The following is a 115343-nucleotide window of genomic DNA, read 5'->3' on the forward strand; positions in this document are numbered from 1 at the left end:
TCATCACGCACATCGATAGGCTTAACAGCCCCAGTATACATCGCTGCAACAAACGCTTCATCGTCCGTTCCCTTTCTTGCGGGGCTCCTGGGTCTCGAGATAGACGGGTCTACGTTTACCCAGCCCTTTTGGCAGTTTGAATAATGAAGCTATCGCTTGTTTGAAATGAAGCGGTGTTAACGGAGTGAGATACGGAATGCCAAATGATTTGAGATCGGTCAGGTAGATGAGGAACAGAATCAACGACAGGATGAACCCATAGATGCCGAGGGAAGCTCCCAGGACAAAACAAAGGAACCGCAGGATCAGCACAGAACTGGTCATGACCTGATTCACAATGGTTGCTCCAGCTACGACGGTAACTGCGATGATGACAATCATAAGGGGAGAGACCATGCCGGCTCGGATGGCGGAATCTCCAATAATGAGACCTCCGACGACAGTCAATGTCTGGCCGATGGCACTAGGCAAACGTACCCCCGCCTCTCGGAACAACTCCATCAGTAGCATAATGAGAAACATCTCCATTCCCGATTCCATCGGCAACCCCATTCGTCCAACGGATATCGTTGCAACCAGTGGGAAGGGGATCTGATCCATATGAAAGGATGTCAGCGCAATATAAAAGCCAGGCAGGAACACGGTGATCATCAGACCGAGAAAGCGGAGCATCCGTCCTACGTTCACAGGTAAGAAAGGAAAACTGGCATCCTCCGGTGATTTGAGCAAAAGAAACAGATTGACTGGCCCAATAATGGCGCTGGGATTGCCGTCGACAATGAGGATAAAACGTCCGTTAAGGAGACATTCCGCAGCAAAGTCAGGCCTACCCGTATAATGGGTAACGGGAAACAAAGTAATCTTCGAAGGAGACAGCAATTCTTCCAGTTCATTGGCGGTCAAAATGCGTTCGGTCTCAATCTTGCGCAATCGATCCTGCACGTCTTCGATCAGCTCCGGATTGGCGATATTCTTGATATACATCAGTGCCACCTTGGTTGCAGAACGTGTACCGATCAGTTCGATATTGCAAGCCAGTTGGTTCGTACGCAAACGTGTGCGTATCAAGGCAATATTGACGGCAAGGGGTTCAATAAACCCGTCTCTTGCCCCACGAATCGAAACTTCGGTGGTCGACTCCTCCGGTGTCCGTGTCGGGATATTGGAAATATCAATACTCCACATGGCTTGAAGAGAAGGGATACAGATCAACATATGACCTTCAAAAACACGGAGAGACATCAGCTCGGTTCCAAATGCCGGATCTTGCAGATCCATCCGGGTCCATTGCAGGCTGATGCATTTCTCAATGTCGGACGTACGGAAAAAGTGTGTTTGCTCATACGTTCGTTTGAGTTCCGGGAGAATAATATCATAGATCGCTTCACTGTCCACCATACCGCTGCAATATACCATAAGGATCTGCATCGGAGATTCACCGATCATGTGACTATTAATGATGACGTCGTCAGATCCGGCAAAAAAGGTGTTCAGGTTATGCTCGTTCATTCGGAACGGTTCAACGTCACGATTATTCTTGGGCTGGGTTGAGATCGGCATGTTCGGGAGCCTCCTTGTCCTTTTTGTGGATTAATGCAGCAATCGTTAATATCACGGTAACGACGGATACATAGGCGAGCATGACCGGGAACTGAATATGGTCCACATAATAATCCACATAATCAATGCGCCACCACTGCATCGCCATGAAGCTCATGATGACGGTAATGGTGAGAATAGCAATATATCGTTTCTTCGGTCTACGGAAATTCAGCAAATCCACGATGAGATACATGGATATAGCCACCCTTGCGAAGGAACCACTAAGCCACTGATAGATGGACAAAAAATCAACGTGTTGCAGCAACTTACCGATATTCACCAGTTTCCATTGCTCATAGGGACTGTTTCGTTGTTTTGCTGCTTCTTCGGGGCCGAATTCCACAATGGCTCCGATGGTTGGTCCGATCGCCATACTGAGCATAAACACGCCGAGGATCAGGACGTACCACCACCGAATTTTGCCTTTGACTTCATGTTGGAACAACATGAGAATCCAGATTTCCATAAGCCCGGCAAGGGAATAAATCATGCCCCGCCACACGGGACCCATACCGTTCTCCATGATCGGGAACAATAGACTGTAGTCTTTATATTTCATATTGGCGGACATTACAAAATAACCAAGCAAAATGACAAAGGGGAGCAGCAGACTGGAAGTCATCGCAATGGATCGTATGCCCTTGGACGCCGCCCAGGCAGCAACCAGCGCTCCGCCACCGGCCAGAACATAGGGCGGTGTAAATTGAAGATAAGTGGATACGGTCCAGTTGGTTGTCTCATATAGCGTATGCGTGCCAAGCGTGAACAGCAGAATGGAAGCGGAGATGCGGAAGATCCAGGAAGGAATGGCTCCGAATTCTCGGGTGATCCAATCTGTTAATCGCTGTCCACGTACTCGCCGAATGATGATGTACATCATACATAGAAACAACATGAACAAGGGAGCCGCTGCTACAACAGACAACCATCCGTCTCGACCTGCTGCTTCCAGAATTGCTGGAATGGACAAGACATGGCAGACCAGTCCGGCACTTAATAAAATGATGGAAAAGGACAACCAGATGGTAATTTGACCTTTTTCACGACTCATGGGAATCCTCCTTTCCAATGAAGGAAGTTTACGTTAGGTTGTACAGCATATGGGAAGTTGATTCCTTTTTCAGATTTTTTCACAGAAAGCGGCAAACGAGATGGACGAGCCAGGCAGAAAGCTTTAACATACAGATATAGCAATGTCGAAGACAACTACTGAGCGAAGTATAGAGAAATAGGGAGGAAACCTGTGATGACAAATACGACGAAGGCACCTGGAGAGACGAAAGTTGGCTTTATTGGTACAGGCGTGATGGGTAAAAGCATGGCTGGGCACATCCAGCAGGCTGGATATCCGCTGCATGTGTACACGCGAACTGCTGCCAAAGCGGAAGCGTTGGTGAAAGAAGGTGCCGTATGGCATGATACACCAGGCAAACTGGCTGCCGCGTGTGATGTCATCATCACAATGGTGGGGTATCCGAAAGATGTAGAGGAGATTTATCTCGGTGAGGATGGTCTCGTGGCCAATGCCAAACCGGGTTCATATCTGATTGATATGACGACATCCAGTCCGTTACTGGCTGCACGAATCTTTGAAGCTGCGGAAGCCAAAGGACTGCATGCACTGGACGCGCCTGTGTCGGGCGGCGATATCGGAGCGCAGAACGCCAAGCTGTCCATTATGGTTGGTGGTAGTTCGGAGGCCTTTGAAGCCGTGCGTCCGGTGTTTGAGCAGATGGGCAGCAACATTGTGCTGCAAGGCAAGGCGGGAGCCGGGCAGCATACCAAAATGTGCAACCAGATTGCCATTGCCTCTGGCATGATGGGCGTATGCGAAGCACTCGCCTATGCCAAGACATCTGGTCTGGACGCGGAGACTGTGCTGAAGAGCATTGCTACCGGTGCAGCCGGAAGCTGGTCGCTCAGCAATCTCGGTCCGCGCATGATCGCAGGCGACTATGAGCCTGGATTCTATGTGAAACATTTTATCAAAGACATGGGAATTGCACTGGAGTCTGCAAAAGCGATGGGCATGAAAACGCCTGGACTGGCTCTGGCCGAATCCCTGTATCAAGAAATAGCGAATAATGGTCTGGAAGAGAAGGGTACACAGGTGCTCTACACCTATTATCTTCAGGCTTAACAACCAAGAGAACAGCAGCGTATTCTTTTTCTATCCAGGAAAGGTTGCGCTGTTTTTTTCAATTTTATGGCCTTTTTATGCGTCTAAAGTCACAGGATTGGTTAAATGTTCATATGTACTTTGCGTATTGGAGAGATTTTGATCGTTTTCACTTTATTTTTACCCCGCTTTATCCGACATAAGTAATAGTAGTTTACATAATGAATGTGTCAAAGGATGTTATTCCTCCTGTAATGGTCACCCGTAACCCACACTATAATAGAACGGAGCTTGCCCATGTTCAAGAAAATCCTGTCTCTGTTCAAGACACAGCCAGAGCTTGCGAACCAGATTACAGCCTCCGCTTCAGCCTTACCATCGACGACAACCATTCCCCCGCGTATGGTCCGCAGTAAGCGCAAGAAAAAAGCGGAAGGGGATTGGACACGTCAGCCGGAGGAGCCCAGTACAGCAGATCAGCTGATAGGTCTTCCAAGTCAATATAAAGTGCTGAACGACTTACTCGTTACCAATCCGAAGTCGCGCTCCGGTTATTCACAGGTTGATCATGTCGTGATCGGTCCGCGGGCAATTTTCGTGATCGAAACGCGGAATCTGACGACAGGTGAGATCCGCGGTGGCCGAAGAGAAGCCAATTGGTCGGTCAGCAGCAGCCGGGTCAAAATGTACAATCCTCTCATGCAGCATCGTGCACATGTGGAAGCCATCCATGCGCACCTCGGAGATTACAAAAGAGTACGCCTTGTCTCCATGGTGACCTTCACGAACCGTTGCCGGATCAGTGTTGATCCTGCTGTGAGATATGTGAATTCGGATGAACTGATCATCTACGATCATGAATTGGTAGAGACCATTCAGCGCAAGACAGAGCGACTTGAGACTGAAGTTCCCGAGACTGTATTTCAAGAGAAGGATATTCAGGCGATCTACGCTCTGCTCTCATCGGTCAATTCTACGGATCCTCAGATTCGGTCAGAACACATGGAGAAAGCTAAAGGTATTAAATAATTCCGCTTCACGAACACTGTTGTCCCTACGGATGGCAGTGTTTTTGTGTTGCGTTGGTAGTTAATACAGGGATAGTAAAAGGCTTTAGACACAGGTATATCGTCGTATACAACCGATTTTTGACTTATGATAGAATGTAGACCATGTCCAATTGTGAATCAAGCATGTTATCTGAAAGGATATTTTTGGTAGTAAGTGTTCAAGGTTTGAAACAGAGGTTAATGGTTCTCAGGAATATACATACGATAGGGGAAGATTATACGATGAAATGGAATTACACGATAAAGACGTTCACGGTCATATTCGGTTTGGCAGCGATTTTGACAGCTTGTGGTGGTGGAGCTAAAGAGACATCATCATCGCCGGAGTCTGCTTCTGGTGCAGAAGTCGCTTCGTCAGAGACAAGTAGCTCGAATGCTACCGTAACAGAAACAGCAGCATCCGGTTCGAATGGGAGTGAACAGACAGGTTCAGCTACAGAAGAAACTTCTTCCACTGACGACGGCAAGATTGGAAAGGACTCCACATTGGAAGAGTTGAAGCAGCAGTATGCAGATCAGCTTGGTTATATCCGTATCCCTCTGAATGATCATCCGGTGCGTCGGGTTAGTGAGGAAGGTTCAAAAAATATTAATGTTGCCAACTATAGTGATGCTGTTGTGGACATGAATGCAGGGGTGCCGATTCATTCCGATTCGCAGCGGTTGATTGATGATGCCTTTCCTTTTTTCACAACCGTACAAGCACCTGACGAATCTTATATAACTTGGGAAGAAGCAACCAATCTGGAGCGTGCCATGGTGAAAACACTGTTTATCGCCCGTGAAGGCCTCTTGATTACAGAAGATGCGATGAAAAATAAGGATTATAGCAGTACATCGTTCCAGGATTCCAAGGATTTCTTCAGCGTCACAGCGAAATTTGAATCTATGGCACCCGTAGCTCAACATCCGCGTGACATCACGTTGAGTACGTTATACGACAAAGCCCGCACGTCGTGGGGCAAGCTTGCTGAGATGGATCCGGAGCAGGATGAAGCGGCGTTTGCAGAGATGTATAAGACGACGAGAACCGATGCCAACAATGCGATGGGATTGCTTAATGTTCTGTTGTCTACGAATGAGGAAGAGCGGATTGAAGAGATCTACGGTAAGTGAACAGAGGTATTGAATAGAATATGAATGAGCTAAACCCTGACTGCCTGTGATAATCGGCTGTCAGGGTTTTATGTGTTATATCCGAATAGATTTCGAAAAAACGAAGTGTAGAGAAGATTTTTGAAATCCGCTTGAAACTATATTCAGAACGACGCGTATCATAAGGTATTAATTGTTTTTTAATGTAGAATATTGCCGTATTTCAGAGTATAGTTAAGGAATAATTTAACTTATATTCAATCATGATGTAGGGATGAAAATTACTGAAAATCATGAAAAAAAGTAAAGAACACCATGTTTGAAACTATTGGAGGTTGAGTATGAGTTCATTTAAAAGCTGGTTAAATTCAACAAAACAAGGACTTGAAGAGCAAGTCAAAAAGTTTAAAAATAAAGATTTTATGGACGCCGTAGTTGCAGGTTGTGCACTGGTTGCTTTCGCGGATGGTTCCATTGACGAAGCCGAGAAGAACAAGATGGCCGGTTATATTAAACTGAGTCAGGAATTGAAAGTATTCGACATGGGCGAAGTGATTACACGCTTCAATCATTACGTGGCGAACTTTGAGTTCTCTCCGGAGATCGGGAAGCAGGAAGCACTGAAAGCCATTGGGAAGTTCAAATCCAAGCCGGATGTGGGCCGCGTTATTGTGGGCGTATGTAGCGCGATTGGTTCAGCTGACGGCAACTTTGATGATCAGGAGAAAAGAGTGGTTACCGAGATATGCATTGTACTTGGACTGAATCCGGGTGAATTCAATCTCTAAGTAGCTATTTTACATATGAAGGGAGGTGAAAATCAGTGGCAAGCATTAATTTGGTCAAAGGACAGAAGATTGATTTAACCAAAGGCAATGCAGGACTTACTGAGGTGATTGCTGGTCTCGGTTGGGACCCGGTAACTGCCAAAGGGTTCTTCGGAAGAAAGAAACAAGCGGATATCGATTGTGATGCATCGGCAATCATGTTAAATGAGGAAGGCAAGTTGGTGAAGGACTCCAACCTGGTTTGCTTCCACAACAAGCAAAGTGCATGTCGTTCGGTTATCCATTCAGGTGACAATTTAACAGGTCAGGGAGACGGTGACGACGAACAGATCAAAATGGATCTGTCCCGTATTCCTGCTGATGTTCATAAAGTATTAATCGTTGTTAATATCTACGATTGTGTCAATCGCAAGCAAGATTTTGGCATGATTGAGAAGGCTTATATTCGTATTCTGGATGGTAAAAATTCCAGTGAGCTCGTGAAGTTCAATCTATCCGAAAACTACACAGGTTCAACAGCGTTGATCTGTGGTGAATTGTATCGTCATGGAGGCGAATGGAAATTCTCGGCAATTGGAGAGGGTTCCCATGCGGTACATATCAACGAACTCGCTCGCAGGTACTCCTAAGTACAAGATTTAACCTAAATCGACAATAATCCTGATATTCATATGTCACGATAACTACAATACATTTAAATAAGCGAGGATGATCATACGATGGCAATTAATCTCTCTAAAGGTCAAAAAATCGATCTGACTAAAACGAACCCAGGTTTGACAAAAATCACAGTAGGCTTGGGCTGGGATACCAATAAGTATGATGGCGGAAAAGACTTTGACCTGGATGTATCGGTATTCTGTGCCAATGCAAACGGTAAAGTAGAAGGCGAGAAAAACTTCATCTTCTTCAACAATCCACAAAATGAAAATGGTTCTGTTGTTCACACCGGTGACAACCGTACAGGAGATGGCGATGGTGATGATGAGCAAATCAATATCGACCTGCCTAACGTACCCGCAAATGTAGAGAAGATTGCATTCTCCATTACGATCTACGAAGCTACAGAACGTAGCCAGAACTTCGGACAAGTCTCCCGTGCTTATGTGCGAATCGTCAACGAAGCAAACAACGAAGAACTGATTCGTTTTGACCTGGGAGAAGACTTCTCCATTGAAACGGGTGTAGTTGTTGGTGAATTGTATCGTCATAATGGCGAGTGGAAGTTCAGTGCCATCGGTAGTGGTTACCAGGATGGATTGGTTGGATTGACACGCGATTACGGTTTGCAATAGGACGTACAGAACGACTTACAGGATGGGAAGAACCGTCTCCTGGACGGTTCTCCTTTTCATTTAATCACATATTTTGGAAAGGTGGAAAAACAAATGACGATCAGTCTTGCCAAAGGACAACGTATTGACCTGACTAAGACGAATCCGGGCCTTACCCGTGTGGTGGTTGGTTTGGGTTGGGATACAAACAAATATAGTGGTGGAGTCGACTTTGACCTGGACGCTTCGGCTTTTTTGTTGTACGAAGATGGAAAAGCCAAAGGTACGGATGACTTTGTTTTTTACAACAATCCAAGCGGCGGTGCGGGTTCAGTAACACATACTGGTGATAACCGTACAGGTGAAGGTGACGGCGATGATGAGCAAGTTGTTGTTGACTTCAGCAAAATCCCTGCGCACATTCACCGGATCGGTATTACGGTAACCATCTATGATGGAGATGGACGAGGGCAGAATTTTGGACAAGTCTCCAACGCTTTCGTTCGTGTTGTAGATGCTGCAAGTGATCGGGAAGTACTTCGGTTCGACCTCGGAGAAGACTACTCTACCGAAACAGCTGTGGTGTTCTGTGAGTTCTACCGTGCAGGTGCGGACTGGAAATTCCAGGCCGTAGGCAGCGGCTTCACAGGTGGACTATCTGCTTTATGCAAAAATTATGGACTGGATGCACAATAACTTGGCATAGAAAGGTGAGTCTGCTATGGCGATTTCTGTCGTGAAAGGCCAGAAGAGTGATCTGACCAAAACCAATCCGGGCTTGTCCCGTCTAACGGTAGGCATTGGTTGGGAGGCAGCCTCGGGTGTGGAGCTGGACACATCAGCATTCCTTCTGGGTTCAGACAATAAAGTGGCTGGAGATGAGGATTTTATCTTTTATAACCAGCCCTCTACCTCGTTCATCACGTATAAGGATGGCGGGCAGGTTGGTGGCGAGAAGAAACAGTTCGCCATTGATCTTGACAAAATTCCTGCTCGAATTGAGAAAATCGCCTTCAGCCTGACGATTCATGACGGTGAAGCACGAAGCCATCATTTTGGACAGGTTCAGCATGGTTTTCTACGGTTTGCCAATGCAGCTACAGGTCAGGAAGTGATGAGATACGATCTGGGGAGCGGTTTTACAGTGGAGACCGCGATTGTCATCGGTGAATTGTATCGCCATAACGGAGAATGGAAGTTCAATGCAATAGGATCGGGTTTTGCAGGTGGTTTGAATGCACTCTGCGCTAACTTTGGTGTGGATGTGGATGGTGGATCAGAACCTGCACCAACGACTTCAACCGTTCCTCCGACAGCTGTACCTACTCCACCACCCCCGGTGCCCGCACCAGAACCGACGCCTTCCCCTGTGAATTCGATCAATTTCAGCAAAATCGAATTGAAGAAGAAGGGCGACACCATTAACCTCAAGAAAAATGCGGGGGGACTTGGTGAAATCCTGATTAACCTGAACTGGAATCAACAGGGTAGCAAAGGGTTATTTGGTCGTAGCAAGAGTGTGGATCTGGACTTGGGTTGCCTGTTCGAGATGAAGGATGGTACACGGGACGTGATTCAGGCTTTGGGACAAACGTTTGGCTCACTGAACCGTTTCCCTTACATTGCTCTGGATGGGGATGACCGGACGGGATCGGTTAAGACGGGAGAGAATCTACGGATTAATGGTGCCCGCATCTCGGAAATTGAGCGTATCCTGGTATTTACCTATATTTATGGTGGTGTGGCCAACTGGTCTCAAGTAGACGGTGTGGTAACCATTCAGCAGAAGGACGGTCCCGATATCATTGTTCGAATGAACGAATACGGGAGTCCGCTCGGCATGTGTGGCATTGCCATGTTACGCAATGTGAACAATGAGACATTCAGCATTGAACGAATCGTGCAGTTCTATAATGGGCATCAGGCGTTGGACGAAGCTCATGACTGGGGAATGCAGTGGGTTGCAGGAAGAAAATAATCATTCGTAATTATTCAATATAAATGCTGTATCGGTCAGCACCATTGCAAGGATACTGTTGACCAACGTTATCCTCGATAATAGACCATCAATCCCTCCAGATTAAGGAGGGATTGGTTTTTATGCCCCGACAGCTGGAATCAATTCATGCAGATTGGCTATTGCCAAAGGTGCGAGGAGGAGACAATCCTGAAATATTTCAATTTTTTGAGTCTGGAAGAAGAAGATACTTTATTTTTCTCTTCACCCGTCTCGTTCAATCACCGGACTTCCAAAGATTTACTGGCATATGCTGTTGGGGCTGCTTTATATATGCCCGCGACGCGCACACATATCGCGGACGACATTATGAATGGTAAGCATGAAGGTCTAACGACTATTATTATTGATCTGGAAGACGCTGTGGGTGACGACCAAGTGGAGTTTGCCGAACAGTGTCTGGTACAGCATCTAACTCAACTGATGACTTATATGGAGACAGGCATGCTTAGTCAGGATCGAATGCCTCTTCTGTTTGCTCGTGTACGTTCACCACAACAGTTGGAACGTATGATTGATACGTTGGGAGAACTGGTATCCATGCTGACAGGCTTGGCTTTGCCCAAGTTTTGTGTGGATAATGGCAGAGCCTATTTCGATCAAATCCGCAAATACAATCAACTGAAACCGGAGCATTATCCTGTTCTCTATGGCATGCCCATATTGGAGACTGCTTCGATAATCTATCGGGAGACACGTTGGGAGACTTTGCTGGACCTTCGAAACATCCTCGATGAGAATGATGAATATGTGCTTAATGTACGCATTGGTGCAACCGATTTCTCTAGCTTGTTTGGATTACGTCGAAGCCCGGAATTGACTATATACGATATCGCCACGATCCGTGACTGCATCTCGGATATTATCAATCTGTTCGGACGGATGGACAAGCCGTATGTGATCTCAGGTCCTGTCTGGGAATATTTCAGTCAGCGGGAGCGCGTGTTCAAACCTCAATTACGACAGACCCCATTCGAAGAAACCCTGGGCAAATCAGGGCTGCATCTGAGAATGAAATATATTACGAACACAATGGATGGATTGATGCGTGAAGTCATGATGGACAAGGAAAATGGAATTGTAGGCAAAACGATCATTCATCCTTCTCATATTAAGCCCGTACAAGCGATGTACGTTGTTACACATGAAGAATATTCCGATGCACAAGACATCATCGCCCGTAATGACGGTAGCCTGGGTGTGTTCAAAAGTAATTACTATAACAAAATGAATGAGATTAAACCACACTTGAGCTGGGCAAATCGAATTCTAATCCGATCACAAATATATGGGGTGTTACATGAACAGCAGCATTTTGTCGGGCTCTTGCCCAAGCACGAACAACAACATAACTACGTTCCCAATTCTTGATCAATTCAGTCTGCACGTTCAGGTTACACATAACCCGCTGGAACTTCCACTAGAATCTCTATTTTCCATGGCTGCACGAATCAATAAGAAACGTTCATTTCTGTTTGTAAGCAAACTGCTGGGCAAGCACATCCCGGTTAACCCGTATACCTCGCTTCTGAGTGGCGCGGCATTGGCTGTTCTGCTGTACGAGCACCTGACTGATAAGACGGAAGAGACGAAAGATCAGATAGTCAAGTGGAAACGGGAAATGGTCGAGGGGTTAATTGATCCCAAGCAAGCCCGGCAAGTGTACAACATGCTGTTGCAAGAAAGCTTGAGTTTGCCGGAAACGATTCGTTTTGTTGGTTTTGCCGAGACCGCTACAGCGTTGGGTCACAGCATGTACGAGATGTTTGCTGATCAAGCTTCTTATATTCACACCACTCGCGAGTATGTTCCAGCGATGCATCCAGATATTCAATTTGAAGAAGAACATTCCCATGCGATGGCTCATCGTTGTTATGCGTTGGATCATGAAGCTTTTGCAGGAGAGGGCCCGATTGTTCTGGTGGACGACGAGATTACGACGGGCAAAACGACGTTGAATATCATTCGGGATATTCAGGCTAGATATCCCCGCAAGCAATATGTGATTGCTTCATTGCTGGACTGGCGTACGGAAGCGGACGAGAATCGATTTGCCGAACTGGAAGTTGAGCTTGGGATTACGATTACACCATTAAGCCTGCTGAAGGGCCGCATTGATGTGGTGGGTACTCCACAGTTGGAAGCAACACCCCAAGATGAGCAGCTGTCTCATCCTGCCGTGACCATTCAGACATCTACCGTTGCCGATGCCTTCGAACAGCTGCATGCCACTTCGGAGGATGGTGAAGGTAAACGTAGTACAGCGAGCTACGTCCAGCATACGGGCAGGTTTGGTATGCAATCCCGGCATAATGGCGTATTACGTCAGGAGATTAGCCAGATTGCAGAACGACTTCGGTCGCAGCGTACGGGAGAACGGACGTTGGTGATGGGAACAGGGGAGTTCATGTACATTCCGATGCGTATTGCTGCCGAGATGGGAGAAGGCGTGTTGTATCAATCCACTACTCGCAGTCCAATCCATACACAACCAGCTCCAGGATATGCTGTTGTTAGTGGGGCTGGATATGCTTCACCGGAAGACGCATCTGTTCGTAACTTTATCTACAACGTCGCCCCGGGACAATATGATGAGATTTTTGTTCTGTTGGAGAGACAGATGTCTAGAGAGCGAATGGAACCGATGGTGAAGGTACTGGAGCAGTTAGGATGCGGACACATTCATATTGTATATTGCGGCTTGCCAGAGAAGACAGGGGACAACGAGCAATGAACTTAACTACACTGGAGCTAATCAGACAACGTGAGATTCCATCTCCCGAACCGATGGGCAGCTATGCTGCATCGGACGTTGTTTTCCTACTGAAGGATATCAGCCATGTTGATCTGGAAAAGGGAACGGGTGAACGGGAGCAAGCGATCCAATCCGGGGTTCATTATTCGGAGATGCTGCCCGTGGAATATCAGCCTACAGCAGAATACATCGAACTGTTTCACCAGACGCTGGAACAATCCGCCGCAAGAATTGCACTTCATACCGCCATTGTGGCTGAGAAGATTGTAGAGCGCAGGGGACTGAATCTTGTGCTGGTATCTCTGGCTCGAGCCGGAACCCCTGTGGGCATCCTGATCAAGCGTTATATTGAATTGAAATACAAGGTGACGATTCCGCATTATAGCATTTCAATTATTCGTGGCAAGGGTATGGACGAGAATGCAATTTTATATATTTTACAGCAACATGGGCTGGAAACAGCCATTCAGTTTGTAGACGGCTGGACAGGCAAAGGGGCTATTCGCAAAGTGCTGAAAGAGTCCTGTGACCAAATGGAACAGACTTATGGCGTAAGTCTCGATGACGATTTAGCTGTGTTGGCCGATCCGGGGCAATGTTCAGGAACTTTTGGGACAAGGGAAGATTATCTTATTCCTAGTGCTTGTCTGAATTCCACCGTCTCGGGACTCGTGAGCCGTACAGTACTTCGGGATGATCTGATTGGGCCGGCAGATTTTCACGGAGCCAAATGGTATCGTGAGTGGTCCTCTGACGATGTGTCGAACCAATACGTAGATACGATCGCTCAGCATTTTCCACAGGTGATGAACCAAGCGGAGATTCGCTCGGAGGACAATGCTACTGGTACTTCGGAAATCACCTGGAAAGGCTGGCAGGATATCGAGTCCATCCAGCAATCCTTTGGCATTGCGAACATCAATCTGATTAAACCCGGAATCGGAGAAACAACCCGGGTGTTATTGCGCCGGGTCCCCTGGAAAATTCTCGTGGATCGACTCGATAATCCGGATTTGCAACATATCATGATGCTCGCCAGAGACAGAAATGTGCCGGTTGAGGTATATCCGGGATTAACCTATTCCTGTTGCGGCATTATTCAATCCCTGGGAGGTGGCGGAGAATGATGATCTACGCAAGTGATCTGGACCAGACGCTGGTGTACTCCCGTCGTGCGCTCCGTATTCCCGAAGATACACCGGGACTTGTTCCCGCAGAGTGGATTAACGGCAAGTTGTCCGCTTTTATGTCAGCATATGCACTGGAGCGCTTGCAGTCTTTGCCACAAGACATTGTATTTATGCCTGTGACTACACGTACAGTGGAGCAGTATCGGCGCATTCATATTTTTCAGAGCGAATGTATTCCGAAATATGCGGTGACGAGCAATGGTGGCAACATTATTGTTGACGGTCAGGTAGACGATGAATGGAATCTGCATATTCGTTCTTTGCTTCGTCAGGAGGCAGCTACTCCTGAAGAGATCCTGGATTTGTTTGATGACGTACTGAGCCCGGAATGGGTGATTAATCAGCGATTGTGTGATGAGCTGTTCTTTGCATTGTTGATCGAACGTGACAAGCTTCCAATGGAGCATATTGCGGAAAAGATTCGGGTGTTAGAGACACTGGGATGGGAGAGTTCAATCCAGGGTCGGAAGCTCTATCTGGTGCCTTCGGCCGTAAACAAACGAGCTGCAGTGGAGCATATTAGGCAACGCATTGGCGATGTGCCTGTGATTGCTTCGGGTGATTCCTTGCTAGATCGTTGTTTGCTGGACTTTGCGCAGCATGCCATTGCTCCATCTCACGGAGAGTTGCATGTGGAGAGACAGCGTGTACCTGAGCAAGTACCGTATCAATTTACGGAACAATTCGGTGCATTTGCAGCAGATGAGATTCTCGATTACGTTCACCGTATTCATAACGATCAACAGACCCAGATAGACCATGCCGAGATAAGGGAGACCGTATAAATGAAAAAAATGAAGATTTACTTCAACCGTTGGTTCTCTGTAACGTACCATTATATGAATGCGATTCGGGACAATGAGGACGGCATGGAATTTGAGATCTACGGTACTCACCCTGATCCGGGACACATGGCATTACAGGGCTGTGATGTTGCAGAAGTTGAACCGCGTGTAACGGGCCGGGAATATGTAGATTTTTGCCTCGACTTTTGCCGTCGTCATCAGATTGATGTGTTTATTCCACGCTGGAACATGCTGGACATCAGCAGACATATCTCCCTGTTCGAAGAGATCGGTACACGGGTTATCGTATGCTCGGATACGGAATTGCTGGAACAATTGATGGAGAAAGACCGCTTCTATGAATCGGTGCGTGAGAAGGGCATTATGGAGATTCCGGATTATTTCACGGTTAATAATGCTGCACAATTCCAGCAAGCCTATGAGGCGCTGCGTGCACGTGGACACGATGTATGCTTCAAACCATGTAATGGTGAGGGCGGCATGGGATTCCGGGTGATCAACAATGAGCGTGATCCGTTGCAGGAGTTGTTCGGGTATGCGCTGAACTCGATTTCATATGAAGATGCCCTGCGTGCGTTCTCTTCTGCTCCGTCCTTTCAAAATGTCATGGTGATGGAGGTACTGGAAGGATATGAATACAGCATTGATTGTCTTTCGGATCGCAATGGGAAACTATTAACGGCTATTCCGCGTAGAAAAGAAAGAGGACGTTTGCGCTTGCTCGAAGAAAACGAGGAATTGCTCGCGATTGCCCGTAATGTGGCAGAGGTATATCGAATTCCTTATAATTTTAATATTCAGATGAAATATCGCAAGGATACACCGAAGCTGCTGGAGATCAATCCGAGAATGTCGGGTGGATTGCATATGTCTTGTCTGTCGGGCGTGAACTTCCCTTATCTGGCGGTCAAGTCTGCACTAGGCCGTGATATTGGACCACTTCATCCGAAGTTTGGTCTTCTGGGAAGTCATATCGAACAGCCATTTATAATCGACGTTCAGAAGGTAAGCGGAGTACATCACGTCTAGCTGAGAATTTTCATCAACATTGACACCTTCTGGATGGTTTTTTTACAATACGGATAAGAGGTTATTCAAAAAGTCCATCTTCTCGGTACTGAAAACCAGACTTTTTGAATATGCACTGTATGTGTTGTTAAGGCAGGAGGACAAGTAATGTTACGGAAAACGAAGATAGGTATAGGCGCATTGGTCGGTTATGGTCTCGCGGCGATCTCGAGTCCCTTTCTACCGGATGTGATCACGTGGGCGATTCCCGCACTGGCAACTGTGGTCGGGGGACTGATTCCTTCACGTTCCACGCCACGTACACAGGTCGAGGGTTCGTCATCAGCCCCTGTACCCATAACAGATATCGGCAATGAACCATCCCGCTTGAACGGTGGACAAGCACCGAGCGCAGTGCCAACAGGGGCCATAGATGCTTCTCCGGCACAGCCTCATTCGAGTTCCACTCCCGCACAACATGCGGGCACAGAACAAGTGAAGCCTTCCCGGACCGAACCAGATCCTGTATTTGATCCGGTGATTGAATACCTGGAAGTTCTGGAGGACATGATCATTTCTGAAGGTCAGAAGAATGAGCTGGATAATGAGATCGTGGAGAAATCACTGGCGTTGTTTGCCCGTTTGCAGCGTGTGATCCCTTCCCTTCAGGAGCTAAATAACGGGGATATTAACCATACGGTGCGCAGACTGATTTTGAAAGACCTGAACGGTTTTATTAATCCATTTCTACGTTTAAGTGGAGAAGCCAAACGCAATAATCGGCGTATGTTGCTGAATGGTCTTCGAGACGTGGATTCCAAGATATCGGATATTGTATCAACGATTGAACATAAAGACTTAATGGAGCTTCAGAACAAAGCGGAACTGATACATCAACGTTATAACAGCTCTGAATTATAGGAGGGATTGGCATGGCAACGGAATGGGCTCAGTTGAAGCAGGAAGATGAGCAACGGATTAACCAGGAAGCAACACAGCTTATTCAGAAAGTGTCCCAAAGTGATCCTGCTCACCTGGATACCTTAATGGATGATATCGGCAAGTTAGGCGTGAAAACACAAGAGAGAGCAGGACAGACCCTCAAGCTGCTTGATCGTCCAGTCAATGAACTGATGTCGGGGAATCGGGCCGAGGTATCGAACATGATCCTGAAGCTCCGTGATGAATGTGAGAGTTTACAACAGAGTAAAAATGTGAGTTTTGTCGGGAAGTTGTTACGTAAAAGCCCGCTGAAAAACTACGTGTACCGTTATCAATCTGTTCGCACGAACATTGATGCCATCATTAACGGGTTGCGGGACGGTAAGGACAACCTGGAAGAAAGCATCGTGAATATGCGTCAGTTGAAACGTTCTTCCATTCAGGAGATCTACAATCTGCAGACCAAAATTTCCTTCGGTAATCAACTGAAAGCATTGTTTGAAACCGAGATCGCCAAGCCTGAGAACGAGAATCGTAAAGCACATCTGGAGCGTGGGTTGCGCAAAGTGGTAACACGTACCCAATCCATGACAGAGATGATCATGCTGTACAATCAGGCAATCGCAGCTACCGACATCATTAATGATAACAATGACAAGCTGATTGATTCCGTTAATAATGCCATTGATAAAACAGCGAATCTGATCACCGTTTCGGCCATGATTGCGATGGCTCTTAATGATCAGGAGAAGGTCATTTCCGCTGTGGAAGCTACGAATAAGACGATTGAAGATCAATTCAAGGAGAACGCCAGATTGTTGAAGACAACGACGGAGAAAACGAATGAGCTGTTGTCCAAACCGGCTATGTCCCTTGAAGCAGTCAATCAAGCGATGGGTGATCTGATGTCTGCGCTGGATCTGTCCGAGCAGTCCAATCGCCGTATCATCGAAAGCTGCAATGACTACACCAACAAGATGACAACACTTAACGCCAAAATGAGCGATCGACTGGGGCTGGAAGGGCCGAAGGCTGCTGCCATTCCGGAGAAAAACAAACCGGATTCCAGTGCTTTAGGATCTTTCCTAGATTAGGTAATAGAATAGGGACTCGCTGCATATGGCATGGACATCACTACATGTATTTATTTTCTATGAGGGACGCTAAGTGCGTCTCTTTGTTTCATTTGTTTGATAGAATGAAGTTAAAATCTGGGGTTGTGCGAAGGAGCTTGCTGAACATGCTGGACTTTTCATTCGAGATTATTGATGAGACCAAGATTAATATTCAATACAAATATGGCAGTGAGTTCTTTAACTTTAACCTGTATTTTGCAAACGGGGAGTGGACACTGCATCCATTTGACGGCATACTGATCCAAAATCGTGAAATGTGCAGTCTGATTGTGTCTGAGTTGCTTCGTAACAAAGATTTTCATGTCATGTTGGCCAAAGAGAAAATTATCCTATCCCAGCTGCGTACGAGTGTTAATCTCCAGTCCAACGAGCCGGATGAATGGGTAGCAGATCGAAGAAACGCAGATTATTCCAGTCATGATGATGAATTGATGGATTACATAGGGAACCACAGTTTCGAAGAAGTATTGCAGCTTGAGCAAGAACAGATTGAGTCCAGAGTGCAGTTCTTCCAACAGATCATTCAGAGAATGTTTATGGAGGGACTTGGACCGGAAGATGCTGATTTTATCAAAGTTCAAGCCGTGATTCGGATATATAAAGAGACATACGATCGTCTTGGTGAGTTAAATGATCACAATAGGGGTGATCGTGGGCGCAGAAGATGGTAATGAACATCTCGCTTAGTATGTAAACAGATAACTATATTTCTGCGAAGTTAGGCAGATACTCCTGATTTGCAAGTGTCATATGGAGGGCGATCTTCATATGTTATTTTACAGGGATCTCCCAGAGAGAGAAGTTCTGGTGGAGCCTAGGGCCACCATCATTATTCTCCCTTTACACTGGCAGATCACTTGGCTTGCAAGAATCGTTTACTTTCTCCGACCCGAGATATACCCCGTAGATTTGTGAGGGTGCTTCTCGCAGCACTTTTGTCCAGTAGATTTATGAGGGTGTTTCTCGCAGCACTTTTGTCCGGTAGATTTATGAGGGTGTTTCTCGCAGCACTTTTGTCCGGTAGATTTATGAGGGTGTTTCTCACAGCATTTGTGCCCGGTAGATTTGTGAGGATGCTTCTCGCAACACTTGTGTCCCGTCGATTTGTTAGGGTGAGATGGTTTTCCACAGGATTTGTTTCCGCTAGATTTATTGCCGCCACGAACGATGCATATCGATTTGACGTGATATGTTGGAATACGAACCACTTCCTGACGATCTGTTGTGATAATTAACTGGTTTTGGTTAGCCTCAGCTAGGATTCCTTCCACCTCATCCCGGCTGCCTTCATTAATCAGTACACGTCTGAAACGCAGTGCCTGTAAGACTTCCAAAAAGGAGTTAGAAGGAATAGGATTGTTCATTGGAGTTGAGCTACCACTGGAGCGACCTGTGTCGGTGATGCTTTTGACATTTAATCCATTTACATATACGCATCCTTTTTTACAGCTAACGGCCATATAATCCCCACGAACATCTATCAATTTACCTTGAACCGCTTCCGGACCCCGATTGACTTTGACTTCTCTCCCGAGCAAACCTCGTATTCCCTGACCATTCATAGACATTGTATTGACCCCTTCCAGAACATAAGTTCAGATCAACTAAAATGACGGATGCGTTGTAATCTCTCAATCTGCATTCAAGTTTGTCTGTAGTTTAATCATATGTGGCATGCTCGTTGGAGGGACTAGCCAACAAACCATTTGTATATCAAATTGGCTATCATCTATAAAAAGTTTTGTATATTCATAGATGATAGATTCCTTATTTTTTTTCGTATTCGAGTACACTACATTCGCATTTGCTTGATTGATCCTGTGCATATGCCCGTTCGATCTGCTGTGCTCCTGCATAGGATGCAGGTAGTACTTAATGGACCCATATTACAGGTCATGAAAGGCGGATGAACATGGGTTTACCTGTCTACCGGATTGCTGTACATGCCAAGGAGTATCAACAACTGACATCCGATATATGGTCTGAACAACTGGTTAAAGGCTCCATACAGATGGACGGCAAACAGATCCCGATCCGGATTCGTTATCGAGGAGGGCATACACGCGGTTATCCCAAAAAGTCATTCGAAATTCGTACGTCCAGTCGAACGTATCATTTTAATGCGGAGTATGATGACCCCTCGCTGCTTCGAAATGCGCTGTCTTTTCGTTTCTTCGAGTCCATTCGTGTACCTGCCCCCTCTACTCGGCACTGCGTGCTCTACCTTAATGGGGAGCTGTTGGGAGTATATCTGCGGATCGAAGGGGTGAAATCCTTCTTTTTTCGCCAAAGGAAAATGCCTGTGCGCAGTATCTTCTATGCGATCAATGATCATGCCGGGTTTACGATTAATTCCAACTCATCATCAACGAGCACAAGCGCGAACCTATTGTCAGGATACAGTCTAATCCGCGGTAAGGATGTGGATAAAACCCGGCTGCGGACGTTTATTCAACAACTGAACACGAAGTCCAGACTGGAATTGTTTCGTTTTTTACAGTCGAGGATTGATACGGACAACTATCTGGGCTGGCTATGCGGGGCTGTACTTACGGGCAACTTTGATGGATTTGATCAGAATTACACGTGGTACGAGAAAATAAAAACCAAAAAGTATGGTATCCTGCCATGGGATTATGAAGGAACCTGGGGAAGAAATTGTTACGGGGCGAAGGTCGATGCCAGCCTTGTTCGCATCCAGGGGTATAATAAACTTACGGGCAAAATGCTGGCCTTCCGACATTTTCGTGAGCAATATAAGAAGCTTCTACGGCAGCATCTGATGAATGCTTTTACAGAGAAGCGAATTATGCCTATAGTCCATCGATTACACAATGACATTCGAGAAGAGGTCGACCAAGATCCTTACATGAAATGGCCCATGGATGTATTTGTGGGTGAACCGGAGCGGATTCGTACCTATGTGGCGGAACGGCGGGAATATTTGACTGATAGATTACATCAGCTGTAGGAACTTAACTAGCGTGAGGGAGGGAGACCTTCCTTTTTTTACTGCCAAAATGATGAGAAGTTTATTGTATTGGGAAAAGTAGGGTAATAAGAATAGAAGCGGGATTGTAAAATACGCTATAATAACCATATGTGTACATAGAAATGATTACATATTGGACGCAGTGGAGAAAACAACATGTCTAATGGAGGCTCTGAGCTGGAACGTATGATCGGTTTAGGGTGCTCCGGGCCGGAGGAATGCTTATGATCAAGCTGTTGTTCTACTTGAAGAAGTACCGAGTTGCCGCGATTGCAGCCTTGGTCATGATGTTAATTGAGCTGACAGTGGAGCTGGCTCAGCCTTATCTGATCTCCAAGATCATTGATAACGGAATTCAGCAGGGAGACTTATCTGTCGTCTGGTTATGGGGCGGCGTGCTAGTTGCTAGTGCTGTTGTGGCGTTTGCTGCCGGAATTGCGAGTTCGTTCTTTGCATCCCATGCAAGTCTGGGGTTCGGATACGATCTGCGGGAGAAGCTGTATGAGAAAGTGCAAACGTTCTCTTATGCTGTCTTCAACCGGTTCGCGACGTCTTCCCTGATTACCCGATTAACGGGGGATGTGACCCAGGTTCAGGACACGGTCTTCATGAGTCTGCGCTTCATGACACGTGTACCGCTGGTGGTCATTGGTAGCATGATTATGGCGGTGATCGTGAATCCGAGGTTGGGTCTGCTGCTTGTTGTCATGGTGCCTGTACTGCTCGTCGTTGTGGTGTGGATGATCAAAAAGGCAGCGCTGCTGTTCCGCAATGTGCAGCGCAGACTGGATGCCGTCAACGGAGTCATCCAGGAGAATCTCACAGGCATCCGGCTGATCCGTGTCTTCGTGCGGATGGGCCATGAGATTGAACGCTTTGCCGGATTCAGCGGCAAGCTGATGAAAGGCACGATCTCCGCGCTACGCCTGACGGAGACGACGATGCCGTTCATGCTGCTCATGATGAACGGTTGTATCATCGCCGTGTTATGGTTTGGACGAGTAGACATCGCCTCTGGTAATGCGACCGTGGGTGAAGTGGTCGCCGTGATTAACTACCTGCTTCGCACGATTGGTGCCATGTCTGCATTGTCATGGATTCTGGTAACCTTCTCCAGAGCGAGCGCTTCGGCGCAACGGCTGAATGAAGTATTCAATACAGAGGACACCTCAGAGACTGAACAGACAAAGGCATTATCAACGTCTACACCATCTGCTGGCTCTGTGAAATCTACGCACACTCCGCAATCGGTATACTCAGCGAAGAAACAGAGCGCTGTGCAGGGAGCGGTTGAATTCCGTAGTGTAGGCTTCAGTTACCCGAATAGTGATATTACAGTACTGAATAACGTCACCTTCACTGCAAAAGCGGGGGAGCGCATTGCCATTATGGGAGCAACAGGCTCAGGCAAATCCTCGCTGGTACAGCTCATTCCGCGGTTATATACAGAGGATCAAGGAAAGGTACGGATTGATGGTGCCGATGCCGCAGAATTAGATCTGTCCATGCTCCGTGGTGCGATTGGTTATGTGCCGCAGGAGGTCATCCTGTTTACCGGTTCTGTACGGGAGAATATTGCTTGGGGCCGGGAAGATGCTACATTGGAAGAGATCGTGGAAGCCGCGAAGCGCGCCCAGATCCATGAAACGATTGAAAATTTACCAAACGGTTATGATACATTGCTGGGTCAACGGGGAGTTAATCTCTCTGGTGGACAGAAACAGCGACTTTCCATTGCACGAGCACTGGTACGTAGACCGAGAATTCTGATTCTGGACGATAGCACAAGTGCGTTGGATGTAGCTACAGAAGGCAGACTGCTGGATGCATTGGAAGAATTGTCGTGTACCACGTTTATCATCACCCAGAAGATCAGTTCGACCACTTCGGCGGACCTGATTCTGCTGCTCGATGATGGACAACTCATTGGACAGGGAAAACATGAAGACCTGATGGAATCGTCAGAGCTGTATCGTCGAATCCATGAATCACAATACGGGGAGGGTGCACAGCATGTTCAAAGCATTCATTGAGCCTTTCCGTCAGCCACCGCCGCCGATTGATCCTGAGACGTTACGGTCAGGTGGTGGCCGCAAACCCAAGGCACGAGCGAAGAACTGGTCAGGTACATTAGGTCGGATCTGGACCTATCTGGCAAGGCGTAAGGTCAAGCTGTCCATGGTGCTGTTGATGGTGTTTGCCAGCTCCGCACTCGCTTTGCTTGGTCCTTACATGGTGGGGGTAGCCGTGGATGATTTCATCGCGGGTGAAGCTGGCTCAAGCTGGACCCGGTTTCTGATTGGATTAACGGCAGTTTATGTCTTATTCTCGCTCACATCCTGGCTCCAGAATATATGGATGATCGAAATTGCACAGGAAACCGTGTACCGCATGCGGTATGATCTATTTTCCCATCTGCACAAGCTGCCGATTCCATTCTTCGGTAAACGCCAACAGGGTGAGATTATGAGTCGGGTGACTAATGATATTGAGAATGTCAGCGGTACGCTGAACAGCTCGGCCATCCAGATTTTTTCGAGTGTGTTAACACTTCTTGGAACGTTTGGCGTCATGCTCTGGCTCAGCCCACTGCTGACCCTGCTTACCTTTATCGTTGTGCCTTTGATGGCCATCGGCATGCGCTGGATTACGCGTAGAACGGGACCGCTCTTCAAGGAGCGGCAACGTAATCTGGGTGAACTCAACGGTTATATCGAAGAGACGTTATCCGGGCAGCGGATCATTAAGGCATTCTCCCAAGAGGAGCGGGTGATTCGCGGTTTTGAGGAACGAAATACCCGCATCCGGATTTCCGGTTTCTGGGCACAGACGATCTCTGGTTTTATCCCGAAACTGATGAATGGATTGAATAACCTGAGCTTTGCAATTGTGGCGGGCATCGGTGGTATTCTGGCGATTCAGGGTTCCGTTACGGTTGGGGTGATTATTATCTTTGTGGAATATGCCCGTCAATTCACTCGTCCGCTGAATGATCTGGCGAACCAGTGGAATACGTTATTGTCCGCGATTGCGGGGGCTGAGCGCGTATTTGAGGTGCTGGACGAAGATGAGGAAGCGAAGGATGAAGGGGCAGCGATATCTCTGGACAAGGTAGAGGGAGCCGTTCGCTTCGACAAAGTATCCTTTGGATACGATGAAGGACGTAACATTTTGCATGACATCAGCTTTGAAGCCAAACCGGGTGAGATGATTGCCCTTGTGGGTCCGACCGGAGCGGGGAAAACAACATTAATTCAGCTATTATCCCGCTTCTATGATCCGACGGGTGGCACCTTAACGGTAGATGGACGCGATATGACCACCATTCGGCGTGAGAATCTGCGGTCCCATATGGCGTTTGTGCTTCAGGATTCATTCCTGTTTCAGGGCACGATTCGGGAAAATATTCGGTTTGGCCGTCTGGACGCGACAGATGAAGAGGTGGAAGCAGCCTCCCGGCTGGCGAATGCCCACTCCTTCATTGTGCGAATGAAGGATGGGTACGACAAAGTGCTCCAAGCAGACGGAAGCGGCATTAGTCAGGGGCAGAAGCAGCTGCTCGCCATTGCCCGGGCAATTCTGGCCGATCCGTCCATCCTCGTTCTGGATGAGGCAACCAGCAGCATCGATACCGTCACAGAGATCAAAATCCAGGAAGGGCTGCAGCGTCTGATGCAGGGACGAACCAGCTTTGTCATTGCCCACAGGCTCAACACGATCCGTCAGGCTGATCGAATTCTGGTGCTGAAGGATGGTTATCTCCTGGAGCAAGGCTCGCATGATGCCCTACTGGAACAAGGCGGTTTCTATAGCGAGTTGTATTACAGTCAGCTACGTAAGAAGGCACAGTAGCTTTTGGATAATATGTGACATGTATTAGAAAGCTCGTAGGTATGCAAAAGAGCAGGGATGAGGGCATGATGCTCCTCACTTCTGCTCTTTTTGCATATCTTATTGAAGAAACATGGGAAATGAAACTGTAATTATGTGTTAAAATATGGGTATGATGGAATGGGTTATTTTTTGGAAGGTTGCCAAAGGTTTAGAAGCATGAAAATGAATTATTACACGTAGGCCTGTAGTCAGTCATGTGATGCATTAAAAGAGAGGAGGGCAATGCGGAATGGAATTCAAATTTGGGAATGCTGCTATTCTTCTGCCCCCTTTACACATTACGATTATCGCAATCATTATTATTTTCATTCTAGTAAGGTGGAGCAAGCAATTAGAAACAAGACGTTTTACGGTTTTCTTTTACTTTTTGATTAGTACTTTCATTACTCCAATTTATTCTCAAAGTACAACAAAAGGTGTATTTGAGCTATGGATCCCCGCAGGGTTTATCGTGATTTTCTTTTATTTAATTCGCAGCGAAAGAAATCATCCATCTAAAATGAAAGCGAGTATCTTAGGATTTTCAATAGCGTTATATCAGTTAATCCTTCAATATATCGGATAACGGGACGGGACAGTTCAATTAGAACAAGTAAGCAGCCGGTCAACCAACGGGTTGCTTTTTCTTTAAGCTAATGGTCAGGTCAGTTCCAATATGTATTGAAATTACGAGGTCTGAAATCAAGTACATTACGTTTCTAAACGAAGTTATAGGTTGAAAACAAAAGAGCAAATCCTGTGATCAGGATTTGCTCTTTCTCATTTAACTGCCACTAACTTTCCAGTTGTCCGCCTGCTCCACCGTTAACGGCTGGTGTCTGCGGATGTAATCTTCCACCAGAGCTGCCATATCCGTGGCGCCTTCATGCAGCACCTTTTTGCCTGGATACATCGCATAATCCCCGCCGCCAGCAGCGCGGTAGCTGTTCATCACCACAGAGTATGTGCCATCCATATCCATGGGTTTACCTTCACGTTCCAACTTCACAACTCGACTGCCGACAGGTTGGGAGATATCCAGCTCGTACTCTAGGCCGGCCCACATATCATAATTATAATGCTGAGGTTTGGGCTCCATATAGGCCGGATTGACTGCCACCTCGCCAAAAGCATTCACTTCAAAATAACGTGCTGTTTGTTCCAGTGCATCACGGATATCTTGACCGCTCAGCTCCAGCACCGTCAGCGTGTTGGGATAGATGAAGTTGGATAACACGTCCCGAACGGTGATATGGCGTCCGAATCCACGAGCTTCTTCACTCAGCATGGCGGTATTGGACAGATCAGCCCCAGTCGCTTCCATCTGCACTTGATGTACAAAAGCAATGAATGGATGTGCCTTGAGCCGAAGGGACGTAGCATTGGTGATCGATAAATCCCCATCCACCTCGCCAATGGGTTGATCAAGCCATGCTTGTGCCTCGATTTCTACCTCATCTGTAAGTTTCATGACTGTCGCATCCGGCTCAACTTCACTATATTCATCCAGAAGTAACAGTCGAGCCTTCTTATTGGTAATCTGCCACTTCCCGCCTGATGATAGTTCCAACTGAACAGATACATGTCCCGCACCAGTCCCACTGAAACCCGGCTGAATGACGGTTACGCCATGAATACTAGCGGTAAGTTGACGATGTTGATGTCCGGTAAGCAATACATCGATGCCTTCGATTTCCCGGCAGATGGCATAGCCTTGATTTTCTCCGGTTAACCGTTCGGCAGGCTCGCCTGTCTCCAGATCACTCTCAAATCCCCCATGATAACTCACAATCAATACATCTGGTTGTTCATGCTCGCGTATATAGCTAACCCACGTACGAATGGTCTCCAAGGCATCAAGGAACTGTAAACCCTCAATATTTTTCGGGTGCTCCCAGTTCGGTATGTAATGCGTGGTTGCACCCAATAGGGCTATTTTGACGCCTGAAGACAAGGTTTTGATTAGATACGGAGGACCGTAAGCAGGTACGTCCGGTTGCTTATCTTTTACGATATTGGCAGACAGCCAGGGGAAATTGGAAGCTTCAACGGCTTCGCGTAATAAGGCCTGACCATAGTTAAATTCGTGATTGCCCATCACCGCTGCATCATAACCGAGTTCATTAAGTACTGTAATGAATGGATGCACTTCGTTTGTGGAAATCTGTGAAGCAGCATATGAGGCCAAGGGTGATCCTTGCAGCAGATCCCCGTTATCCACCAGCATGAGCTCAGGTGAACGTTCGCGTTCCTTACGAATCAGGGAAGCCAGCAGGGCAAGTCCGGCCGGGCGGTATGCATTGGTATTGTAATGAATGGGGCGGATGGCCCCGTGCAGATCACTGGTGAACAGAATGTCGAAGCTTGCCGTATGGTTTGTGGATGTCATTTTACAATCTCCTCTAATATATAAGTTCAGAACTATGGAATTACCATAAAACGGAGAAGACAGAATAGGCTGAAGAACCGAAGTATACGCCGTTATCTCCGATGTTCTCCCTATATCTTCAACCATAATGAGCCTATTCTAACAGATACAAGTCCTGCTGACAGCCTGACAGGAAACTTTACAAAACTCCAAATTTCGTTTCACATCGCGCTAATATTTGGCAACTATAGTAGATAAGTACTGAAAAATAGAAACTCTTTGGAGGGTGTTCGTTTGAAGAAGTCTGCTTTATTTTTACCATTGTTGATTTTGGTTATGTTTCTGAGTGCTTGTGGGTCTAGTAGTACAACTGGTTCGGCTAACGGGGATAATACGAGCTCTAATGCATCCGGTACGTCTACGGCAGAGACAGAGAAACCTGTCGAAGGTTATGTGCCAACTGAACTGACGGTTCAATTCGTTCCTTCCCAGAATGCAGACACACTTGAAGCCAAAGCGAAACCGCTTGAGAAGTTGCTTGGTGACAAACTGGGCATTCCGGTAAAAGTCAGCGTATCCACGGACTACAACACAATTATTGAAGCAATGGCTTCCAACAAAGTAGACGTAGGTTTCTTGCCTCCGACAGCTTATGTACTGGCTAAAGAAAAAGGCGCAGCACAAGTTATTTTGCAAGCACAACGTTTTGGTGTAAATGATGAGACAGGTGCTCCAACCGAAGAGTTGGCGGATTCCTATAAATCCATGTTCATTGTGAAAAAAGATTCGCCGATTCAATCCATCGAAGAGCTTAAAGGTAAAAAAGTCGCTTACCAAAACGTAACGTCTTCCGCAGGTTTCGTATGGCCGGCAGGTCTGTTGCTGGACAGAGGCATTGACCCATTGAAAGATGTAACACCTGTAACGTTGAAAGGTCATGACCAAGGTGTTATCGCTGTATTGAACGGTGACGTTGATGCGGCAGCTATTTTCCAAGATGCCCGCAACACGGTAGCGAAAGACTATCCAACTGTATTTGAAGATACACGTGTACTGGCGTTCACTGAGCCTATTCCAAACGATACCATTGCCGTTCGTACAGACATGAATGCAGATTGGACTGCGAAGATCAAACAAGCCTTCATCGATATCGGTAAAGATACTGAAGGTCACCAGATCATCAAAGAAATCTATACGCATGAAGGTTATGTAGAATCCGATGATAGCAAGTTCGAGATCGTTCGTCAGTATGGCGAAAAAGTGAAAGGTGAATAATTCTGATCCAAAAGTAGTTCAGGATCTGTTCACTTTGTAGTAGCTCTCTTGGATGGGAACAGCTTAATCGTAGCAATGGACAGGCCAGTTCAGCGTGATCTACGCTGCGCTGGCTTGTGCCATTATAGCAAGGACTTATGTATGGTTGATCATTATGAATGAAAGAAGGATTATTGCCATGATTGAGCTTCATAACGTTACCAAAACTTACGCTAACGGCACCAAGGGCCTGGATAATATTAATCTGAAATTTGAGCAGGGTGAATTCATTGCTGTAGTTGGCTTGTCCGGTGCAGGTAAATCAACCCTCTTACGTTCCATTAACCGACTGCACGACATTAGTGAAGGTGAGATTCTGATTAATGGAAGTTCCATTACGAAGGCACAAGGCAAACGACTACGCATGATCAGACGCGATATCGGTATGATTTTCCAGAGCTTCAATCTCGTGAAACGGTCCAGTGTACTACGTAATGTACTCGCTGGACGCGTTGGATACCATTCCACCATGCGTACTATTCTGGGGCGTTTTCCAAAAGAGGATATTGAACTGGCATTCACTGCGCTGGATCGGGTGAATATCTCCGAGAAAGCTTACTCCCGTGCAGATCAGTTGTCCGGTGGTCAACAACAGCGTGTGGCTATTGCTCGTGTCCTTGCGCAGGAAGCAAAAATCATTCTGGCCGACGAACCGGTTGCTTCACTCGACCCACTTACAACGAAGCAGGTTATGGATGACCTGAAACGCATCAATCAAGACCTTGGGATTACCACTATTGTTAACCTTCACTTTATTGACCTGGCTAGAGAGTATGCGACCCGTATTGTTGGATTACGTGCAGGGGAGGTCGTATTCGACGGTCCGGTAGAAGAGGCAACGGATGAACGATTTGCAGAAATTTACGGCAGACCGATTCTGGCTGACGAATTGTTGGACAAGCAGGTTGTGCATGAGCAGGGAGAAGTTGTGGTATGAAGGGGCAGTCCAACGTTCCACTTCAGAATTCAGGCGGGATGGGCAAGGAACCTGGTTCCAGCCCTGCAGAGGTTGTGAATCGTCCCAAGCCGCCTGGGCGTACGAAACATCTACTCACCCTGATCATTATTCTGCTTCTTCTGTGGGCAAGCGCGAAGCAGACGGACGCCACCTTCACAGAGTTGATTGAGGGTTTCCCCAACATGCTGGACTTGTTGAAAGAAATGTTTCCTCCTCGGTGGAGTTATTTTGACAATATCGTGCAAGGCATGTTGGAGACGATCCGAATGGCTCTGATTGGGACAACCATTGGTGCCATTATCGCCATTCCAATCTCGATCATCTGTGCCGGTAACCTGATGCCAAGTCGCTGGATCTATTATCCGGCGCGCTTTCTGCTGAACCTGATTCGGACAGTGCCGGATCTGTTACTTGCTGCATTGTTTGTCGCTGTGTTTGGTCTGGGGCCCATCCCCGGAATCTTGGCACTGGCTGTATTCTCGGTAGGGCTCATTGCGAAGCTGACCTATGAGACGCTGGAAACCATTGATCAAGGACCGCTGGAAGCGATGACGGCTGTTGGTATGAACCGGATTCAGCTCATTGTGTATGGCGTGGTGCCGCAACTGGCTGCCCAGTTCACATCCTATGTACTGTATGCCTTCGAAATTAATATACGTGCTGCTGCCATTCTGGGATTGGTGGGAGCCGGAGGGATCGGGCTTTACTATGAGGCCACACTTGGATTCCTAGAGTATGACAAGACCAGCGTAATCATTCTGTTTACCCTCGTCATCGTTCTGGTCATTGATTATGTAAGTACTAAGCTGCGGGAGAAATTGCTATGATGAAAAATGAAACAAGCCGCATCCGGCCAAAACCACGGAAAAACCCGCTACGCTGGGTTATTGTATTACTGCTGATCCTTGTGTATGCTTGGGCGCTTGCCGGTGTACCGTTTACTGGTTTCAAGGAAACCGCTGCTCAGATTATGAAGGCCATTGTAGCCGGTATTTTCTCACCAGACTGGGATTTTGTATATTTGCCTGAAGGAGAAGACTTGCTGCGAGGTCTACTAGATACGCTCGCGATTTCCGTGCTGGGTACCGTAATCTCGGCAGTGCTCTGTATCCCGTTTGCATTCTGGTCTGCCCGCAATATGAGTGGTCATCGTTCCATCTCGGGTGCAGGTAAAATGGTACTCAGCTTTATCCGTACATTCCCTGAGATTATCATGGCTTTGATGTTCATCAAAGCAGTAGGCCCCGGATCGTTCGCAGGGGTACTTGCCCTTGGATTACACTCGATTGGTATGTTAGGCAAATTGTACGCGGATGAAGTTGAAAATATCGACTATGGTCCGTCTGAGGCGCTGCTTGCCTCCGGAGCCAATCGCATGCAGCAGTTGTGGTTCGCCATCCTGCCGCAGGTTATGCCTGGATTCCTGAACTATACGTTGTATCGTTTCGAGATTAATGTCCGTTCTGCAACCATACTGGGTGTAATTGGAGCAGGGGGTATCGGTACACCGCTGATCTTTGCACTTAGCACACGGAACTGGCCGCGAGTAGGTATCATCCTGCTGGGTATTATTGTGATGATCACGATTATCGATTTGATCTCGGGGTATATTCGTAAGAAGCTGGTGTAGAGATAATGAGGAACTACGAAGATATTAGACAATAAAGTAAGAAGAGAGGACTATTCGGTGCCAGAATATGGGCAGGGATAGTCTTTTTTGTATCTGCAAATAAATAATAGAGCGTTCTTGTTGCTCTGCTAACCGTTGAGGAATAAGAGTGTTCAAAGAATATGTATAACAATGATTGAATTATTTTTCAATTATATGTAAGATTAATGTGTTTCTATATAAAGGGAATTAAGGATATTAATACTCCTCGTAGATACCAATATAAGAAATGAGTTTTTCGAAAGGAAGGTGACCTATGGAGATATTTTCTTCTATATGGATTGTATTTATGGTATTGATATTGCTGTACAGAATGATCTTTCAGAAGTTTAAAAAATATAACAGAGAAAATATGGGGCTCAGTGCAATCCTGATCATTTTCACGGGAAGCAGTTATACATTTACACAGATGAACTTGATTTTTGTCATTAGTGTCATCGCCGTGGCCGCTTATTCTGCTGTATGGAACAGCATTCTATTTGTTAGAAATGGATATGAACCAGAACGCTTGAAATGAACTTGTGCTATGATCCAAAAAACCGAAACCATGTTGCCCTGTGAAGCAGGCAATGTTGGTGTCGGTTTTTTGTTCATTTCTTAGCTAGCCAAAGGCAATGCTTTGTTTACTTGAACCGTAATTGTCTCTGTGCTGGTTACGCCTGCGGCGTTGATCAGCTCAGCACGGTACGTATACGTTCCGTTAGCGCGACCGGACAATTCCGTTGTAGCACTTTGAGAGGCAGGTGTTACCGCGTTCAACGCTTGTGTATCAATCAATACATCATTCTCATAGAGACGATACTCCGTTGCGTTCGTACCCCACCAGAGGTTCATGGATACGTTGTAGTTGCCGTCACCATCCCAGTTGTTTTGGGACAAGTTCGCTTTCCCTGGAGCAGCGTTCGTTACTTGAACGGTCAGCTCGTCACTGCGGGTAGCTCCTTTGTCGTTGGTCAGCTCGGCTACATACGTGTATGTTCCGTTAGCCTTGCCTGTAATTGCCGTTTTGGCAAATTGGGCGGACGGTGTTGTCGCAGTCAACTTCTGCGTATCCACAAGAACGCCATTCTCATACAGTTTGTACGTGGAACCATTTTCGCCCCACCAGAGGTTCATGCTTACGTTATACGAACCTTCGAACAGGCCCGTTGTATATCCATTATCAGAAGAAAGCACCGGTTTACCCGGTGCCCCTTCAGCTGGAGTGGAAGGTGTTTCCCCTCCACCTTGATTTTCCGCAGGTACAAAATCATTCAAGCTTCTAGGTTTCAATTGATATACGTCTTTGAAAATAGCGGAAACGCCTGTGATATCGATTTTGTCACCAGCAGCATAAGGGAAGGAAGTCTCCGTCACACCTGTACGTGTATCTACACGGATATGTGTGCTCGTTCCATCTGATGCTACCGCGTCGAATTCAAATGATCCAACGGGTGTAGCACTGATGATATTCTCGATGGTTACATCCTTCAATTGAACCAGTTGACCTTGGTTCGCATCTGTAATTGCTGTAACTTCGATTGGAGCAGGTACGGAAGCCGTACCTGTTTTCTCAATTGCGATGATATCGGTAAGCTCGAACTCGCTGTTATAGATGGTTGTTGCTGCTGTTACTTTCACCTTGTCACCAGCATGGAATCCGCTAGTGTGCTGGAACACGTAGATTCCGGCAGTTTCATCTTGAAGATAGAAGGCTTGTCCACCGAATGCACCCGGCTCTGTCGTTACAACACCTTCGATGGTTACGGTAGTGCCAACCGCTTTGGTGCGTGCTTCAGCAACGGTGATAGCTGCTGGAATCGGTCCTTCTTCTTCCGGCAGCTGTTCTGCTGGCACATTACCTACGGTCACGGCATTGGTGATCAGGTTGCTGCCGTTCAAACGCAAACGCAAGCTCGCAGCGCCAGTTGTACCTGGTTTGATGCGAACGTTCAGATCTTTGATCCCGCGACCTTGGCTGTCCGAGGTTACACTGAATGTGGAGCTATAGCCGTACGAAGTCGGCCAAGTACCACTTTCATTCTGGATCATGGCGACCTGTGTTCCGCCAGTCAGATAGATACCGGCACTATAACCGGATACGGTTGTGTTCGGAGCCATGTTCTCTACAACCACACGAATCTGGAAGTCTTCTGCATTTGGAAGAGTATCCTGTTTCACGAAGCTGTAAGCAGCGTTCGCACTGGATGCAGGGCCACCGTAAGAGCCAGCCTTGAACGTGGAGCGATCGTACCACTTGTATCCGGCAGCAGGTGCGGACCAAGGTTCAGCCTGAGGTTCTGTGGAAGCAGCCGGCTCTTCGAATGGCAACAGCGCTGTAGCTGTATCCAGTTCAAGTCCGTTGACTTGAGTCAGATCCGTGTAGTTCTCTTGTGTAGCGAGCCAGTTCACGGTATTCACGAGCAACACCGCATCATCGGCTTCTTTAAAACCGTCATAAGTCGTTTTGCGTGTGCCTGTCTCTTCACGCAAGTATTTTGGTGATGCATCTTCTACTGGAGAGGAGTCACCGATGAAGGCAGCCTTACCTGCGCCCAGCTTGGATACGGCTACGTAAGGACCTTCTTCGATCCCGCCGCCGTTGTATACGCCTTGGTCCACCGCGTTATTCCATTTTGCGTTGGTTTTTGGCAGGTACACAATGCCTTTGGCCTTTTCCGGATCAGTGATTGCAAGTGTTGAACCGGCGTGCATGGCTACAGCCGATACACCTTCTGTGATGCCGAAGGCTTGATCTGCCGGTACAACGATATTGGCATTGATATCGCCAAGTGCGTTATAGCGGAAACGTACGCCGAAGTTATCGGACAACCAGTCTGTGCTGGTTACATTTTGCATGGCTTCCGAGTTACGCTCATCTGTGCTCATACCTTTGGTCGGATCTTCAAAAGCTCCCCGACGATAACCGTTGATGACTTCAGAGCCATCCCAGCGGTTTTTGTTACGGTCAGCATTATAGTGATCTCCAACGAAGAAGATGCTGCCACCCGTTTCAACATATTGTTTCAGTGCTGCCTGTTCGGATGTTTTGAAAGGAATTTGAGGCTCTGCAATAACGAATACGTTATACTCTTTCAGATCATCATAGGTAAATGGTGTTGTCTTGCGAAGTTCTTTGACATAATAGCCATCATTCGCGAGTGCATTTCCGAAGTCGGAGAAACCACCATCAATGACCCAGTCTGCGGCTCCAGCCGTCTGGCCGTGAGAGTTGTCGAACAATACTTTCTTGCCTGCGTTCTGGTTCACAACCTTCGCCTGAATGAATGGTGCCGGATCTGTCGGCCCTTCCGCATGAACCGATGCATCTCCGTTCCATAATCCGATCTGAAGCGGCAAAGCCATGGACAATGCCAAGAGTGATTTTAAAAATACTCCTCGCATACCTGTTAATTTACCCAACCAAATCCCTCCCAAATATTAGTTGATTCATGAGTTCGTCCATATTCTACCACATGAAAATCTCACATAGTCATAACAATTTGTAAAAATTAACTCGATATTTGTAAAATTGGGTCTTTTGACATATCTATAGGTATTTCGGTCCCGGCATAATTCATCCAATTCTGCGTGCATATTGATTTTACGCAAATAAAAAGCCATCTCTATGAGATGACTTTGGCTCGAATTCGATTGACGGCATGGAAGACAGAGGATTTAATCATGCCTTCACTGCGATTCACCAGCTCTGCCGTTTCCTTAATGGAGTATCCGTGGATGAGGCGAAGTTCTAATATTTTACGATGCTCGGTGTTGTTAATATGGGAGACAATATCATGAACGCCTTCATTAATTTCAAGGTGGGGTGTATCAAAGTGATGGGTAGGTGCCTCCAGACGACTGTCGCGTTTGAGTGTACGGGTACGTCTGCGGAAGCTGTCCATCGCAAGGTTTCGGGCAATCCGTTTGAGATAATAGAGAAGCCGATCTTCAGGGATATTCACGGTAACGTTCATCAGTCGAATGAAACAATCCTGAGCCAGATCTTCTGCGTCTTGCGGTTGTTTGACGATATGGGATAGATACCTTGTGATTTCTGATTTATAGTTGATATAAGCTTCATTTACTTGTGTGTTATTCATATGATGTGAATCCCCCTTGGATACAGATCAGGCTTGGGTCCGGTCTGGTATGAGTCTCTTATGATCCAAGTATATCGGGAGGTTGTTTCCAAACGGTTCAGAGTTGTATCGGAGTTGTAACATTTCGTGCTTCCCTCTATTCAAGCATGCGGCTTGAGATACAAAATATAGGCAGATGAAATTCATAGAGCAGGGAGATTACGAGAGTATCATGAGACAAAAAGAGATTTTAATTATTGAGGACGAGGAGTCCATTCGCGATATTTTGTCCTATTCGTTACGTAAAGAAGGATTTGAGATCAAGGAAGCAGCTACGGGTAAAGAGGGCCTTGATCTGCTTCGGGATTCGAAGCCGGATCTGATCCTGCTAGATCTGATGCTGCCTGATATGAGCGGTTTTGATGTGTGCAGACAACTATCTGTGAATTCCAAGATACCCGTCATCATGATCACCGCCAAGTCGGATATGTTGGATAAGGTACTTGGCATGGAACTGGGGGCGGATGACTATATCACGAAGCCTTTTGATATCCGTGAGGTGGTTGCACGCATTCGGGCGATCTTTCGCCGGATTGACCTCATCAGTGAGACGCTGGAGAATCAGTCCTATGAGGTAGTAAGGCTCGGCAAGCATATTGAGATTCGTAAGGATGAACGGGAAGTCTGGAAAGACGGGGAACGTGCCGGACTCACGAATAAGGAATATGATCTGTTGTTATTTCTCGTGACCCACCATCGTAAGGTGCACACACGTTCTGAGCTGCTGGACAAGGTATGGGGATTTGATTTTGCAGGGGATACCCGAACGGTGGACATTCATGTTCAACGAATTCGCAAGAAACTGGATAGTGGTGTGCAAGGCATTTCGATGATTGAAACGGTATTCGGTGTGGGATACAAGCTGAATATTCAGGTACAGACATGAAGTGGACGATCCAGTTCAAAATGGTGGTGTTATTCTCGGTCATCGTCTTTATCGGATTCTCCGTTCTGCTAATTCTGTCCAATAAGGTGGCACAGGAGAATATGTACCGGGAAGTACATGAGGATATGGTGCAATCGAAAAGAAATCTGGACATCGCACTGAATCAGTACTTCCTGATTCATAACAAACGTATGAACAGGGAATCGCTTGAAGCAGGAAGCCGCGAGCTTGCAGAGCAGATTGGTTCAGCCGTTGGCGGGGAGATTACAGTATATCGTCCTGACGCTTCTTCATACGGATCGGTTGGCAACGAGGTTAACGTTGCTAAGCGGTCTGACCAACCTGATGTTCAGGAAGCCAGACAATCCCGGATCGCGTACACCACAGTCGTGGACAAGGGCCAGGTCACGGCCAGTCTGTCCTTCCCGCTCAAGATGGATCAACAATTGATTGGAATCGTGCAGATGGAGAAGGATTACACGGACTTGTTCAAACGCAACCTTCGCTTTCAAAATACGATCAAACTATTTGCAGCGGTTATTTTCGTGTTTGTATTTATCGCATCCATCTTTATTTCCCGGAAAATTACACAACCCATCCGTGTACTCACGAAACGTTCTGCGGAAGTGGCCCAGGGAAGTCTGAATGCAGACATTCAGATTACTACCAAGGATGAGATCGGTGAATTGGCTTCAAGCTTCACCGTCATGATTGATCGGGTACGGGAACAGATTGATGTGATTGAGCGAGAGCGGGACGAAGTGAAACAAGTGCAGGCGCGAAGCAAAGTCTTTTTTGACAATGTGACGCATGAATTGAAGACACCGCTAACGACGATTCTGGGGTACGCCCAGATTTTGCGGGATAACGGATTCACCGATCAGGACTTTTTTGACAAAGGCATGAATTATATTATCAAGGAAAGCCAGCGCCTCAACACGATGGTTGCGGATATTCTGGAGGTCTCGGTCTCGTCAGCGGTTATTCAGGCGTACCGATTCGAACGTATCGATGTATCCGATATTATTCGTGAAGCTTGCGAGGATATGTCGATTAAGGCGAGCAAGTACAATATAGGCATTCACTATGAACTGGAGGAACATCAGTATCTGCAGGGAGATCGGGACAAGCTGAAAGAGGTCTTCCTCAACGTCTTGGATAACTCGGTTAAGTACAGTGATGTGAACTCCATCATCGAAGTGCAATCCTTCCGATTAGGTGATTTCATCGCTATTGTGATCCGTGATCAGGGGGAAGGAATAGGTGCTGAAGCGCTCCAGCATGTATTTGAACCCTTTTACCAGGATAAAGGAATCAACAGGGCCGAGAAAGGCAGTGCCGGGCTGGGCCTGTCTATTGTGAAGAACATCGTTGAGCGTCATGGAGGAACAGTGGAGATGAAGAGTATCATGCGGGAAGGGACACAAGTAAACATTAGTCTTCCGGGGGAAATGAACGCATGAGACATCCTGGATTTTGGCGTAAAAACCGCGACAGATTGATGCTGTCAGGGCTGTTGATTGCATTTGTCAGCGGGATTTTCGGGATTGGCAGCCTGTTCAGTATCGGAAATCTCAAGCCTAGAACGGTGATCTTGCCCAGTGAGCAATTCAATAACCGGCTGGCACCACCACCGAGCAGTACAATTCAGATCGAGTCGGCAACCAAGATTCCAAATGACTTCGCGATCTTTGATTTTGAAGTGGTAGACCGGAACACGATTATATTGAATCAACTGGAATCTTCGTATTCAAGTCTTCAGCTGTCTCTCCTGCATCTGGATGATAATGAAGTAAAGAGTATTGCAAGTAATACGGAATATGGTGTAGCGATTAGCCCGGATCACAAGAAGATCATTTACTCCCAGTACCGGTCGGGTCAGGCGCAGAAGACGACATATGAGTATGTGATTGAGAGCGGGGAACGTCGCAAGCTTCCGAGCGACAACTCGTATTACAGAGTGTTTGTAGGGGACGAAACCTATATCGGTCAGGATGATCTATTATTCAAACAGGTTGATCTGAGCAAGGGGACGAGTCAAGTCATCTACACGTATGATGAGCTGATGGGCATGTTCACAGGACCAAGACAAGGGAAAGGTTCGAATGATACGTTTATCGTGATGGATGTGTTGCAGGTCAGTGAAGATCAGAAACAGTTTTATATGCTGGTGATGCTGAAAGACAACTATGCCATCTATCGTGTATCGCTTGAGGACGAGCATGAAGTGAAGGCGTATGCTGCAATGGAAGACATTCAACAATTCAAGTTGCTGAAAAATGGTGACATGCTCATCCAGGGAACGCTGCATAAGGTACAGGGGCTGTATCGGTATCGTGCAGCGCAGGAACAGTATGATCTGGTATTACAAGGTTCCATCTGGAACTTTGATCTGAATGAAGATGAATCGCGAATCGCTTACTTTTATCCAATGGATATTCAGAATCAGAAGAATGAGTTGCATATTGCCTACCTGAATGACAGCGAGCTTTCGTCGGATACGGTGATCTACCGTAATATTGATAACTTCATCAATCTGAAATGGAATGACGATGATCTATTTGCAGTGGGCAGCACGATGGATAAAAGTGAGATGTACCGCTTTAGCTTCAGAGCCTGGTAAGCTGCGGAAGGTATACGAATATAAGATCTTGGTCTGGATAGAGCTGGCGATAGCTACTCTGCGGACAAGGTCTTTTTGTTATGACATTTTACAAGTTGGATACAACTCCGGCCAGCCCGGATACATCTCCATCCTATAATAAAAGGGAATGTGCTACGCGAATCTTTACATACAAGTTCAAAAAAACTGGTTTTCAGTACCGAGAAGATGGGATGAAGCTAGAAATGGAGTAGCAGAGCGTAGGGAAAACTACGTGAGCAACGGACATTTCGGCTGAATTCTATATTCGATGTTGATGATGTCATTAGACATCCTTCGTAATCAAAAGCGGGCTTTTTTGAACAACCTCTGTACATATTTAGCAAGTAGAAAGGAAGAAATGCAGTAATGCTTCAAGTTGAACAATTATCCCACTCGTTCCGCAATGGCCAAGGAACCGTGCCCGTGCTTCAGGATATCAACCTGACGATTGGAGAAGGCAAGATGGTAGCCCTGCTGGGCAGTTCTGGTTCAGGCAAGTCCACACTGCTGAATCTGATGGCGGGGCTGATGAAACCGGATCACGGCAAGATTCTAATTGCAGGACAAGATATTGTACGTTTCAGTGAAAATCGCTTGGCGGAGTTCAGGCGCAGTCACATCGGGTTTATTTTCCAATCCTATGAGCTGCTGTCTAACCTTACAATCCGGGAAAATGTAGAGTTACCCTTGGTGTTTATGGGCATAAGCCCTTCGAAACGCAAAGCAAAAGCATTGAAACTGTTGGAGCAGGTTGGACTGGGTGAAAAAGCAAACTTGTTCCCGTCCCAGTTGTCGGGCGGTCAACAACAACGTGTCAGTATTGCACGCTCGCTCATTACCGAACCCTCGGTGATCTTTGCCGATGAGCCTACCGGGAATCTGGATACCGAGACGGAGGAAGAGATTATTGCGATTTTGCAGCAGCTTAACCGGGATATGAATACAACCTTCGTCATTGTGACACACGAAGCAGAGGTCGCCGAGCAGATGCAAGTTGTGTTGACACTGCAACATGGACTACTGGTCGAAGAGGCCGTAAAGGAAGTTTGAGGCAAAGGGAGAGGAATTGTGAGAATACGGGATATAGCACGTATGGCCTGGGGACAGATCATTCGCAGAAAGATGGTCACACTGCTATGTATGATGGGGCTGTCCATTGGTTCTGCCGCCATGATCATTGCACTTAGCGTGGGGCAGTCCGTACAGACCTATAGCGAGAGAACATTGAACGACAATTACAAGATGGATGAAATTACAATTACGCCTAATGAAGGCATTCGTACTGGCAACGGCAAGGGGAGCGGTCAGACATCGAAGTTTGAACGGGGTGCACTGACGTTGGAAAAAATTCAGATTATCCAAAGACTTCCCCATGTTGTTGCCGTGGCTCCCATGTTAAAACTGGATTCGCTAGAAATGGTGCTTCCGGATGGTCGCAGCACGTATGTTGAGGTCATCGGTACCCAACTGGAGACCCTGGGCGGGTTTGGATACAAGTATGCTGAGGGACGTGGGGCAGAGGATGGTCGTATGGCGGTGACCAGTTATGGGGCTGCATTTGGACTCGTGGACCCCAAAGTAACTCAGAAGTTATTCGAGCAGTTGAATGCTGATCCATATAACAATGAGCTTTTGCAGCAGTATACGGAAATGTCAGCGAAGCAGGATCAGCTGGTTCAGCAGCTGGTTCAGTTTCGATATGAAGATTATGCGAATGCGAGCAAAACCAAAATGAGTGGCTCTATACGCGTGTCTGGAGAGTTGATGAAGCCTTCCAACATGGATGAGATGAGTGCTCAAAACGATAAAAAAGTATATCTGCCGCTGGATACAGCTCGTGCATTACAGGATGAGCTTGGATTACAGCAGGCCGATAGCAGTGCGGCCAAGCATCTTAACTCTGCCTTGGTTAAGGTAGAGGATAAACGTTATGTATCCCAGGTGGAAGAACAGATTAAAAAGCTAACGTTGAACACACAGAGTAATCTGTTCCAGGAGGAAGCGATGGCAGGCCAACTGGCGATGTACCAAAAAGCAGCATTGGGGATCGGTGGTTTTATTATGCTGCTGGCCTCGTTGTCCATTATTGTGGCAATGATCATGTCTACGCATCAGCGGCGTAAACAAATCGGTGTGATGAAGGTGCTGGGTGCAAATCTGTGGCAGATCCGCCAGATGTTTATTACGGAAGCAGCGATGCTTGGGTTAATGGGTGGCATGGCTGGTGTAGGGATTGCCTTTGCTGCCCTCGGCGGGGTGAACAGTCTGCTGGCGAGTCAGATGGCAAATCAGGTCAATGGCCCGATGACCGTGGCTATTCAGCAGTCTGCTTTGCCGCTCGGCATCGTGTTTGCTGTGCTGGTCGGTATTGTATCGGGTATATATCCGGCCATCAGCGCATCCCGAACCAATGCATTAACTGTGATCAAATCGATGTAATTTTATCAGCGAAAGGGAAATTGGGCACATGAAGAAATGGATTAAAATTATCATCACCGTTGTACTTTTGGCAGGTGTGGGGTACTGGCTGTATGAAAAGTACAAGCCAAAACCGGAGGCACCTATCGAGATTCCGCCCCCGATTACCTTTGATGTGACACAGGAAACGATGACGCAAACGATTCAGGTGAAGGGGAAATCCGTATATACCGATCAGACCGATATATTTGCTCCGTATGCTTCCAACATCAAGCAATGGCACGTGAAAAGTGGTGAGCAGGTGAACAAAGGCGATGTCCTGTATACTCTCGACACGTCCGCGTTACAAACGGAAGTAGAGCAGTTGCAGAGCGATCTGGAGAAAGCTCAACTGGAAAATAAGATGAATCAGGTTAGCCTGGATCAGGCGAATATGAGCGAGTCGCTTGGCGTGACGGAAGAGGAACGCAAGAAGGCATTTGCAGACCGGGAAGGCAAACGTCTAACAAATGAGTTGAATCAAAAAGCGCTGGTCCTCAAGGAAAAGGAGATACAGAAAAAGCAGGCAGTGATGAACAAGTCCGTTGTGTATGCTTCCGCTTCTGGTATATTTCAGATGAATGAAGGGGACAGCAAGACACGTACGGTGACGGAAGGACAGCTTATGGGGTCCATTACGAACATCAGCAAACTGAAATTCATGACAATTGTTGGTGAGGAAGAAATGTTCAGACTTAAGGTGGGAATGCCAGTCAAGGTGCGAATGACGGCGCAGAAAGACCTGGAATTCACCGGGACGGTGAGTAAGGTGTCCAAATTCGCCCGCAAGAGTACCGATACGGACCTTAAACAAGCTTCCCAGTTTGACGTGGTCATTGATCTGAAGCCGGATGCCAGAATGTATGGAGGCGTGAGTCTGGAAGGCGATATCGAGACAACGCGGAAGGATAAAGTGACCGTTGTGTCCAGCTTGGCGATTATGCGGGATCAGACCGAACCTTATGTCCTGTTAGACAAAGGGAACGGACAGACAGAGCCACTGACCATCCAGGCTGGAATGGAGTCGGGGGATAAGACGGAAGTGGTTAGCGGATTAAAACCGGGAGATATCGTCGTTCTGCCCTAGACGAACGGGTTAATTCGATCTTGATCAACACGAGGTTCATTGTGGCAGAATGCCAGGGTGAGCCTTTTGTGTGCTTTGTGGCAAGGGATGTCCAGATTCCTGCCTGATTTATGGAAAAAAATATAAATAAATTTATATAATTCAATTTACAGTAATATTTACATGTCGTATAATCAGATCATAAGAAGGAGGTGAACACCGAACATCATGATTGTAGAGGGTAGGCGAAGGCCTTTTTTTAAACCACTTAAAGAAAGCGCTTTCCGAAATGGGATGTTAGAGATCCCGCAATCATTTTTCACACTTCTTCATGTCTAACACACGTTCAACCACACCCACCACATCATACTCACATGGTTCGACCCCACACACGATTTGCTCACTCAAGGTTCCAGCTACACAACCATTACTTTTGGAGGTGATACAACCAACTCATCCGAACGTTCTCTTCGTGCTAAGCATCTTAATGACACAGAGGATCAGACATGAGTACAACCCAATCTAACTAAAGGAAAGGTGGAACTATGAAGACTAAATTGAAAACCAAATCGAGAGGTAAGAAGATCCTGCGCAAAGGTGTAAAGCAAATAATGGCAGCAACGCTGCTCGCGGCGGGGATTTTCCCAGGATTGTCTCCAGGCTTGACTCAGGCGGCTGAAGCACATGTGGATAATCCATTTGTAGGGGCAACCGCCTATCTGAACCAGGATTACTCAGCTCTCGTCGATACGTCCATTGCGCTGACCAATGATGCATCGCTGAAGGCGAAGATGGAGACGGTCAAATCGTATCCAACGTCAGTGTGGATTGACCGCATTGCTGCGATCTATGGCGGCCCGGACAACGCTGGTCGTAAAAGCGTAGAGCAACATCTCGATGCCGTTCTTGCCCAAAAGAAACCTGGTACGCCAATAACCGCTTCATTTGTAGTCTATAACTTGCCCGGCCGGGATTGCCATGCACTCGCATCGAACGGTGAACTTCCACTAACACAGGCTGCGCTACAGACGTACAAAACAGATTACATTGATGTGATCGCAGATATCTTCGCAGATCCGAAATATCAGGATATTCGCATTGTGGCGATTATTGAGCCGGACAGTCTGCCTAACCTTGTGACTAACCTGAGTACTCCAGCTTGTGCGCAAGCCAGCTCAACAGGCATCTATGAAGATGGGGTTAAGTATGCACTGGACAAGCTGCATGCCATTCCTAATGTGTACAACTACCTGGATATCGGCCACTCTGGCTGGCTTGGATGGGACAACAATCGTACCGGTGCGATTGCCCTGTACACTGACGTAGTAAATGATACAGCGGCAGGTCTGCAAAGTGCAGATGGTTTTATCACCAACACTGCCAATACGACGCCTACCCATGAACCGAATCTGCCTAATCCGGATCTGAATATCGGTGGACAACCGATTCGATCTTCCGATTATTATGAATGGAACCCGTACTTTGACGAGACTGATTTCACTGCAGCACTCTATTCCGGATTTGTACAAGCCGGATGGCCGAGCAGCACGGGCTTCCTGATTGATACCAGCCGTAATGGATGGGGCGGGGTGAATCGTCCAACATCAGCAACAGGAAGTAATATCAATGCCTATGTGAATTCTGGACGGGTTGATAAACGGGATCATCGTGGCAACTGGTGTAACAACAGTGGGGCAGGTATTGGTGAAGCACCTAAGGCTGCACCGGGACCCGCACATCTGGACGCTTATGTATGGGTGAAACCTCCGGGTGAATCCGATGGCTCCAGCTCGGAAATTCCGAACAACGAAGGTAAAGGTTTCGACCGGATGTGTGATCCGACCTTCACCACTCGGGATGGCGTATTAACAGGTGCACTGGCGAATGCTCCGGTATCCGGTCACTGGTTCCATGATCAATTCGTGACACTGGTGAAGAACTCATTCCCTGTCCTGCCTGCAAGTAACGGTGGAGGGAATCCTCCGGGCGGAACAACGGCTCCAGCAGCACCAGCGGCATTGACGGCTTCTGCTGGTAATGCTCAAGTCTCCTTGACGTGGACTGCTTCCGCGGGAGCAACAAGTTATAGTGTGAAGCGGGCACTCAGTGCATCAGGTCCATTCACAACGATTGCTGCCAATGTAAGTGGGACATCATACAGCAATACCGGCCTGATTAATGGCACAACCTATTATTATGTGGTAACAGCAACGAATGCAGTAGGTGAAAGTGTTAACTCTGCAACAGCAACGGCTACGCCGGTTGCAGGTGTAACGGCACCAGCTGCACCGACTGCTCTTACAGCAACAGCAGGCAATGCTCAGGTGAGCCTGACGTGGACTGCATCTGCAGGTGCGACAAGCTATAATGTGAAACGTGCGCTGAGTGCATCAGGACCGTTCACAACAGTCGCTGCGAATGTGAGTGGTACATCTTACACGAACACGGCCCTGACCAACGGAACAACGTATCATTATGTGGTAAGTGCAGTGAATACAGCAGGGCAAAGTGCCAATTCCGCTGTAGCTTCCGCGACACCTCAAAGTGTCGTTGTGCCGACCAGTGATCTTGTTTTGCAATACCGTGCGGGAGATACCAATGCGCTGGATAGTCAGATCAAACCGTATTTCAACATCAAAAACCTGGGCAGTACTGCTGTGAATCTGAGTGACTTGAAGATCCGTTATTACTTCTCCAAAGAAGGATCGGCTGCGATGGATTCTGCCATCGATTATGCTCAAGTTGGCGGAGCCAATATCCAGCGTACCTTCACAGACTCCTATGTGGAGCTGAGCTTCACATCTGGCGCTGGCAGCATTCAGGCTGGTGGACAGACTGGAGACATCCAGCTTCGTATGTACAAAACGGACTGGTCCAACTTTGACGAGACTAATGACTACTCCTTCGATCCAACGAAAACATCCTATCAGGATTGGAACAAGGTAACACTCCACCAAGGTGGAAACCTGGTATGGGGTATTGAGCCTTAAAATTTACTCGTAAATGTTTTATCCGCAATCCTCAGTATGTTAGAGGATTGCGGTTTTTTGCTATTCACTACAAGAGTCATTCTCGATTGAAGTACTCGATCAACTGAGGAACGTAGTGGAGGGGACGAAATCGATTCTGTAAGCACTTATTTTCCAAATGACTCCTAATAACACTGATTATTGATCGTTTTGGTCGGATATTTGCCTAGGGTCTGGCAGGCAGGATGTCTATAATAGAACCCGATGGGCGGGATCACTTCGCTCGGATTGGAAAGAGAATGGAAGGGGGACCGCACTCTGGTAGTCGGGCAAGCTGATTTCTCTTTTTTAATATTGTAAGCGCAATCATTATAGGCGAGTCTCGTCCGTTAAAGAAGGTCTGTACGAATTATTGAACGTCTAATCATCATCGATGTGTATATGCGTCACCTATTCTGTCTCAAGGAGCGTGAAGGTGGATGAACTCAGAAACAACAGTGCCGGTACATAAAGGATCGGTGTCAGGTCGGCAATCAGGACGCAGGAAGACACGTATGCCACTTGCAGCCAAGGTGCTCTCTTCAGCACTCAGTGTAGCTTTGCTTGTTGGGGGAACAGCGGGGGTTATCGGGGCAGAAGCTTCGAACGGAAATAGTACGACGGAGTCCAGCCTGCAATCACATAAGGGGGGCAGTCACGTGAAAGAGATTCAACTGGAATATCTGGATCGCGGTCTGGTGGCTGCTTCGACATCTGAAGGTGTTTTTCTCAGTTGGAGATTGCTTGGTGATGAAGCAACAGGGTATAGCGACAAAGGGCTGACAGGTACGGACTTCAACGTCTATCGTGATGGCAAAAAGATCACTACCGTCACCGACAGCACCAACTATGTAGATGCCGCGGGCAAATCGTCTTCCCGTTATGAAGTGGCAGCGGTGAACAAGAAGGGCAAGGAGAGCAAACGCAGTGCATCCATCAAACCTTGGGCGAACGGCTACGTGGATATTCCACTTCAAAAACCCGCCGATGGCGTGACCCCTGCCGGAGAAACCTATACGTATTCCGCCAATGACATGAGCGTGGGGGATGTGGACGGGGATGGCCAATATGAGTTTTTCGTCAAATGGGACCCTTCCAACGCCAAGGACGTATCGCAAAAAGGATACACAGGTAAAACCTACATTGATGCTTACACCTTGGACGGTCAGTTGTTGTACCGGATCGATCTTGGGGTCAATATCCGTGCGGGTGCTCATTATACACAGATGCTTGTTTACGATTTTGACGGAGATGGCAAGGCCGAGATGATGTTTAAGACCGCTCCGGGCACGAAGATTATCAAATATAACAAAAAAGGAAAAGTAACATCCGAGAAGTACATCACGCTTCCGAAGCAGGATCGCAAGGCAGGGTACTCAAACGAAGATGATTATCGTTTAAGTGCGGATGGTTACTATGATCACGTGGTGGATATGTTCAAAAACTGGCATAAACACGATGAGGTTGTGAAGGGGAACTGGCCTGCGACATTGGAAGAGGCTTTTGGAATGGAGAAAAAATATAACTATCCATTATCTCAGCAGGATGCCGAGAGCTTGGCCGACTACTTCATTGATGTGTACGCGGTAGAACGCAGCAACCGAAATGAGCTTCGCAAGTTCGAAGGTTTTATCGTGGATGGTCCTGAGTATGTTACGGTATTTGAAGGCAAATCAGGCAAAGAGCTGGAGACCATTCCATATGAACCCGAGCGTCATGATGATGGCCTGATGTGGGGTGATTATGCTATGGCACGGATTGAACCGGGGAATCGGGTGGACCGTTTCCTGGCAGGCGTGGCGTATTTGGATGGCAAGAAACCTTCTGCAATCTTTGCACGCGGATATTATACACGTTCAACGATGGTTGCTTACAATTGGGACGGCAAGAAGCTGAAAAAGGAATGGAAAGTGGACAGCGGCTGGACACCGATGAAGAACCCGTTCAATGACGGACCGCACGGCGTGGATGGTACAGATCCGCAGTATGGCTCCATTACCACTCAAGGTGCGCACTATTTCAGTGTGGCGGATGTGGATGGAGATGGCAAACAGGAGATTATCTATGGCTCCGCTACGATTGATCATGATGGCAGCGTGCTGTACAGCTCCACAGACCTGATGCCTGCCGAGAGTGCTGCACCGGGAACCATTGCCCGTCTGGGTCATGGGGACGCACTTCATGTGGCAGATATTGACCCGGATCGTCCGGGACTGGAGATTTTCATGGTTCACGAGGGTGGTCCGTGGGCGCCATATGGCTATTCCCTGCGTGATGCGAAGACCGGAGAAGTGATCTATGGCGGATACACGGGGAAAGATACCGGACGCGGCATGGTGGGTGATGTTGATCCGACTCGCCGTGGGCTGGAGACATGGGCTGTAGGATTATGGACAGCGACTGGTGAGAAAATCAGTGATCAGGCGCCGGGTACGAATATGAATATCCGTTGGGCAGGAGATATGACTACCCAGATCGTAGATGGTGCCATCGACGTCACGCCTACAATCAAAGACTGGAATCGTGGCACGCTGCTGACGGCAACAGGCACACTGACCAACAATCACACCAAAGGTACACCTTCTCTCGTAGCTGATATTTTCGGGGATTGGCGGGAAGAGATGTTGGTGAGAACCACGGACAGTTCCGCGATCCGCATCTATCTGAGTACCGAGAAAACGGACCGCAAGTTGTACACGCTGATGCATGATGCGATGTATCGTGTGGGCATTGCCGGACAGAACAGTGGATACAACCAGCCTTCCTATCCGTCCTTCTACATGGCATCGGATATTGACTGGTCAAAAGTAACGCTGCCTAAGTTCTACACGCCAGGTAAGGGCGGAAAGTAAGCAGGACGGAGTAATAATAGGTAGCAATAGCAACATAATATGTGTTCAAAATCAGGCTGTAACGTAACGCAGCGTCGTTAGTTTTAAGCGTAGGTATTGGACCTTAAAAGCTCTGGAATCCCCATGTGTCTCGGCATATAGAGGTTTCAGAGCTTTTTTACATAAGGATCTGAGTGATTTGTGGATAGCACTTGGCGATTTCCCAGCCACCCATGTTACGTCATTCTTTTACATCCAGTTTATATTCAACCTATAGAATTGCTACAATGGAGAAAAGTGAGGATCGATCGTTGTAGGAATGGAGGCATGGATATGAGCATCACGAATCGCTGGACAGGAAGCCTGTATCAAGAGGCGTTGCGAACAGAGGATTGCGGGCCGCGTTTCTACGCGTACTATTACAAGCAATGGGACAACTACCGTATGTCCTATCACCAACATGATTCCACGGAGATCATGTATATTATTTCGGGAATGTGCCGGGTGGATGTGCAGATGTCGGATGGGAGTTCGGAGCAGGCGATTTTGAAAAAAGGGCAGTTCATTATGCTAGATGCAGGTGTCCCGCACCGTTTGCTGGTGGAAGATGGTGTCCCTTGCCGGATGCTCAATGTGGAGTTTGGATTCTCAGGCTCGCCTCCCGGACAGCTATCCATCCGCCAGCTCGTGTTGGAAGAGGAAGAAGTTCACACTCTACTCACTAATGCTTCTCCATATCTGGTACTGCCTGACCCGGAAGAAGTGTATCACATTATGAAAAGTCTGGTGCTGGAACTCGATCAGCGTGGTCTGCTGGAGCAAGGAAGAGCGTCCACGCCAATGAGGATTATTCCACCAGAGGAAAGGTCGTATCATCGCGAAGCCCGGAATCTCTCGTCACCGGAACAGGGAATACTGGTGCGTACATTGTTCATCCAGTTGCTGGTCCGTGTTGCGCGTTTGCGAGGAGAAATGAGCCGAAGTGCATCGGATCAGGCGGAGCTGTATGTCAAACGAACCATTGAATTCATGCATCACAATATGGATCGCAACATTCAGATGAAGGATATTGCGGCAGCCGTCAATCTGCATCCGGGCTATTTACATCGCATTTTTCGTCAGCACACGAAGCGGACACCGACCGACTATCTGACGATGGTTCGCATGGAGAAGGCCAAGATGCTGCTTCAGCAGACGAATATCCCGATTTCGGAAATCTCTGACTATGTTGGAGTAGGCAGTCGTCAGTATTTTCATATGTTGTTCAAAAAATATACAGGTCGTACGCCGGTTGAATTTCGCTCCTCTATGGAACGACATGTCAGCCAGTACCCGTCCGATGAATGAGCCGATTGCAGTTATTTTGGAATACAACTGATTAGTGAATCTGGTGCGTAAAAGTTAGGATTTTTGACAACAAGATCTTGAACAGGTCATGATTTTGATAACGCTTCCCCTTTTGCCGTTGGTACAATGATTTCATGAAGAGAGTCATTAACCGAAGCGAAAGATTCGGATTAGGGGAGGACATAGGCATGTCGTTTAAAGTGGCGTTTATCGGGGCAGGAAGTATCGGATTTACACGGGGATTGTTAAGGGATTTGCTCACGGTACCGGAGTTTAACAACATTGAAATTGCGTTCTGCGATATTAGCCAGCACAATCTGGACATGGTGACTGAGCTGTGTCAGCGGGATATCCGTGAGAATGGATTGAATATTCAGATTCAGCCGACAACGGATCGTAAAGAAGCATTGAAAGATGCGAAGTATGTACTATGTACGATTCGTGTCGGGGGACTGGAAGCATTTGCAACCGATGTGGATATTCCACTGAAATATGGGGTAGATCAATGTGTTGGCGATACGCTGTGTGCAGGTGGCATTATGTATGGACAACGGGGAATCGCCGAGATGCTGGACATCTGCAAAGATATTCGTGAACAAAGCGCACCTGACGTGCTGCTCTTGAACTATTCCAATCCGATGGCGATGCTCACATGGGCTTGCAACAAGTACGGCGGTGTGCGGACGATCGGACTGTGTCATGGTGTACAGCATGGTCATCATCAGATTGCGGAAGCTTTTGGATTGAAAAAGAGTGAAGTGGATATTATCTGTGCCGGCATCAACCATCAGACCTGGTACATTCAGGCTTCTCATGAGGGCAAAGACCTTACAGGTGATCTGCTCGAAGCCTTCGAGAAACATCCGGAGTACAGCCGCACCGAGAAAGTGCGGATTGATATGCTGCGCCGCTTCGGTTACTACAGCACGGAATCGAATGGTCATCTGAGTGAATATGTGCCGTGGTACCGTAAACGTCCGGAAGAGATCAACGACTGGATCGACTTGGGCAACTGGATCAACGGAGAGACGGGTGGATATTTGCGTGTGTGTACCGAGGGGCGCAACTGGTTTGAGACCGATTTTCCAAACTGGATGAAGGATGAACCGATGCAATTCATTCCAGAAAAACGGGGCGAGGAGCACGGTTCGTATATTATTGAAGGGCTGGAGACGGGACGTGTCTATCGCGGACATTTCAATACCGTTAATAATGGGGTAATCTCCAACCTGCCGGATGATGCGATTATTGAAGCGCCGGGGTATGTGGATCGCAACGGCATCTCCATGCCACATGTAGGCGATCTGCCACTCGGACCAGCCGCGGTATGTAATGTGAGTATTTCCGTGCAACGCCTCGCGGTTGAAGCAGCAGTGAACGGAGACGATAAGTTACTTCGTCAGGCGTTCATGATGGACCCGCTCGTGGGTGCCGTATGTAATCCAAAAGAAATCTGGCAAATGGTCGACGAGATGCTAGTTGCCCAGGCCCAGTGGCTGCCGCAGTACGGAGATGCGATTACTGCCGCAGAAGCGAGACTTGCTGCTGGCAATCTTATTCCGACGAAGGAATATGAGGGCGCCGCGCGTCTCAAGGTGAAAACCGTTGAAGAGATGCAGCAGGATCGCGATTCTGCCAACAAAAATGCGGGAGAATCCGATAAAGGGAAAGATCGCGAGAAAGTGCAGCAATAGATAAAAATGCGTAAGGGCCTCTCCAAAATTGGAGGGGCCCTGTTTATTTCTATTTTTTTTCGACACCACGGATAACAAAGGCAAAAGAGGTATCACCCAAGGAAACCTGCGAATTTTGAGAGGAAGTCCAGCGGGCAAAGGCTCCATAATAATGAGTACCTTTTTCCTGCGCTAACTGGAATGAACCTTCTCGCAAAGAGATGGGACGTGCAACTCCATTTACATATTCGACAAGAGTTAACTCGTCAGGTGATACATTTGTACCCAGATGAATAGATATATTCTCGCCTACCAACACGGAGACAGGTACTTGACCTTCCAACAGATCCATATCACCTGCATAGTCCGCACACATGCTTTCCCAGCAATAACTGCCCTGTAAAGCAGGAATAGGAGTACCACTTTCAGTCTGTATCACTGGTGTAGGCAGTTCCTGATTTTGTTTTAATTCCATCTTGTCTTCCTTTGAATTCGTTGGTGAGGCTAAGGCAGTTTTGTTTGTAACATTACTTGGAGTCGGATTACAGCCAGATAATACCAGCATAATTGAAAGAAATACCAATGTGGTCAATGTTCTTATCGTATTGAAAAATTTTATTTTATGCACCTCCCTAATATCTTCCAAACGAAAAGCAAGAGAGGAATGTTGCTAGTGTTACTCTTGCGATGCATATTTACCATGTGATACATATTACCTTTACAGACATAGTAATATGTCTTATAGTATACGCAGGATTGAAGAAAGTCGGTGAAACTCGCAGATGGATGTGCAAGTGATTAACAGTGATCTGATTCGGGGCAATATTGACCCGATCATTCTGAGTGTACTAATACCCGCGGATAACTATGGCTACAGCATTATTAAGGAAATCTATCGCAAGAGCGGAGAGCAATTTGAACTGAAGGAACCTACGCTTTATTCCAGTTTGAAGAGGCTGGAGAAGGGTGGATATGTGGAATCCTACTGGGGGGAAGAAACACAGGGAGGACGACGCAAATATTACCGAATAACAGTGCAAGGTCTTGAAGCATATAGAGAACAGGTTCTAGCTTGGCAGGCAGCCAAGACGCTGATTGATTGCATGATTGTATTCGAGGAAAAAGGAGAGGAAAACCTATGAGATTGGAAGTTCGCATCACTCGTCATATCAATCGTTTGTTCGCTCATGCACAAGATACATTGGACAATCGGGAATTAAAAGAAGAGATTCACAGCAATCTGGCTGCACGGATTGACGATTATATATCGCAGGGGATGAGCGAAGAGAAAGCGTTCCACACAGCCATTCAGCATATCGCTGGTATGGATCAGGTGATGAGCGACCATCGAAAGGTGCAACGGGTACCTTACTGGACATCATTGTTACAGTCTACCTTGATTTATAGCCTTATAGCTTGGATCATTACTATTCCAATGAGAGTGCTTATGCAGGGCTCCGCCATAAACAACCTGCTTATGATCGTGAGTCTTATTGTTGGTGGGACGTATGTAGTGTATATGTTGATTAACAGGGGGAACGATCCAGTATGTTCGGTGAAAACCACGGTTATTCGATTCCCTACCTTAATGCAGTGGAATCGCAGAATATGGTGGTTGTGGGCGGCGTTTATACTCGTGTTGTGGGGAACGCAGGCGGCGTTGCGATTCGGAAGTAATATCTGGTTTAATCGCCCTATTCAGGTGGATGGACCCTACCAGTTTGCTGTGATCGTCATTGCCTTTGCCATCCCGTTACTGAGTATTATTATTCCTTTGGTTGTGCATCGGGCGTATCGGATCGTTAGTAAGTATGAAGTGAGTGATGTGTTATGAGAATTAGAAACATATGGATTATAACACTTGTTGTGTTGGGCAGCATTGGCTTAGTGATTGTTGAAGGCTTCGTTAATCCGAAGATCGAGGCGAAGCAGGCTCGGTACGAGGAAGAGCAGCAGAATCCGCTGACACATGATTTTGCCGCTTTAGCCAAAAATCGCAGTCCCTACATGGGTGATAATTCAAACCTGAGTCATCTGAATCAGGCTTTACCTTTACGTGAAAGATTGAATGGTTACCAACTGTACCCGGAGACTTTCACGGCTCAAGTGAATTATAGCTTGGATACGCGTGAGATGAACGCAGAGGAACTTGAACGGATACTCGTATATAATGCGGTTGCGAACTTTGTTATGATCGATAATCTGGAGCAGGTCGTCTACCAGTTTCAGAATACCAGCCAGACCTTGCAACGTGAATCTGCCCAACAATGGACAGGTACAGAATTAAAGGAGCTTCAGAACCTGGAGCTATGGAATTCGACTGTACGCGAGAAGCTGGTGGAATCGGCACAAGTGAAAGAGGCTTTTTCACAGATTGTTGACAATTAAGCTGCACGAAATAGAAGGAAATAGGCAAGAGACTCGACTCTTCTCCCATGCTATGTTATTATAAATCTCTGATAACGTGGTAACGAACTAAAGCGTTTGGGTTTTGGTTATAGACATGGAGGGGTTCGAGAGATGAGAAAAAAAGCGATTCTACTATTATTCATTAGTATATGTGTATTGATTGTGGCTGGTTGTTCCAGTTCCGCAAGCAAAGACGATAACACGATTGTTGTAGGAATTGACGATAAGTTTGCTCCAATGGGTTTCCGGGACGAGCAAAATGAAATTGTTGGTTTTGATATTGATTACGCAAGAGCTGCAGCGGAGAAAATGGGTAAAGAAGTCACATTCCAGCCAATCGACTGGTCTTCCAAAGAGTCAGAGCTGAACAGTGGCCGGATCGACATGATCTGGAACGGGTACACCATTACAGATGAGCGCAAAGAGAAAGTGCTCTTCACGAAGCCGTATCTGGAAAACAGTCAAGTAGCTATTACCTTGGCAGACTCACCTATTACGAAGCTGGATGAACTCGATGGCAAAAATGTGGGATTGCAGGCGCTGTCCTCCGCGGCAGATGCACTGGCAGCAAGTCCCCTGAAGGATAAAGTGAAAGCTTCCGAATTCAAGGATAACGTGCTTGCACTGACGGACTTGAAAACGAAACGTCTGGACGCAGTCATCATTGATGAAGTGGTGGCGAGATATTACATGTCCAAAGAAGAGGGAACATTCAAATTGCTGGATGAATCTCTTGCACCGGAACAATATGGCATTGGTATCAAAAAAGGCAATGAAGAGCTTCTGAATCAGCTGCAAAAAGCGCTAGATGAGCTGAATGCAGATGGAACAGCAGCTAAAATCTCCACCCAATGGTTGGGTGAAGATAAGGTTTTGAAATAGACAGGTTATACACCTGATATATAGTTAGAAACAAAACGGACCCCGTATTCCATGCTGGAGCGATTCATGCCCCAGAGGAATGCGGGGTTAACAGATTAGAGGAGACAAAACAATGAGTTGGGATTATCTATCGACCATTTTAAAACCTATGCTAGAGGGTGCGCAGACCACCATTTTCATGTTCTTACTCGCCATTGTGCTCTCTGTACCGCTTGGATTTGCGGTCACGCTTGCGATGAGAAGCCAGATTAAACTGCTGGCGTGGATTGCCCATACGTATGTATATGTGATGCGAGGAACACCGCTGCTGCTGCAAATTCTATTTTTCTGCTTCGGTTTACCGTTGCTTCCGGTGATTGGAGAATATTTGGTGTTTGATCGTTTTGTTGCAGCGGGGATTGCGTTCATCCTAAACTATGCGGCGTACTTCGCTGAAATCTTCAGGGGCGGACTGCTTTCCATTGATAAAGGGCAACATGAGGCAGCGAAGGTACTTGGGTTAACAAAGTGGCAAACGATGACTAAAGTCATTATTCCTCAGATGATTCGTGTAGTATTGCCCGCAACGGCCAATGAGTCCATTACGCTCATCAAGGATACAGCACTACTCTATGCCGTGGCTGTACCTGAGCTGTTGTATTATGCCCAAGCGGCAGTGAATCGCGACTTGCAGCTGATCCCTTTCTTCGTGGCAGCGGTTATGTATCTGCTCATGACACTTGTACTCACGGTGCTGTTTAAGGCACTCGAGAAGCGGTTTTCATTTGAATAAATTAAATCTGATCAATCAAAGGACTGTCTGCATATGACACATATAATAGAAGTAAATCAGTTGAGAAAATCATTCGGTACACTTGATGTGCTGAAACAGGTATCCTTTAAGGTGGAACCAGGAGAAGTAATTGCCGTCATCGGGCCTTCTGGTTCGGGGAAAAGTACGATGCTGCGCAGCCTGATTCATCTGGAGGATATTTCGGGCGGAACGATTCGCATTCAGGATCAGACGTTGGTCGATAATGGTCGTTACGCGGGTGCCGCAGATATTCGCAAGATGACGGATCGTATGGGTATGGTGTTCCAGCATTTCAACTTGTTCCCGCATCTTACCGTTCAGGACAATCTGGAACTCGCACCGAAGACTTTGAAAAAAGAAAGCTCAAATGTCATTCGATATCGTAGTCTGGAACTACTCAGCAAAGTAGGGCTGTCGGACAAGGCCGATACCTATCCGGCGAATCTTTCCGGAGGACAGAAACAGCGTGTTGCCATTGCTCGGGCACTGATGATGCAGCCGGACATTCTCCTGTTCGATGAACCTACGTCGGCACTAGATCCGGAGCTGACCGGGGAAGTGTTACGCGTAATCAAACAGCTGGCACAGGAAAACATGACGATGATGATTGTCACGCATGAGATGGGCTTCGCCCGTGACGTTGCGGATCGCGTATTCTTCATGGATAACGGGGAAATCGCAGAGGCGGGACCGCCAGAACAAATCTTCGGCAATCCAAAGCTTGCACGTACCCGGACATTTTTACAGCGGGTGGAAGTGGAGAGGTAGAATACTGAACGTAGATGCAGACAGGTGCGAATGCCAAGCTCACATGAAATCCCTGGGGGATTCGCACCTCAGAATTTGTCGAAAGGGTCATTTTTGTTCCCTTTTGGCAATAAATACTTGAATATTCTGGATGTTGTATATTAAAATGAATATAATAATTAGCTCGATAAACGAAAACACGTAATAAGTATATATACATATGCTGCTATTACGTTTTTTTTTCGCTGGGTCGCACTCCGTATGGAGTGCGTGGATTGAAATATATTGTATCCACATCCGACCGCCGAATATTTTAGGGTCGCACTCCGTATGGAGTGCGTGGATTGAAATTGGAGAAGCAAGTCAACGGATAAGGACCAACCAAGGGTCGCACTCCGTATGGAGTGCGTGGATTGAAATTTTAGAGCCACTACCATAATACATACTGCTTGTTGGGTCGCACTCCGTATGGAGTGCGTGGATTGAAATACCCCACCGATACGCACGTCAGCGGTGTTGTTTGGTCGCACTCCGTATGGAGTGCGTGGATTGAAATGTTTTCAGCCCAACGAGGTACCTGGATACCGTTGGTCGCACTCCGTATGGAGTGCGTGGATTGAAATAGCCCTGATTGCAAACACTTCTCCAAGGCTAAGTCGCACTCCGTATGGAGTGCGTGGATTGAAATTTGTAACTGTCTGACTGACTGAGTTGTTGTTGGTGTCGCACTCCGTATGGAGTGCGTGGATTGAAATCCTACTCCACGTTGAAATATTGGTTTGGTCATTTAGAATCGGTGAAGTGAGGGGGAATTATAGGTAAGATTCTTTTAGGTTATGCCTCTCTGCAAATGCATCTAGCCCTTGGCTGTCGATAAAGTGATATATTTAATATAAATGGACTATTTACAAAATATGGAGTCCTCTATTCCTATTAATCGATTATAATGAACATACTATAATAAATAGGGAGGATTTACCTTGGGATATCGCGAGAATGATGTGGATCGTTATTATAACGACACACTTCCACCACCACCTTATGTAGCACCAGCCAAGACCAATAGCAAGTCGATTGTATCACTAGTTTTGGGGATTCTGTCCCTTACCATTCCTTACTTGGGATTCTTAATCGGAATCGTCGCTATCATATTTGCATCTTTAGCTTTCAAAGAAATCAGAAGTCGTATGGAGCAAGGAAAAGGATTAGCCATTGCTGGTTTGGTATGTGGAATCATAGGCACAGCAATTTATACAGTCCTTATTGTGCTCTTTCTATTTGTTACCATGATTTTTGTTGGCGCTGATTCTTACTCTACATACTAAGAATATAAAGTTAGCAAACTTAGATTGTATCTCAAATTAAAAAAGCAAAGGCGTACCTTAGCCAACACCTCTGTTGTCCATAAGAGGGGGGCTTAGATACACGCCTTTGCTTTTTATATTACGAATTTACAGGTGAAGTGCGACTTCACTGCTTACGTTATCGTTCTCTGTGGTGCGATGTATCAGGAAATACGTTAAGGTTCCTCCGAGACCGATCACAGCGAAAATGCATAGAATGCCGATCTGATCCCAAGCTACACCGAACTGTCCGCTTGAGATGACTGCTTTATATCCCGTTACTGAATAGGTCATAGGCAGCCATGGGTTGAATACTTTCAGCCAATTCGGAATCAGTTCGAGCGGGAAGGTGCCCGCGCTGGTAGTAAGCTGGAAGATCAGCATCAGAATCGCAAGGAATCGTCCCGGATTCTCCAGCCAAGTCACCAGCGCCTGAATAATGTACATGAAGCTTAGACTGGTAACAAAGCTGAACAAGAGGAATAATGGAACGCTCTGAACATTCAGACCCAAGCCATACAAGACCAGCCATGAAGCAAGCAGGGACTGTACAGCACTCATCAGCGTGAAAGCCAGCGTTTTACTCACAAAACGATTCCAGCCACTTGCTTCGCTAACTGTGCTGCCACGTGTGGGTACAACCAGTGTGGCAATCAATGCGCCGACAAACAGCCCGAGTGACAGGAAGTATGGCGAGAATCCTGTACCGTAGTTAGGTACCTCATTATATTTATGTTCATCGACCTGAACAGGCTCTGCATACATGGTTACCAGTTCATCCGTTTTTTTCACACTACCCGTCTGCTCAGCCGCTTCATTCAGCTTGGTGGCAAGTTCGCCAGAGCCGTCTGTTAGCTTCAGCGTGCCTTCTTTTAACTGACCAGCACCGTCATCCAGCTTATGTGAGCTATCTGCAAGGGTTGAGATTCCGTCTGTAAGTTGGCTTACACCCGCAACCAACTTGCCTGCACCAGCATTCAATTGACCTGAACCATCCGCAAGTTTGGCTCCTCCAGCGGCTGCCTCAGATAATTTGGAATTGAATTGTTTTAGACCAGTCGCAAGCTTTTCTTGTCCTGCGGATAATTGCGTAGCTCCTTGTACCAGTTGTTGTTGACCCTGTACCAACTGGCTGCTGCCTTGATGCAGTTGTTGCTGTGCAGCATACAGGTTTTGACTGCCTGCGACCAATTGCTGCCCGCCCTGATACACTTGTTCGCTGCCAGCGGCAACTGCCTGACTTGCTACCAGGAGCTGCTGCACAGCTGGACTTGCGGCAAGCTCGGGACTCGCTTCGGCCAATTGAGCAAGACCTTGTGCAACGGCCTTAGCACCCTCGCTAACTTTGCCACTGCCCTCAACAGAACTTTGCAGCCCAGTAGTCAGCTTTGCACTGCCTTCCTCGGAAGCCGCCAGTCCTGCATCCAGCTTGGCTGCGCCTTCCTGAGCAGATTGAAGGCCAGCCTGTAGCTGTTTGCCGCCTGTTTCAGCCTGGGTTGCTCCATCACCCAGCTTCGTGCCTGCTGCCGCCAATTGGGACAATCCATCGGACAGGGCACTGGCGCCAGTATGAAGATCATCTGTGCCTTGGGCGAGAGTGGACGTACCTTGTTTTAATGTAACTACGCCCGTTTCGAGCTTGTCGGTGCCTGCTGCCAGTTTGGACAGGTTCTCTTTTAATGTAGCAGCACCCTCATCCAGCGTGATCGCACCATCATGAATCTGACCTGCGCCATCCCCGGCATCCGCCAAACCAACAGAGATTTTTTCAACCTGATCCAATAACGTTTCGGTATACGATTCTGTGACTTTGGCAGCGACTTTGGAGCGAATTTGTTTGACCGCCGTGCCGCCAATCTGACCCGCGAGGAAGTTGTATCCTTCATTGGGTTCGTAGATCAGGTCGGCCGGCTCGGGGTGCTCATCCATCAGGGTTGTTGCTTTGGTGGAAAAGTCCTCCGGAATCACAATTGTCATATAATACGTGTTGTCTTGCATACCTTGTTCTGCTTGTTCACGAGTCACGAATTGCCAGTTGAAATCATCACTTTTTTTCAATTCATCGACGAGATTCTGACCGACCTCCAGTGATTTGTCATTGTAGACTGCGCCCTGATCCGTGTTGACCACGGCTACAGGTAACTCATTCATTTTGCCATAGGGGTCCCAGAATGCGTTCAGGAACAGGCCACTATACAGCACCGGAATGAACAGTACAACGAGAATCGGAATAAATACTTTTGGTTTCTTGAAGGCGGACTTCAGATCCTGCCCAAATACGTGGAATGATTTCATCATGTTCTCTCCCTATCCTTACGCTAATCCGTTTGTTCTATCTCTATTATGTGTTGAATCTAGTGGCATGCCTTTCTTCTATGTGGTGGATAAGCCATTCTTGAGAAAGAGGCCCACAAAATCCTTAATCTGATCCTTGTGCAGCGTAGGATGCGCTTTGTTCCAATCCGAGGTTAAGGTGACATACAGCTTCAGCAGGACAAAAGAAACCAGCTTGGAATCATCCCTGCGAATCTGCTCCAACTCCATGGCACGGCTGACCTGACGCTCCAGATATTCGAGAATGGCTGTCTCCACTTTCTGCAGACCTTCCTTGGCTTGCGGCGTACCGAACTCGTTGACCTCCTGAAAGAGCTTGATCAACAGCTCATGTTCCTCCCGGTACTCCAGCAAAGAATCCATACTCATATGCACGTTATCCAGAAAGGAGTTCTCTTCCTTCACTGTCTGCTCTGTAATCTGTCTCATATCCGCAATGATCGAGCGCAGAATCTCGCTGAACAGTTCTTCTTTATTTTCGAAAAAAGTATAGATCGTTCCCTTGCCCACATTGGCAAGTCTCGCAACCTGCTCCATCGTTGTAGCTTTGTAGCCAAATAGAGCAAAGGATTTCTCGGCAGAATCCATCACCTGTTGCCTTCGATCTATCGTTTTCATGGCGCAAACACCTCCTTGTAGGTTAGAAAGCATAAAAGGTAAGGTAAACTTTCGATTGACCGTTTTACTATTATGGTCAGTTGGTCGTTGATAACTGTAGCACTTGGACAGGGGAGGTGGATGTGATCTTTGTCATAAACGTATGTAACAGGTGCGAATAGGATGCTCACATGAAAACCCTGGGGGATTCGCACCTCAGAATTTGTCGAAATGGGCAAAATTGTTACCTTAAGGCAACACGTAGGCATATTTTGATTGAATAATGATATGGAAAGCCATAGAATAATAGTGGAAAAACGTGTTGTTAATGGCTCAGGTTGTTGAGATACGTGTTTTTTCGCTGTCGCACTCCGTATGGAGTGCGTGGATTGAAATTGCTGAGAAACTTGGGGCGGCAATGGATAGTGAAAGTCGCACTCCGTATGGAGTGCGTGGATTGAAATCCTGAGGCTGTGCTGCCCGTTCCCATAATACCCGGTCGCACTCCGTATGGAGTGCGTGGATTGAAATATACCTTGCGGAACCTGAATCTGAATGGAACCATGTCGCACTCCGTATGGAGTGCGTGGATTGAAATCGTAAAGTTTCCCTCTCTAAATCGTTCAGCAAGTCGTCGCACTCCGTATGGAGTGCGTGGATTGAAATATTTGTTCGGACACAGATCGTACCGTCTGACGTGCGTCGCACTCCGTATGGAGTGCGTGGATTGAAATTTCAACCTGAGCTTTAACCTTATATACCGGTTCCAGGTCGCACTCCGTATGGAGTGCGTGGATTGAAATTATCTACATCGCCCATCTTAGTTAAATACATTTTCGTCGCACTCCGTATGGAGTGCGTGGATTGAAATCGAACTACGGCCGACGCCCTTATCGCAGAGAACAGTCGCACTCCGTATGGAGTGCGTGGATTGAAATCTCTCTATGTGCCTTAGTGTATAACTGATCAACCGGTCGCACTCCGTATGGAGTGCGTGGATTGAAATCGCTCATGTATTTCAAGTGGGAGATGAAGTAGGGTCGCACTCCGTATGGAGTGCGTGGATTGAAATGCCTTACGGACACTTCGTGCCCGCTTGTGCTACGCGTCGCACTCCGTATGGAGTGCGTGGATTGAAATAACCCACTCTGGCCCCAGTTCAAGCATGTCTTTTGGTCGCACTCCGTATGGAGTGCGTGGATTGAAATATTACTCGATTACAAGAGGTACAGGTACAATAGAGTCGCACTCCGTATGGAGTGCGTGGATTGAAATTCTTGAAGAACAAATTTAGGATGACATTCGAAGGGTCTCACTCCGTATGGAGTGAGAGGATTGAAATGGCCCACCAAAGGAGAGATAACATACTTTGCAAAGTCGCACTCTACTTGAGTGCATGAAATGAAATCTTTGCAGTAACGTTGTTACAACAGATACGTGTGTCTGATCGTACTCCGTATGGAATGCAAATGTAATCCCTAAAAAGTCTTACCTTTCTTATGCTAAGCATGAATAAGTAGGTAGGACTTTCTATTTCAAAGAAGCTGCTAAACTGTGAAGAACAGGTTACATCAAGCATTAGTCAGACATTCAAAGCGAGAAATACCCTTGAAAGAGAAGAAGGCGATACTCGAAGTGCAAATTCCCCTGCTCCAAGCAGACAAAGAAATCTTCAAAAAGATTTATATGGACGAACGGAGGCGGAATCACGAGTTAAACGAGCACTTAGTCTTCGACACAGGGTTGAGTCGAACCGTGATCGAGAAATAAGCAAATGGTCAGTTATTTGCGAGGTAGATTTGATTTTATATAAATCTTCTGCTACATTGGTATAAGTAATTGTCACACTTGGTATAAAGTGTGTGGATTGAAAATGCTAAATTGGCATAAGAGAGTTTTAAAACAAAGCGCATCCTCTTGGGGGTGCGCGATCAATCATTGTTAAAAGTGTAATACATAATATTAAGTGAAAGATACCATAGTCAATACAAAGTTAAAGGAAGAAATTAAGGAGGGGTATATTTGATAAATGGATTTTATTTAGATGAGTCTGGAAATAATGGATTTAAAGATATGCAAAAACAACCTGTAGTTTGTTATGGTGGGATTTTAGTTCCTAACGCTAGTGTTATAGAGCTTGAACGGGATTTTGAAGCACTTTCCTTTAAAGCAGCTTTGCAAATCAAAGGTGAGATAAAAGGGTTGACAATTAAACAAGTTAATACGTTACCATTCTTTCAAAACTATGAAATTCACAGTAAGTCTTTCTTTGATGGGGACGATTTGTATTCTAAAATTCCGATCATTGATAGGTTTAAGCTTGCTGAAGAAATGTTAGAGCTTATTGATAAACATGGGGGTAAAGTGCTTGCCTCTGTAATTAATAAAAATACATATAAACAAAATACAGGTGATACAGGTCATACTAACATGCACCAGCTTGGAATGAGTAATTTAATTCAATTAATAGAGAAAGAACTCATTCAAAGGAATGAAACAGGAATTGTTATTCCTGACAATGGGCGCGATGAAGAGAGAGAGCTTTTAATTCAAGTTATCCGACAGGAGACTACCAGTGATCGTATATATTATAGCTCTTTCCTTCAGAACTCACACCATTGCCAGTTAGTACAGTTAGCTGACATCATTGTATTTCTTACAACTATCTTTTTTCGATTTGAATATGGGTATGCACCTCGTAAAGCAAATAATAAAGAATTAATAAACCTATATCAAAAAAAGATAGCTCCTTTATCCCCAACAGTATGGGAGTATAGGTGATTACAATTAAGGGAGCGTACCAATGCACGCTCCCTTAAAGTGGTCGAACCAATGTGCGGCCACATATATAGTATACCCAATGTTGGACTTCATTATGCACAATACAAAAAGGGGAGATTCATATTATGTCGGACCAATGTACGAGTTAACATGAATTTTCCCTTTTAGAAAGTTAATTAGGTCGAACCAATGTGCGAGTCAATTAACTTTATCTAATCAATATTATACGCTGTATCTGAATCTGAGTCAATGAAATTAAGAAGTTTAATACTGCGTAATCGAGATAGAAACTAAGATTATTTTTGGAAATAAAAAGGAGTTTGTCGTATGGAGTCGAAATGTTAATATAAGTATTTTGTCCTAATTAATGAGTTTAGGTACCGGATTTGAATCTTTTTTCTGAAAGGAAGAAGTGGACTAATGACCTATATTGCTCATATCCGACAAAAGGATGGCGAAATACAGACCGTTCAAGATCATTTGGTGGAGGTTCAACAAGGAGCGGAGCAGGCTGGAGAGAAGATTGGTGTCAGATATTTGGCGGGGATTGCTGGCCTTTTACATGATATGGGGAAGAATACGGATGCTTTTCGAAATTACATTCAGGAAGCAGTAGCTCATCCCGATGCTCCTCCCCGTAAAGGTTCCGTAGATCACTCGACTGCTGGTGGCAAGCTGCTGCATCATCGTTACCATGTCAGTGGTGCAACGGCTCAGGACAAGTATACTGCAGAGTGGATTGCCAACTGTATTATCTCACATCATCAGGGTCTGAGAGATTACATCTCGCCTGATAAAACTTCACCATACCTGGAGCGTGTTGTTTCCAAGGAATTAGAACAATACGAGCAAGCGAAAGAAGAGTTTTTTAAGCATAATCCTCCTGAACGTTTGGACAAGTTATTCGAATTAGCCACCACAGAGCTTCAACAATACATACAAATTATCAATAAGCATAAACTTCCACGTATTGCCGGGTCACTACTCATTAAATATATCTTTAGTTGCCTGATCGATGCAGATCGAACGAATACAAGACAATTTGAAGAAAATGAACCCTTCACAGAAGAATTAGATTACAAGTCTTTCTTTGAAACAAGCTATGAGCTACTGTCTCAACACCTAACCGGCCTTGAGCAAGGAAGTAAAGCAAACACACCCATTAATCGATTACGGCGGGAAATGTCCAGCCAATGCGAAGAATTCGCACTTCGTCCTTCCGGCGTATACACCCTTTCTATACCAACGGGAGGGGGGAAAACACTTGCCAGTATGCGTTACGCCCTAAAACATGCCATTGAACATAACAAGCAACGGATTATATATATCGTTCCGTACACCACCATCATTGAACAAAATGCGGCTGAGATCCGCAGTATTTTGAAGAACGATGACATGATTCTGGAGCATCACTCTAACGTTGTGGATGACATGGATGATGAACGGAAAGAGGGAGACGAAGGGGAAACTTATGATGCGCGCAAACAGAATCTTAAACTTGCCCGTGATCACTGGGATCGCCCAATTATTTTTACGACGATGGTCCAGTTTCTAAATACTTTCTATGCGAAAGGAACCCGAAACGTACGAAGATTACATCAGCTTTCCAATGCAGTCATCGTATTTGATGAAGTGCAGTCTGTTCCTGTTCGATGTATCTCGCTCTTCAACGCTGCACTGAATTTCCTACATGTGATTGGACGCTCCAGTTTACTGCTCTGTACAGCTACGCAACCCGCACTTGATTTCGTGAAGCACAAACTTCATTTCTCGGAGCAGCCTGAAATTATACAGAATTTAGACGACGTTGGACGAAGTTTCAAACGAGTTGAGTTACATGATCTAACACAGGATACAGCCTCAGGCTGGGATGCAGAAGAATTATCTTCTTTTGTACAGGATCAAATGAGAGAAGTAAACAGCGTCCTGGTTATTTTGAACACGAAAATGGCGGTTCGTAAACTGTTTGAACAGTTGAATGAAGTGGAGTGGCTGCAAGACAGCGGCGTTCAGGTTGTTCATCTAAGTACCAATATGTGTGCTGCACATCGCAAAGAGGTCCTTTCTGGAGAGAATGGCGTAGTTCAACGATTGGCAAAGGGAGAACGAATCATTTGCGTGAGCACACAGCTTATTGAGGCAGGCGTGAATATCAGCTTCGAATGTGTGATTCGATCTTTGGCTGGTTTGGATTCGATTGCCCAGGCGGCTGGTCGATGTAATCGGCACGGCAAAGATGAGATTCGCAATGTGTATATTATCCGATCCTCGGATGAAGTGTTGACTCACCTACCTGAGATTAAAATTGGTGCTGAGAAAACGGAGCGAGTGCTTCATGATTTCAAGGAAGATCCGGAGTCACTAGGGAATGATTTATTATCTTCAGAAGCAATCGCTCGTTATTTTAAATATTACTTTCACGATATTCAAGATAAAATGCATTACCCCATTCCTAAGCTCGAACAGAACTTGTTTGATCTGATGGACCGGAACCGCTATTACGTGGATGCATACCAAAAGAAACATGCTACAAAACCTGAGGTTGTTAATCATTATGCTATCGCTACAGCAGAGAAATATTTTGAAGCAATATCGACGAATGCCACTGCTGTACTTGTTCCTTACGGAGAAGAAGGCAGGGAACTGATTATTGACCTGAATGGTGAGTTGGAGCCGAGTGAATTGGGGGATCTGTTGCGAAAAGCCCAACAGTATACGGTGAACATCTATGATCACGAACTCAGGACATTAGAAAAAAGTGGGGACTTGTATCCATTGTTACATGGTCACGTCCTTGCTCTACGGGAACCAGCATACTCTGAAGACTTTGGTGTGGAATCCAAAGGGGAGGGCGCTTGGGAAACGATGATGATATGAAATGGTCACGCTAACGTAGAGTGGGGAGTTTCATGACACATGTTTCTCCCTCCCATAGCCCATAGAAAGGAGCTGAAACGTTGAGAAACCAAATCGAATTTGAGGTATCTGGTAAATATGCGCTATTTACCGATCCGCTCACGAAACTTGGAGGAGAAAAATTTTCTTATCAGATTCCTACATATCAAGCCCTCAAAGGGATCGTTGAATCCATTTACTGGAAGCCAACGCTGATCTGGATTATAGACGAAGTCCGTATCATGAATCCAATTCAAACGGAATCGAAGGGCATGCGTCCGATTGAATACAGCGGGGGCAATACACTGGCCTATTACACCTATTTAAGAGATGTTCGATATCAGGTGAAGGCTCATTTTGAATTTAATCCTCATCGTGAAGATCTGGTACATGACCAGAACGAACACAAACACCACAATATCGCAAAACGAGCTGTCCAGGTCGGAGGACGAAGAGACATTTTCCTGGGAACTCGTGAATGTCAGGGCTACGTCGAACCTTGCCAGTTCGGTAAAGGAGAGAGCTTCTATGATCGTATAGGTGAGCTTGATTTTGGCACAATGCTACATGGAATCAGTTACCCGGATGAAACAGGAAGCAATGAGAGAGAAGTTCGTCTGTGGAAAGCGAAAATGCAGCATGGTGTCATTCGGTTTATCCGTCCGGATGAATGTACATTGGTACGCAAAGCTGGAGAAGGTACAGCTAAAATTTTCGATGCAGGGAATATGCAATCTGTAGATGATCTTCACTCAGAATGGTTCGGAAATGAGGTGAGTGAATGAGCTGGCTGGCCAATTTGAGCAAAACGTATGATGATCATGCCGATGTCGTAGGGCAATTTGAAATGAAGAAAAGCGGCAAGGAATACGCCTTGATTCCAATCTCGCACACAACCCAGACAGCGCATATTGAAGTGCATCTGAATGAAAAAGGAGATATCGTAAATGCCAAAGTAGTAGAAAAGAATGATGGCAGCACGATTATCCCTTGCACCGAAGCTTCCGCAAGTCGAACGAGTGCGCCTGTACCGTATCCGCTTTTTGACAAGTTAGCCTATGTTGCAGGAGATTACACTCAGTTCTGCGGAGAAGCCAAGGGAACACCGTATCAGGATTATTTGATTCAATTGAAGGCTTGGTGCGAATCTCCATTTAGTCATCCTAAAGTACAGAGCGTACTTAATTATGTCAGCAAAGGCACGCTCATCGCTGATCTGGTCGATAGAGGGATACTTCATGCAGATCACCAAGGAAAGCTATTGGAGAAGTGGACGGCAGGATCTGGTGAACAGGAAGGCGAGAAACCGAAAATTTTCAATGTTATTGCTGCGGATCAGAGTGGTGCATTTGTCCGATTTGCTGTAAATATTCCAGGAGAGCCCGAATCCAGACTATGGCGGGATGCTTCGGTACAACAATCATTTATCCAGTTCTACGAGATGAGTTTGCAGGACAAGGATATCTGTTTCGTGACAGGTAATTATCTGCCAGTTGCTGATAAACATGCTTCTCGCATACGTCACTCAGGGGACAAGTCCAAGTTGATCTCCGCCAATGACTCCAGTGGATTTACGTATCGGGGGCGTTTTCGTACCAGTCGTGACGCAGCGGTAGTCAGCTACGAAGCTTCACAGAAGGGCCATAACGCATTGAAGTGGCTCATTGATCGACAAGGAACCACTATAGACGGCAAAGTTTTTCTGGTGTGGGGTAGTACAAGTCTGGATATGCCAGAACCTCAAGAAGATTCTTTTAGTTTATGGGAAGATGAAGATGATCATGAAGCACTTGCTGGTGGAGATACAACACATAAGGATTTTGCCTTGCAAATCAGGAAGGCGATTGGTGGCTATCGATACGATGGGGAGTATAACTCTAAGCATGAAGTGACTTTGATGACACTGGATGCGGCCACACCAGGGCGAATGTCGATTATGTATTATCGGGGTTTAGATCAGAACGAGTATCTGGACCGGATAACAGCTTGGCATGAGAGTTGTTACTGGATACATCGTTATCGTAAAAATAAAAACGACAAACCCGTCTTGTTTATTGGGGCGCCCGCGACCAAAGACATTGCTTTTGCAGCCTATGGCCCACGAGCTAGTGACAAAGTAGTTAAAGGACTCATGGAGCGGATGCTTCCATGTATCATTGATCAACGTCCCATTCCGCTGGATATTGTTCGCAGTTCTATCCAACGTGCATCCAACCCTGTAGGCATGGACAATTGGGAGTGGGAGAAAACACTGAGTATTACTTGCGCACTTGTTAATAAGAAGGAGGGGTATGGAGTGAGTCTGAATACAGAAACAACGGATCGTAGCTACGTATTTGGCAGAATGCTTGCCATTGCAGATGTATTAGAGAGAAGTGCTCTGGGTAAGGAGGAAAAACGGGCAACAAATGCCATTCGCTATATGAACGCCTTTGCGCAACGACCAGGCAGAACTTGGAGCATTATTCAATCTAATCTCCAACCTTACCAAGCGCGTATGGGGACGGGTGCCAGATATTATAATTCGTTGCTAGATGAAGTTGGAGACAAACTACAGTTGGAAGATTTTACGGACAAGCCACTTACGGGATTATACTTACTAGGTTTTTACAGTCAGCGTAATGATTTATATACAAGCAAGAAAGATAAGGAAGCTGCAGCTGTACTTGATAAAGACGATGAAAACCAATTGAACGAACAAGGGGATAACTAAATGAGTACACTTGATCACAAAATCGATTTTGCTGTTGTGCTGTCTGTTCGTAATGCCAATCCAAATGGTGATCCACTGAATGGAAACCGCCCTCGTCAGAACTATGATGGTTTAGGGGAAATCTCGGATGTATGCATCAAGCGTAAAATTCGTAACCGTCTGCAGGATATGGGAGAGTCTATTCTCGTACAATCCGATGAAAAACGTAATGATAGTCACCGTTCCATTAAAGATCGTGTCGATGCCAATGAGAATGTGCAGGAACATGCCAAAGGCAAGAAGGCAAATAAAGATCTATATGCTGAGGCTGCTTGTCAGTCATGGATTGATGTTCGTAGCTTTGGACAGGTGTTTGCTTTTGGTGGAGGGGAAAGTGTATCTGTGGGTATTCGAGGTCCGGTATCCATCCATACCGCTGTAAGCTTAGATCGGATTGATATTTCCAGCATGCAAATTACGAAGAGCGTAAACTCTGTTACAACGGCTAAAGATCCGGACAAAAAAGGATCGGATACGATGGGTATGAAGCATCGAGTAGATTTTGGAGTATATGTATTCTATGGCAGTATCAACACGCAACTGGCTGAGAAGACCGGCTTTACATATGAAGACGCAGAGAAAATTCGTGAATCACTGAGAACGTTATTTGAAAATGATACGTCCTCTGCCCGTCCTGACGGTAGTATGGAGGTGCACCAACTGTATTGGTGGGAGCATAGTTCCAAGATGGGGCAATATTCATCTGCGAAAGTACATCGTTCTCTGCACATTGAATTGAAGCCAGACGTAGCAGAAGCAAAGTCTTACGACGATTATAACTATACGGTGGTGCCACTGGAAGGCTTGGCAGTCCAAGAATATGAAGGACTATAACGAAGAGGATTATCTGCTGCTATCAGGTATTCAGCATTTTAATTTTTGTAGAAGGCAGTGGGCATTAATTCATATTGAACAACAGTGGGAAGACAATGTGCGTACCATAGAGGGAGACCATTTGCATCGAAAGGCAGATCAACCAGCGCTTCGGGAGAAGCGAGGAGATAAACTGGTAGTTCGTGCACTACCTGTACAATCGAGAGAACTCGGAATCACAGGTATCTGTGATGTAGTTGAGTTCATTCGTGATCCAGATGGTGTTCCACTTGCTGGGGAGGAAGGGTTATACCTTCCTTTTCCTGTTGAATACAAACGGGGGAAACCCAAACGAAATGATTCCGATCACTCCCAATTGGTAGCACAAGTCATGTGTCTTGAAGAGATGCTTGTATGTGATATCCACAAGGCCTATTTTTATTATGATGAGATCAAGCACCGGGTGGAAGTGGTCATTACTGAAGCAGATCGGGTGCGTGTTAGGGCCAGTATTAATGAGATGAGACACTACTTTGAACGCAACCATACGCCCAAAGCCAAGGCCGGACCACATTGCCTGAGTTGTTCCTTGAACAATATATGTGTACCGGATATCTTGAATAAGCGTTCTGTTTCAAGTTACATCGAAAGCAGGTTGAATGAATGAAAAAGCTGCTGAACACCTTATTTGTGACATTACCCGATACATACCTTGCATTAGATGGCGAAAATATTGTGGTGAAGCAGGAGGAAGAAATTCTTGCTCGCTATCCGCTTCATAATTTGGAGGCTGTATGCACCTTTAGCTATGCTGGAGTAAGTCCAGCATTGATGGGGGCTTGTGCGTCACGAAATGTTAGTTTGACGTTTATGACACGGACGGGACGATTCCTAGCACGTGTCATTGGTGAGGATCGAGGAAATGTAGTCCTTCGTAAAGAACAGTACCGCATATCTGACAATGAGGAGCGCAGTGCGCGGGTTGCTCGTAATATGATTACAGGAAAGTTGTATAACAACAAATGGATTTTGGAACGTGCAACACGAGATTATGCATTACGTGTAGACGTAGAACGGTTGAAAAAGGTAGCCAATTCACTTGGTGAGACGATGAAACTCTTACGTGAAGTGGAACAATTGGATATATTGCGTGGTTTGGAAGGCTCTGCTGCTGTGCAATATAATTCGGTGTTTGATGATCTGATTCTACAACAGAAGGAGTCATTTTACTTTTACGGACGGAGTCGGCGACCGCCCTTGGATAAAGTAAACGCGTTATTGTCCTTTGCTTACACTTTACTGGCTAATGATATGAAGTCTGCACTCGAATCAGTTGGACTTGATGCATATGTTGGTTTTTTGCATCGCGACCGTCCTGGCAGAGCTTCTCTCGCACTTGATATGATGGAAGAACTCCGAGGAGTGTATGCCGATCGTTTTGTGCTTTCGCTCATCAACAAGAAGGTAGTTAACGATAAAGGATTTTATATCAAAGAAAATCTTGCCGTAATTATGGATGATGATACACGAAAGAAAGTATTAAAAGCGTGGCAAGATCGTAAACAGGATAAGATTATGCACCCGTATTTAAATGAGAAAATACCTTGGGGTCTTGTACCATACACTCAAGCGTTACTACTGGCAAGATATATACGTGGGGACCTGGATGAGTATCCCCCGTTTCTGTGGAAGTAGGTGTAATGATTGCTTATTTTGATTACGTATGATGTAAGCACAATAGATAGTGAAGGCCGAAGAAGGCTATCCAAAGTGGCGAAAAAGTGTGTGGATCACGGTCAGCGAGTGCAGAACTCAGTGTTTGAATGTATACTGGACGCTACTCAATTTAGACGATTGAGATTTGAACTGGAAGAATTGATTGATAAGGATACAGATAGTCTTCGATTCTATAACTTAGGCGATAATTACAAAAGTAAAGTCCAACATGTGGGTGCTAAAGATTCTTATGATATGGGCGATCCGTTAATACTTTAGTAGGTGCGAATGCCAAGCTCACATGATTTCCCTGGGGAATTCGCACCTCGAAACTTGTCGAAAAGGTCTTTTTTGTGACCTTTTGGCAATGATTTATGGTCGAAAATTTGTGATAACCGTTTTAAAGTAGTAGAAATATCGAAAATACGCTAATAGTTATTCTTCAAGCATAGTTATTACGTCACTTTTCGCTGTCGCACTCTGTATGGAGTGCGTGGATTGAAATCCAAAGGGTCGGGGTCGATATCCGGTTTCTCCATGTCGCACTCTGTATGGAGTGCGTGGATTGAAATCTGTAAACGTAACTTTTGTACCTCTATACAGTGGTGGTCGCACTCTGTATGGAGTGCGTGGATTGAAATACGACTCAAGAACAACTTCCGAGTAAATTCCTGCTCGTCGCACTCTGTATGGAGTGCGTGGATTGAAATTTCTGTCATGTTCGGACCCATTGCAATGTGCAACTGGTCGCACTCTGTATGGAGTGCGTGGATTGAAATATATCCGTCACCCCTTGATTGATTTTCTAGGACGTCGCACTCTGTATGGAGTGCGTGGATTGAAATGGTAACGGCGCAACTATAGGAACGCTTGGCGATAGTCGCACTCTGTATGGAGTGCGTGGATTGAAATTCATAAGAAAACAGCCTGTAGTAGAAGATGGCGAGGTCGCACTCTGTATGGAGTGCGTGGATTGAAATACGAAACTACCATTCGCGGTCTAATCCGCAAGTAAGTCGCACTCTGTATGGAGTGCGTGGATTGAAATATTTCTGGATACTTCCATCTTATTAAGCAGCTCCAGTCGCACTCTGTATGGAGTGCGTGGATTGAAATAACTTTGCGCATCAAATCACCTTGGGCGATCTGCTGTCGCACTCTGTATGGAGTGCGTGTATTGAAATCTTGGAAGCGGAAAACCGCCCACAAACGAGTGTGGTCGCACTCTGTATGGAGTGCGTGGATTGAAATTTTATCGAATAGAGCTTTTACTACAGCCAAGAACGGTCGCACTCTGTATGGAGTGCGTGGATTGAAATCTGATCGGAGGGCTTTTAAATGCTTGATTGATTAAGTCGCACTCCGTATAGAATGCGTTGGTACAACTAAAAATGGCTTGTAGTTAGTTTTGTAGTACAACGCTTTGTAATCTTTGGTCAAAATCAAAATTGGATTATTGCATGAATAGACAACTACCTATTTTTCGCTGGAAAACCTGCCTTTACTTATTCGACTTAAATGTAAGAAAAAAATGCGTTTTCCCACATTTCTCGGCTCCACGCTTCATGGTGTTACTTCGTTGGCTCGGGCACAGATCTTTGGAATGGGAGAGTAGCGAAAGGCTTTCGAACCGACAGACATTTTTTTGAAATCAGTATGGCAGATCTGTAAACAGGGATAGTTCATATGAACGCAGCTGCATTAGAAAACCTGTCTGCCGGATTGTATTTGAATGAGATGTATTGATACTCCAGTCGGAAAAGGGAATCGGTGGATTGAGTGGCATGCTGGGTTCACTATCGTTTGAGGGGGAACATTCTCCCTTTATCAATTGGCTGAACGCTGCCCGTATTTTACATATTGCTAGGAAATCTAATTTTGGTTGTGTACAGATCGATGTGACCTACAGGTCAATGTGATTGCAGATCGTAATACAGGAGGAATGACATGGATAACACAGAAAGCTATGCGATATGGTATTCAACAGTTGCAGATTACGACAAAATTATGGCCCAGTTCGTGCAGGACGCAAAGGGATCTTGTTCGTTTGAACAGGATTTTGATTTGGTTCATAAGTATATGGACTATGATCATGCTGTAATGATATGGTACGGTCAACAGCACGGGGAACTTGGTAAGGTTATACGGATCCTAAATCCTGCGCTGGACGAAGGGTTTTCGTTCATCATTGATCCGGTTGCGGAACTTTTGGAACAGCAAGGTGTTGACCAGATCAGTTACCTTTTTGCAATGCCTGAGGTGTGTTACGAGGGGCAAATCCATTCTAACGGCATGCTGGAGTTTTTGGGGAATGTCAAATGCGAGCAAGAGACTAGCGAGTGGATGGCTGAGCTTTTACGTGATCTATAATCTTTGAGCAGGAGTGATTACTGTCGTTTGTAAAGCAACAAAAGATGAAATGATACAGTATCGTCTGGAAAACTTGTCCAAGCTTGCCATACCGCCAAGGGATCATCAATGATTCTCGTGAGGTATGTTTCATGCTTTTTGGAGGGTATAAAGGACTTATGTTATGCAAATTGTTTAAAAACATAGATTTTGATAAACTTGATATTGCTGTATATGTGGATCTGCTAGTGGAACTGTCCTATGGAATGATTCAGATTGTGGATGGCCATGAAGAAATTTGAGGCAGGTGCGAACCCCAAGCTCACATGATTTCCCAGGGAGATTCGCACCTCGGATTTTGTCGAAAACGTCCTTTTCGTGACCTTTTGGCAACGATAATCTTGAATGGATACTGATTTATCATAATGAATGGTCATGTTACTTGATAAAGAACGCGGAAATACGTAGTGATGGTCTGGAAATATAACCTTGTTACGTCCTTTTTCGCTTCGCACTCCGTATGGAGTGCGTGGATTGAAATATGATACTCTGTTTCTAATTCCTTTAATTCTTCGTCGCACTCCGTATGGAGTGCGTGGATTGAAATCCCTTCATCTACACTCACTTGGCCACTGCTTGGTAGGTCGCACTCCGTATGGAGTGCGTGGATTGAAATCTGTAAAGCGGAATATCGTCCTGTCTTAGATTCGCGTCGCACTCCGTATGGAGTGCGTGGATTGAAATTGAAAAATAAATTGAATCACGCGCTGAGATAATGGGTCGCACTCCGTATAGAGTGCGTGGATTGGAATTCCGGGCTGCCGTGTTCCAGAGATGACGCTTGCATGAAGTACACCAAGGAGGGCATTGCCCAAAATAACTAATCCCTGTTCTTATGTGTTAAATGACTAGAATAGCTAATCGTAAAAAAGCTTGTAACTATGTCTTAGTTGAATCCGTCTAATAGGTTGAGGTGATTGAGCATGAAACCATTTAAATATTGGAGCCAACGTTTGAGTATACTTTTGATTCTAGTCATTATTGTTGGCTGCGGGACATCGAATAAGGGCGAAATAACATCCAAACCCCAGGAAACGGATACGAAAGCAGCTTCAAAGGAATCAACGGAGAGATGCCCGGGAACCCTTGAATGGATTGATTTTCTGATGATTCATAATGTTACATATTTTCAAAACAACGAAGGGGTCAAAGTGGTACCTGCTGAACAAATTGGGGATAGGATAGGGGAAGTAACCTATATGCTGAACGATAATGTATGTGCGGATCACGTGACCGAGAATGGTGATGCGGCATATCTTCCGATTGGAACGGTTATATATGAACTGAAAGGTTATAAGTCGCATTATCGCGTCGTAGCGAATAATAAAGTTTACGAAGCAAAAGAAAATCCCAATGCGAAGACAATGGGAGACCTGATGGACATTGAAGACAAAGTTGAGAGAGTCAGCCTTGAAAGCGGAAATGATGGCAGTCCAATCGGTGACTTCCCCCAAGAAGCCGCATCCGAATTCATGAACGAGCTTTTGCCATTGCGTTATGTTGGCTTTGATGAGGTATATAAGAAATCCAAGCATGAGACAGGGATTTTTTTGCGTGTGCACCTTCAAGATGGAACATCTTTTCGAATGGTTTACTATCCGAAAGCGAATGCTTTCTCAGCAGGTGCTTTTGGAACAGAAAAGCTTCAATCGTTAATCGTGTCGCAGAGAAAAGAAATTAAAGCAGCTGCCGGATTATAGGGATTGGAGAGGAGGTCCAGCATTGAGACATTTCTCCTACATCCTGATGATGTGTCTTGTCCTACTCGGTTGTTCCGAATCATCAGTGGAAAGCAACGATACAGCACCAGACCAAATTCAAAGAGAAGGACAAATGATGACGGCAACCAGACAATCAGGGGAGTATGAACTCCGGTTAATTGTCCACCAATCTGGTGATCACAACTTCACTTTTCAACCGGGAATAAAATATAGAGGCCAAGATGCCAACAATGAGATATATCATTCCAAAGATGTGTTCGATATAGATCTGCAAATGGATGGAGAGACGATTCTCCCGCTGAGGTCGGGCACCAGTGAAGAATTGATAACGAAATTAACGAAAGATAGCTGGTATTCGAATGAAGTTGAAATAACACTCACTCCAGAGCAGGTTCAACAACTATCGAATGGTGAGATCGATGTTATTCTTAGCGCTGTTTTTCGATCCGAACAATCCGGTTATAATGACGAGAAAAAGATGATTATAAGTGGAGAAGAAATATTGTTTAGACAAGTAAATGCTGATCAAAAGGAATAAAACACCTGGTAACCAAAAAAAACCAAGGCTTCGAGTATAATCACTCATGAGCCTAGGTTTTTTTGGCATTACATGTAATGTACTAACGATTTTTCAACGTATCTTAAATTTCCTTTACCTTGAAGAACGAGATTAACTCTTGCAACTGCTCAGATACTTCCGCCAGTTCGTCAGAGGCGCTGACGATTGAAGCCATGGAGGCTTCCTGTTCAGCAACGGATTGTTCGATGCGTTTCGTGCTGTTCGCCGCCTTGCTGACATTTGCGGATAATTCATCCGCGGTAGCAGACATTTCTTGAGTGCTTGCAGAAATCTCTTCAGTAGAGCTGGAGATATCCTGAATCTGGTTCGCAACCTTATTCGTAGCATTCAAAATGTTTTCGAAGAATACGCCAGTCTCCTGGGTAACCTCCAAGCCTTTCGTTACTTCCTGAGAGCCCAAATGCATGGCTTCGGAAGACTGCATGATGTCCCGCTGAATTTCCTCAATCAACTGTCGGATTTGCTTCGCTGATTCCTGGGATTGCTCTGCCAGGTTACGTACCTCACCTGCAACAACAGCAAAACCTCTTCCTTCTTCACCTGCGCGGGCAGCCTCAATGGAAGCATTAAGCGCCAGCAAGTTGGTTTGTCCTGCAATCTCCGTGATCAGGTTGACAATGTTACTAATCTGGTTCGAGTTATTTTCCAAAGACTGAATCGAGTTTGACGTATTTTGCACCGCACCGGAGATCAGGCGCATCTGTTCAATAACTTGCTGCATTACCACATTACCCGTGCTGGAGCGTTGCTCCATACTGAGTGCTTCGTCAGCCACATCGGCTGAACTGCTCGCAATTGTCTGCACTACCGTTGACATCTCTGTCATAGCGCGTGCGTTCTCCACGGTGGCTTTATCCTGAGACACCAAGCCAGTGGATATTTCACGAATGTTGTGACTGATGGATTGAATATTATCGTTGTTTTTCGCTGAAATCTCCAAAAGCTGTTTAGACGAATTCGAGAGGTGATTGGACGTGGTTTGCACCTTGAATATCGTCGTGTTGAATCGTTCGATCATTGCATTGAACTTCTCGTTGATAATACCCAGATCGTCCCGGCCTGTTTGAATAGTTACATTCAGATTACCCGTGCTGACTTCCTCGATTCCCTTCATCAGGTTGCGAATTGGCAGCAACGTTCTTTTGAGCAAAATGAATTGCAACACCATGAACAGGATCAGGAAGCCGACAAGGAACATCAATCCGTACGTAAGCAATTCATTAAGTCCTTTTGGAACGGCACTTGCATCGACATCGAAGTAAAGAGCAGCGTACATGGAACCATCTGCGTTATTAATCGGGTAGATCAGGGTGGTCCAAGTTCCATACTCATCGGTGTAGAAATCACTGAAGGCAGGCTCTCCGTCCTCTTTCATCTGTTCCAGCACCACAACGTTATTCTCGGGCAGCGGGTACATGGCACCTGCGGGCAGGTTACCTTCCTCGAATGGTTGCAATAGGTTCGTTGGAATTGCGATGATGGACGTTCCATTTCCTTGTTCAAGTTCTGAACCGAAAATGTACGCCTGAGCGATATTTGGATAGAACTCATGGATGGAATCGAGATAAGCTTTCATTTCCTGCTGTACAGGACCGGTGTAGCTTTTTTCACTGGCGGCTTTAGCGACTTTGGCCGTGTCCAGATCATCGTACCATTTCTGGGTGATGACGGTGGCTTGGTCGTGTAACTGTTCGACTAGAATGTTCTTTTGCAGCTGGTAAGCCACGGTAATCAGGATAATACCAATTAAGGTGATGCTACCGAATGAGATCACCAGATTTTTAACAAAGAAAGGCATGGTACTCCAACGAAGCTTATTAAACAAGGTTGTTCACTCCTTCTACGATTGTGACAAAGGACTTATCCTGGGCGTTGTACACGCTATGTAATTGTTGGATCAAATGCTGTGGAATCGTTTCCTATATATCGTATCTAATCAAATTCTCTTTTGGTTCTGAAAAGCTTTTTCATCTTGTCTTTTAATATTCACGTATATGAACTCCAGGTAAGTTCTACTCCTTAGTTATATCGTTATTTCGACATATTAATGTTAGATATTTCTAGTAAAATAGGTCTTATGAACTGGTTCCGCGGGATTATATTGCGCTTCCATATAGCTTCACGTATATCGATGGAGGCTTCTTTGGCATAAAGCTTCACGGGTGTTTATTGAGATGTATACCATTTAAGATTCACTAAAGGTTCGTCCTCTACCATGGTTACATAAGCCTCAGTTGCTTAACAGAAACCTAAAAGGAGGATTCATCATTTGAATATTTTATTACGAAAAGTTGCAGTTACGGCATTGTCCGTGACCATGGTAACGTCATCTTTTGGCCTGATTGCAAGTCCGAATGCGGCATATGCCGCAGAGAGTACAGCGACAACCACGAGTGCAGGCGTGACGCAAGCTTATGAATCGTTGTTCCAGACGGATAACGTCATTGATGTGAATGTAACCATTGATGATGCAGACTGGAAGAGCATGCTCGAAAGCCCGCTGGATAAGGATTATAAGAGTGTTAGTGTGGAAGTGGACGGCAACAAGCTGGACAACGTCGGTTTCTCCACCAAGGGGAACCTGACTCTTAAAGCTGTAGCTTCAATGGAGGATTCGGACCGTTACAGCTTCAGACTGAAATTCGATAAGTACGACAAAACGCAAACGCTACTTGGACTGGACAAAATGGTACTGAACAACAACTACGCCGATCCATCCTACATGCGTGAAGTTCTTCACTACGAAGCACTTCGCAGCATTGGCATGGATGCACCGATGACGAACTACGTTAATCTGTATGTTAATGGCGAGCTGGTTGGTTTCTATACTGGGGTTGAAGCCGTGGATGACAGCTACCTGGAGCGCAACTACGGTGAGGACTACGAAGAAGGCGTTCTCTATGATACGGATGAGAAGAGCTATCTTCAATATGAAGAGGGCAGCGACTACAGTACAATCACCAAAGACTTGGGTACGGATAAGGACAAAGCCAAGCTAAAAACCTTCATCCAAACGCTGAATGAGATGCCAGAAGGTGAAAAAGGCGATATCGAGAGCGTACTGGATGTGGATTCGGCGCTACAGTATATTGCAGGCAACATGGTTTTCGGCAACTATGACAGCTATAACGGCGACAAAGGGCACAACTACATGCTCTACAGTGATGCTAATGGTAAGTTCACGGTTGTTCCTTGGGACTTCAACATGTCCTTCAACGGATATTCGGGTGGAGGCGGACGTGGCACAACGACCGGATCAACCACGATCAACACCAACGCAACGAACGTATCTGTAGATGAGCCTGTACTAGGCATTAGCATGGAAAATGTACCGATGATTAACAACCTGCTTGCTGTGCCGGAGTATAAGGGAAAATATTTGAGCTACGTCAATGAATTGACGGACTATATGGAAGGTATTCAGGATCGTATCACTGGTCTTGCCAATGAGATTCGTCCTTATGTGGAAGCAGATCCCACGAAGTTTTATACGACAGAACAGTTTGAATCCAACATCGCTTATTCTACAAACGCAGACGTAGCAGGTGGCATGGGCGGTACTCCACCAGAAGGATTTGAAGGTATGACACCACCCGAGGGCATGGAAGGCATGACGCCGCCTGAAGGTTTCGAAGGAATGACACCTCCAGATGGAACAACACCTCCGACTCAGCCAGGTGCCGCAACTGGAAACGGTACAACAGATTCAACAACGGGTACAGACAGTACGCAGACACGCCCTGGCGGTAACTTTGGCGGCGGTGGAGGCGGAGGCATGGGCTCCATGGCTGCCGGATCACTGACGACATTTGCACTGAACCGTCTTGCGAATCTGCAAGAGCAACTTGGACGTGAGGTTACGCCTTTGCCTGAGACTTCGGAAGAGACAGGTTCGAATACTTCATCCGGAGCAACAGATACAACGATTACCGTAACACTTGATGGTAGATCGATTACATTCCCGGATCAGGACCCGCTGCAGCAAAGTGGCCGAGTAATGGTACCTGTTAACGCAATTCTCGAAGCACTGGGTGCAGAAGTGACGTGGGACAAGACGGCGAAGACGGTCACAGCTATTTTGAATAACCAGACCCTTGTACTCAAAATCGGAAGCAGCACGGCCACTGTAAATGGGGAGAAACTCGAAATTGATTCACCAGCCATCATTCAAAATAGTCGCACACTCGTGCCTGTACGTTTCATCTCAGAAGGACTGGGATTGACTGTGGATTGGGATCAAACCGCTGCACAAGTAAGCCTTACATCCAAATAAGAAATATCTCCTGAAGAGCAACGTTGTTGTACGGAGAATACGAAAAGGGATTCGATGGTCAGATCGAATCCCTTTTTGCTCTGCTTTTTCAGGTTATACGGAGCGAACATCCAGCAAAATTCGGCCACGTCCATGTCTGGACTCACTTTTGGCATGCGCTTGATTCGCTTCACTTAAAGGAAAGATGGAATCAATCTCTGAACGGAGGGAGCCTTCAGCGATAAGCTGAGCGACCGTGTACAGATCTTCTGATGTCGGTAATTTAGAATTAAACTTGGCGGTAACGCCATACTGCTTTGCTTTTTCTGCAGAAGGCAGTTGAGTTAACGATACCAGTCGGCCTCCAGGTTTCAGAACACCCCATGAGCGGTCTTCGATCTCTCCACCAACAGCGTCAACAACCAGATCAACATGGCTTACCAGCTCTTCAAACAAGGCTGTCTTGTAATCAATCACTTGATCGGCACCCAATGAAGCAACAAAATCAACATTGGCACCAGACGCAGTAGCAATAACATGAGCGCCTTTCCATTTGGCCAGCTGCACCGCGAATTGTCCGACACCGCCCGCAGCAGCGTGGATCAGCACCGTTTGCCCGGCTTCCAGCTCACCTTCGGTGAATAGCACCTTCCATGCCGATTCGGCTCCACCTTTGATGGTCGCAGCACCCTCAAAACTCAGGTCGTCTGGCATATGCACCAAATCCTGAGCAGGAGCCATACCATATTCAGCATAACTTCCGTTCACATTACCAAAAACACGATCTCCCGGCTGGAAGGTATCGACACCTTCTCCCACGGATTCAACGATGCCAGACATAGCCGTTCCGGGTGTATACGGCAGCTTTTTGACAAACACGTTCTGCAACCAGCCGTTGCGAATCTTCCAGTCCAGCGGAATAGCTCCGGCATACTGAATGCGTACCAGAACTTCCCCGGCCGATGGCTGAGGCATATGAACTTCCTGTTCGAACTGTAATTTCTCTGGGCCACCGTATTGATGAACTTGAATAGCTTTCATTGTAGATGTATGCATTGTGTATTCGCTCCAATCGTTAAGGGATTTAGGATCTACTGCACTGAACTCCTCATTATTTAATTCCTGGAGATTATGATGTTTGTTGAGATCTTCTTCGAATGCCATATTTACCTCAATTTTCTCTTTTGCGTTGTCGGCAACATAAATATATCATTTTAATACGTGGTTGGCAACGTAATTTTATTTCTTATATGTAATGCTTACTTCTATATAAATAAAAACATATATAATATGCCTGTATAGCTTCTCTGAATTTCCAGACAGAGGCACATTCTTACATGATTACGGAGAATGCGTAAAAGATTAGATTTGGATAGGTTAATTTTGTGATAAAACTCACTGAAATATTATAAATATTGTGAACACTCCTACCGATAAGACTATAGTGATATTCGAAACGGAAATCGAAATTGGCTTGAATATCCCCATAATTACATAGGGAAAAGGGTGGCTCACACACATGCGAAGCATGAGCATAGGTACCAAAATCAGTTTGATCGTTATCAGTATATTTATCGTCTTCTCTTCAGCCGTGGCGGTAAGTGTAATTCTGGAGATGAGACAGGGGATTACGACATTTGCTACAGAGAAGGCGAAGCGAGATCTGGAGATGGCGAATCATATCATTACATATAAGCATCCAGGAGATTGGGCTATTAAGGACGGACAATTATTCAAAGGAGATACTGCGCTGGAAGGCAACTTTGAACTTGTGGATGAGATTGGAGAAGCATCCGGGGACACGGTGACGATCTTCCGAGGGGACGAACGTGTCGCTACGAATGTCATGGTGGACGGGGAGCGAGCTGTCGGCACGAAGGTATCGGCAGAGGTCGCCCAGACCGTTTTGCAGCAAGGAGAAAAATACTTCGGTGAAGCGGTGGTTGTGGGTCAGAAATATCAGACGCTCTATGAGCCAATCAAGAACGCGTCCGGAGAGATTATCGGGATTTTCTATGTAGGTGCTTCTCAATCGTTAATTGATGTGATTATCTCTTCGTTCCTCAAGACTTTCATAATCGTATTCCTGATCGCGATGTTGGTCGCGATTACCCTGATCCTGTTGTACGTTCGCAGGGTGAGAGTAAGAATCGAACGGGTATCCATGGCGATTAAACGTGCGGGGACGGGCGACTTCACACAGCCGGTTGTGGACGACGTCCAAGACGAAATTGGCATGCTGGGCACGGGATATAATGAGATGAGAAGCAATCTGCAGGTCATCATTCAGGGTGGACTTCAGGCTGCGGAGAAAGCAGAGCATTCGACTGGACTGCTACTGAAGATTGCGGACCAAACGGCCAATGAATCGGCGCAGATTGCATCCTCCGTTGAACAAGTCGCACAGGGAGCCGAGAGTCAGACGATCAGTACGGAAGAAAATCTGCAGGCCATGGAAGAAGTGGCGATAGGTGTACAACGTATGGCAGATAAGGCCTCCAGTATTTCGGAATCTGCATTGTATTCACGCAGGCAGGCAGAAACTGGAGGGGAAGCGGTGCAACTGACCGTTCAGCAGATGTCTACAATCGAATCCTCCGTTACCACAACGGATGAGGTCATTCGTATGCTGGAAGGGAAGTCGGCCCAGATTAGCCAGATGGTTTCTACCATTCATGAGATCGCGAATCAAACGAATCTGCTTGCCCTCAATGCATCCATTGAAGCGGCAAGAGCGGGGGAGCATGGCAGAGGATTTGCCGTGGTATCTACCGAGGTTCGTAAGCTGGCCGAACAAGCTGGAGATTCTTCAGATCGCATTGAAGAACTGGTTCAAGCCATGGAACAAGATATGAAGCAATCGCTATCGGCCATGTCAAGAGTGAAGGACGAAGTGCAAGAAGGACTGCGTTTGACCAAGGAAACGGAACAGAACTTCAGCCTGATTCGGGATACAAACCTGCGTATTGCTACAGAGATTGAGGACATGGCTGCAACGAGTGAAGAGATGTCCGCAGGTGTGGAGCAGATTGTGGCTTCCGTACATGAGATCGCTCGGCATGCGCAGACGGCTAGTACCAATTCACTACAGGCAGCGGATTCTGTTCACGAACAGCTCAAGTCGGTAGAGCAGATCAAGGCATCTGCAGCTATTTTGTCCGATGTGTCCACAGAGCTGCAGACCTCACTTAGTCCGTTTAAGATTTAATATCTGTTACAATAGGGAAAAGGAGGGACTTCATATGGCCCCTGATAAAACAAAACTTTTCCCGAACGAGAATATCCGTACGGTATGTTACATTCAAAATCTGCCGCCGCGTTCCAACGTGGATATCGGTGATTATACGTACTATAGCGATAACACGAATCCGCCAGAGCAATTCTATGACCGGATACAGCATCATTATGACTTTATTGGTGATCGCCTGGTGATCGGCAAATTCTGTGCAATTGCGGAAGGTGTGACATTCATGATGAATGGCGCGAATCATCGGATGGAGGGCATGACGACGTATCCGTTCAACATTTTTGGTGGAGGATGGGAGCGCGTGACACCTACACTGGAGCAGCTTCCATATAAGGGGGATACGGTACTGGGGAACGATGTATGGCTCGGGCAAAATGTGACGATCATGCCTGGTGTCACGATCGGAGACGGTGCCATTGTTGCTTCCAATTCAACCGTTGTGAAGGACATTGAACCCTATACGATTGTTGGTGGTAATCCAGCCAAGAATGTTAAAAAGCGCTTTGATGAAGAAACAATTGCGTTGCTGCTGGAATTGAAGTGGTGGGATCAGGATGAGGAATGGCTGGATACCCATCTGGAACGTCTTGTCTCTACATATGATTTACAGACACTGCGCGAACTTCTGAACAGCAAGTAGCATAGGTGTGAAAGGAAGACAAGAAAATGGCTGGTTCCTGACGAAGTCATTTTTCAAGCAAATCAGGCCCTGGACCGTTTTGAGCGGATCAGGGCCTCTTGTTGTCCAAGATGAAATGTTAGTTTAGCGGGTGGGTGGTCGTAGGGTACAATCAGACTTTGTTGATGGGGGCTTCAAATGAGTGTGATTTTCTGTATGATCCGTGTTCGTCTGTTTGCCTGAATAAAAGTTAATGATATCATCAACGGTAGTAAACACGACATTTAAATCCATATTATCATTGTGTGTTTGAATAAAAACCTCTTTTCAATAAGTTGTTGCGTTGTTTAATTTAAAGCTTCTTTCATGCTTAAGCCTGCTGTGAATACAGGAACTTTACCTGCAGGTAGTTGAATTTCTTTGCCTGTTCTCCGACTTCTTCCCGTTCTTGCCTCACGCTTTTGTACTTCAAATTTCCCGAATCCAACCAGTTGAACTTCTTTACCTTCTTTGAGAGCTTCGAGAATCGAGTCCAATACAACGGTTACAGCTTTTTCAGCATTCTTCTTGGAGAAACCGCCAGCCTTAGCTACTTCTGTGATCAATTGTTCTTTATCCATGGGGAATACCTCGCTTTCATTCTTGGGATGTGAAATCTTTTGTTTACTGTGCAACATATGAGTAAATAAAAAGCTGCCTTATTAATAAGGCAGCTTTCATATAATTAAAGTTTAGTAACGTTCTCAGCTTGTGGTCCACGGTTGCCTTGAGTTACTTCAAATTGAACGCGTTGACCTTCGTCCAAAGATTTGTAACCTTCACCTTGAATTGCACTGAAATGAACGAATACGTCTGTTCCTTCTTCAGTTTCGATAAAGCCGAATCCTTTATCCGCGTTGAACCATTTAACTGTACCTGTTTGCATGTGATTCCTCCAAAAAATAAGTTTTTAGCCGATCATTATGACGAGTATAAATTAAAATTGACACTCACCTGGTGCATTTAAACCACAGACTTGATGTCCGCTAATGTATCGATTAATATGATAATACCATGTCCGCTAATATAAGTCAAGATTTGGAGGTATTTTCTAATGAATCAGTCATCAGGGATTTCGGTGCAGCGGGAACCGACGGTAGAGGAATTCGTACATATGCTTGCCAGTGAGGGCGATTTGCATCCCAAAACCGTGAAGGAATACGCAAGTGATCTGAAGCATTTTATCGAATGGTACAAGGAAAGCACCATGCTCAGCGAAGAGTTCACACTGCGAATCGAAGACGTGGATACCCCCACTTTAGTCAATTATCGTGAAGATGCACACAAAGTTATGCTATTGAAGCCGGCCACCATTAACCGGAGATTGATTACATTGAAGCGTTTTTTCAAATGGGCTGTCTTGGAAGCCAGGCTCAGTCATGATCCTTCCAAAGTATTAAAATTCATTCCGGAAGATAAAGTCAGCCCGCGCCGAATGACATCCGAAGAAGAACAAGCGTTCATCATGGCAGTGGAGTACGGCAACTCCCTTCGTGATCAGACCATCCTGACCCTTATGTTTCACACAGGCTTGCGCACAATGGAGGTATGTAACCTCACGCCTTATGATATCGAACTTGGTAGACGAAGTGGTCACCTGACAGTAAGAGCCGACAAACGCAACGGGCAGCGAAAGATTCCTTTGAATGTGCAATGTGTTGTCATATTGAATCAGTACTTATCTGGTCTGGATACGGATAGTTCTTACCTTTTTCCTTCAGAGAAGACGAATGATCGTTTAACGGAGAGAGCGCTGCGCCACCTCATCAAAAAGGTAATGATTGCAGCAGGGCTAGAAGGACTGAGTTCACACGATCTGCGCCATCGTTTTGGCTACGCCATGGCAGAACATACGCCGCTGCACCGTTTGGCGGAAATGATGGGACATACCAATCCGGATACCACAATGATTTATGTTAAAGCATTGAGTACGAATCATCGTTGAAAACAAGAATGAAGGATCGAAACTATAGTTAGAATCAAAACTCCTCTTATTAGATGTACTTCGAAATTTTCCGTGTTTGTATTACTTTAACCTACCCTTAGCATTCATATACTATCCTTAACCTGTTATATAGGAGACTGCCCGTCAGGGTTGCCTCACCTCTAATGAAGAAAGCGATTACATATTCCGTATAATATTGTATATTATGATGGCAACCTCGGAACGTATCCACAGGAGAACTTTGCATTTTTGCAAGAATCCCGTAAGCAATAGAAACCAATTGTTACACAATGCTACATATATATTATTTGCTAGGGCATAAGGCCCGTCATAAAAGGGAGGAATCCGATCGTGTACCGGGTACTGCTGGTGGATGATGAAGAAGATGTACGCGAAGGACTGGTTGTAGAGGTCGATTGGGAAGCGCTCGATCTGCGCATTGTCGGTTTGGCAGAGAATGGGCGGGAAGCATTGGAGATGGCGGAACGGGTAGAGCCGGATATTGTGGTGACCGATATCAGCATGCCGTTCATGAATGGTCTGGAACTCGCGCAAAGATTGAGGAAGCGAAATCCACTTGTGAAGGTGGTCATTTTGACTGGATATGATGAATTTGATTATGCGAGGCAGGCCATCTCGTTAAGTGTGGATGAATATCTGCTAAAACCGTTCTCGGCAGGGCATCTCACCGAACTGCTCACAAGATTGCGCGCCCAAATGGCGGCTGAAGTTGCCGAGCGTGAAGATGTACAGCAGCTGCGTGAGCACTATCACACCAGCTTGCCTTTATTACAGGCAGATCTGATGGCGACCTTGCTCCATCGGCAGAAATCCTCGACATATATTCGTAGTAAAGCCAAACAATGTGGATTAGATCTGACAGGGAAACGGTACGGTGTATCTGTATTGACACTGCATATGGACGGAGATGCTGAACTGAAACGCTTTGCTGCACTTAACATTGCGGCAGAAGTGTGGGCTGAGCATGGGGCTGGTCATGCGTTTATGCATCAGGAGACGATTGTCCTGCTCTATGTGGATCGCTCGGGCGGTACAGATGGAACGAAGCGGCAACAGAAGGCATTGGAAAATGTCATACGCAGCATCAACCACTACTTACGTATCCCGGCGACAGTGGGATCTGGCCAGATTGTGGATACACTTGCGGATGTGAATCATGCCTACGAAGATGCCCTGCTGGCACTGGATTATCGGCTTGTGCCTGGGACGGATTCAATCATATATATTGCGGATGTGGAGCGGCAGACGGCGGGCAAGCTGCGTTTTGACGAGTTGAAGCAGCAGACGCTGACTCGTTGTCTGAAGGCCGGGACGCAGTCAGAGCTGGAGGAAGGCTTAGAGATCATTTTCCGGGAAATTACGGTAGAACACGGGCGAAGTGATATTCAGCTCTATCTAATAGAAGTGTTAACAACGGTCTGGAAGGCAGCACAGGCATCAGGAGAAGCGATGGAAGATATCTTCGGTGCAGGGTTCCAGTTGTATGCGGATTTGTTCCGACTGCCGGGACTTACTGAGGCGCAGATAAAGGTGCGAGAGGTCTGTCTGCTCGTACAACATCGCATTGCCAGCGGACGCCAGCATGTATACAAAGATATTGTCGAGCAGGCATTAGTTTTCACGAAAGAGCATTATGCTGACCCGGACCTTTCCATTCAAAAGGTGTGCGGACATCTGCATATCAGCTCCGGTTATTTTTGCGGCATTTTCAAAAAAGAAGTGCAGCTTACCTTCCTGCAATACCTGATGCAGATCCGAATGGAGGCAGCGCGTGAACTGCTTCGCTCGACAGAGCTAAAGTCGTTTCAGATTGCGGAGCAGGTTGGCTTTGCCGAACCGAATTACTTCAGTTTTTGCTTCAAAAAACATATTGGCGTCTCACCCAAAGAATATCGTAAACAGGCCTCCCAGGCAGCAAGTGAAGGGTCGATTCGATGAAGTTCCTGTTCAGATGGGTGAAGTCCATGGGAGTTCAATTGCGCTCTCGTCTGCGTTCCTCCAGGGTCAGCAGTATTCGGTTTATTATTACGTGGTCCTTCTCCGTCTTCATTGTCTTGGTGCTGACCATCATGGCGATGCTTCTGCATGACAAGTTCACGCAGGCTGCCGAGCGAAGTGCGGAACTGACGACGAGACAGATTGTGGATCAAGTCAGTTATAACCTGGAGGATTACGTCCGCAGTATGTCGCATCTGTACCGTGCCATTGAGGAACACATGCTGCGTGACGGGACATGGGAAGGGGAACAGGTGGACAAACAGCTCGACACACTGCTCAGCAGTCGTGAGGATATCATCTCCATAACTCTGCTCGATTCCAAGGGGCAATTGCTGAAGAACAGACCTACAGCCGAATTGAAAACCAGTGCCCATGTGACACAGCAAGGGTGGTTTCAGTCTGCGCTCCGTGTACCAGATCACCTGAGTTTCTCGTTACCTCATATTCAGAACATGTACACAGGCCCATATAAATGGGTCGTTTCCATGAGCAAAGGTATAACGATACGCCAAAATGGTCAGGATCGGCAGGTCATCCTGCTGGTTGATATCAACTTCAAACAGATGGATGAACTGAGCCGCCGGGTCAGTCTGGGGCAACGGGGATACATCTATATTATCGATGAGAGCGCGGGCAATATCGTGTACCATCCACAGCAGCAATTGATGTATATGGGTCTCAAAAGCGAGAATATCGAACAGGCTTTGGTGGCTTCCGGCAGTTATGAAGATGAAGCAGATGGGCAGAAAAGGCTGAATACCGTGAAGTCGGTTGCCAATATCGGGTGGAAAATCGTTGGTGTCGCCTATCTGGATGAGATTATGACAACCCGTCAGGAAGTGAACGGATATCTCATTCGTGTTCTGGTGGTAGTGCTGGTGCTGGTCATTCTTGTCTCTTTGTTCCTATCCTCCAGTCTGACTCGCCCGATCCGGCGAATGGAACGCAAGATGAAGGCCGTGGAGCGTGGGGATTTCAACGTGGAATTGCCTATTGAAGGGCCGCTGGAGGTGGAACGTCTATCTCGTCGCTTTAATCTGATGGTCAATAAAATTCGCACCCTGATGGATGAGATCATCCATGAACAGGAACAGAAGCGGCGTCTGGAGCTGGAAGCCTTGCAGGCCCAGATCAATCCACATTTTCTATATAATACTCTGAATTCGGTAGTGCGCATGGTTGGCATGAGCCGCAATGAGGAAGTGATTACGATGATCACGTCTCTCTCTCGCCTTTTCCGCATCAGTCTCAGTCAAGGCAAAACGATAATCACAATCAGGGAAGAGCTGGAGCATGCCCAGCATTATTTGACGATTCAGCAGATGAGGTTCAAGCGCAAATTCAACTTTACGATTAAAGCCGATGAGACGCTTCTGGATTGCCTGACATTGAAGCTGGTGCTGCAACCCCTGATTGAGAATGCCATTGTTCATGGCATCGAGTACCATATGGACGAGGGATGTATTGAGATCGATGTCTATCGTGAGGACAACAAGTTGGTGTTTCGCATTACAGATAATGGGGTCGGCATGACGGAAGCACAGATGTCAGGGTTATTAAGTGGCAGTCCGGTTGTTAAAAGCGGTGCAGGATCAGGCGTAGCGGTACGCAACGTACATGATCGAATTCGGCTTTATTACGGGGAGGCATATGGCCTTGAATTTGCAAGTGAGTTGGAAGAAGGCACCACGGTCTGGATGCGGATTCCTGTTCAATCGCAGCAGAAGGAGGGCGAGCCTGATGACGGACAATAAGGTGAATAGGAGCGATATCCCCAGCCACAGAGTTGTAGGGTCATACATTCGTACGTTTTTGAAAAAGGTTGCTGCGAGCTTTCCAGGAATACGGAAACGTCGGTTAGTAACCCTGACAGCCGCAAGCTGCTGTCTGTTCATATGTAGTGCCTGTGGCTCATCGAGTCCCGATGCTACGGCAGTAACGCCACGTATCGCGCTGATTACGCCAGCTGGAACAGGGGAACTTGCGGAAGCCATCCGGCTTGGTGCCGAAGCGGCTGCCAAAGAAAGTGGGGCGGAGCTGATGACCGTGGAGGCATACCCTTCCGACGGTAATGTGTATACGCCATCCATTCCAGACTCCGTTGGTAGTCAGATACAGGCTAAGCAGGCCAATACGGGCCGTGGAACGTTGTCTCGCAGTGCACGGGAGCAGGCCCAGGTGGATGCCGCGGCATTGGCTCTGAAGCAGGGAGCATCAGCTCTATTGGTTGATCCCCTAAGTGAGAAAGCACTTAGTGACATCATTCAGGAGGCACAGACAACAAATTCCGATGGAACCATTGTTCCTGTCATTGTACTTAACGATGAATTTCCCGTGAAAGGTATCACCAGTGTCATCTCTATGGATAATGTGGAGGCTGGACGGCAAGCAGGGCAGGCCATGGCAGAGCTATTGGAAGGACGAGGGTATGTGGCTTTATTGGGTCCCGATCCTCTTAATTCTGGTCTGATTCAGAGAGAGCAGGGGGTTATGGAAGCCTTGGTTCAGTATCCTAATATTCAAGTGGAACCCAAATCGATATGTAATACCAGGGATGGATGTTGGCAGACTGCGAAGCAATTGCTGGATCAGCAGGAGGTGGATGGCTTCATTGCTCTTCAGGAACCGGCTTCTCTGGGAGCAGCCGATGAACTGAATCGACGCAAATCTGCGGATAAGGTAAGAATTGTTGGATTCGGCAGTGAACAACAGCAACTGGAGCAATTGCAAGAAGGGGTCTTTGATCATCTCATCGTCCAGAATGGATACAGTGCAGGTTATCTGGGATTGAATCAAGCCGTTGCGCGGCTGAACAATCAATCGGTGCAGGCGAGAGTGTTACTTGAGACGAAGCTGGTTAGTACCGACAATATGTTCTGGATGGATAACCAGAAGCTGCTGTTTCCTTTTGTTCAATGAACGAGTGCCGGAACGAATGCTGAATGATGAAATTAATCCATTTTCTTAACTTGAGGAAGATTTCGATAAAACAGGTGAAGATATTGTATTCGAATTTAATGTAAACCCTTTCATAATAAAGATATCGGTAAAGCCGAATGAACTTGGGGGAGGTCATTAGGATATGAAGAAAACATGGATGACACTGTTAATTACGGCATGTATGGTTGTGGCGGCGGGTTGTAGTAGCGGTGGAGATAGTGCAGGTGGAAGTACGGGGACAGATACAGGAGGCCAGACAGCAGCCGGTACGGAAACGCCCAAGATTGGTGTCGCTATCTACAAATTCGATGATACGTTCATGACGGGTGTACGTAATGCGATGACTGCAGCAGCGGAAGGCATTGCGACCCTGGATATCGTGGATAGCCAGAATGCACAACCGACCCAGAATGAGAAAGTCGATCTGTTTGTATCCAAGAAATATAATGCAATGGCTGTGAATCCGGTAGACCGCACGGCGGCAGGTGTCATCATTGACAAGGCCAAGGCAGCGAATATTCCAGTGGTGTTCCTCAACCGTGAGCCAGTAGCTGAAGATATGAACAAGTGGGATAAAGTGTACTATGTAGGAGCGAAAGCGGAGGAGTCCGGTACGATCTCTGGACAACTGATTGTGGATTACTGGAAAGCACATCCGGAAGCAGACAAAAATGGCGATGGCAAACTGCAATACGTCATGTTGAAAGGGGAACCGGGTCACCAGGATGCAGAGCTTCGGACCAAATATTCGGTTCAGGCGATCCAGGATGCCGGTATCGAAGTGGAAGCACTGGCGGAAGACACGGCGATGTGGGACCGGGTGAAAGGTCAGGAGAAAATGCAGGCGTTCCTGGCTTCCCATGGTGACAAGATTGAAGCCGTTCTCGCGAATAATGATGACATGGCCTTGGGCGCCATTGAGGCATTGAAAGCAGCCGGATACTTCAAGGATGGCAAATCGATGCCGGTAGTAGGCGTAGATGCAACGGCTCCGGCTATTCAGGCTCTACAGGATGGTACGATGCTCGGTACGGTGCTCAATGATGCCAAGAATCAGGGTGCAGCCACGGTAGCACTGGCTTCCGTACTTGCCAAAGGTGAGACACCAACAAAGGAAAATACCAAATATGACATTACAGATGGTAAATATGTCTGGATTGCCTACAAAAAGATTACAAAAGACAACATTGCCGACGCCCAATAACAGTACGAGACAGGGACGTCCGTCATTCGGGTAGCGTCCCTTTTTTGCCGGTCATATGGAAGGGAGGAACCAAGATGGAGTCACCTTACCTGCTGGAGATGAATGGAGTTTCCAAAGCATTTCCGGGTGTGCAGGCACTAAGTCAGGTCACATTGAAAGTGAAGCCGGGAACGGTTCACGCCTTGATGGGAGAGAATGGAGCGGGGAAATCGACGCTTATGAAATGTCTGTTCGGCATGTATCGTCCAGATGAAGGAACGATACGAATCGAAGGAAAGGATGTGGATATTCCGAATTCCAAAGCGGCACTTCAGCAAGGCATATCCATGATTCATCAGGAGCTGAACCCGGTCCCGCATCGTCCGGTGATGGAGAATATATGGCTGGGTCGTTTTCCGATGAGGGGGATACTGGTGGACGAGAAACGGATGTATACCGATACGCTGGCCCTGTTCAAGGACTTGAACCTGGATATTGATCCGAAGGCTCAGGCGGGAACACTGTCTGTCTCCAAGATTCAATCCATGGAAATCGCCAAGGCCGTCTCTTTTCAATCCAAAGTCATCGTCATGGATGAGCCAACTTCTTCCCTGACAGGCAAGGAAGTGGATCAGCTATTTGCCATTATTAATGAACTGCGCAGTCGCGGCGTATCCATTATCTATATTTCACACAAGATGGAGGAGATCCTGACGATCTCGGATGAAGTGACGATCATGCGTGATGGCTTCGTTGTCGGGACTTGGGATGCCGCTGATTTAACGACAGATCTTATTATTACGCGCATGGTTGGCCGTGATCTGGATGAACGTTTCCCGGAACGGACGAACGTACCCGGTGAAGTGATATTGAAAGCCGAGGGTCTGACATCGAACCAGTCCAAATCGTTTCGTGATGTATCCTTTGAGCTGCGAAAAGGTGAAGTGCTCGGTATTGGTGGCCTGGTTGGAGCACAGCGGACAGAACTGATGGAGTCCTTGTTCGGACTGCGCGGACTCGCTTCAGGTACCATTTCGATTCATGGGCGCAAGGTGAAAATTAACTCTCCCGCAGCAGCGAAACGTCATAACATTGCGTTGCTCACGGAAGAACGAAGGGTCACGGGAATTTTCCCAGTGTTGTCAGTGTATGAGAATACGATCATTGCGAGTCTGGGGCGCTACCGAAATCGCGTGGGCTTGCTGGACGAGAAAAAGGGCCGCGAAGAGGCACGTGAGCAGACGCAGAAGTTCAGAACCAAAACGCCTTCAGTTAACACGCTAATTCGCAACCTGTCTGGTGGTAATCAACAAAAAGTTCTACTAGCTCGCTGGTTGCTGACCGACCCGGAGATACTTCTGCTGGATGAACCGACACGTGGCATCGATGTAGGAGCCAAATTCGAGATTTACACCATTATTATGGAACTGGCTCGTCAGGGCAAAAGCATTATCATGATCAGCTCAGAGATGCCAGAACTGCTGGGCATGTCGGATCGCATTATGGTGATGAGCGAAGGGCGTCTCACTGGAATCGTGGACGGAGCCGAGGCAACCGAGCAGAATATTATGAGGCTGGCCGCGCAGCAACGGATGGCTTAGTCAGGAGGGAAACAGATGAACACACAGATGATCAATCAAGTAAAACAATATGTCACACAGCGCGCAATCTTTATCGTATTGATTCTGCTCATCATTGGTATTGCGATTGCCGATCCGAATTTTCTTGCCTTCTCCACACTGCGGGACATCTTACAGCAGTCCTCCACACGGGCCATTATTGCGCTCGGTGCAGCCTTTATCCTCGTCACGGGCGGGGTCGATCTGTCCGCTGGACGGGTGGTTGGTCTAACGGCTGTTGTATCGGCATCGATGTTGCAAATTGATGAATATGCAAATCGCTTCTTCCCCGATCTGCCCCAGTTATGGGTGGGTCTGCCGATCCTTGTGGGGATTACCGCAGGTCTATTCGTGGGATTGGTAAATGGACTCATTGTCGCCAAATTACATGTGCCACCTTTTATCGCAACGCTGGGTACAATGGTAGCCGTGTATGGATTGAACTCCATTTATTTTGATACGGAACCCAACCAATCGCAGCCGATCGGAGGATTGAGACCCGACTTCACTGTCATTGGCTCTGGCTACATTGATCTGGGCGGGGGTTATTCCATCCCTTATATCGTCCTCATTGCGATTGCGGTGGCATTAATCTGCTGGGTGATCTTTAACAAAACACGTCTCGGCAAAAACATGTACGCGATCGGCGGCAACATTCAGGCAGCGCATGTATCCGGGATTCATGTAGCACGCAACCTGGTTGCCCTGTATGCCATTGCGGGTGCATTGTATGGTCTGGGTGGTGTGCTTGAGGCAGCACGAACAGGCGGAGCAACAAACAATTACGGTAACATGTATGAGCTGGATGCGATTGCCGCATGTGTGGTAGGTGGTGTATCAACGGCTGGAGGTATTGGGACTGTGCCTGGAGTTATGGCAGGTGTACTGATCTTCGGGGTCATCAACTATGGCCTGACGTTTATCGGTGTAAGTCCATACTGGCAGCTGATTATCAAAGGATTGATCATTGTTGCTGCGGTGGCTTTTGATATCCGTAAGTATATGGCAAAGAAATAAGATGAGCCAAAAAAGGTTACACCAGTCACTCCGATGACAGAACAACCTTCTGATCGCTGTTATCCCCAGATTTTCCCTTCTAAAGAAGTGAAAATCTGGGGATAGCATATGCTTCCGATGCAGCTTTCTTTCAGAAAGCTTTTAGGCGAACGCTCCGCTTCTTCAGGTTATTTCTGTCTTCTACGTTATCGTGTAAATAATTTGTTCATCTTATATGGAAAAGCAGCAAAGAAGCCAGCCCTCGGGATATAGAGAGCTGGCTTTAATTGTTTAACCATTGACCATCCAATCGATAACGGGGATAAATAGCCCAATAATGCAAAAGAGCAACATGAATCCGGCGACGTTATAAGATACACTTGTGCCAAAATGTGCACGATATTTTTTGGCAATTAAGAAGGTCGGAATCCAGAAAAGGGCTGCTACCACAAAAGGAATGTGAAGTCCCTGAGTTCCGTTGCTATAGATAGGCATGTTTATTAAGTTGAACAGGTAATGGCTGATCATAAAATTTGTTTTGCCCCATTGGAAGTTAAAGGCGAGACCCATCAACAGTACGAGCAGAGAGAGCGTTCCGAGGCCCAGTGGTTTTCGTTGTGTTGTCATGTAGACTCCTCCATAACTATGATTTTATCCTAAATTAATCCATTAATGTATTGTATCACAATGATGATCCATGCGTAGAATAATTGTTTCACTTTTGCCTATTACAATTCATGCATATGTCCTATTGCCTTCATAATTTATACATTCATGCGAATTTGAGAAGCCTCCACTAATCGACAACATCAGCTAATCATACTCGATATAATACATGTACATAAGTTGTTAGATGTGATTTTTTATGTCAAAGGGGGCGAGGCTATTTGCTAAGTTACACGATGAAAATGGTGATATTCCCACTAGGCTGTCTGCTTGTCATTCTGTCCTCTTATGTTCTAAGGCTTACCCCTCATCCGGCATTGATGTTGTTAGCGGGGACCTTATTGGTAGCGAGTATTTATGGGGAGAGAAGATATCCTGTGCTGCGGATGTTTCATTGGATTTTTCTCGGACTATTCCATTATTTCAGTCAACTGAACTGGTGCAACATGCTGTATTATATGCTCATTATTTCGATGATTCAGGATAAACAACGCGTAGCACAGACTTTACCGATCTCGCTGCTGCTCATGCTGCAATATACGGTGATTCGGCTTTCGTATGTGCCTGTAGATACATATGCTTTGCTGGTTTCGTTATTTGACCTGTTAACCTCAGTTGTTATCATTTTTTTGTATCACACGTTGATTAACAGTGAGGTCGAGAAGCGTCGGCTTCGGGAAAAAAATCGATTTTTAACCCTTCATGATCCGCTTACCGGATTGTTAAATTATGAAGGTTACATGGAAGTGCTGCATAAGACAGTGGAAGAGCGTCGCTCTTTTCTGCTTGTCCTTTTGAATGTCAATAATTTTAGCGGATATAAAAAAGATTCAGAAGATCCCTGGTGTTCGGTGATCACGGGAACAGGCGAAATGATTACCAATCAGTTCACCGAGGCGTATGGCATATCCCGATATGCGGGAGATCGTTTTGCAGTCGTTTTGCCGGAGATACAGGACGTGGAAGAACGAATCGCATCACTACTGTCCGTTCAGCTTCAAGGCCTACAGGTTAGCTATAGCATCTCTCTCTACCCGGAAATGTCGGATACCTTGCAGCACTTTATGACGGTTGCCGAGGACAGGTTACTTCAACAACAGCGCAGCAAATGGCTGAAAAATGAAGAAGAAGTATTCCGTTCCGAAAGGCTAAGAGCTGTAGGGGAACTGGCCGCTGGTATGGCTCACGAAATTCGGAACCCACTCACCGCAATTCGGGGATTTCTGCAGCTGTCACGTGGACAAGCGTACAATATCGCCCCGTGGTATGAAGTGATTATGGGCGAGGTGACGAGGGTAACCGATCTGACGGCTGAATTTTTACAGTTCTCCAAACCACATGCCAATCACATGAAACCGGAACAGTTGGGACACTGCCTTGAACGTGTCATGTCTTTGACCGAGTCAGACGCGGCATCCCGAGGGCATCGGATTACGCTTGAAATGACTAGTGAGCCAGTCATGGTCAACATGGACCGGGATAAAATTGTGCAGGTATTGATCAATCTGATTCGTAACGCTTTTGAAGCGATGGAAGACCCTGGCGAGGTTCATATGGATTTGTTGCAGGACGGGGAAGCAGTACTCGTCTCGATTACAGACACGGGAAGTGGCATTCCGGAAAATTCGCTATCCACGATCTTTAATCCATTTTATACGACCAAAGAAGAAGGAACGGGACTCGGGCTTGCACTCTGCCAGAAAATCGTTCAGGACCACAACGGTAAAATTACCGTCCATAGTGAGATGGGGGTTGGTTCTACTTTCACGCTTCATCTGCCAATGGAGACGTAACTCGTATAACGGACCCAGAAACAGCAACAACATAATCAATAAACAAAAAAACGCCGTATGGGTCCTGGAGAACCTCATGCGGCGTTTAGTATTTCGATTAACCTAATGTGTAGAATCCACATCGTATCAGATCATTTTAGTTGTCCCTGATGTAACTGATAGTAGAATCCTTGTTGCTGCATCAACTCATCATGATTGCCCCGTTCAGCGATCTGTCCATCATCAATGACGAGAATCTGATCGGCTTCACGAATCGTGCTCAGTCTGTGGGCGATGACGAAGCTGGTGCGGTCTTTCATCAATGTGCGCATCGCTTCCTGGATTTGCATCTCTGTACGCGTATCGATGCTGCTCGTTGCTTCATCCAGAATGAGAATGGCTGGATCAGCCAGAATGGCCCGGGCAATGGTTAACAGCTGTCGTTGTCCCTGACTCAGATTGCTTCCCCCGGAAATGATGGGTGTATCGTAGCCCTGTGAGAGTTTGCGGATGAATGAATGGGCATTCGCCAGCTCGGCCGCTTGCCTGATCTGTTCATCCGTTGCGTCTGGCTTGCCGTAGGCGAGATTGTCGCGAATGGTACCCGAGAACAGGTACGCATCCTGAAGTACAATGCCGAGTTGCCGACGGAGTTGATCCTTCTCCAGTTCCGAGATGTCACATCCATCGATGGTAATCCGCCCACCTGTAATCTCGTAGAAACGGGGTAACAGGTTGATAATGGTCGTTTTACCTGCGCCGGTGGGTCCAACAAGTGCAATCATCTCACCCGGTTTTGCGGTAAAGCTAACCTTCTTCAGAATGTCTCGATCCGCACTGTACCCGAAGGAGACGTCTTCAAATACCACTTTACCTTGGATCTGATCCAGTTGTTTCTTCTGTTCCTCTACATATTCGCCAGGTGTATCCATGATGTGGAACACGCGTTCAGCACCTGCGATTGCAGCCTGAATCAGATTGTACTGATTGGCCAGATCGTTGAGCGGCCGCTCAATCTGGCGGGAGTAGGCGAGAAAGCTGACGATAAGTCCGATGGACGTAAGATCATGATAGGCCATCCATCCACCTACAGAAGCCAGTATGGCAAACCCGATATTATTCATTACGTTCATTGTAGGGCCAACCAGACCTGAAACAGTCTGGGCCTGTGTGCTGGATGTGCGCAGTTTCTCGTTCAGGTTCTGAAAATGCTGATGTGCCTGATCCTGACGGTTATAAGCCGCTACAACTTTTTGTCCAGCAATGGTTTCCTGAGCATACCCGTTAAGCTCACCAAGTAATTTCTGCTGGGCGGTGAAGTGTTTGCGTGTTCTTGACGCAATCAGGCGAGTGGCGATGGTAATCAACGGTACCGTTATCAGACTGAGCAGGGTAAGCCGGACATCGAGTGCAAACATGATCGACAAGGAACCAACGAGCAGGATGGCACTAGACATTAATTGAGTTACGCTTTGATTCAACGTTGTAGATACGTTATCGATATCATTGGTGGCCCGGCTCATCAGGTCCCCGCTTTGATTTTTATCAAAAAAGCTGATCGGCAGCTCTTGTAGTCGGGAGAACAACGCATGTCGCAGATCCTTAACGGTCAACTGTGACACACCAATCATGACATAGGATTGAGCCCACATCAGGAGCGAGCCAAGGACATAAACACTCAGCAAGAGGAGACATTCCTTCAGCAAACCCGCTGTTACTTTGGGCACGATATGTTCGTTAACAGCACGGCCGAGAAGATAAGGTCCTGCCAGATTGAGCAGTGTGCCGAGAGCAGTTAGCACCAATGCAGCAATAACTCCTTTGCGATGACGTCCCATGTACGACCATACCCGAATCAGGGCATGGCGAGCATTTTTGGCTCGGACTTTGGGAACAGGTCCTCTTCCCGCTGGTCCGGGTCTTCCAATCGGAGGCACGACCGTTTGTTGATTAGAGGAAGATGCAGGTTTAGCCAAATTGAACATCCTCCTTCCGTTGCTGCGAATAATAGATCGCTTGGTAGTGTGAAGAATGAGCCATAAGGTCATCATGTGTGCCCCGGGCAACGATTTGTCCTTCATCAATGACATATATACAGTCTGCATCCTTCACGGAGGAGATCCGCTGTGCAATCAAAAAGGTCGTGCTGTCTTTCATCAAGGTTTGCAAAGCCTTCTGAATGTTCGCTTCCGTACGTAAATCCACAGCACTGGTGCTATCGTCGAGAATCAGCACTTCTGGCCGCATGAGCAGGGCGCGTGCAATGGATATACGCTGTTTCTGTCCACCGGACAGATTGACCCCACGCTGACCCAGCTCCGTGTCATACCCATCTTTCAGTTTCATAATAAAATCATCCGCTGCCGCAGCTTGTGCCGCAGCACGTAATTCAGCATCCGTTGCACCGGGCCGGCCGAAGCAAATATTATCCCGGATGCTGCCGCTGAACAGGATGGATTCCTGCAGCACAATAGATACACGGCTGCGAAGATCCTGAAGATCCCAGTGGCGAACGTTCACTCCGTTCACGAGCACTTCACCCTGAGAAGCATCATACAGACGGGGAATCAGCTGCACCAGCGAGGTTTTGCCTGAGCCTGTTGAGCCAATCAGGGCTACTTTCTCACCTGGGCGAGCGATCAGGTTAATTCCTGTAAGTGTATGGTCTCCGTCATAACGGAAAGATACGTCTCTGAACTCCACTTGACCCGCTACGCGTGAAGGAAGGGGAGATGGTTGGTACAAGTAATGATCACGCTTAGACTGATGTGACTGTATATTACCGGAGTTGTCGGTTCCCGATTGAATATCCGGCTCGGTATGTAACACCTCGTTGATCCGGGCAGCAGATACCTTGGCCCGGGAGAAACTCATCATCATCATGCCGATCGACGTGAGGGAAGAGAGTACAACCGTGACATAGTTGATAAAAGCAATTAGATCTCCGGCGGCAATATCGCCTCCGACTACCTGGAAACCTCCGAACCACAGTACCGCTACAATGGTAGCATTCAGCATGAGGCTGAGTACGGGTGCATTCAGTGTGACGATCCGCCAGGCTTTCACGGCAGTTGACGTGTAATCTTCATTGGATTGCTTGAAGCGCTTTTTCTCCAGACGCGCACGTGCAAACGCCTTGACGACTCGGATGCCAGCGAGATTTTCCTGCAGAACGGCATTGACCTGATCGAGCTTGCTCTGAACGCTGGCGAACAGCGGATAGGAAGCTTTTATCAGGATAAATAAAATTATAAACAGTACCGGCACAGTCGCAATAAGAATCAAAGCCAGCTTCACACTGATCGTAAACGCCATGATGATACTACCGATGATCAGCATCGGCGAACGGATAAACATCCGCAGCAGCATCTGTACAAAGGTCTGCATCTGGGTAATGTCACTCGTCAGACGAGTAATCAGAGATCCTTCCTGAAACGTATCCAGATTACGGAAGGAGAAGGTTTGAATATGGTCAAACAGTTCCTGGCGCAGATCCGTGCCGTATCCCACGGCAGCCTTACTTGAATAGAGTGTACAGCCTGCGCCGCCGACCCAGCCAATTAACGCAACAAGTAGCATGATCAGACCTGTAGTTACGATATGGGACAGGTTGCCTGCAAGAACACCATCATCCACGATGCTGGACATCAGCTTGGGCTGGAGCAGGTCCATGGCAACCTCAAGTACCATGAGCAGCGGGGCGAGGATCGCCGCCGACTTATACGGGGTCAAGAATCGTTTTAACGTCCACAATAGGAAATCACCTCAGTTTTAATTGCATAAGTAAGTTGTTGTTAGCGATGTCGCGCGTATGCATCACTTCAGGATTCACGCAGGTTTTGGAGCATACGCTGTGCAAGTGCAGACATCAGCAGGGATTCTTCCGGTGTAAAATCTTTCTCGGCCTGCCGTTCCAACTCCTGAACCACTTCTCTCAGTTCTCGTAGTGCAGAGCGTCCCTGATCCGTCAGGAATACCCGTAAACTGCGCAGATCCTTCGGGTCCGCTTCACGTCTCACATAACCAGACGTTTCCATGCGCTTGAGCATGACAGTTACGGTTGCGGGACTGCGCCGAAGTTGTTCGGCCAGATTTTTCTGGGATTGACCATCCTCCCGTTCAAGCTGGAATAGCAAAGGCGGCTGCCCCGGGTATAACTCGGGGTGGTTCACAAGTTTCTCATGAACCTTGTAGCGTTTCAGCTTCACGAGTTCGGATAGCTGTCCCATTAACCGATCGTTTTGGACTGGGTTCATATCATCCGCTCCGTTCATATTCATTTAGTTAGTCGACTAACTAAATCATAAGTTTGATTTGACATATCGTCAAGTGATGGGAACTCATTTATTTTGAACTGGAAATATTGACCTGAGACAAAATGGTGTGATAAATTGATATTATCTAAATATTAATAACATATTGTTAATAACAGAATGGGGTTTGTATACGATGACTAACGAAGGTTCATCTGGAGGAAAAGCCCCCGATTACCGGGAGCATCAGGATCACGTACATATCAGTGAACAACAGTTTCTGGAAACGTATAATGCTGGCGATTACGAACGTCCTTCCGTCACCGTGGACATGCTGGTATTTACGATTCGCAGTGAGGCCCAGGAGAACTATCGCAAGCTTGCGGAACCCGAACTCCAGTTACTGTTGATCCGGCGGGGTGGTCATCCCTATCTGGGCCAATGGGCGTTACCGGGCGGATTCGTCTCCATGCAGGAATCATTGGAAGATGCTGCTCGGCGGGAATTGCTGACGGAGACGGGGCTGGATGATATTTATCTGGAACAACTGTACACATGGGGAGATGTGGAACGTGATCCACGTACGCGTGTCATTAGCTGTTCCTATATGGCGCTGGTCGATAGCAGCGAGCTGGAGCTTCAGGCTGGCGATGATGCCAGCGAGGCCAACTGGTTTCGGGTGGAGCAGCGACTTCTGGAAGAAAAGCGGCATATTCACGAGCGTGGACGTGTGACAGAACGCAAGCTTCAGTTGATTTTGACCAATGGAACCGAAGAGTTGTCGGCAATTGTTGAGACGAAAGAAACGGTGGAAGGACGAGTACGGAGCCATAATTTGACGTTGGGTGAGGTTCAGGGGATTGCCTTTGATCATGCCAAGATCATTCATTATGCGCTTGAACGTCTGCGATCGAAGATCGAGTATACGGATATTGCATTCAATCTGATGCCAGAGACGTTCACGCTGACTGCCCTTCAGAAAGTACATGAGATCATCAGTGGCAAAAAGCTGCTGGCTGCCGCTTTCCGGCGCAAAATCGCCGATTGGGTCATCGAGACAGGAGATTATGCGAGCAGTGCCGGTCATCGACCATCACGCTTGTACCGATTGAATCCAGAGAGGCAGACACTGTAGACACGGTAATTATTAATGAAGTAGGACGAAGTGATTCAAGCCAGGGGCGGGATCGCTACAACCATGAGGAACAAGTAAAGAGGGGATATGGATGGAAAAGTTTACGTTTTTCTGGCGGACTGCATCTCCGTTCTCACAGTGGCACCCGGCGGATTTTACTGTAAAAGGGTTTCGCTACACGAGTGCGGAGCAATACATGATGCATCAGAAAGCGCTACTGTTTGGCGATCAGACCATCGCAGATAAAATTCTGAAGGCAAGCTCTGCTTCGGTACAAAAAAAGCTGGGCAGACAGGTCGCAGGCTTCGACCAGACAGTATGGGAAGCGGAATGCCAGCGCATTGTCTACGAGGGCAATTTAGCCAAATTCACACAAAACGAAGAACTGCTAACCGCGCTGCGCGGCACTCGTGGAACGACCCTTGTGGAGGCAAGCCCGGATGATCGCATCTGGGGTGTGGGACTGGCAGAGGAAGATCCGCGTATTCGTAATAGAAGAACATGGCGGGGAACCAACTGGCTGGGTGAGATTCTGACCCGTCTTAGAGAAGATATAGGAAGTGATTCAGATGAATAATTTTAATAAATCAGCAGGCTCCACTAGCTCCAATCCACGTTCCATGCGGGCCAGTATTGCACAGCAAACGCTAGCTATTCTTGATGAAGGGCAATACGTGAATGGATATAATCGCAAGGTTGAGATGGGCAACGATGTGCAGCAAGCCATCCGAAATTCGGTATTATACCGTCCTTTAGAGCTTTCCGGACTCAGAGAAAAGCTACGTACAGAAGCTCGCGCAGAAACTCATTCGGTAGCTTCATTAACTGAAGCAGAATCTGAGGCTGTGTCGGTTCGCATTGAGGTTACTGGCGAGACTACACTTGGAGCGGCTTCACGTTTGACGGTAGTTGAAGGAAGAGAAGATGTGGTCTGTTTGAACTTTGCATCGGCAAAAAATCCGGGTGGTGGTTTTCTTGGTGGAAGCCAGGCACAGGAAGAGAGTCTGGCCCGAGCGACAGGACTATACCCGTGCATCGCCCAAATGGATGAAATGTACGAGTACAATCGCAAGCGGCGATCGGGTCTCTATTCCGATCATATGATCTATTCACCTCGTGTTCCCGTAATTCGTGATGATGAAGACCGACTGCTGGACCAATATTATGTATCATCATTCATCACTGCGCCAGCGGTTAATGCGGGTGTGGTGAAAGAGCGTAGAGAGGCTGATGATCTACAGATTGAGTCCGTGATGAAGGAACGTATCCGTTATATTCTGGACGTGGCTGCTTCGAATGGTCACCGCACGATTGTGCTGGGCGCTTACGGTTGTGGAGTATTTCGTAATGAACCGACAGTGGTGGCGAAGTATTTTCATGATGTGTTAGTGGGAGAGGGGTTCAAGGATTCCTTTGAACGAATTGTATTTGCTGTATATGATCGATCCGCAGGTCAGCGAACATTAAAGGCATTTCAGGATCGCTTAACTGGGATATAAACAGAGTAAAATAGATAATAAAAAAACAAAAACCTCTGCTTTGAGCGGAAGAGAGTATGATAACGAACTCTGATCCCGTCTCTAAAGAGAGGTTTTTGGGTATTGTCACACGTTAAGTGTGGAGTGTACGAAAACTTACTTTTTGGAGAACATCTCTTTGGCTTCATCCATGGCCATTTTATTACCGATAGATGAATAATCCAGCCAAGGCTGTGCACCAATTGGGTAGACGTGACCGGCTTTGACTGCTTTCAGGCCTTGCCAGATCGGATTGTTTTGCAGCTCCTTGAACATGGTTTGGGCTTCATCATCCGAATTCACAACCACAAAGATCGCATCTGCATCATAGTCTGGCAATATTTCACGGGATACCACTTGATAAGGTTTAGTCGAATCGATATCTGTAATGCCTTTGGCAGGAGTCAGACCGAGATCCTCATATAAAATGGGACCCATGGGACGGCGTGTACTGAATACACGCAATTCTTTGGCAGTAACACGGATCGCCATGACAGTACCATCTTCTCCAATCGTGTCATGAACCAGAGATTTTACTTCTTCCGTTTCGCTTGCGTAGTCCTGAATGTATTGCTCAGCTTCCTTCTCGCGATTCACGAGTTTGCCAATGTCTTTCAGATGGTCGCGCCATGTGCCGTCATCCAGATTGAAGACATGTACCGGAGCAATTTTTTCGAATTTGGCAATATCATCACCGGAGAATTCTTCGTCGAGATAGATCACATCCGGTTTCAGGGCAAGCAAAGCTTCCATATCCGGATCTTTTACCGGACCAAGTGGCGTTGTATTTTGAAGACGATCAGCAACATGGGACAGGAAGGCCTTAGCTTCCCCACCGATAACGGAACCAACCGGAGTGATGCCGAGAGACAGCAGATCATTGGTCAGATGGATCGACATGGAGGCAATACGTTGCTCGCCCGAACTTGCGCTGTTGTCCTGATTTTCGGCTGAAGTGTCCGTGGACGAGCCGCCAGAAGCAGATGATGAATTATTGGCCGTTCCACAGGCTGCGAGTATAAGCACCAGACAGATACTCATGACAAGCATAAGATTTTTCTTTAACATGGGTAGTCACATTCTCCTTGAACATCTCTTGGATGTCTTTATTGTTTTTTGAAAAAAAAGATCACTTGCTTCGTACTAAAAGGTACAAAAAGTAAGGTGCACCAATCGCAGCAACCACCACGCCTGCCGGAATGGCATTAGGCTGAAAGATCGTTCGCCCGATGGTATCGGCGGTCACCAGAATAACCATGCCGATGAGTCCGGCAGCAGGGATCAGATGCCGATGCATCGGACCGACAAGCCTGCGCGCCAGATGTGGTGCCGCCAGACCGATAAAGCCGATCCCACCAGCCATCGATACACTGACGGCAGACAAAGCCACGGCACAGAGCAGCAAAATAATACGCTGGGATCGGACAGGCGTCCCGATACTGGTTGCGGCAGCATCTCCAAGATTGAAGGCATCGAGCGTTTTGGATCGACTCCAAATATAAGAGATACATAGCACCACCCAAGGAAGCAACGCTTGCACATGAACCCAATCGCGGCCCCAGACGCTTCCTGCCAGCCAGCGAGCGGCAAAGGAATAGGTGTCTTCATCCAGACGCAGGGATAGATAGAGTGTCAACGCATGGAACCCGGCCGCGACCGCGATTCCAACCAGAATCAGCTTAATGGGCGATACGCCGTTGTGCCGATCATAAGATAGCAGCATGATGATCAGGGCCGCGGCCACACTGCCTGCAAAAGCAAACAACGGAATCAGAAGGGCCACAGAGCTGTCCATTGTAAAGGAGAGACTAACAAACACCATTAGTCCGAACGCCGCCCCGGCATGCAATCCCAGAATGCCAGGGTCGGCCAGTGGATTACGAGTGATCCCTTGCAGGGCCGCTCCGGCAATACCTAGTCCTGCTCCGGCCAGTACAGTGACCAGAATACGTGGCAGTCGGTAATCAAACAGTACAATCTGATCATCCGGACTGCCATTGCCAAGCAAAGTCTGCAATACAGCCACTGGGGACAGACGGATGGTTCCCGTGTTCAGGCTGATCACAATAACGGCAATGGCGATGCAGAACAGCGTGACGCTGACAATTATCGAACGTTTACCTCGTAAAGGTGCATTGGAATTCATCGCTACAAGGCCCTCCTTTCTTTACGGGCCAGATAAAGGAAGAACGGTACACCGACAAAGGCGACCATAATGCCTACCGCGAGCTCCTCGGGTGGGTTCACAATGCGTGAGCCCAGATCGGCGAGCACTAGCAGTACCGCTCCCAGCAGGGAGGACATTGGAATGATGAGTCGATAATCTACACCCACCAGTTTGCGGGAGATATGTGGGATGACCAGTCCGACAAATCCAATCGAGCCTACTGCCGACACGGACACGCCAGCCAGAACAACAACCGCTGCCAGGGCGAGAAATCTCGTCCAGCGCAGGTTGATCCCGAGATTAATCGCCACTTCTTCACCGAGGGACATAAGGGATACACGCCGGGCGAGTGGCATGATCAGCACTAGCGTCACGAGTAGCACGGGAAGAATCAGCTTGAGATGCCGCCATTCAATCCCGCCAAAACCACCTGCATACCAGAAGGCCAGATCCTGACTCAGGTCAAAATAAATGGCGACGCCTGTGCTGAGTGAACTTAACATGGCGGCAATAACGGCCCCGGCAACGGTCAGTCTGATGGAACTCAGCCCACCGGGTGCTGCCATTCCGAGCAGGAAGATAAGCAGTGTGCCCAGAACAGCCCCCAGGAATGATAGAAACATGATCCAGCCGTAAGGCAGTCCGGGCCAAAAGGCAAAGCTCAGTGCCACGACAAAAGTGGCTCCTGCATTGATGCCCAGAATGCCGGTGTCTGCCAGCGGATTACGCGTAATGCCCTGCATTAAAGCTCCTGCAACCGCAAAGGCAGCGCCGATGATCACGGCAGCAAGGACACGAGGCAGCCGCAGCTCATGAATAATCTGGTGTGGCGTCAGAGCCGGATTGTACTGGAAAATGGCAGTCCATACCGTTTCCAGTGTCAGCCCTTTGGCACCTAACGAGATTGCGACAAACATACTTAGTAGCAGTACGGCTATGGCAGACAAAAACATCAGCCCAACCGTCACTGCAGATTTTCGTGAATTGGACGGACGATGTGGCAGTCCCGGATGTTGAATACGGGTCACTCCTTTGTTACCAACAACGCATTTCATTGTTATTGATTATCATTATCAATTAGTGATCATTATAAAATCTTAATTCAGGCCCGTACATGGCATAAATTAAGATTTCGGGAATGGACATTTTTTAGATTACAGAAATGAAGGTTTGTTCGTCAACATAGAGAGCGCTTCATCCAGCTGGATGTTAATGGAATATGGGGCATACACAACCCATGAGTTCCAATCGATAAAATGAACCCTTCCGGTTTTTACGGCAGGATGGCTGTTCCACAGTGGATTCGAAGCCATCTCTTTCAACAGTGTTGCCTTTTCATGCACGGAGTTAATCGCCAGTACCAGCACATCCGCCTCCAATCCGTCCCATTCTCCTGGTGTAAAAGGCAGCCAGTTTAATCCGACGCCGGGTGATTTGCCAGCCAGTTCGGTCTGAATCCGCTGAGGAGCGGCCAGTTGCAAGGTACGGTAAAAGACGTGTCCGAAGTTGCGATGACTGTACATCCGTGGACCTTTAGGGGTCAACGTGCCAACGGCAACGGTGATGTCGCCGATGAATTCCTTGATTTTTTTGCGTGCCCGCTCTGCCTTGCGTTCATGTCGATCCAGCCACTCTTTCGCTGCCTGGGTGCGATCCACGATGGATGCAATCTTCTGCAGATGACCGAAGACGTCTGTCTGGTTCCAGGGAATGGTGATAATTGGGGCGACATCGCCGATATGCTCCATGGCTTTCGCAGCTGCATTATCCTTGGTCAGAACCAACTCGGGATTCACATCAAGGAAGGCCTGACGACCTTGTTCCCAAGGTTCATAGGCGTGGAAGGGTAACGTGAGCGATTTGGGCATATGAGGCAGGTGACCCTGGATCTGAGCTGCACATGGCGTGATACCAAGTGTCATGAGGTGGTCCGTGTAAGGATAAGAGAGCGACACGATGTTCCGGTGCACCTGCTTTGAATAGGAAGTTGGCGCATAACCGGCATGGTTTCGGAAACGCCGGCTGAAATAGAATTCGTCACGGTATCCCACTTCGCGAGCCACATCACGGATACGCAGGTCGGAAGTGAGCAGTAATTCTTTGGCCCGGTTCATGCGCAGATGGGTGATGTATTCAATGGGATTCTTCTGCATGCGGCTCTTGAACAGCTGTGAGTAATAGGAAGGATGCATGCCTGCCAGTTCTGCCAGCGTCTCCAGCTTGATCTCGTGCATGTAGTTTTCCCGCATATATTGCAGGGTTGACCGGAGCCACTGTTCGGGTTCATCTTGTCCTGCCACTGTGTCAGTCAGGTCTTCTTGAGGCCAGAGCATGTGTAGCAGGTCCGTGAGGAGGAGCTGTGTTTTCAAGCTGGTGTGCGAACCGTCGTTGTTCAGTTGTGTAAGCTGTGCGGCAATCCGTTGTATGCCATAAAAGGGCCCTTGAATCCAGCCTGTAACAGGTGAGCTGAGTTCTCGTTCATAGATTCGTCTGGATGCCGTTTTCTCCGTAGCCCGAAACAGATCAAAATGAATGATATACAGTTCAATCTCATGGTCTTCATCACCAATCAGTTCAATTGAAGTGCCTGGAGTGCATAGACAAGCTGATTTGCGAACCACGTGAGATTCGGTCCCATTCATAGTCCGTGTGCCTGTGAATTTGTGCATATATATGAAGGTATGATGAGCTAACTCAGTTGTGGACCAGCTCCATTTCCCACGGGTTATAATATGTTCTGCCTGACGAAGTTCGATCAGGGTATCATTCAGAAAAGTATCCAGCTCCGTCCGGGTTGGAGATTCCTTTCCCTGGTTGGAGTTAGCCTGCTCATGCAATATCTGTGGAGCCATGCTGTTGTGGACGGTGCCAGGAATGGTAGTCATAGTGCTGCGGAACCTCCTCTCTTTGAACAGTTTAGGTAATGATTGAATCTGGAACGTACAATATTTTCAGATATTTTATAAAAAGCACTGAGGTATATGATCCCGTTATTCAGGTGTGATTGATAGTTTAACCAGATTGTCGCTAGTTACAAGTATGCTAAGGGACAAGAACTCTTGACCCTAGTCTGCTGATAATCTTAGCAAATCTACTGCAGAATTGAAATGTGTACAGATACGTTCGAGTCGCTAATAAGCTGATGAAGCCTGATGAGAGAACATATTCGAAATCGTTTTCTGACGTAAGCGTTTCTTTTTGGTAAAATAAAGGGGATAACATGTTGGCCTGATCTGAATCATGAACCTTTTCAACTCAATTTGCAGTAGGGAGGCTTTAATATGACAGAAGTAGTGGGACGGGACAAAGTACGCTGGGGCATTATGGGCACGGGATGGATTGCATCCCAGTTTGCAAAGGATTTGGGGCATGCGGGGAACGCGGAGAAAGCAGCGGTAGGTTCACGCACAGCGGGAAGCGCAGAGAAGTTTGCAGCTGAATATGGTTTTGCACGCGCTTACGGTTCGTATGATGAAATGTTGCAAGACCCTGAGGTAGATATTATCTATGTGGCAACACCTCATCCTTTACATAAGGAGAATGTAATGGCTTGTCTTGAGGCAGGCAAAGCGGTTCTCTGTGAAAAGCCGTTCACCATGAATGCGCGTCAGTTGGAGCAGCTGGTGGAGACTGCGCGGGAGCGCAAGCTTTTCCTGATGGAGGGCATGTGGACACGCTTCTTGCCACCCATTGAACAAGCCAGAGCATGGATTGCAGAAGGACGGATCGGTGAAGTTCGTTTGGTCCAGGCAGACTTTGGATTCCGTATCGGTTGGGAGCCGCAAGGACGTTTGCTTAACCCGGATCTGGGTGGCGGCGCTTTGCTGGATGCAGGGGTGTACCCGATCTCATTCGCATCGATGATCTTTGGCGAACAACCCCAGCATGTATGGAGTACGGCCAATATTGGTGAGACGGGCGTGGACGAGCAGTTTTCCGTGTTATTGTCCTATTCCGAGGGGCGTTCTGCATCACTAAGTGCTGCTATTCGTCTGAACCTCAGCAATGAAGCGGTCATATACGGTACGGAAGGCAAGATTCGTCTGCCTTTATTCTTGGCGGGCAAAGAAGCCCATCTGCATGTGAATGGTCAGGACGAGCCCGAGAAGTTCACGGATGATCGAACGTGCATTGGTTATGCTTTTGAGGCAGAAGAAGCGGGACGTTGTATCTTAGAAGGCCGCACGGAGAGCAATACCATTAAACTGGACGAATCCCTGGAAATCATGAAGTTGATGGACACCATTCGGGGCCAGTGGGGATTGCGTTACAAATCGGAGTAAACAGACAGGAGTTGGCGTGTGATGGTGAAGATTCTGATATCCGGGTTTGAACCGTTTGGCGGGGATGCGGTGAATCCAACGGGAGCGTTAATGGAAGCTCTTGCGAACGAGGTAATGGATGGTGCTGAGCTAAAAACAGTACTGTTGCCCGTGCACTTCAATGAATGTGCAGACCTGCTCATCGCAGAGATGGAAGTCTATCGGCCGGATGTTGTCATCGCCTGTGGATTGGCAAAGGGCAGAACGGCCATCACACCGGAGCGGATCGCCGTTAATGTCAAAGACATTCCGCCTGGCTCCTATGCAGATAACCAGGGGCAGCGTCCGGTGGACGAGCCGATTGTAGACGGCAGCCCGGACGGTATATTCTCCACCTTGCCCATACGTGCCATGGTGAATGACATGACGGCAGCAGGTATTCCCGCTGCCGTCTCCAATACAGCAGGCACGTATATCTGCAACAACACGATGTACCGGGTTCTAGATCATATTCGTGTAGGGCAGCTTCCGATCCGTGCCGGATTTGTACATTTTCCAGCCTCTACAGAGATGGCTGTGTTGCAGCCTTCCGTCCCTGCGCTACCTATTCCCATGATGCTGGATGCGCTGCGGATAATGATCCGCACAGTTGTGGCTGAATCGTAGGTGATGGTTGCGATTTTTCGGCTGCGGTTGCAGCAGAACGTAGGTGACGGTTGGATTCGTAAACCGAAGTTGTGAGAGGGCGAGCAGTGGATTGGAATGGGTTACAGTAGGGTTCAGGATGACGTGGAGTATAAATATGAAGTTGAATATAGAGTGAAAAAAAGAGCTGTCCCATCGTCATAAGTCTGACGTTAGGGGACAGCTCTTTCTATTTCGTGTGCCATGTGTCATGGGTAGTGTAGTCCAACATGGTTAGTGAGGTCACTAGTTTGCAGCAAAGTATCTTGATGCAAGTATTTCGCCTAGTTAAAAATTAGACTCTAAAACCGCAAACCGCAAACCGCAAACCCGAAACCCGATAAGGCTTATATAACTTTTGCTGGAAAGTAGAGATTTAGCGAAATAGATGCGGGGGAGTTTAAGCGTAGACTCCGATTCGTGAGCCTTCTAAGCTTCTGAATACAACTTTTATTAACCCGAAGTAACCAAGCTCTTACAAAACAAGACGCTAGGACACCGTCATCACCCTGGCTAGCTAAGAAGTTTGTATCCACGAATGAACCCTATGCAGGACTCTAACGAATCGAGCACACGCTATTCGCCGAGAATCCGCACATACCAATTTCTAACGAATCGTAGGATCGTTATTGTGTGGAATGAAGCGAGTTTGTCGACGATATGAACGAATTTTAGCCGAATACGGTGTCTGAGATTCGTTAGAATTCTCATACCACGTTATTCGGCTAAATAAGGTGCGCTGGGTTCTTTAGATATAGAGCGAAGAGAAACTAACTCAAATTAAATAAATGTTAGATTCGCAACAGATCAAGGTCGAACTCGGGAACGAGTCCTTCTTTCATGGCACGTCCAAGCAGTGCAGTGATTGCACCGTAACCATCATCGCCCAGGTTGGCGCTGAACTCGTTAACGTACAGGCCGATATGCTGTGCAGCTACGTCAGGGTCCATTTCTTGGGCATGTTCCATAACGTATGCTCTCGACTCATCCGGGTGAGCCCATGCATATTCAACGGAGGCACGTGCCCATCCGGCGAGGGCGTGAGCATCCATGTCACGACGTGCGATGATTGCTCCAAGTGGAATTGGCAAGCCTGTATCACTTTCCCACCAGTTGCCGAGATCTGTCATCAGTTTGAGATCATAGTTCTGATACGTGAAGCGTGCTTCATGGATGACAAGTCCGGCATCGATTTTGCCGTCACGAACAGCAGGCATGATCTGGTCGAATGGCATGACGACAATCTCACCTACACCGCCAGGAACATTTTGCGCTGCCCACAGACGGAACAACATATATGCTGTCGAGCGTTCACTTGGCACAGCAACCCGTCGTCCAGAGAGATAGCTGGGATCGGTCGTGCCATTTGCAGTCAGAACCAGTGGACCGCATCCTCTGCCGAGTGCGCCTCCAGCAGGAAGCAGAGCATAGTCAGATAGCACGTATGGAAGTGCTGCATAAGATATTTTCATAACTTCAGGTGTATCTGGTCCATCCGGATTTGCCGCCAGACCATTGGTAATATCAATATCAGCATAACGGACATCCAGCTCAGGTGCGCCGGGGATCAACCCGTGCACCCACGCGTGAAAGATAAATGTATCATTTGGACAAGGGGAAAATGCAATTTTCATGATGTAATAACCTCCCGTAAAATGGAACTTGCAGCCTGGAGCGCATCGAGGGCATCCTTGATGCGCCAAGCGTCGCGGTCGCGTGGACCGACCGCGTTGGATATGGCCCGCAGTTCGAGTGCTGGCACGCCGAACTGCTGGGCAGCTGTTGCCACGCCGAAGCCTTCCATGCCTTCGGCGGCGGCATCCGGCACGCGGCGCAATAGCTCCGCGGCCGTCTCCGCTGTTCCGGTCGCCGTTGACACGGTGACCGCAGTGCCTCCGCTGACAGCGAGCCCGGCCCGCTGCAGCTCATGGCGCAGGCGAGCGGCAAGCTCCGCGTCCGCCGCCACAATGGACGAGCCGAATCCAAGCTCGTCCACACTAAGGAAGCCGTCTGGCGTCTGCGAGCCCAGATCGGCAGCAACCATGGCGTCGGCGACCACGAGGGAGCCGACGTCTGCCCGGCCGGGGAACCCGCCGCCGATGCCGGCACTGATCACCAGCATGTAGGCTGGTGAAGATCCGGCCCCGGTAAGGGGCCCCGGCCTTGAAGATGTGGCAGATGTCTGTGCCACATCGGGTGTGCCTGGCGCGGTGGAAACCTGCGCCAACGCACTTGTGCTTGCAGCCGCTACGGCATATGCCAATGTAGCGGCCGTTCCCGCTGCGGCCGAGGCTGGGCCAACGCCAGCAGCGATGACGTCAAATCGTTCCGCGGCCGCGTCTCCCAAACCGCGGATGACCGCATCTTTTTCCGCATCAACCGCGGTTACAATTAACACACGCTGTGATGAATTTGTTTGGACCAAACTTATAGCTGAAGCGGTCGTTTCCCCGGTTAATTTCCCTTGTTGCCCACTGGTTTCGAGTGATGCGTTCAGTTTATTATTCTGCTTTTCATCCTGTTTATGTTCATTCATCTCGGATTCTCCTTGTGAGGTAGTTAGAGGCGTAGCATATGCTTTCAAAGAAGCTTCCTTACAGAAAGACTTTTGCTACGCTCCGTCAGGCTAATACTGCCTTTTAATTTCTATATTTCCGTGTACATGTACAGCTCAATTTATATAAGTTGAATTTAGGCATGTTTGTCCACTACAAAAGGACATTTATCTTAATTTTGTCTTTCAAAGAGTGGACACTTTTTCTAAAAAGGTACTATATCCATCCAGAAAAATGAAACACTACATATAGATGATTTCAGAAATAAAATTAAAAATGATCTATATGTAGAATATCAATTCCGAAGTGCTTTCTCATGTCCGTGTCCACCCTTTGAAAGACAAATATGCAATATGTATGCTCAGTGCAGACAGTAGGAGCTGGCACTCCGAACGAACAGATTTAACAATTATAAAAAGTAATCAATATACAGTGATTGTCGAACCCTTCATCTCCATCATAACGGAAGGGTAAAGACCTGAACAACCTTTGCATGTAATTCTGTCAAAAGCGGTCAAGCAAAGGTTGCGGGTAACCGTATCACTTCGAGTAGCCACATCTAGCCACATCGCTTCAGATAGCCGGTTTGCCTCACTTCATGTGAATGCCACCCTGATTCGAGCCCCATCATAAGCCGGAATGAACCTGTCCCCAAAAGTGATATATGTCAAATGTACCATATGTTCTATCTTTCTTAACGTACTCCGAATAAAACAAGAAGTCAAAGTAAACGGTTGACAATCCGATTTAACTGTATTAATAATAGTAGTACAGTTAATACACCTAAGAATTGAATACGTTCAGCTGTACAGCTCAGGTAACGCCTTTTTTACACCCAGATAACTACACATGCACCTTAGATACAGTCATTTAAACCGATAGGTTATTTCACACATTTACAGAAAGGAGGTGCGGGATGTTCGAATTAGATGTACGCAGCCGTAAGGCGATCTACGAGCAACTAGTGGACAAAGTCAAAGAAATGATCGTATACGGTATTCTAAAGCCCGACGAGCAGCTTCCTTCCGTTCGTGCGTTATCCACGCAGCTGACTGTGAATCCGAATACGATTCAAAAAGCGTACCGCGAGCTTGAACGTGAAGGTTACATCTATTCTTTGCAGGGAAAAGGAAGCTTCGTATCATCGTCAGTGGAACATCCGAATGAAGCCATGAGAGATGAGATCAGAGAGTCTCTGGTGAAGTTGATTGCAGAAGCTTCGTATTCCGGTTTGACCAAAGCGGATATGACGCTTTTGTTTGAGGAAGCGATGGCCCGTATAGAGAAGGAGGAGCCTCATGATTGAGCTGAATCAAGTCGTCAAAGCGTTTGAACAGGAGAAGGCAGTGGATGGCGTAACGATGCACATACATAAGGGATCGATCTATGGTTTGCTCGGTTCCAACGGGGCAGGCAAGACTTCGCTGCTCAAAATGATGGCTGGCATTTACCGTCAGGACAGCGGGACTGTTCGTATCGAGGATACTGAAATTTATGAAAATATGGATCTCAAAGGCCGCACGATTTTTATGGCCGATTCGCCCTACTTTTTCCCGCAATCTTCAATAACTCAGATGGCTGCATTTTATCGTTCCGTATATCCACGCTGGAATGAGGAGCGATTCAAGCAACTGGCTACCGTGTTCAAACTGGATGTAAAACGCAAGTTACATCGCATGTCCAAAGGCATGC

96 protein-coding genes and 4 CRISPR repeat arrays (2 of these 100 only partly in view) are annotated in these 115343 nt (G+C 46.9%); of the genes, 72 read left to right on the plus strand and 24 right to left on the minus strand.

Annotated features, from left to right (window positions below; all coding sequences use genetic code 11):
• The 3 genes in view from MHI06_RS05060 to MHI06_RS05070 are tightly spaced (each overlapping or abutting the next) and all read right to left on the minus strand, a layout consistent with a single transcriptional unit that may run on beyond the window.
• Positions 1-61 carry the 5' portion of a Ger(x)C family spore germination protein gene (locus tag MHI06_RS05060; protein ID WP_340400690.1) on the minus strand. 1103 nt of this gene lie to the left of the window's left edge, so the window shows 61 of its 1164 coding nt (coding positions 1-61); the start codon lies at positions 59-61; its stop codon lies beyond the left edge, outside the window.
• Positions 58-1560, minus strand: a complete 1503-nt coding sequence (locus tag MHI06_RS05065) for a spore germination protein (protein ID WP_340400691.1) — start codon at positions 1558-1560, stop codon at positions 58-60. The genes MHI06_RS05060 and MHI06_RS05065 overlap by 4 nt, the downstream gene beginning before the upstream one ends.
• Positions 1532-2653 carry an endospore germination permease gene (locus MHI06_RS05070; RefSeq protein WP_340400692.1) on the minus strand — a complete coding sequence of 374 codons (1122 nt, stop codon included), beginning with the start codon at positions 2651-2653 and terminating at the stop codon, positions 1532-1534. The genes MHI06_RS05065 and MHI06_RS05070 overlap by 29 nt, the downstream gene beginning before the upstream one ends.
• 195 nt (positions 2654-2848) lie before the next feature.
• Between MHI06_RS05070 and MHI06_RS05075 the strand changes: the two genes are divergently transcribed.
• The 16 genes from MHI06_RS05075 to MHI06_RS05150 all read left to right on the plus strand — a co-directional run bounded on the left by MHI06_RS05075 (position 2849) and on the right by MHI06_RS05150 (position 18473).
• The gene (locus tag MHI06_RS05075) at positions 2849-3742 is read left to right on the plus strand and encodes an NAD(P)-dependent oxidoreductase (protein WP_340400693.1); all 894 of its coding nucleotides are present in this window, start codon (positions 2849-2851) and stop codon (positions 3740-3742) included.
• Between the two features lie 276 nt (positions 3743-4018).
• Entirely contained in the window at positions 4019-4750 is a 732-nt protein-coding gene (locus MHI06_RS05080; protein WP_340400694.1) for a nuclease-related domain-containing protein, read from the plus strand.
• Positions 4751-5013: 263 nt separating this feature from the next.
• A complete protein-coding gene (locus MHI06_RS05085) occupies positions 5014-5907 on the plus strand; it encodes a hypothetical protein (RefSeq protein WP_340400695.1) in 894 nt (297 codons plus the stop codon).
• A 320-nt stretch (positions 5908-6227) separates the two neighbouring features.
• Positions 6228-6674: a tellurite resistance TerB family protein gene (locus MHI06_RS05090; protein ID WP_169480381.1), complete on the plus strand. Its 447-nt coding sequence runs from the start codon at positions 6228-6230 to the stop codon at positions 6672-6674.
• 35 nt (positions 6675-6709) lie between these two features.
• Positions 6710-7303: a TerD family protein gene (locus MHI06_RS05095; RefSeq protein WP_036672556.1), complete on the plus strand. Its 594-nt coding sequence runs from the start codon at positions 6710-6712 to the stop codon at positions 7301-7303.
• Between the two features lie 90 nt (positions 7304-7393).
• Positions 7394-7969 carry a TerD family protein gene (locus MHI06_RS05100; protein ID WP_091015801.1) on the plus strand — a complete coding sequence of 192 codons (576 nt, stop codon included), beginning with the start codon at positions 7394-7396 and terminating at the stop codon, positions 7967-7969.
• Positions 7970-8062: 93 nt separating this feature from the next.
• Entirely contained in the window at positions 8063-8644 is a 582-nt protein-coding gene (locus tag MHI06_RS05105) for a TerD family protein (RefSeq protein ID WP_036606267.1), read from the plus strand.
• A 25-nt stretch (positions 8645-8669) separates the two neighbouring features.
• Complete coding sequence (locus MHI06_RS05110; RefSeq protein ID WP_340400696.1) at positions 8670-9926, plus strand: TerD family protein; 1257 nt, start codon at positions 8670-8672, stop codon at positions 9924-9926.
• Between the two features lie 147 nt (positions 9927-10073).
• Entirely contained in the window at positions 10074-11336 is a 1263-nt protein-coding gene (locus MHI06_RS05115; protein ID WP_340400697.1) for an HpcH/HpaI aldolase/citrate lyase family protein, read from the plus strand.
• The gene (locus MHI06_RS05120) at positions 11266-12699 is read left to right on the plus strand and encodes a phosphoribosyltransferase family protein (protein ID WP_340400698.1); all 1434 of its coding nucleotides are present in this window, start codon (positions 11266-11268) and stop codon (positions 12697-12699) included. The genes MHI06_RS05115 and MHI06_RS05120 overlap by 71 nt, the downstream gene beginning before the upstream one ends.
• Positions 12696-13847: a cysteine protease StiP family protein gene (locus MHI06_RS05125; RefSeq protein ID WP_340400699.1), complete on the plus strand. Its 1152-nt coding sequence runs from the start codon at positions 12696-12698 to the stop codon at positions 13845-13847. Before MHI06_RS05120 ends, MHI06_RS05125 begins: the two co-directional genes overlap by 4 nt.
• Complete coding sequence (locus MHI06_RS05130) at positions 13847-14695, plus strand: hydrolase (RefSeq protein ID WP_340402053.1); 849 nt, start codon at positions 13847-13849, stop codon at positions 14693-14695. The genes MHI06_RS05125 and MHI06_RS05130 overlap by 1 nt, the downstream gene beginning before the upstream one ends.
• On the plus strand, positions 14696-15745 hold the full coding sequence (locus MHI06_RS05135) for an ATP-grasp domain-containing protein (protein ID WP_340400700.1): 1050 nt from the start codon (positions 14696-14698) through the stop codon (positions 15743-15745).
• A 147-nt stretch (positions 15746-15892) separates the two neighbouring features.
• Positions 15893-16645, plus strand: a complete 753-nt coding sequence (locus tag MHI06_RS05140) for a hypothetical protein (RefSeq protein WP_340400701.1) — start codon at positions 15893-15895, stop codon at positions 16643-16645.
• Between the two features lie 11 nt (positions 16646-16656).
• Positions 16657-17760 (plus strand): toxic anion resistance protein, encoded by a 1104-nt coding sequence (locus MHI06_RS05145; protein ID WP_036606281.1) that lies wholly within the window; start codon positions 16657-16659, stop codon positions 17758-17760.
• A 146-nt stretch (positions 17761-17906) separates the two neighbouring features.
• Complete coding sequence (locus MHI06_RS05150; RefSeq protein WP_340400702.1) at positions 17907-18473, plus strand: hypothetical protein; 567 nt, start codon at positions 17907-17909, stop codon at positions 18471-18473.
• 204 nt (positions 18474-18677) lie between these two features.
• On the opposite strand, the gene MHI06_RS05155 is transcribed toward MHI06_RS05150, so the two are convergent.
• Positions 18678-19370: a hypothetical protein gene (locus tag MHI06_RS05155; RefSeq protein WP_340400703.1), complete on the minus strand. Its 693-nt coding sequence runs from the start codon at positions 19368-19370 to the stop codon at positions 18678-18680.
• 344 nt (positions 19371-19714) lie between these two features.
• Here MHI06_RS05155 and MHI06_RS05160 point away from each other — a divergent pair, with 344 nt between their 5' ends.
• From MHI06_RS05160 to MHI06_RS05175, 4 genes are all read left to right on the plus strand, one after another.
• Positions 19715-20773, plus strand: a complete 1059-nt coding sequence (locus MHI06_RS05160) for a CotH kinase family protein (RefSeq protein ID WP_340400704.1) — start codon at positions 19715-19717, stop codon at positions 20771-20773.
• Between the two features lie 245 nt (positions 20774-21018).
• Complete coding sequence (locus MHI06_RS05165; RefSeq protein WP_340400705.1) at positions 21019-22827, plus strand: ABC transporter ATP-binding protein; 1809 nt, start codon at positions 21019-21021, stop codon at positions 22825-22827.
• The gene (locus tag MHI06_RS05170) at positions 22808-24646 is read left to right on the plus strand and encodes an ABC transporter ATP-binding protein (RefSeq protein ID WP_340400706.1); all 1839 of its coding nucleotides are present in this window, start codon (positions 22808-22810) and stop codon (positions 24644-24646) included. Before MHI06_RS05165 ends, MHI06_RS05170 begins: the two co-directional genes overlap by 20 nt.
• 271 nt (positions 24647-24917) lie before the next feature.
• Positions 24918-25253, plus strand: coding sequence for a hypothetical protein (locus MHI06_RS05175; RefSeq protein ID WP_340400707.1), 336 nt, complete (start codon positions 24918-24920; stop codon positions 25251-25253).
• 198 nt (positions 25254-25451) lie between these two features.
• On the opposite strand, the gene MHI06_RS05180 is transcribed toward MHI06_RS05175, so the two are convergent.
• On the minus strand, positions 25452-27056 hold the full coding sequence (locus MHI06_RS05180; RefSeq protein WP_340400708.1) for a bifunctional UDP-sugar hydrolase/5'-nucleotidase: 1605 nt from the start codon (positions 27054-27056) through the stop codon (positions 25452-25454).
• Positions 27057-27329: 273 nt separating this feature from the next.
• Between MHI06_RS05180 and MHI06_RS05185 the strand changes: the two genes are divergently transcribed.
• The 5 genes from MHI06_RS05185 to MHI06_RS05205 all read left to right on the plus strand — a co-directional run bounded on the left by MHI06_RS05185 (position 27330) and on the right by MHI06_RS05205 (position 31493).
• Complete coding sequence (locus MHI06_RS05185; RefSeq protein ID WP_169480367.1) at positions 27330-28310, plus strand: phosphate/phosphite/phosphonate ABC transporter substrate-binding protein; 981 nt, start codon at positions 27330-27332, stop codon at positions 28308-28310.
• A gap of 178 nt (positions 28311-28488) precedes the next feature.
• Entirely contained in the window at positions 28489-29286 is a 798-nt protein-coding gene (gene phnC / locus MHI06_RS05190) for a phosphonate ABC transporter ATP-binding protein (RefSeq protein WP_169480366.1), read from the plus strand.
• A 38-nt stretch (positions 29287-29324) separates the two neighbouring features.
• Positions 29325-30134 (plus strand): phosphonate ABC transporter, permease protein PhnE, encoded by an 810-nt coding sequence (phnE, locus tag MHI06_RS05195; RefSeq protein WP_169480435.1) that lies wholly within the window; start codon positions 29325-29327, stop codon positions 30132-30134.
• Positions 30131-30937, plus strand: coding sequence for a phosphonate ABC transporter, permease protein PhnE (gene phnE, locus MHI06_RS05200; protein ID WP_139331943.1), 807 nt, complete (start codon positions 30131-30133; stop codon positions 30935-30937). The genes phnE (MHI06_RS05195) and phnE (MHI06_RS05200) overlap by 4 nt, the downstream gene beginning before the upstream one ends.
• Positions 30938-31232: 295 nt before the next feature.
• Positions 31233-31493 carry a hypothetical protein gene (locus tag MHI06_RS05205; protein WP_169480365.1) on the plus strand — a complete coding sequence of 87 codons (261 nt, stop codon included), beginning with the start codon at positions 31233-31235 and terminating at the stop codon, positions 31491-31493.
• An 80-nt stretch (positions 31494-31573) separates the two neighbouring features.
• Here the strand turns inward: MHI06_RS05205 and MHI06_RS05210 are convergent, their stop codons facing one another.
• Positions 31574-34321 carry a DUF5689 domain-containing protein gene (locus tag MHI06_RS05210; protein ID WP_340402054.1) on the minus strand — a complete coding sequence of 916 codons (2748 nt, stop codon included), beginning with the start codon at positions 34319-34321 and terminating at the stop codon, positions 31574-31576.
• A gap of 260 nt (positions 34322-34581) precedes the next feature.
• Positions 34582-35058, minus strand: coding sequence for an RNA polymerase sigma factor (locus MHI06_RS05215; RefSeq protein WP_169480363.1), 477 nt, complete (start codon positions 35056-35058; stop codon positions 34582-34584).
• A gap of 211 nt (positions 35059-35269) precedes the next feature.
• Here MHI06_RS05215 and MHI06_RS05220 point away from each other — a divergent pair, with 211 nt between their 5' ends.
• From MHI06_RS05220 to MHI06_RS05265, 10 genes are all read left to right on the plus strand, one after another.
• Entirely contained in the window at positions 35270-35983 is a 714-nt protein-coding gene (locus MHI06_RS05220; RefSeq protein WP_036606313.1) for a response regulator transcription factor, read from the plus strand.
• Positions 35980-37446 (plus strand): HAMP domain-containing sensor histidine kinase, encoded by a 1467-nt coding sequence (locus tag MHI06_RS05225; RefSeq protein ID WP_340400709.1) that lies wholly within the window; start codon positions 35980-35982, stop codon positions 37444-37446. The genes MHI06_RS05220 and MHI06_RS05225 overlap by 4 nt, the downstream gene beginning before the upstream one ends.
• Entirely contained in the window at positions 37443-38606 is a 1164-nt protein-coding gene (locus tag MHI06_RS05230) for a hypothetical protein (protein WP_340400710.1), read from the plus strand. The genes MHI06_RS05225 and MHI06_RS05230 overlap by 4 nt, the downstream gene beginning before the upstream one ends.
• 387 nt (positions 38607-38993) lie before the next feature.
• A complete protein-coding gene (locus MHI06_RS05235; RefSeq protein WP_340400711.1) occupies positions 38994-39677 on the plus strand; it encodes an ABC transporter ATP-binding protein in 684 nt (227 codons plus the stop codon).
• An 18-nt stretch (positions 39678-39695) separates the two neighbouring features.
• A complete protein-coding gene (locus MHI06_RS05240; protein ID WP_340400712.1) occupies positions 39696-41066 on the plus strand; it encodes an ABC transporter permease in 1371 nt (456 codons plus the stop codon).
• Between the two features lie 28 nt (positions 41067-41094).
• Complete coding sequence (locus MHI06_RS05245) at positions 41095-42171, plus strand: efflux RND transporter periplasmic adaptor subunit (RefSeq protein ID WP_340400713.1); 1077 nt, start codon at positions 41095-41097, stop codon at positions 42169-42171.
• A 524-nt stretch (positions 42172-42695) separates the two neighbouring features.
• Positions 42696-45140 carry a glycoside hydrolase family 6 protein gene (locus MHI06_RS05250; RefSeq protein ID WP_340400714.1) on the plus strand — a complete coding sequence of 815 codons (2445 nt, stop codon included), beginning with the start codon at positions 42696-42698 and terminating at the stop codon, positions 45138-45140.
• Between the two features lie 533 nt (positions 45141-45673).
• On the plus strand, positions 45674-48010 hold the full coding sequence (locus MHI06_RS05255; RefSeq protein WP_340402055.1) for a rhamnogalacturonan lyase: 2337 nt from the start codon (positions 45674-45676) through the stop codon (positions 48008-48010).
• A 312-nt stretch (positions 48011-48322) separates the two neighbouring features.
• The gene (locus tag MHI06_RS05260; protein WP_340400715.1) at positions 48323-49336 is read left to right on the plus strand and encodes an AraC family transcriptional regulator; all 1014 of its coding nucleotides are present in this window, start codon (positions 48323-48325) and stop codon (positions 49334-49336) included.
• 188 nt (positions 49337-49524) lie between these two features.
• Positions 49525-51030, plus strand: a complete 1506-nt coding sequence (locus MHI06_RS05265) for an alpha-glucosidase/alpha-galactosidase (RefSeq protein WP_340400716.1) — start codon at positions 49525-49527, stop codon at positions 51028-51030.
• Positions 51031-51079: 49 nt separating this feature from the next.
• On the opposite strand, the gene MHI06_RS05270 is transcribed toward MHI06_RS05265, so the two are convergent.
• Entirely contained in the window at positions 51080-51484 is a 405-nt protein-coding gene (locus tag MHI06_RS05270) for a hypothetical protein (protein WP_340400717.1), read from the minus strand.
• A 307-nt stretch (positions 51485-51791) separates the two neighbouring features.
• On the opposite strand from MHI06_RS05270, the gene MHI06_RS05275 reads away from it, so the two are divergent.
• From MHI06_RS05275 to MHI06_RS05305, 7 genes are all read left to right on the plus strand, one after another.
• Positions 51792-52151 carry a PadR family transcriptional regulator gene (locus MHI06_RS05275; protein ID WP_339168715.1) on the plus strand — a complete coding sequence of 120 codons (360 nt, stop codon included), beginning with the start codon at positions 51792-51794 and terminating at the stop codon, positions 52149-52151.
• Positions 52148-52843, plus strand: coding sequence for a permease prefix domain 1-containing protein (locus MHI06_RS05280; RefSeq protein ID WP_340400718.1), 696 nt, complete (start codon positions 52148-52150; stop codon positions 52841-52843). Before MHI06_RS05275 ends, MHI06_RS05280 begins: the two co-directional genes overlap by 4 nt.
• Positions 52840-53397 carry a DUF4825 domain-containing protein gene (locus MHI06_RS05285; protein ID WP_340400719.1) on the plus strand — a complete coding sequence of 186 codons (558 nt, stop codon included), beginning with the start codon at positions 52840-52842 and terminating at the stop codon, positions 53395-53397. Before MHI06_RS05280 ends, MHI06_RS05285 begins: the two co-directional genes overlap by 4 nt.
• Positions 53398-53529: 132 nt before the next feature.
• Positions 53530-54300 (plus strand): amino acid ABC transporter substrate-binding protein, encoded by a 771-nt coding sequence (locus MHI06_RS05290; protein ID WP_340400720.1) that lies wholly within the window; start codon positions 53530-53532, stop codon positions 54298-54300.
• Positions 54301-54412: 112 nt separating this feature from the next.
• Positions 54413-55072: an amino acid ABC transporter permease gene (locus MHI06_RS05295; protein ID WP_149846333.1), complete on the plus strand. Its 660-nt coding sequence runs from the start codon at positions 54413-54415 to the stop codon at positions 55070-55072.
• A 33-nt stretch (positions 55073-55105) separates the two neighbouring features.
• A complete protein-coding gene (locus MHI06_RS05300) occupies positions 55106-55861 on the plus strand; it encodes an amino acid ABC transporter ATP-binding protein (protein ID WP_340400721.1) in 756 nt (251 codons plus the stop codon).
• Positions 55862-56088: 227 nt separating this feature from the next.
• Positions 56089-56595: direct repeats of the CRISPR family, unit length 33 nt; unit sequence GTCGCACTCCGTATGGAGTGCGTGGATTGAAAT.
• Positions 56596-56820: 225 nt separating this feature from the next.
• Positions 56821-57165, plus strand: a complete 345-nt coding sequence (locus MHI06_RS05305) for a DUF4190 domain-containing protein (RefSeq protein ID WP_340400722.1) — start codon at positions 56821-56823, stop codon at positions 57163-57165.
• Positions 57166-57291: 126 nt separating this feature from the next.
• On the opposite strand, the gene MHI06_RS05310 is transcribed toward MHI06_RS05305, so the two are convergent.
• Positions 57292-59478, minus strand: coding sequence for a YhgE/Pip domain-containing protein (locus MHI06_RS05310; protein ID WP_340402056.1), 2187 nt, complete (start codon positions 59476-59478; stop codon positions 57292-57294).
• Between the two features lie 78 nt (positions 59479-59556).
• Positions 59557-60135 (minus strand): TetR/AcrR family transcriptional regulator, encoded by a 579-nt coding sequence (locus tag MHI06_RS05315; protein ID WP_169480350.1) that lies wholly within the window; start codon positions 60133-60135, stop codon positions 59557-59559.
• Positions 60136-60477: 342 nt separating this feature from the next.
• A CRISPR array of direct repeats spans positions 60478-61456; the repeat unit is 33 nt; unit sequence GTCGCACTCCGTATGGAGTGCGTGGATTGAAAT.
• 680 nt (positions 61457-62136) lie between these two features.
• Between MHI06_RS05315 and MHI06_RS05320 the strand changes: the two genes are divergently transcribed.
• The 12 genes from MHI06_RS05320 to MHI06_RS05375 all read left to right on the plus strand — a co-directional run bounded on the left by MHI06_RS05320 (position 62137) and on the right by MHI06_RS05375 (position 75739).
• A complete protein-coding gene (locus MHI06_RS05320; RefSeq protein WP_169480349.1) occupies positions 62137-62895 on the plus strand; it encodes a DUF3800 domain-containing protein in 759 nt (252 codons plus the stop codon).
• Positions 62896-63315: 420 nt separating this feature from the next.
• Positions 63316-65772 carry a CRISPR-associated helicase Cas3' gene (gene cas3, locus MHI06_RS05325; RefSeq protein ID WP_340400723.1) on the plus strand — a complete coding sequence of 819 codons (2457 nt, stop codon included), beginning with the start codon at positions 63316-63318 and terminating at the stop codon, positions 65770-65772.
• An 80-nt stretch (positions 65773-65852) separates the two neighbouring features.
• On the plus strand, positions 65853-66575 hold the full coding sequence (gene cas5c / locus MHI06_RS05330; RefSeq protein ID WP_169480347.1) for a type I-C CRISPR-associated protein Cas5c: 723 nt from the start codon (positions 65853-65855) through the stop codon (positions 66573-66575).
• A complete protein-coding gene (gene cas8c / locus MHI06_RS05335) occupies positions 66572-68503 on the plus strand; it encodes a type I-C CRISPR-associated protein Cas8c/Csd1 (RefSeq protein WP_169480346.1) in 1932 nt (643 codons plus the stop codon). The genes cas5c and cas8c overlap by 4 nt, the downstream gene beginning before the upstream one ends.
• The gene (cas7c, locus tag MHI06_RS05340; RefSeq protein WP_169480345.1) at positions 68504-69376 is read left to right on the plus strand and encodes a type I-C CRISPR-associated protein Cas7/Csd2; all 873 of its coding nucleotides are present in this window, start codon (positions 68504-68506) and stop codon (positions 69374-69376) included. It abuts the gene before it with no gap.
• Entirely contained in the window at positions 69363-70022 is a 660-nt protein-coding gene (cas4, locus tag MHI06_RS05345) for a CRISPR-associated protein Cas4 (protein WP_169480344.1), read from the plus strand. Before cas7c ends, cas4 begins: the two co-directional genes overlap by 14 nt.
• Positions 70019-71050 carry a type I-C CRISPR-associated endonuclease Cas1c gene (gene cas1c, locus MHI06_RS05350; RefSeq protein WP_340400724.1) on the plus strand — a complete coding sequence of 344 codons (1032 nt, stop codon included), beginning with the start codon at positions 70019-70021 and terminating at the stop codon, positions 71048-71050. Before cas4 ends, cas1c begins: the two co-directional genes overlap by 4 nt.
• Before the next feature lie 9 nt (positions 71051-71059).
• A complete protein-coding gene (cas2, locus tag MHI06_RS05355; protein WP_090955121.1) occupies positions 71060-71350 on the plus strand; it encodes a CRISPR-associated endonuclease Cas2 in 291 nt (96 codons plus the stop codon).
• 193 nt (positions 71351-71543) lie between these two features.
• Positions 71544-72458: a CRISPR direct-repeat array (repeat unit 33 nt; unit sequence GTCGCACTCTGTATGGAGTGCGTGGATTGAAAT).
• A 560-nt stretch (positions 72459-73018) separates the two neighbouring features.
• Entirely contained in the window at positions 73019-73441 is a 423-nt protein-coding gene (locus MHI06_RS05360; protein WP_169480342.1) for a hypothetical protein, read from the plus strand.
• A gap of 158 nt (positions 73442-73599) precedes the next feature.
• The gene (locus MHI06_RS05365) at positions 73600-73722 is read left to right on the plus strand and encodes a hypothetical protein (RefSeq protein ID WP_282435656.1); all 123 of its coding nucleotides are present in this window, start codon (positions 73600-73602) and stop codon (positions 73720-73722) included.
• A gap of 206 nt (positions 73723-73928) precedes the next feature.
• Positions 73929-74232: a CRISPR direct-repeat array (repeat unit 33 nt; unit sequence GTCGCACTCCGTATGGAGTGCGTGGATTGAAAT).
• Between the two features lie 171 nt (positions 74233-74403).
• Entirely contained in the window at positions 74404-75180 is a 777-nt protein-coding gene (locus MHI06_RS05370; protein WP_169480341.1) for a hypothetical protein, read from the plus strand.
• Between the two features lie 22 nt (positions 75181-75202).
• Complete coding sequence (locus MHI06_RS05375; protein WP_340400725.1) at positions 75203-75739, plus strand: hypothetical protein; 537 nt, start codon at positions 75203-75205, stop codon at positions 75737-75739.
• A 103-nt stretch (positions 75740-75842) separates the two neighbouring features.
• Here the strand turns inward: MHI06_RS05375 and MHI06_RS05380 are convergent, their stop codons facing one another.
• Positions 75843-77579 carry a HAMP domain-containing methyl-accepting chemotaxis protein gene (locus MHI06_RS05380; protein ID WP_340402057.1) on the minus strand — a complete coding sequence of 579 codons (1737 nt, stop codon included), beginning with the start codon at positions 77577-77579 and terminating at the stop codon, positions 75843-75845.
• A 471-nt stretch (positions 77580-78050) separates the two neighbouring features.
• Here MHI06_RS05380 and MHI06_RS05385 point away from each other — a divergent pair, with 471 nt between their 5' ends.
• Positions 78051-80054: a CotH kinase family protein gene (locus tag MHI06_RS05385; protein WP_340400726.1), complete on the plus strand. Its 2004-nt coding sequence runs from the start codon at positions 78051-78053 to the stop codon at positions 80052-80054.
• 93 nt (positions 80055-80147) lie between these two features.
• Here the strand turns inward: MHI06_RS05385 and MHI06_RS05390 are convergent, their stop codons facing one another.
• On the minus strand, positions 80148-81089 hold the full coding sequence (locus MHI06_RS05390; RefSeq protein WP_340400727.1) for an NADP-dependent oxidoreductase: 942 nt from the start codon (positions 81087-81089) through the stop codon (positions 80148-80150).
• 463 nt (positions 81090-81552) lie between these two features.
• Here MHI06_RS05390 and MHI06_RS05395 point away from each other — a divergent pair, with 463 nt between their 5' ends.
• A complete protein-coding gene (locus MHI06_RS05395; RefSeq protein ID WP_340400728.1) occupies positions 81553-83241 on the plus strand; it encodes a methyl-accepting chemotaxis protein in 1689 nt (562 codons plus the stop codon).
• 34 nt (positions 83242-83275) lie between these two features.
• Positions 83276-83920 (plus strand): Vat family streptogramin A O-acetyltransferase, encoded by a 645-nt coding sequence (locus tag MHI06_RS05400; protein WP_340400729.1) that lies wholly within the window; start codon positions 83276-83278, stop codon positions 83918-83920.
• A gap of 326 nt (positions 83921-84246) precedes the next feature.
• Here the strand turns inward: MHI06_RS05400 and MHI06_RS05405 are convergent, their stop codons facing one another.
• Both MHI06_RS05405 and MHI06_RS05410 read right to left on the minus strand, forming a co-directional pair.
• Positions 84247-84519: an HU family DNA-binding protein gene (locus MHI06_RS05405; protein WP_169480336.1), complete on the minus strand. Its 273-nt coding sequence runs from the start codon at positions 84517-84519 to the stop codon at positions 84247-84249.
• A 104-nt stretch (positions 84520-84623) separates the two neighbouring features.
• A complete protein-coding gene (locus MHI06_RS05410; RefSeq protein ID WP_017690333.1) occupies positions 84624-84824 on the minus strand; it encodes a cold-shock protein in 201 nt (66 codons plus the stop codon).
• Positions 84825-84992: 168 nt separating this feature from the next.
• Here MHI06_RS05410 and MHI06_RS05415 point away from each other — a divergent pair, with 168 nt between their 5' ends.
• The 7 genes from MHI06_RS05415 (at position 84993) to mglC (ending at position 94661) form a co-directional block, all read left to right on the plus strand.
• Positions 84993-85883 (plus strand): tyrosine-type recombinase/integrase, encoded by an 891-nt coding sequence (locus tag MHI06_RS05415; RefSeq protein ID WP_340400730.1) that lies wholly within the window; start codon positions 84993-84995, stop codon positions 85881-85883.
• A gap of 351 nt (positions 85884-86234) precedes the next feature.
• Positions 86235-87842 carry a response regulator gene (locus tag MHI06_RS05420; RefSeq protein WP_340400731.1) on the plus strand — a complete coding sequence of 536 codons (1608 nt, stop codon included), beginning with the start codon at positions 86235-86237 and terminating at the stop codon, positions 87840-87842.
• A 26-nt stretch (positions 87843-87868) separates the two neighbouring features.
• Complete coding sequence (locus MHI06_RS05425) at positions 87869-89656, plus strand: sensor histidine kinase (RefSeq protein WP_340400732.1); 1788 nt, start codon at positions 87869-87871, stop codon at positions 89654-89656.
• Positions 89643-90821: a substrate-binding domain-containing protein gene (locus MHI06_RS05430; RefSeq protein WP_340400733.1), complete on the plus strand. Its 1179-nt coding sequence runs from the start codon at positions 89643-89645 to the stop codon at positions 90819-90821. The genes MHI06_RS05425 and MHI06_RS05430 overlap by 14 nt, the downstream gene beginning before the upstream one ends.
• A 163-nt stretch (positions 90822-90984) precedes the next feature.
• On the plus strand, positions 90985-92046 hold the full coding sequence (locus MHI06_RS05435) for a galactose ABC transporter substrate-binding protein (protein ID WP_036672480.1): 1062 nt from the start codon (positions 90985-90987) through the stop codon (positions 92044-92046).
• A 74-nt stretch (positions 92047-92120) separates the two neighbouring features.
• Positions 92121-93626 (plus strand): sugar ABC transporter ATP-binding protein, encoded by a 1506-nt coding sequence (locus tag MHI06_RS05440; RefSeq protein ID WP_340400734.1) that lies wholly within the window; start codon positions 92121-92123, stop codon positions 93624-93626.
• Positions 93627-93641: 15 nt separating this feature from the next.
• A complete protein-coding gene (mglC, locus tag MHI06_RS05445) occupies positions 93642-94661 on the plus strand; it encodes a galactose/methyl galactoside ABC transporter permease MglC (RefSeq protein ID WP_036606383.1) in 1020 nt (339 codons plus the stop codon).
• A 270-nt stretch (positions 94662-94931) separates the two neighbouring features.
• On the opposite strand, the gene MHI06_RS05450 is transcribed toward mglC, so the two are convergent.
• Entirely contained in the window at positions 94932-95267 is a 336-nt protein-coding gene (locus MHI06_RS05450) for a hypothetical protein (RefSeq protein ID WP_340400735.1), read from the minus strand.
• A gap of 260 nt (positions 95268-95527) precedes the next feature.
• Between MHI06_RS05450 and MHI06_RS05455 the strand changes: the two genes are divergently transcribed.
• Entirely contained in the window at positions 95528-97099 is a 1572-nt protein-coding gene (locus MHI06_RS05455; protein ID WP_340400736.1) for an ATP-binding protein, read from the plus strand.
• Between the two features lie 131 nt (positions 97100-97230).
• Here MHI06_RS05455 and MHI06_RS05460 read toward each other — a convergent pair whose 3' ends face one another.
• The 3 genes from MHI06_RS05460 to MHI06_RS05470 form a co-directional block, all read right to left on the minus strand.
• Complete coding sequence (locus MHI06_RS05460) at positions 97231-99054, minus strand: ABC transporter ATP-binding protein (protein WP_340400737.1); 1824 nt, start codon at positions 99052-99054, stop codon at positions 97231-97233.
• Positions 99047-100831, minus strand: a complete 1785-nt coding sequence (locus MHI06_RS05465) for an ABC transporter ATP-binding protein (protein ID WP_340400738.1) — start codon at positions 100829-100831, stop codon at positions 99047-99049. The genes MHI06_RS05460 and MHI06_RS05465 overlap by 8 nt, the downstream gene beginning before the upstream one ends.
• A gap of 68 nt (positions 100832-100899) precedes the next feature.
• Positions 100900-101334 carry a MarR family transcriptional regulator gene (locus MHI06_RS05470; RefSeq protein ID WP_340400739.1) on the minus strand — a complete coding sequence of 145 codons (435 nt, stop codon included), beginning with the start codon at positions 101332-101334 and terminating at the stop codon, positions 100900-100902.
• A gap of 193 nt (positions 101335-101527) precedes the next feature.
• On the opposite strand from MHI06_RS05470, the gene MHI06_RS05475 reads away from it, so the two are divergent.
• From MHI06_RS05475 to MHI06_RS05485, 3 genes are all read left to right on the plus strand, one after another.
• The gene (locus tag MHI06_RS05475; RefSeq protein ID WP_340400740.1) at positions 101528-102466 is read left to right on the plus strand and encodes an NUDIX domain-containing protein; all 939 of its coding nucleotides are present in this window, start codon (positions 101528-101530) and stop codon (positions 102464-102466) included.
• Between the two features lie 91 nt (positions 102467-102557).
• A complete protein-coding gene (locus tag MHI06_RS05480; RefSeq protein ID WP_340400741.1) occupies positions 102558-103043 on the plus strand; it encodes an NADAR family protein in 486 nt (161 codons plus the stop codon).
• Positions 103036-103965 carry a TIGR02452 family protein gene (locus MHI06_RS05485; protein WP_340400742.1) on the plus strand — a complete coding sequence of 310 codons (930 nt, stop codon included), beginning with the start codon at positions 103036-103038 and terminating at the stop codon, positions 103963-103965. Before MHI06_RS05480 ends, MHI06_RS05485 begins: the two co-directional genes overlap by 8 nt.
• A gap of 135 nt (positions 103966-104100) precedes the next feature.
• On the opposite strand, the gene MHI06_RS05490 is transcribed toward MHI06_RS05485, so the two are convergent.
• From MHI06_RS05490 to MHI06_RS05505, 4 genes are all read right to left on the minus strand, one after another.
• Positions 104101-105051 carry an iron-hydroxamate ABC transporter substrate-binding protein gene (locus MHI06_RS05490; RefSeq protein ID WP_169480324.1) on the minus strand — a complete coding sequence of 317 codons (951 nt, stop codon included), beginning with the start codon at positions 105049-105051 and terminating at the stop codon, positions 104101-104103.
• Between the two features lie 61 nt (positions 105052-105112).
• Positions 105113-106129, minus strand: a complete 1017-nt coding sequence (locus MHI06_RS05495; protein WP_340400743.1) for an iron ABC transporter permease — start codon at positions 106127-106129, stop codon at positions 105113-105115.
• 2 nt (positions 106130-106131) lie between these two features.
• Positions 106132-107103 (minus strand): iron ABC transporter permease, encoded by a 972-nt coding sequence (locus tag MHI06_RS05500; RefSeq protein WP_340402058.1) that lies wholly within the window; start codon positions 107101-107103, stop codon positions 106132-106134.
• A gap of 201 nt (positions 107104-107304) precedes the next feature.
• Complete coding sequence (locus MHI06_RS05505) at positions 107305-109035, minus strand: AraC family transcriptional regulator (RefSeq protein ID WP_340400744.1); 1731 nt, start codon at positions 109033-109035, stop codon at positions 107305-107307.
• A 396-nt stretch (positions 109036-109431) separates the two neighbouring features.
• Here MHI06_RS05505 and MHI06_RS05510 point away from each other — a divergent pair, with 396 nt between their 5' ends.
• Positions 109432-110433: a Gfo/Idh/MocA family oxidoreductase gene (locus tag MHI06_RS05510; protein ID WP_340400745.1), complete on the plus strand. Its 1002-nt coding sequence runs from the start codon at positions 109432-109434 to the stop codon at positions 110431-110433.
• A gap of 21 nt (positions 110434-110454) precedes the next feature.
• A complete protein-coding gene (locus tag MHI06_RS05515; protein WP_340400746.1) occupies positions 110455-111078 on the plus strand; it encodes a pyroglutamyl-peptidase I in 624 nt (207 codons plus the stop codon).
• A gap of 809 nt (positions 111079-111887) precedes the next feature.
• Here MHI06_RS05515 and MHI06_RS05520 read toward each other — a convergent pair.
• Entirely contained in the window at positions 111888-112730 is an 843-nt protein-coding gene (locus tag MHI06_RS05520) for a 1,4-dihydroxy-6-naphthoate synthase (protein WP_340400747.1), read from the minus strand.
• Positions 112727-113632, minus strand: coding sequence for a futalosine hydrolase (locus tag MHI06_RS05525; RefSeq protein ID WP_340400748.1), 906 nt, complete (start codon positions 113630-113632; stop codon positions 112727-112729). Before MHI06_RS05525 ends, MHI06_RS05520 begins: the two co-directional genes overlap by 4 nt.
• 935 nt (positions 113633-114567) lie before the next feature.
• Between MHI06_RS05525 and MHI06_RS05530 the strand changes: the two genes are divergently transcribed.
• Positions 114568-114957, plus strand: a complete 390-nt coding sequence (locus MHI06_RS05530; protein WP_036606399.1) for a GntR family transcriptional regulator — start codon at positions 114568-114570, stop codon at positions 114955-114957.
• On the plus strand, positions 114950-115343 hold the start of the coding sequence (locus MHI06_RS05535) for an ABC transporter ATP-binding protein (RefSeq protein ID WP_340400749.1). The gene runs 509 nt beyond the window's last position; the window shows 394 of its 903 coding nt (coding positions 1-394); the start codon lies at positions 114950-114952; its stop codon lies off the right edge, out of view. The genes MHI06_RS05530 and MHI06_RS05535 overlap by 8 nt, the downstream gene beginning before the upstream one ends.

It is taken from the genome of Paenibacillus sp. FSL H8-0079 (genome assembly GCF_037991315.1).
GTDB lineage: Bacteria > Bacillota > Bacilli > Paenibacillales > Paenibacillaceae > Paenibacillus.

What these genes read in the sequence shown, in the direction of transcription:
- MHI06_RS05220 (WP_036606313.1), top strand. Translation starts at nt 35,270, where the DNA reads ATGAGACAAAAAGAGATTTTAATTATTGAGGACGAGGAGTCCATTCGC.
- MHI06_RS05475 (WP_340400740.1), top strand. Translation starts at nt 101,528, where the DNA reads ATGACTAACGAAGGTTCATCTGGAGGAAAAGCCCCCGATTACCGGGAG.
- MHI06_RS05090 (WP_169480381.1), top strand. Translation starts at nt 6,228, where the DNA reads ATGAGTTCATTTAAAAGCTGGTTAAATTCAACAAAACAAGGACTTGAA.
- MHI06_RS05400 (WP_340400729.1), top strand. Translation starts at nt 83,276, where the DNA reads ATGGCCCCTGATAAAACAAAACTTTTCCCGAACGAGAATATCCGTACG.
- MHI06_RS05520 (WP_340400747.1), bottom strand. Translation starts at nt 112,730, where the DNA reads ATGAAAATTGCATTTTCCCCTTGTCCAAATGATACATTTATCTTTCAC.
- MHI06_RS05275 (WP_339168715.1), top strand. Translation starts at nt 51,792, where the DNA reads ATGGATGTGCAAGTGATTAACAGTGATCTGATTCGGGGCAATATTGAC.
- MHI06_RS05145 (WP_036606281.1), top strand. Translation starts at nt 16,657, where the DNA reads ATGGCAACGGAATGGGCTCAGTTGAAGCAGGAAGATGAGCAACGGATT.
- MHI06_RS05310 (WP_340402056.1), bottom strand. Translation starts at nt 59,478, where the DNA reads ATGAAATCATTCCACGTATTTGGGCAGGATCTGAAGTCCGCCTTCAAG.
- MHI06_RS05175 (WP_340400707.1), top strand. Translation starts at nt 24,918, where the DNA reads ATGGAATTCAAATTTGGGAATGCTGCTATTCTTCTGCCCCCTTTACAC.
- MHI06_RS05280 (WP_340400718.1), top strand. Translation starts at nt 52,148, where the DNA reads ATGAGATTGGAAGTTCGCATCACTCGTCATATCAATCGTTTGTTCGCT.
- MHI06_RS05295 (WP_149846333.1), top strand. Translation starts at nt 54,413, where the DNA reads ATGAGTTGGGATTATCTATCGACCATTTTAAAACCTATGCTAGAGGGT.
- cas3 (WP_340400723.1), top strand. Translation starts at nt 63,316, where the DNA reads ATGACCTATATTGCTCATATCCGACAAAAGGATGGCGAAATACAGACC.
- MHI06_RS05370 (WP_169480341.1), top strand. Translation starts at nt 74,404, where the DNA reads ATGAAACCATTTAAATATTGGAGCCAACGTTTGAGTATACTTTTGATT.
- MHI06_RS05235 (WP_340400711.1), top strand. Translation starts at nt 38,994, where the DNA reads ATGCTTCAAGTTGAACAATTATCCCACTCGTTCCGCAATGGCCAAGGA.
- MHI06_RS05150 (WP_340400702.1), top strand. Translation starts at nt 17,907, where the DNA reads ATGCTGGACTTTTCATTCGAGATTATTGATGAGACCAAGATTAATATT.
- MHI06_RS05215 (WP_169480363.1), bottom strand. Translation starts at nt 35,058, where the DNA reads ATGAATAACACACAAGTAAATGAAGCTTATATCAACTATAAATCAGAA.
- MHI06_RS05140 (WP_340400701.1), top strand. Translation starts at nt 15,893, where the DNA reads ATGTTACGGAAAACGAAGATAGGTATAGGCGCATTGGTCGGTTATGGT.
- MHI06_RS05125 (WP_340400699.1), top strand. Translation starts at nt 12,696, where the DNA reads ATGAACTTAACTACACTGGAGCTAATCAGACAACGTGAGATTCCATCT.
- MHI06_RS05525 (WP_340400748.1), bottom strand. Translation starts at nt 113,632, where the DNA reads ATGAATGAACATAAACAGGATGAAAAGCAGAATAATAAACTGAACGCA.
- cas4 (WP_169480344.1), top strand. Translation starts at nt 69,363, where the DNA reads ATGAAGGACTATAACGAAGAGGATTATCTGCTGCTATCAGGTATTCAG.
- MHI06_RS05435 (WP_036672480.1), top strand. Translation starts at nt 90,985, where the DNA reads ATGAAGAAAACATGGATGACACTGTTAATTACGGCATGTATGGTTGTG.
- MHI06_RS05205 (WP_169480365.1), top strand. Translation starts at nt 31,233, where the DNA reads ATGGAGATATTTTCTTCTATATGGATTGTATTTATGGTATTGATATTG.
- MHI06_RS05270 (WP_340400717.1), bottom strand. Translation starts at nt 51,484, where the DNA reads ATGGAATTAAAACAAAATCAGGAACTGCCTACACCAGTGATACAGACT.
- MHI06_RS05500 (WP_340402058.1), bottom strand. Translation starts at nt 107,103, where the DNA reads ATGTTTTTGTCTGCCATAGCCGTACTGCTACTAAGTATGTTTGTCGCA.
- MHI06_RS05440 (WP_340400734.1), top strand. Translation starts at nt 92,121, where the DNA reads ATGGAGTCACCTTACCTGCTGGAGATGAATGGAGTTTCCAAAGCATTT.
- MHI06_RS05100 (WP_091015801.1), top strand. Translation starts at nt 7,394, where the DNA reads ATGGCAATTAATCTCTCTAAAGGTCAAAAAATCGATCTGACTAAAACG.
- MHI06_RS05505 (WP_340400744.1), bottom strand. Translation starts at nt 109,035, where the DNA reads ATGACTACCATTCCTGGCACCGTCCACAACAGCATGGCTCCACAGATA.
- MHI06_RS05360 (WP_169480342.1), top strand. Translation starts at nt 73,019, where the DNA reads ATGGATAACACAGAAAGCTATGCGATATGGTATTCAACAGTTGCAGAT.
- MHI06_RS05470 (WP_340400739.1), bottom strand. Translation starts at nt 101,334, where the DNA reads ATGAACCCAGTCCAAAACGATCGGTTAATGGGACAGCTATCCGAACTC.
- MHI06_RS05065 (WP_340400691.1), bottom strand. Translation starts at nt 1,560, where the DNA reads ATGCCGATCTCAACCCAGCCCAAGAATAATCGTGACGTTGAACCGTTC.
- cas7c (WP_169480345.1), top strand. Translation starts at nt 68,504, where the DNA reads ATGAGTACACTTGATCACAAAATCGATTTTGCTGTTGTGCTGTCTGTT.
- phnC (WP_169480366.1), top strand. Translation starts at nt 28,489, where the DNA reads ATGATTGAGCTTCATAACGTTACCAAAACTTACGCTAACGGCACCAAG.
- MHI06_RS05115 (WP_340400697.1), top strand. Translation starts at nt 10,074, where the DNA reads ATGCAGATTGGCTATTGCCAAAGGTGCGAGGAGGAGACAATCCTGAAA.
- MHI06_RS05260 (WP_340400715.1), top strand. Translation starts at nt 48,323, where the DNA reads ATGAGCATCACGAATCGCTGGACAGGAAGCCTGTATCAAGAGGCGTTG.
- MHI06_RS05390 (WP_340400727.1), bottom strand. Translation starts at nt 81,089, where the DNA reads ATGCATACATCTACAATGAAAGCTATTCAAGTTCATCAATACGGTGGC.
- MHI06_RS05450 (WP_340400735.1), bottom strand. Translation starts at nt 95,267, where the DNA reads ATGACAACACAACGAAAACCACTGGGCCTCGGAACGCTCTCTCTGCTC.
- MHI06_RS05085 (WP_340400695.1), top strand. Translation starts at nt 5,014, where the DNA reads ATGAAATGGAATTACACGATAAAGACGTTCACGGTCATATTCGGTTTG.
- MHI06_RS05285 (WP_340400719.1), top strand. Translation starts at nt 52,840, where the DNA reads ATGAGAATTAGAAACATATGGATTATAACACTTGTTGTGTTGGGCAGC.
- MHI06_RS05225 (WP_340400709.1), top strand. Translation starts at nt 35,980, where the DNA reads ATGAAGTGGACGATCCAGTTCAAAATGGTGGTGTTATTCTCGGTCATC.
- cas8c (WP_169480346.1), top strand. Translation starts at nt 66,572, where the DNA reads ATGAGCTGGCTGGCCAATTTGAGCAAAACGTATGATGATCATGCCGAT.
- MHI06_RS05430 (WP_340400733.1), top strand. Translation starts at nt 89,643, where the DNA reads ATGACGGACAATAAGGTGAATAGGAGCGATATCCCCAGCCACAGAGTT.
- MHI06_RS05485 (WP_340400742.1), top strand. Translation starts at nt 103,036, where the DNA reads ATGAATAATTTTAATAAATCAGCAGGCTCCACTAGCTCCAATCCACGT.
- MHI06_RS05170 (WP_340400706.1), top strand. Translation starts at nt 22,808, where the DNA reads ATGTTCAAAGCATTCATTGAGCCTTTCCGTCAGCCACCGCCGCCGATT.
- MHI06_RS05380 (WP_340402057.1), bottom strand. Translation starts at nt 77,579, where the DNA reads ATGCCTTTCTTTGTTAAAAATCTGGTGATCTCATTCGGTAGCATCACC.
- MHI06_RS05230 (WP_340400710.1), top strand. Translation starts at nt 37,443, where the DNA reads ATGAGACATCCTGGATTTTGGCGTAAAAACCGCGACAGATTGATGCTG.
- MHI06_RS05265 (WP_340400716.1), top strand. Translation starts at nt 49,525, where the DNA reads ATGTCGTTTAAAGTGGCGTTTATCGGGGCAGGAAGTATCGGATTTACA.
- MHI06_RS05365 (WP_282435656.1), top strand. Translation starts at nt 73,600, where the DNA reads ATGTTATGCAAATTGTTTAAAAACATAGATTTTGATAAACTTGATATT.
- MHI06_RS05160 (WP_340400704.1), top strand. Translation starts at nt 19,715, where the DNA reads ATGGGTTTACCTGTCTACCGGATTGCTGTACATGCCAAGGAGTATCAA.
- MHI06_RS05300 (WP_340400721.1), top strand. Translation starts at nt 55,106, where the DNA reads ATGACACATATAATAGAAGTAAATCAGTTGAGAAAATCATTCGGTACA.
- MHI06_RS05075 (WP_340400693.1), top strand. Translation starts at nt 2,849, where the DNA reads ATGACAAATACGACGAAGGCACCTGGAGAGACGAAAGTTGGCTTTATT.
- MHI06_RS05480 (WP_340400741.1), top strand. Translation starts at nt 102,558, where the DNA reads ATGGAAAAGTTTACGTTTTTCTGGCGGACTGCATCTCCGTTCTCACAG.
- MHI06_RS05210 (WP_340402054.1), bottom strand. Translation starts at nt 34,321, where the DNA reads ATGGCTTTGCCGCTTCAGATCGGATTATGGAACGGAGATGCATCGGTT.
- MHI06_RS05510 (WP_340400745.1), top strand. Translation starts at nt 109,432, where the DNA reads ATGACAGAAGTAGTGGGACGGGACAAAGTACGCTGGGGCATTATGGGC.
- MHI06_RS05530 (WP_036606399.1), top strand. Translation starts at nt 114,568, where the DNA reads ATGTTCGAATTAGATGTACGCAGCCGTAAGGCGATCTACGAGCAACTA.
- phnE (WP_139331943.1), top strand. Translation starts at nt 30,131, where the DNA reads ATGATGAAAAATGAAACAAGCCGCATCCGGCCAAAACCACGGAAAAAC.
- MHI06_RS05070 (WP_340400692.1), bottom strand. Translation starts at nt 2,653, where the DNA reads ATGAGTCGTGAAAAAGGTCAAATTACCATCTGGTTGTCCTTTTCCATC.
- MHI06_RS05165 (WP_340400705.1), top strand. Translation starts at nt 21,019, where the DNA reads ATGATCAAGCTGTTGTTCTACTTGAAGAAGTACCGAGTTGCCGCGATT.
- MHI06_RS05415 (WP_340400730.1), top strand. Translation starts at nt 84,993, where the DNA reads ATGAATCAGTCATCAGGGATTTCGGTGCAGCGGGAACCGACGGTAGAG.
- MHI06_RS05245 (WP_340400713.1), top strand. Translation starts at nt 41,095, where the DNA reads ATGAAGAAATGGATTAAAATTATCATCACCGTTGTACTTTTGGCAGGT.
- mglC (WP_036606383.1), top strand. Translation starts at nt 93,642, where the DNA reads ATGAACACACAGATGATCAATCAAGTAAAACAATATGTCACACAGCGC.
- MHI06_RS05120 (WP_340400698.1), top strand. Translation starts at nt 11,266, where the DNA reads ATGAACAGCAGCATTTTGTCGGGCTCTTGCCCAAGCACGAACAACAAC.
- MHI06_RS05490 (WP_169480324.1), bottom strand. Translation starts at nt 105,051, where the DNA reads ATGTTAAAGAAAAATCTTATGCTTGTCATGAGTATCTGTCTGGTGCTT.
- MHI06_RS05395 (WP_340400728.1), top strand. Translation starts at nt 81,553, where the DNA reads ATGCGAAGCATGAGCATAGGTACCAAAATCAGTTTGATCGTTATCAGT.
- MHI06_RS05495 (WP_340400743.1), bottom strand. Translation starts at nt 106,129, where the DNA reads ATGAATTCCAATGCACCTTTACGAGGTAAACGTTCGATAATTGTCAGC.
- MHI06_RS05250 (WP_340400714.1), top strand. Translation starts at nt 42,696, where the DNA reads ATGAAGACTAAATTGAAAACCAAATCGAGAGGTAAGAAGATCCTGCGC.
- cas1c (WP_340400724.1), top strand. Translation starts at nt 70,019, where the DNA reads ATGAAAAAGCTGCTGAACACCTTATTTGTGACATTACCCGATACATAC.
- MHI06_RS05290 (WP_340400720.1), top strand. Translation starts at nt 53,530, where the DNA reads ATGAGAAAAAAAGCGATTCTACTATTATTCATTAGTATATGTGTATTG.
- MHI06_RS05155 (WP_340400703.1), bottom strand. Translation starts at nt 19,370, where the DNA reads ATGTCTATGAATGGTCAGGGAATACGAGGTTTGCTCGGGAGAGAAGTC.
- MHI06_RS05405 (WP_169480336.1), bottom strand. Translation starts at nt 84,519, where the DNA reads ATGGATAAAGAACAATTGATCACAGAAGTAGCTAAGGCTGGCGGTTTC.
- MHI06_RS05105 (WP_036606267.1), top strand. Translation starts at nt 8,063, where the DNA reads ATGACGATCAGTCTTGCCAAAGGACAACGTATTGACCTGACTAAGACG.
- phnE (WP_169480435.1), top strand. Translation starts at nt 29,325, where the DNA reads ATGGGCAAGGAACCTGGTTCCAGCCCTGCAGAGGTTGTGAATCGTCCC.
- MHI06_RS05515 (WP_340400746.1), top strand. Translation starts at nt 110,455, where the DNA reads ATGGTGAAGATTCTGATATCCGGGTTTGAACCGTTTGGCGGGGATGCG.
- MHI06_RS05180 (WP_340400708.1), bottom strand. Translation starts at nt 27,056, where the DNA reads ATGACATCCACAAACCATACGGCAAGCTTCGACATTCTGTTCACCAGT.
- MHI06_RS05410 (WP_017690333.1), bottom strand. Translation starts at nt 84,824, where the DNA reads ATGCAAACAGGTACAGTTAAATGGTTCAACGCGGATAAAGGATTCGGC.
- MHI06_RS05315 (WP_169480350.1), bottom strand. Translation starts at nt 60,135, where the DNA reads ATGAAAACGATAGATCGAAGGCAACAGGTGATGGATTCTGCCGAGAAA.
- MHI06_RS05080 (WP_340400694.1), top strand. Translation starts at nt 4,019, where the DNA reads ATGTTCAAGAAAATCCTGTCTCTGTTCAAGACACAGCCAGAGCTTGCG.
- MHI06_RS05135 (WP_340400700.1), top strand. Translation starts at nt 14,696, where the DNA reads ATGAAAAAAATGAAGATTTACTTCAACCGTTGGTTCTCTGTAACGTAC.
- MHI06_RS05130 (WP_340402053.1), top strand. Translation starts at nt 13,847, where the DNA reads ATGATCTACGCAAGTGATCTGGACCAGACGCTGGTGTACTCCCGTCGT.
- MHI06_RS05425 (WP_340400732.1), top strand. Translation starts at nt 87,869, where the DNA reads ATGGGAGTTCAATTGCGCTCTCGTCTGCGTTCCTCCAGGGTCAGCAGT.
- MHI06_RS05110 (WP_340400696.1), top strand. Translation starts at nt 8,670, where the DNA reads ATGGCGATTTCTGTCGTGAAAGGCCAGAAGAGTGATCTGACCAAAACC.
- MHI06_RS05255 (WP_340402055.1), top strand. Translation starts at nt 45,674, where the DNA reads ATGCCACTTGCAGCCAAGGTGCTCTCTTCAGCACTCAGTGTAGCTTTG.